The 115343-nt window shown below is 62.5% G+C and carries 104 protein-coding genes, 1 tRNA gene and 1 riboswitch (2 of these 106 cut by a window edge); of the genes, 76 read left to right on the top strand and 29 right to left on the bottom strand.

The features are described from left to right. Window positions 1–211, top strand: partial view of an MBL fold metallo-hydrolase gene (locus GTP45_RS00765; protein WP_161011984.1) — the 3' portion only. Its footprint begins 1103 nt before the window's first position; the window shows 211 of its 1314 coding nt (coding positions 1104–1314); the start codon falls outside the window, past its left edge; its stop codon occupies window positions 209–211. A 143-nt stretch (window positions 212–354) separates the two neighbouring features. Here the strand turns inward: GTP45_RS00765 and GTP45_RS00760 are convergent, their stop codons facing one another. After that, window positions 355–2118 carry an FAD-dependent oxidoreductase gene (locus tag GTP45_RS00760; protein WP_161011983.1) on the bottom strand — a complete coding sequence of 588 codons (1764 nt, stop codon included), beginning with the start codon at window positions 2116–2118 and terminating at the stop codon, window positions 355–357. A 145-nt stretch (window positions 2119–2263) separates the two neighbouring features. Between GTP45_RS00760 and cysM the strand changes: the two genes are divergently transcribed. Beyond that, complete coding sequence (gene cysM, locus GTP45_RS00755; RefSeq protein WP_161011982.1) at window positions 2264–3166, top strand: cysteine synthase CysM; 903 nt, start codon at window positions 2264–2266, stop codon at window positions 3164–3166. Window positions 3167–3236: 70 nt separating this feature from the next. Here the strand turns inward: cysM and GTP45_RS00750 are convergent, their stop codons facing one another. The 5 genes from GTP45_RS00750 to GTP45_RS00730 all read right to left on the bottom strand — a co-directional run bounded on the left by GTP45_RS00750 (window position 3237) and on the right by GTP45_RS00730 (window position 9077). Beyond that, complete coding sequence (locus tag GTP45_RS00750) at window positions 3237–3581, bottom strand: hypothetical protein (protein WP_110846846.1); 345 nt, start codon at window positions 3579–3581, stop codon at window positions 3237–3239. A 419-nt stretch (window positions 3582–4000) separates the two neighbouring features. Then, on the bottom strand, window positions 4001–5161 hold the full coding sequence (gene mltB / locus GTP45_RS00745; protein WP_161011981.1) for a lytic murein transglycosylase B: 1161 nt from the start codon (window positions 5159–5161) through the stop codon (window positions 4001–4003). Then, window positions 5152–7161, bottom strand: coding sequence for a transglutaminase TgpA family protein (locus GTP45_RS00740; RefSeq protein WP_161011980.1), 2010 nt, complete (start codon window positions 7159–7161; stop codon window positions 5152–5154). Before GTP45_RS00740 ends, mltB begins: the two co-directional genes overlap by 10 nt. After that, on the bottom strand, window positions 7158–8150 hold the full coding sequence (locus GTP45_RS00735) for a DUF58 domain-containing protein (RefSeq protein ID WP_161011979.1): 993 nt from the start codon (window positions 8148–8150) through the stop codon (window positions 7158–7160). Before GTP45_RS00735 ends, GTP45_RS00740 begins: the two co-directional genes overlap by 4 nt. A 6-nt stretch (window positions 8151–8156) precedes the next feature. Continuing rightward, window positions 8157–9077, bottom strand: a complete 921-nt coding sequence (locus tag GTP45_RS00730) for an AAA family ATPase (RefSeq protein ID WP_161011978.1) — start codon at window positions 9075–9077, stop codon at window positions 8157–8159. A gap of 68 nt (window positions 9078–9145) precedes the next feature. On the opposite strand from GTP45_RS00730, the gene GTP45_RS00725 reads away from it, so the two are divergent. Next, window positions 9146–10072: a histone deacetylase family protein gene (locus GTP45_RS00725; protein ID WP_161011977.1), complete on the top strand. Its 927-nt coding sequence runs from the start codon at window positions 9146–9148 to the stop codon at window positions 10070–10072. Here GTP45_RS00725 and GTP45_RS00720 read toward each other — a convergent pair. The 3 genes from GTP45_RS00720 to GTP45_RS00710 all read right to left on the bottom strand — a co-directional run bounded on the left by GTP45_RS00720 (window position 10069) and on the right by GTP45_RS00710 (window position 15355). Next, window positions 10069–11235 carry a zinc-dependent alcohol dehydrogenase gene (locus GTP45_RS00720; RefSeq protein ID WP_161011976.1) on the bottom strand — a complete coding sequence of 389 codons (1167 nt, stop codon included), beginning with the start codon at window positions 11233–11235 and terminating at the stop codon, window positions 10069–10071. The genes GTP45_RS00725 and GTP45_RS00720 overlap by 4 nt on opposite strands. 92 nt (window positions 11236–11327) lie before the next feature. Continuing rightward, entirely contained in the window at window positions 11328–13310 is a 1983-nt protein-coding gene (locus GTP45_RS00715) for an alpha/beta hydrolase family protein (protein WP_161011975.1), read from the bottom strand. Window positions 13311–13366: 56 nt separating this feature from the next. Then, entirely contained in the window at window positions 13367–15355 is a 1989-nt protein-coding gene (locus GTP45_RS00710) for an OPT family oligopeptide transporter (protein ID WP_161011974.1), read from the bottom strand. 122 nt (window positions 15356–15477) lie between these two features. On the opposite strand from GTP45_RS00710, the gene ylqF reads away from it, so the two are divergent. Then, window positions 15478–16428, top strand: a complete 951-nt coding sequence (gene ylqF, locus GTP45_RS00705) for a ribosome biogenesis GTPase YlqF (RefSeq protein ID WP_161011973.1) — start codon at window positions 15478–15480, stop codon at window positions 16426–16428. Window positions 16429–16486: 58 nt separating this feature from the next. Here the strand turns inward: ylqF and GTP45_RS00700 are convergent, their stop codons facing one another. Then, window positions 16487–17293, bottom strand: a complete 807-nt coding sequence (locus tag GTP45_RS00700; protein ID WP_161011972.1) for a DODA-type extradiol aromatic ring-opening family dioxygenase — start codon at window positions 17291–17293, stop codon at window positions 16487–16489. A 100-nt stretch (window positions 17294–17393) separates the two neighbouring features. Next, window positions 17394–17494: riboswitch (cobalamin riboswitch) on the top strand. 71 nt (window positions 17495–17565) lie between these two features. On the opposite strand from GTP45_RS00700, the gene GTP45_RS00695 reads away from it, so the two are divergent. The 6 genes from GTP45_RS00695 to GTP45_RS00670 all read left to right on the top strand — a co-directional run bounded on the left by GTP45_RS00695 (window position 17566) and on the right by GTP45_RS00670 (window position 22858). Beyond that, on the top strand, window positions 17566–19545 hold the full coding sequence (locus tag GTP45_RS00695) for a TonB-dependent receptor (protein WP_161011971.1): 1980 nt from the start codon (window positions 17566–17568) through the stop codon (window positions 19543–19545). After that, on the top strand, window positions 19545–20417 hold the full coding sequence (locus tag GTP45_RS00690) for a cobalamin-binding protein (protein ID WP_371874401.1): 873 nt from the start codon (window positions 19545–19547) through the stop codon (window positions 20415–20417). Before GTP45_RS00695 ends, GTP45_RS00690 begins: the two co-directional genes overlap by 1 nt. Before the next feature lie 83 nt (window positions 20418–20500). Beyond that, a complete protein-coding gene (locus GTP45_RS00685; RefSeq protein ID WP_161011970.1) occupies window positions 20501–21157 on the top strand; it encodes a thiol:disulfide interchange protein DsbA/DsbL in 657 nt (218 codons plus the stop codon). Window positions 21158–21179: 22 nt separating this feature from the next. Continuing rightward, window positions 21180–21512 (top strand): hypothetical protein, encoded by a 333-nt coding sequence (locus GTP45_RS00680; protein ID WP_161011969.1) that lies wholly within the window; start codon window positions 21180–21182, stop codon window positions 21510–21512. A 5-nt stretch (window positions 21513–21517) separates the two neighbouring features. Continuing rightward, entirely contained in the window at window positions 21518–22264 is a 747-nt protein-coding gene (locus GTP45_RS00675; protein WP_161011968.1) for an SDR family oxidoreductase, read from the top strand. A gap of 108 nt (window positions 22265–22372) precedes the next feature. Beyond that, complete coding sequence (locus tag GTP45_RS00670; RefSeq protein WP_161011967.1) at window positions 22373–22858, top strand: ester cyclase; 486 nt, start codon at window positions 22373–22375, stop codon at window positions 22856–22858. On the opposite strand, the gene GTP45_RS00665 is transcribed toward GTP45_RS00670, so the two are convergent. From GTP45_RS00665 to mgrA, 9 genes are all read right to left on the bottom strand, one after another. Continuing rightward, window positions 22818–23717 (bottom strand): LysR family transcriptional regulator, encoded by a 900-nt coding sequence (locus GTP45_RS00665; protein WP_161011966.1) that lies wholly within the window; start codon window positions 23715–23717, stop codon window positions 22818–22820. The two genes, GTP45_RS00670 and GTP45_RS00665, sit on opposite strands and share 41 nt — an antisense overlap. Next, the gene (locus GTP45_RS00660; protein ID WP_161011965.1) at window positions 23710–24570 is read right to left on the bottom strand and encodes an efflux RND transporter periplasmic adaptor subunit; all 861 of its coding nucleotides are present in this window, start codon (window positions 24568–24570) and stop codon (window positions 23710–23712) included. Before GTP45_RS00660 ends, GTP45_RS00665 begins: the two co-directional genes overlap by 8 nt. 25 nt (window positions 24571–24595) lie before the next feature. After that, entirely contained in the window at window positions 24596–24808 is a 213-nt protein-coding gene (locus GTP45_RS00655) for a DUF1656 domain-containing protein (RefSeq protein WP_308494575.1), read from the bottom strand. Continuing rightward, window positions 24786–26942: an FUSC family protein gene (locus tag GTP45_RS00650; RefSeq protein ID WP_161011964.1), complete on the bottom strand. Its 2157-nt coding sequence runs from the start codon at window positions 26940–26942 to the stop codon at window positions 24786–24788. The genes GTP45_RS00655 and GTP45_RS00650 overlap by 23 nt, the downstream gene beginning before the upstream one ends. 10 nt (window positions 26943–26952) lie before the next feature. Continuing rightward, the gene (locus GTP45_RS00645) at window positions 26953–27450 is read right to left on the bottom strand and encodes a MarR family winged helix-turn-helix transcriptional regulator (protein WP_161011963.1); all 498 of its coding nucleotides are present in this window, start codon (window positions 27448–27450) and stop codon (window positions 26953–26955) included. A 49-nt stretch (window positions 27451–27499) separates the two neighbouring features. After that, window positions 27500–28930, bottom strand: a complete 1431-nt coding sequence (locus GTP45_RS00640; RefSeq protein WP_161011962.1) for an efflux transporter outer membrane subunit — start codon at window positions 28928–28930, stop codon at window positions 27500–27502. A 9-nt stretch (window positions 28931–28939) separates the two neighbouring features. After that, window positions 28940–29254, bottom strand: a complete 315-nt coding sequence (locus GTP45_RS00635) for a DUF4148 domain-containing protein (RefSeq protein ID WP_161011961.1) — start codon at window positions 29252–29254, stop codon at window positions 28940–28942. Window positions 29255–29351: 97 nt separating this feature from the next. After that, window positions 29352–30254, bottom strand: a complete 903-nt coding sequence (locus GTP45_RS00630) for a LysR family transcriptional regulator (RefSeq protein ID WP_161011960.1) — start codon at window positions 30252–30254, stop codon at window positions 29352–29354. Further along, window positions 30254–31294 (bottom strand): L-glyceraldehyde 3-phosphate reductase, encoded by a 1041-nt coding sequence (gene mgrA, locus GTP45_RS00625; protein WP_161011959.1) that lies wholly within the window; start codon window positions 31292–31294, stop codon window positions 30254–30256. The genes GTP45_RS00630 and mgrA overlap by 1 nt, the downstream gene beginning before the upstream one ends. A gap of 71 nt (window positions 31295–31365) precedes the next feature. Here mgrA and GTP45_RS00620 point away from each other — a divergent pair, with 71 nt between their 5' ends. Beyond that, complete coding sequence (locus tag GTP45_RS00620) at window positions 31366–32112, top strand: hypothetical protein (RefSeq protein WP_161011958.1); 747 nt, start codon at window positions 31366–31368, stop codon at window positions 32110–32112. A gap of 446 nt (window positions 32113–32558) precedes the next feature. Here the strand turns inward: GTP45_RS00620 and sodB are convergent, their stop codons facing one another. After that, on the bottom strand, window positions 32559–33137 hold the full coding sequence (gene sodB, locus GTP45_RS00615; RefSeq protein ID WP_161011957.1) for a superoxide dismutase [Fe]: 579 nt from the start codon (window positions 33135–33137) through the stop codon (window positions 32559–32561). 106 nt (window positions 33138–33243) lie between these two features. Beyond that, window positions 33244–34224 carry a LacI family DNA-binding transcriptional regulator gene (locus GTP45_RS00610; protein WP_161012669.1) on the bottom strand — a complete coding sequence of 327 codons (981 nt, stop codon included), beginning with the start codon at window positions 34222–34224 and terminating at the stop codon, window positions 33244–33246. 249 nt (window positions 34225–34473) lie between these two features. Here GTP45_RS00610 and GTP45_RS00605 point away from each other — a divergent pair, with 249 nt between their 5' ends. Next, complete coding sequence (locus GTP45_RS00605) at window positions 34474–35466, top strand: glucokinase (RefSeq protein WP_161011956.1); 993 nt, start codon at window positions 34474–34476, stop codon at window positions 35464–35466. A gap of 40 nt (window positions 35467–35506) precedes the next feature. Here GTP45_RS00605 and xseA read toward each other — a convergent pair whose 3' ends face one another. After that, window positions 35507–36889: an exodeoxyribonuclease VII large subunit gene (xseA, locus tag GTP45_RS00600; protein WP_161011955.1), complete on the bottom strand. Its 1383-nt coding sequence runs from the start codon at window positions 36887–36889 to the stop codon at window positions 35507–35509. Window positions 36890–37978: 1089 nt separating this feature from the next. Between xseA and GTP45_RS00595 the strand changes: the two genes are divergently transcribed. The 25 genes from GTP45_RS00595 to GTP45_RS00475 all read left to right on the top strand — a co-directional run bounded on the left by GTP45_RS00595 (window position 37979) and on the right by GTP45_RS00475 (window position 66736). Then, the gene (locus tag GTP45_RS00595; protein WP_161011954.1) at window positions 37979–38584 is read left to right on the top strand and encodes a MotA/TolQ/ExbB proton channel family protein; all 606 of its coding nucleotides are present in this window, start codon (window positions 37979–37981) and stop codon (window positions 38582–38584) included. A gap of 9 nt (window positions 38585–38593) precedes the next feature. Then, a complete protein-coding gene (locus GTP45_RS00590; RefSeq protein ID WP_161011953.1) occupies window positions 38594–39028 on the top strand; it encodes an ExbD/TolR family protein in 435 nt (144 codons plus the stop codon). Continuing rightward, window positions 38985–40115, top strand: a complete 1131-nt coding sequence (gene lpxK, locus GTP45_RS00585) for a tetraacyldisaccharide 4'-kinase (RefSeq protein WP_161011952.1) — start codon at window positions 38985–38987, stop codon at window positions 40113–40115. The genes GTP45_RS00590 and lpxK overlap by 44 nt, the downstream gene beginning before the upstream one ends. Next, window positions 40096–40272, top strand: coding sequence for a Trm112 family protein (locus GTP45_RS00580; protein WP_081632595.1), 177 nt, complete (start codon window positions 40096–40098; stop codon window positions 40270–40272). The genes lpxK and GTP45_RS00580 overlap by 20 nt, the downstream gene beginning before the upstream one ends. 3 nt (window positions 40273–40275) lie before the next feature. Next, a complete protein-coding gene (gene kdsB, locus GTP45_RS00575; RefSeq protein ID WP_161011951.1) occupies window positions 40276–41022 on the top strand; it encodes a 3-deoxy-manno-octulosonate cytidylyltransferase in 747 nt (248 codons plus the stop codon). 188 nt (window positions 41023–41210) lie between these two features. After that, window positions 41211–41867 carry an adenylate kinase gene (gene adk / locus GTP45_RS00570; protein ID WP_161011950.1) on the top strand — a complete coding sequence of 219 codons (657 nt, stop codon included), beginning with the start codon at window positions 41211–41213 and terminating at the stop codon, window positions 41865–41867. A gap of 131 nt (window positions 41868–41998) precedes the next feature. Continuing rightward, window positions 41999–44137, top strand: coding sequence for a sodium-translocating pyrophosphatase (locus tag GTP45_RS00565; protein WP_161011949.1), 2139 nt, complete (start codon window positions 41999–42001; stop codon window positions 44135–44137). Window positions 44138–44206: 69 nt separating this feature from the next. Then, complete coding sequence (locus GTP45_RS00560; protein WP_161011948.1) at window positions 44207–44641, top strand: hypothetical protein; 435 nt, start codon at window positions 44207–44209, stop codon at window positions 44639–44641. 142 nt (window positions 44642–44783) lie between these two features. Next, window positions 44784–45743 carry a GTPase family protein gene (locus tag GTP45_RS00555; RefSeq protein ID WP_161011947.1) on the top strand — a complete coding sequence of 320 codons (960 nt, stop codon included), beginning with the start codon at window positions 44784–44786 and terminating at the stop codon, window positions 45741–45743. A gap of 83 nt (window positions 45744–45826) precedes the next feature. Next, the gene (locus GTP45_RS00550) at window positions 45827–46540 is read left to right on the top strand and encodes a GTPase family protein (protein WP_161011946.1); all 714 of its coding nucleotides are present in this window, start codon (window positions 45827–45829) and stop codon (window positions 46538–46540) included. Beyond that, window positions 46537–47223 (top strand): YjjG family noncanonical pyrimidine nucleotidase, encoded by a 687-nt coding sequence (locus tag GTP45_RS00545; RefSeq protein WP_161011945.1) that lies wholly within the window; start codon window positions 46537–46539, stop codon window positions 47221–47223. Before GTP45_RS00550 ends, GTP45_RS00545 begins: the two co-directional genes overlap by 4 nt. Before the next feature lie 44 nt (window positions 47224–47267). Then, complete coding sequence (locus tag GTP45_RS00540; RefSeq protein WP_161011944.1) at window positions 47268–48026, top strand: 3-hydroxyacyl-CoA dehydrogenase; 759 nt, start codon at window positions 47268–47270, stop codon at window positions 48024–48026. A 219-nt stretch (window positions 48027–48245) separates the two neighbouring features. Continuing rightward, window positions 48246–49382: a hypothetical protein gene (locus GTP45_RS00535; protein WP_161011943.1), complete on the top strand. Its 1137-nt coding sequence runs from the start codon at window positions 48246–48248 to the stop codon at window positions 49380–49382. A 2-nt stretch (window positions 49383–49384) separates the two neighbouring features. Further along, a complete protein-coding gene (locus tag GTP45_RS00530) occupies window positions 49385–50830 on the top strand; it encodes a UbiA family prenyltransferase (RefSeq protein ID WP_161011942.1) in 1446 nt (481 codons plus the stop codon). A gap of 20 nt (window positions 50831–50850) precedes the next feature. Then, on the top strand, window positions 50851–51192 hold the full coding sequence (locus GTP45_RS00525) for an SMR family transporter (RefSeq protein ID WP_161011941.1): 342 nt from the start codon (window positions 50851–50853) through the stop codon (window positions 51190–51192). A 3-nt stretch (window positions 51193–51195) separates the two neighbouring features. Then, window positions 51196–52974, top strand: coding sequence for a gamma-glutamyltransferase (ggt, locus tag GTP45_RS00520; protein ID WP_161011940.1), 1779 nt, complete (start codon window positions 51196–51198; stop codon window positions 52972–52974). A gap of 39 nt (window positions 52975–53013) precedes the next feature. Then, window positions 53014–54189, top strand: a complete 1176-nt coding sequence (locus tag GTP45_RS00515) for a patatin-like phospholipase family protein (protein WP_161011939.1) — start codon at window positions 53014–53016, stop codon at window positions 54187–54189. A 37-nt stretch (window positions 54190–54226) separates the two neighbouring features. Next, the gene (locus GTP45_RS00510) at window positions 54227–59125 is read left to right on the top strand and encodes a two-component regulator propeller domain-containing protein (RefSeq protein WP_229258287.1); all 4899 of its coding nucleotides are present in this window, start codon (window positions 54227–54229) and stop codon (window positions 59123–59125) included. 89 nt (window positions 59126–59214) lie between these two features. Then, complete coding sequence (locus tag GTP45_RS00505) at window positions 59215–59928, top strand: response regulator (RefSeq protein ID WP_161011937.1); 714 nt, start codon at window positions 59215–59217, stop codon at window positions 59926–59928. Window positions 59929–60009: 81 nt separating this feature from the next. Continuing rightward, entirely contained in the window at window positions 60010–61626 is a 1617-nt protein-coding gene (locus GTP45_RS00500) for an AMP-binding protein (RefSeq protein ID WP_161011936.1), read from the top strand. 1 nt (window position 61627) lies between these two features. Then, window positions 61628–63913, top strand: coding sequence for a bifunctional salicylyl-CoA 5-hydroxylase/oxidoreductase (locus GTP45_RS00495; RefSeq protein ID WP_161011935.1), 2286 nt, complete (start codon window positions 61628–61630; stop codon window positions 63911–63913). Further along, window positions 63903–64376, top strand: a complete 474-nt coding sequence (locus tag GTP45_RS00490; RefSeq protein WP_161011934.1) for a MarR family winged helix-turn-helix transcriptional regulator — start codon at window positions 63903–63905, stop codon at window positions 64374–64376. The genes GTP45_RS00495 and GTP45_RS00490 overlap by 11 nt, the downstream gene beginning before the upstream one ends. A 10-nt stretch (window positions 64377–64386) precedes the next feature. Next, a complete protein-coding gene (locus tag GTP45_RS00485) occupies window positions 64387–65187 on the top strand; it encodes an enoyl-CoA hydratase family protein (RefSeq protein ID WP_161011933.1) in 801 nt (266 codons plus the stop codon). Beyond that, window positions 65187–66347 (top strand): acyl-CoA dehydrogenase family protein, encoded by a 1161-nt coding sequence (locus GTP45_RS00480; RefSeq protein WP_161011932.1) that lies wholly within the window; start codon window positions 65187–65189, stop codon window positions 66345–66347. The genes GTP45_RS00485 and GTP45_RS00480 overlap by 1 nt, the downstream gene beginning before the upstream one ends. After that, on the top strand, window positions 66347–66736 hold the full coding sequence (locus GTP45_RS00475; RefSeq protein WP_161012668.1) for a RidA family protein: 390 nt from the start codon (window positions 66347–66349) through the stop codon (window positions 66734–66736). Before GTP45_RS00480 ends, GTP45_RS00475 begins: the two co-directional genes overlap by 1 nt. A gap of 4 nt (window positions 66737–66740) precedes the next feature. Here GTP45_RS00475 and GTP45_RS00470 read toward each other — a convergent pair whose 3' ends face one another. The 3 genes from GTP45_RS00470 to GTP45_RS00460 all read right to left on the bottom strand — a co-directional run bounded on the left by GTP45_RS00470 (window position 66741) and on the right by GTP45_RS00460 (window position 69259). Beyond that, entirely contained in the window at window positions 66741–68015 is a 1275-nt protein-coding gene (locus tag GTP45_RS00470) for a lipopolysaccharide biosynthesis protein (RefSeq protein WP_161011931.1), read from the bottom strand. A 15-nt stretch (window positions 68016–68030) separates the two neighbouring features. Continuing rightward, entirely contained in the window at window positions 68031–69044 is a 1014-nt protein-coding gene (locus tag GTP45_RS00465; RefSeq protein WP_161011930.1) for a nitroreductase family protein, read from the bottom strand. Window positions 69045–69184: 140 nt separating this feature from the next. Next, window positions 69185–69259 (bottom strand) — tRNA-Arg (locus GTP45_RS00460). Window positions 69260–69430: 171 nt separating this feature from the next. Between GTP45_RS00460 and GTP45_RS00455 the strand changes: the two genes are divergently transcribed. Continuing rightward, window positions 69431–69976 (top strand): PEP-CTERM sorting domain-containing protein, encoded by a 546-nt coding sequence (locus tag GTP45_RS00455; protein WP_161011929.1) that lies wholly within the window; start codon window positions 69431–69433, stop codon window positions 69974–69976. A 1-nt stretch (window position 69977) separates the two neighbouring features. On the opposite strand, the gene GTP45_RS00450 is transcribed toward GTP45_RS00455, so the two are convergent. Then, complete coding sequence (locus tag GTP45_RS00450) at window positions 69978–70700, bottom strand: hypothetical protein (protein WP_161011928.1); 723 nt, start codon at window positions 70698–70700, stop codon at window positions 69978–69980. Window positions 70701–70796: 96 nt separating this feature from the next. Here GTP45_RS00450 and GTP45_RS00445 point away from each other — a divergent pair, with 96 nt between their 5' ends. From GTP45_RS00445 to GTP45_RS00365, 17 genes are all read left to right on the top strand, one after another. Next, entirely contained in the window at window positions 70797–72707 is a 1911-nt protein-coding gene (locus tag GTP45_RS00445; protein ID WP_161011927.1) for an ATP-binding cassette domain-containing protein, read from the top strand. A 174-nt stretch (window positions 72708–72881) separates the two neighbouring features. Then, on the top strand, window positions 72882–73544 hold the full coding sequence (locus GTP45_RS00440) for a CAAX prenyl protease-related protein (protein WP_161011926.1): 663 nt from the start codon (window positions 72882–72884) through the stop codon (window positions 73542–73544). A 43-nt stretch (window positions 73545–73587) separates the two neighbouring features. Continuing rightward, window positions 73588–74829, top strand: coding sequence for an XrtB/PEP-CTERM-associated polysaccharide biosynthesis outer membrane protein EpsL (epsL, locus tag GTP45_RS00435; protein ID WP_161011925.1), 1242 nt, complete (start codon window positions 73588–73590; stop codon window positions 74827–74829). 15 nt (window positions 74830–74844) lie between these two features. Then, window positions 74845–76218 carry an undecaprenyl-phosphate glucose phosphotransferase gene (locus tag GTP45_RS00430; protein WP_161011924.1) on the top strand — a complete coding sequence of 458 codons (1374 nt, stop codon included), beginning with the start codon at window positions 74845–74847 and terminating at the stop codon, window positions 76216–76218. 145 nt (window positions 76219–76363) lie between these two features. After that, window positions 76364–77353 carry an EpsD family peptidyl-prolyl cis-trans isomerase gene (locus GTP45_RS00425; RefSeq protein WP_161011923.1) on the top strand — a complete coding sequence of 330 codons (990 nt, stop codon included), beginning with the start codon at window positions 76364–76366 and terminating at the stop codon, window positions 77351–77353. A gap of 45 nt (window positions 77354–77398) precedes the next feature. Further along, window positions 77399–78187 carry a polysaccharide export protein EpsE gene (gene epsE / locus GTP45_RS00420; protein WP_161012667.1) on the top strand — a complete coding sequence of 263 codons (789 nt, stop codon included), beginning with the start codon at window positions 77399–77401 and terminating at the stop codon, window positions 78185–78187. A gap of 60 nt (window positions 78188–78247) precedes the next feature. Beyond that, the gene (gene epsF, locus GTP45_RS00415; protein ID WP_161011922.1) at window positions 78248–79660 is read left to right on the top strand and encodes a chain length determinant protein EpsF; all 1413 of its coding nucleotides are present in this window, start codon (window positions 78248–78250) and stop codon (window positions 79658–79660) included. 18 nt (window positions 79661–79678) lie between these two features. Beyond that, window positions 79679–80554: a chain length determinant protein tyrosine kinase EpsG gene (gene epsG, locus GTP45_RS00410; RefSeq protein WP_161011921.1), complete on the top strand. Its 876-nt coding sequence runs from the start codon at window positions 79679–79681 to the stop codon at window positions 80552–80554. Beyond that, the gene (xrtB, locus tag GTP45_RS00405) at window positions 80554–81465 is read left to right on the top strand and encodes an exosortase B (RefSeq protein ID WP_229258286.1); all 912 of its coding nucleotides are present in this window, start codon (window positions 80554–80556) and stop codon (window positions 81463–81465) included. Before epsG ends, xrtB begins: the two co-directional genes overlap by 1 nt. Beyond that, the gene (gene epsI, locus GTP45_RS00400) at window positions 81462–82145 is read left to right on the top strand and encodes an exosortase-associated protein EpsI, B-type (RefSeq protein WP_161011920.1); all 684 of its coding nucleotides are present in this window, start codon (window positions 81462–81464) and stop codon (window positions 82143–82145) included. Before xrtB ends, epsI begins: the two co-directional genes overlap by 4 nt. 84 nt (window positions 82146–82229) lie before the next feature. Then, window positions 82230–83411 carry a polysaccharide pyruvyl transferase family protein gene (locus GTP45_RS00395; RefSeq protein WP_161011919.1) on the top strand — a complete coding sequence of 394 codons (1182 nt, stop codon included), beginning with the start codon at window positions 82230–82232 and terminating at the stop codon, window positions 83409–83411. Between the two features lie 14 nt (window positions 83412–83425). After that, window positions 83426–84949, top strand: coding sequence for an O-antigen ligase family protein (locus GTP45_RS00390; protein WP_161011918.1), 1524 nt, complete (start codon window positions 83426–83428; stop codon window positions 84947–84949). Further along, window positions 84946–85989 carry a glycosyltransferase family 2 protein gene (locus GTP45_RS00385; RefSeq protein WP_161011917.1) on the top strand — a complete coding sequence of 348 codons (1044 nt, stop codon included), beginning with the start codon at window positions 84946–84948 and terminating at the stop codon, window positions 85987–85989. Before GTP45_RS00390 ends, GTP45_RS00385 begins: the two co-directional genes overlap by 4 nt. Window positions 85990–86017: 28 nt before the next feature. Then, window positions 86018–87121 carry a glycosyltransferase family 4 protein gene (locus GTP45_RS00380; RefSeq protein ID WP_161011916.1) on the top strand — a complete coding sequence of 368 codons (1104 nt, stop codon included), beginning with the start codon at window positions 86018–86020 and terminating at the stop codon, window positions 87119–87121. A gap of 38 nt (window positions 87122–87159) precedes the next feature. Further along, entirely contained in the window at window positions 87160–88362 is a 1203-nt protein-coding gene (locus tag GTP45_RS00375) for a glycosyltransferase family 4 protein (RefSeq protein ID WP_161011915.1), read from the top strand. Beyond that, window positions 88359–89471 carry a glycosyltransferase family 4 protein gene (locus tag GTP45_RS00370; RefSeq protein ID WP_161011914.1) on the top strand — a complete coding sequence of 371 codons (1113 nt, stop codon included), beginning with the start codon at window positions 88359–88361 and terminating at the stop codon, window positions 89469–89471. The genes GTP45_RS00375 and GTP45_RS00370 overlap by 4 nt, the downstream gene beginning before the upstream one ends. Continuing rightward, window positions 89468–90574: a glycosyltransferase family 4 protein gene (locus GTP45_RS00365; protein WP_217363280.1), complete on the top strand. Its 1107-nt coding sequence runs from the start codon at window positions 89468–89470 to the stop codon at window positions 90572–90574. The genes GTP45_RS00370 and GTP45_RS00365 overlap by 4 nt, the downstream gene beginning before the upstream one ends. 44 nt (window positions 90575–90618) lie before the next feature. Here GTP45_RS00365 and GTP45_RS00360 read toward each other — a convergent pair whose 3' ends face one another. Then, window positions 90619–91833 (bottom strand): glycoside hydrolase 5 family protein, encoded by a 1215-nt coding sequence (locus tag GTP45_RS00360; protein WP_161011913.1) that lies wholly within the window; start codon window positions 91831–91833, stop codon window positions 90619–90621. Window positions 91834–92175: 342 nt separating this feature from the next. Between GTP45_RS00360 and galE the strand changes: the two genes are divergently transcribed. After that, the gene (gene galE / locus GTP45_RS00355; protein ID WP_161011912.1) at window positions 92176–93183 is read left to right on the top strand and encodes a UDP-glucose 4-epimerase GalE; all 1008 of its coding nucleotides are present in this window, start codon (window positions 92176–92178) and stop codon (window positions 93181–93183) included. A 52-nt stretch (window positions 93184–93235) separates the two neighbouring features. Here galE and GTP45_RS00350 read toward each other — a convergent pair whose 3' ends face one another. Beyond that, the gene (locus tag GTP45_RS00350) at window positions 93236–94312 is read right to left on the bottom strand and encodes an acyltransferase family protein (protein WP_161011911.1); all 1077 of its coding nucleotides are present in this window, start codon (window positions 94310–94312) and stop codon (window positions 93236–93238) included. Window positions 94313–94723: 411 nt separating this feature from the next. Here GTP45_RS00350 and GTP45_RS00345 point away from each other — a divergent pair, with 411 nt between their 5' ends. The 3 genes from GTP45_RS00345 to GTP45_RS00335 all read left to right on the top strand — a co-directional run bounded on the left by GTP45_RS00345 (window position 94724) and on the right by GTP45_RS00335 (window position 98379). Then, the gene (locus GTP45_RS00345) at window positions 94724–95887 is read left to right on the top strand and encodes a nucleotidyltransferase family protein (protein ID WP_161011910.1); all 1164 of its coding nucleotides are present in this window, start codon (window positions 94724–94726) and stop codon (window positions 95885–95887) included. Beyond that, the gene (locus GTP45_RS00340) at window positions 95884–97299 is read left to right on the top strand and encodes a mannose-1-phosphate guanylyltransferase/mannose-6-phosphate isomerase (protein WP_161011909.1); all 1416 of its coding nucleotides are present in this window, start codon (window positions 95884–95886) and stop codon (window positions 97297–97299) included. Before GTP45_RS00345 ends, GTP45_RS00340 begins: the two co-directional genes overlap by 4 nt. 69 nt (window positions 97300–97368) lie before the next feature. After that, the gene (locus GTP45_RS00335) at window positions 97369–98379 is read left to right on the top strand and encodes a TIGR03790 family protein (protein WP_161012664.1); all 1011 of its coding nucleotides are present in this window, start codon (window positions 97369–97371) and stop codon (window positions 98377–98379) included. Here the strand turns inward: GTP45_RS00335 and GTP45_RS00330 are convergent. Beyond that, entirely contained in the window at window positions 98342–98950 is a 609-nt protein-coding gene (locus GTP45_RS00330) for a hypothetical protein (protein ID WP_161011908.1), read from the bottom strand. The genes GTP45_RS00335 and GTP45_RS00330 overlap by 38 nt on opposite strands. A gap of 205 nt (window positions 98951–99155) precedes the next feature. Here GTP45_RS00330 and GTP45_RS00325 point away from each other — a divergent pair, with 205 nt between their 5' ends. The 17 genes from GTP45_RS00325 to GTP45_RS00245 all read left to right on the top strand — a co-directional run. After that, on the top strand, window positions 99156–102164 hold the full coding sequence (locus GTP45_RS00325) for an ExeM/NucH family extracellular endonuclease (protein ID WP_161011907.1): 3009 nt from the start codon (window positions 99156–99158) through the stop codon (window positions 102162–102164). Between the two features lie 12 nt (window positions 102165–102176). Beyond that, window positions 102177–102815, top strand: coding sequence for an NF038129 family PEP-CTERM protein (locus GTP45_RS00320; protein ID WP_161011906.1), 639 nt, complete (start codon window positions 102177–102179; stop codon window positions 102813–102815). Between the two features lie 116 nt (window positions 102816–102931). Next, on the top strand, window positions 102932–103630 hold the full coding sequence (locus GTP45_RS00315) for a response regulator (RefSeq protein ID WP_161011905.1): 699 nt from the start codon (window positions 102932–102934) through the stop codon (window positions 103628–103630). Then, entirely contained in the window at window positions 103627–104433 is an 807-nt protein-coding gene (gene epsA, locus GTP45_RS00310) for an XrtB/PEP-CTERM-associated transcriptional regulator EpsA (protein ID WP_229258285.1), read from the top strand. The genes GTP45_RS00315 and epsA overlap by 4 nt, the downstream gene beginning before the upstream one ends. 156 nt (window positions 104434–104589) lie before the next feature. Further along, a complete protein-coding gene (locus GTP45_RS00305; RefSeq protein WP_161011904.1) occupies window positions 104590–105636 on the top strand; it encodes an acyltransferase family protein in 1047 nt (348 codons plus the stop codon). An 85-nt stretch (window positions 105637–105721) separates the two neighbouring features. Further along, complete coding sequence (gene gspG, locus GTP45_RS00300) at window positions 105722–106165, top strand: type II secretion system major pseudopilin GspG (RefSeq protein ID WP_161011903.1); 444 nt, start codon at window positions 105722–105724, stop codon at window positions 106163–106165. 13 nt (window positions 106166–106178) lie between these two features. Beyond that, window positions 106179–107375, top strand: coding sequence for a type II secretion system F family protein (locus GTP45_RS00295; protein WP_161011902.1), 1197 nt, complete (start codon window positions 106179–106181; stop codon window positions 107373–107375). Continuing rightward, a complete protein-coding gene (locus GTP45_RS00290; RefSeq protein WP_161011901.1) occupies window positions 107372–109045 on the top strand; it encodes a GspE/PulE family protein in 1674 nt (557 codons plus the stop codon). Before GTP45_RS00295 ends, GTP45_RS00290 begins: the two co-directional genes overlap by 4 nt. Continuing rightward, window positions 109038–109832, top strand: coding sequence for a hypothetical protein (locus GTP45_RS00285; RefSeq protein WP_161011900.1), 795 nt, complete (start codon window positions 109038–109040; stop codon window positions 109830–109832). The genes GTP45_RS00290 and GTP45_RS00285 overlap by 8 nt, the downstream gene beginning before the upstream one ends. Then, on the top strand, window positions 109829–110377 hold the full coding sequence (locus GTP45_RS00280; protein ID WP_161011899.1) for a hypothetical protein: 549 nt from the start codon (window positions 109829–109831) through the stop codon (window positions 110375–110377). Before GTP45_RS00285 ends, GTP45_RS00280 begins: the two co-directional genes overlap by 4 nt. Beyond that, window positions 110362–110925: a hypothetical protein gene (locus GTP45_RS00275; RefSeq protein ID WP_229258283.1), complete on the top strand. Its 564-nt coding sequence runs from the start codon at window positions 110362–110364 to the stop codon at window positions 110923–110925. The genes GTP45_RS00280 and GTP45_RS00275 overlap by 16 nt, the downstream gene beginning before the upstream one ends. Continuing rightward, window positions 110922–111464, top strand: coding sequence for a hypothetical protein (locus tag GTP45_RS00270; RefSeq protein WP_161011898.1), 543 nt, complete (start codon window positions 110922–110924; stop codon window positions 111462–111464). The genes GTP45_RS00275 and GTP45_RS00270 overlap by 4 nt, the downstream gene beginning before the upstream one ends. After that, window positions 111464–113452 carry a secretin GspD/PilQ domain-containing protein gene (locus GTP45_RS00265; protein ID WP_161011897.1) on the top strand — a complete coding sequence of 663 codons (1989 nt, stop codon included), beginning with the start codon at window positions 111464–111466 and terminating at the stop codon, window positions 113450–113452. Before GTP45_RS00270 ends, GTP45_RS00265 begins: the two co-directional genes overlap by 1 nt. Window positions 113453–113465: 13 nt before the next feature. Beyond that, complete coding sequence (locus GTP45_RS00260; RefSeq protein ID WP_161011896.1) at window positions 113466–113939, top strand: type II secretion system protein; 474 nt, start codon at window positions 113466–113468, stop codon at window positions 113937–113939. 2 nt (window positions 113940–113941) lie between these two features. Continuing rightward, entirely contained in the window at window positions 113942–114313 is a 372-nt protein-coding gene (locus tag GTP45_RS00255; RefSeq protein ID WP_161011895.1) for a type II secretion system protein, read from the top strand. A 1-nt stretch (window position 114314) separates the two neighbouring features. Further along, window positions 114315–115049: a type II secretion system protein gene (locus GTP45_RS00250; protein ID WP_161011894.1), complete on the top strand. Its 735-nt coding sequence runs from the start codon at window positions 114315–114317 to the stop codon at window positions 115047–115049. 229 nt (window positions 115050–115278) lie between these two features. Continuing rightward, window positions 115279–115343 carry the 5' end (the start) of an FxDxF family PEP-CTERM protein gene (locus GTP45_RS00245; RefSeq protein ID WP_161011893.1) on the top strand. It continues 427 nt past the right edge of the window, so only the first 65 of its 492 coding nucleotides appear in the window; it begins with the start codon at window positions 115279–115281; its stop codon lies off the right edge, out of view.

The following is a 115343-nucleotide window of genomic DNA, read 5'->3' as shown; positions in this document are numbered from 1 at the left end:
AGCGCCAACATGGACTACCGAAATCCCCGCCGCCAAACTGTACGCAGGCCTGGCGCTGGGCGAATCCCTAACCTCCATGTACATGCGCATCAAGGGCGCGCCCGCCGACGCCGACATCGTCGACGACCCGCTCATCCGCACCCTGTTCGACAACGCCTTCGCCGCCTACCAAGCCGCCCAACTCCGCCGCATCAAGGCTCGCACTGGTTGATTGAGCCACCGGCGCTGAACCCAAAAGTTTGGGGTCTGACCCCGTACGGGGTCAGACCCCCGGTCGCCGCAGTGCGGGTTTAGCGATTCCCGCGCACTCAGTAGAAAAACAGAACCTGAACCCGCTTGGTTTGCGCTTGGGGGTTAGGTTGTGCTCAACGGCAGGGCAGCCAGGAACTGGTGAATTTGCGAGACCACCGCTGCGCCTTCACCCACCGCTGCTGCGACCCGCTTGGTCGAGGTCGCGCGCACGTCGCCAATGGCAAACACGCCGGGCACGCTGGTCTCCAACGCCGCACGCGACGGCAGGTCTTTCGGATACACGCCATTCGCGAAGTTGGCCTTGCACTGCGCCTTGGTCACATCAAAGCCGGTGCGGATGAAGCCGTGGTTGTCGACATCCACGCCGCAGTCGCTCAGCCAGCCCGTATTTGGATCGGCGCCGATGAACAGGAACACGCGGCAAATATCGTAGTCACGTTCGTCCTCGGTCTTGGCGTTGCGCACGCGAACCTGCTTGAGACCGTCCTCATCGCCTTCCAGCGCGACGATTTCGGTGCAGGTGTGCAGCTCGATATTTGGCGTGGCCTGGATCCGTTCGATCAGGTAGCTCGACATGGTGGACGACAAGCTCTCCTTGCGGATCAACATGTGCACCTTGGACGCGTAGCCCGACAAGAACACCGCCGCCTGGCCCGCCGAGTTGCCGCCGCCGACCAGCACAATCTCTTCCGTCTTGCACAGCTTGGCCTCAACCGGCGAAGCCCAGTAGTACACGCCTTTGCCTTCAAACTGCTTGAGATTCGCCAGCGATGGACGGCGATAACGCGCGCCGCACGACAGCACCACAGTGCGCGCTTTCAAGCGCTGCAAGCTGCCGCACATTTCCACTTCCAGCGGATAGGTATCGCAGATCAAGCGACCGGCCGGCGCCGGAATCGCCACTTCCACGCCAAACTTCTGCGCCTGCACGTAAGCACGTCCAGCCAGTGCGCGGCCCGACACGCCGGTCGGGAAGCCGAGATAGTTTTCGATGCGCGCACTGGCGCCTGCTTGCCCGCCGTAGGCGCGCGTTTCCAGCGCCAGCACTGACAAGCCTTCAGAGGCCGCGTACACCGCCGTCGCCAAGCCAGCCGGCCCGGCGCCAACCACAATCACGTCCCACACCTTGTCGGTATCGAGCTCCGGCAGCATGCCGAGGCAGCGGCCGATCTCGACCACGCTTGGATTTTTCTTGACCACGCCGTCCGGGCACACCACCAGCGGCAGTTCTTCCGCGCGCGGCTGATAGTGTTCCATCAAATCCGCCGCTTGCTGGTTATGCTCAGGATCGAGCACGATGTGCGGATGGCCGTTGGCAGCCAAGAAAGTTTGCATGGTGTGGATGCGGCCATGGCCGCGCGGCCCGACAATCACCGGCCCGCCCGACGCCTGTTCAATCAAGCCCACGCGGCGCAGGATCAGCGCCCGCACGATACGCTCGCCCAGCTCGGCATGCGCCACCAGCAAGGCGCGCAACGATTCCGACGGCACCACCAGCGCCTCCACATCACCGACCGCATGGCCGTTGCCCAGCGACGGCCGGCCCGACAGCTGCGCCACTTCGCCGCTGAACTGGCCGGGCGTGTGAGTGGTCACATAAGAAGTGTTGCCCAACCCATCGTAGCGATTCACCTCAATCCCGCCCTTGAGCACGAGGATCAGGCCGAAGCTGGTCTTACCCGCTTCGAAGATCATTTCGCCATCTTTGAAGCACACCACATGGCCAAAACGCTGCATGTGGCGGATGTCGGCCGCGCTCAGCGTCGGGAAGATCTGGTGCGTGCGCTGTTCCAGATTGTGGATGGTGGACGGCGACGGTTCGTCCGGGGTTAATTCAGGCAGGAGTTCTGCAGGGGAGGTAGCCATAACAATTCCGAATATGAAGCTGGTTGCACGAGTGTTGCCAGTCTAGCGTAAGCCGCCGTCGCAGTCCAAAGTCTTAAGAGGTAGCCGGTCGCTTTCTGTCAACTCGGCTAAAATGGTTGTTTTCGCGAACTCAAACAAGAACACGATGGCTTACAAGACTTTGCAAGATACGATCGGCAACACGCCGCTGGTGCAGCTGATGCGCCTGCCGGGCGCCGAAGCAGCGGCCCGCAACAATATCATTCTGGGCAAGCTGGAAGGCAATAATCCGGCCGGCTCGGTCAAGGATCGCGCCGCCATGTCGATGCTGAAGCGCGCCGAGGAGCGCGGCGACATCAAGCCGGGCGACACGCTGATCGAAGCCACCAGCGGCAACACCGGCATCGCACTGGCAATGGCCGCTGCCATTCGCGGCTACAAGATGCTGTTGCTGATGCCGGAGAACCTCAGCGTCGAGCGCCGCCAGAGCATGGCCGCCTACGGCGCGCAAATCATGCTGACGCCGAAAACCGGCGGCATGGAATACGCGCGCGACATGGCCGAGCAATTGCAAAAGGACGGCAAGGGCATCATCCTCGACCAGTTCGGCAACCAGGACAACGCCCGCGCCCACTACGAAAGCACTGGCCCGGAAATCTGGCGCGACACCGACGGCCGCGTGACGCACTTCGTCAGCGCCATGGGCACCACCGGCACCATCATGGGCACCTCGCGTTACTTGAAGGAACAGAATCCGGACGTGCAGATCATCGGCGCCGAGCCGGAAGAGGGCTCGTCGATTCCCGGCATCCGCAAATGGCCGGAAGCCTATCTGCCGAAAATCTATGACCGCTCGCGCGTGGATCGCGTGGAGTCGGTGTCGCAGGCGGCAGCCGAGCGCATGGCGCGCCGCATGGCCGCTGAAGAAGGCATCTTCTGCGGCATCTCCGCCGCCGGCGCCTGCGAAATCGCGCTGCGCATTTCCAACACCGTGGAAAACGCCACCATCGTGTTCATCGTCTGCGACCGCGGCGACCGCTACCTGTCCACCGGCGTGTTCCCCGCCTAAAACAAAATGCCCTCGTCCCTTCTAAAAGGGGGGAGGGCACTCTGATCAGGTACTGCTAACGCGGGCTGGATTAGCCGTTGTTGCTGCCGCCTGGGGTTTCGCCTTCTTTAGGCTTGAATTGCTTGTCGCTGATGCGGAACTTGTTGCGGCGGTCGCCCATCAAGTAACGCAGGTCGCGGATGCTCAGATCCGATACTTCGTGCATGCGGATCAGCAGCGAAGCGCCGACCGGCAGGCGGTGGTGACGGATTTTGCTGATCACGGGCGGTGCTACTTCCAGCGCGCGCGACAGCGCTGCATCGTTTTTCAGACGCAGGTTCTCGATCAGGGTATCGAGCAGGCGGTTGGGATTGTATTGCAGCAGATCATCGCCATCCGCATCGTTGTTCATGTCTATGCCGACTTGGTTTGTCATGTCGTCTTTTCCTTCTGTAAAGTTGTCCTGCAAAGTACAACACTCGGGGCTTTGCTGCGTCTATGTCCATCCTTACCAGGAGTACTCACACACGGACACGGGTTCCAGGATAACAAGTTTCATAATATATACACAATTGTACAACAGTCCGCAATCTCATACTCAGCAGCAATAAAAAAAACCTTCTTCCCGCAGGGTATTGTTGTCCGACTGCAACATTGTGTGAGAATTATACACCGAGTTGTGTGCTAAGCTTCTTGTGCACACTTTTAATTAACGGTTAAAGTTAATTGTATAACAATTCCGTTGTAAAGTAGCCCATTTCTTACTGCTTTCCCAACAGTGTGTACAATTTGTTTCCAAGTGTCAACTAAACAATACCGCGAGCAAGCTCGCGGTACAAAGTTTTTTACGCTTGCTTACATTCCTGAAGTTAGTCCCGCCACCGCCGCGCCGCCCTTGGCCTGCTTGATGGCCTTGCCCAGTTCCACCACCGACATCGCGTAGAAATAGCTGCGGTTGTACTGGGTGATGGCAAAGAAGTTGGCGTTGGCCAGCCAGTATTCCGTTGGATCGGCGCCGTTTTGCAAATCCACCAGTCCGTACAGTTGATCGGGCGGCGTTACCGCTGGCGTGACGCCGGCCGCAGCCAGCTCCGGCGCGCGGTACTTGGCCACCAGCCCCTGGTTGACCATGGGCTCCCAGACGCGGTTGGGCGACACGCTGGCCGGGTACGCCACCGGCCCCTGCTGCTCGCGCTGCCAGCCGTGGCCGGCAAGGAAGGCGGCCACGCTGCCGATGGCGTCGCTGCTGGAACCGAGCAGGTCAATCTTGCCGCTGCCGTCAAAATCGACCGCGTATTTCATCACGCTGCTTGGCATGAATTGCGGCATGCCGATGGCGCCGGCAAACGAACCTTTCAGCGACAGTGGATCGATGCCCGATTGGCGCGCAAACAGCAAGGTCGCTTCCAATTCGCCACGGAAGAATTCCATGCGCTCGCGGCGCTGCGGCGCTTCTGGGTAGGAGAAGGCCAGCGTGGTCAGCGCGTCGAGCACGCGGAAGCGGCCGGTGTTGCGGCCGTACACGGTTTCCACGCCGATGATGCCGACCAGGATCTCGGCCGGGATGCCGTACAGCGATTCGGCGCGGTTGAGCGCATCGCTATTCTCGTTCCAGAACTTGACGCCGGCGTCGATGCGCACCGGGTCGACCATCATCTTGCTATACGCCTGCCAGTTTTTCGGCTTGCCGGGCGGCGCCGGTTTGACCAGCTGCACGGCGGCGTCGACGTAGCGCACTTGCGCCATCAGCGCGTTTAGTTCGGCGCGGTCAAAGCCGTCGCGGGTGGCGACGTCGTCCAGGAACGCGCGCACCTCTTTCCAGTCGCCGAAGTTGACGTACTCGCCAACGTAGTCCACGGCCGGCGCGGCCTTCTTCTTCGGCGCAGCCGGCTTTTTCTTTTTCTGCATGCTGGGCGGCAGGGTGTAGCCGTAGCGGTCGACTGGCGCGGCAGAGCTGGTCGCACTCAGGGTCGCTGCGCTGAGCAGCAGGGCGGTCATCAGAGTCTTCATCGGCATAAAGGTAGCAATGTTTTCAGCGTCGCCAGCGACGCCGAGCGTGATTCGGGCCCGCCGGCGCCATACTTCAGCATACCGTACAGGTGCAAAAACTGGTTCATGGCAGCGTGTTTTTCCGCGCTGGCCGGCATCGCCGCCAGGCGCGCCGCGTAGCTGCGCGGCCCCTCGGCCGGGCGGCGCGCATAACCGTGGCGCGCCTGCTGCCGGCAAAAGGCCGCGTACAAGCTGTCCAGCGGCGCCAGCGGCTGTTGTTGCCGCCGCCAGCGCAGCACCCACAACAGGGTGGCCACCAGCGCCGCCGCCAGCGCAGTACGCCAGTTGCCCAGCACCGCGCCTAGTTCTTCGAGGAAACTTCGCTGCCTATCGGGATTGTAATCCAGTACCCATTGATTCCAAGAATTATTCAACGCGGCATAGTTGTAGCGTAGCCGCGCCAGCCACGAATTGGGATTGTTTTGCAGGTCGAGCAGCGGCGTCAGCGCAAATTCGCCGAAGCCGCTGCCGCGCGGCAGGGCGCGCGCGAGGTTGCGCTGGACGCGCTCCGGGGCTACGGCGGCGGTCGGATCGACGCGCTGCCAGCCGGCCTGCGGCGTCCAGATCTCGGCCCAGGCGTGGGCGTCGGATTGGCGCACGGTGAGATAGCCGTCGACTGGGTTCATCTCGCCGCCCTGGTAGCCGGTGACCACGCGCGCCGCCACGCCCATGGCGCGCATCAGCACCACGTAGGCGCCGGCGTAGTGTTCGCAGAACCCGGCCTTGCTAGTGAACAGGAAGTCGTCGACGGCATTGCGGCCCAGCAGCGGTGGCTCCAGCGTGTAGCTGTAGGCTTGCGTGCGGAAGCGGGTCAGCACCGCGTTGCTTAGTTGCTGTGCGGCGGCGTTGGGCTGGGCCGCGCGCAGCTGCTGCGCCAGCGCCAGCGTGCGCGGATTGAAACCGGTCGGCAGCTCCAGCCAGCGCGCCATGCGCTCCGGCTGTTCGCCCGCTTGCAGTGTGTAGTCGAGGTAGGCGCTGGCGCTGAAACGCAGGCGGCGCTCGATCGGATCGACGGTGTACTGCTCCATCTCGTCGGTGTCGCGCAGGCGGTGGCCTGGCAGGTGGAAGTTGGGGCCGGCCAGTTCCAGCAGGGCCAGCCAGCGTGTGTTGCTGGCTTCCATGGTGGTCTCGTAGCGCAGCGGCTGGCCGCGCACGGCGATGGCGATTTCCAGCCGTTGCAGGCCGCGCTTGCGCGGCACGCGCGTCCAGGTGCGGCCGTCGTAGTCGCCGAGCACGATGCTGCGCCAGTAGAGCTGGTGCTGGGCTGGCGCTTGGTCGAGGAAACGCACGCGGAAGGCTGGATCGTCCGATTGCGCCAGCGAGGACAGGCTGCCGGGCGCCATGGTGTCGCTCAAGCCGGTCTTGCCGCCTAGCGCATCGCCAGGCAAGCCCCACAGCGGGCCCTGGATGCGCGGGAAACCGATGAATAGCAGGGCCGCCAGCGGCGCGGCCAGTGCGCTGATGGTGGCGGCGGTGCGCAGGCGCTGGTGTAGTGGCGGCACGGCGCCGGTGTACTGGAACGATAGCTGGGCGGTTAGTAGCACCACCAGCGTTAGCGCTACGAACAGCGCGGTCGGGATGGTTTGCGAGTAGAGGAAAATCGTCAGCAGGACGAAGAAGCTGAGGAAGGTGATCACGAACAGATCGCGCTTGGCGTGCATTTCCAGCAGCTTGAAGGCCAGCAGCAGCACCAGCATGGCCACGCCGGCGTCGCGGCCGAGCAGGGTGCGGTAGGTGAGGTAGACGCCGGCCATGGCTGCCAGCGCGATCGGCACCAGCACCCACACCGGCGGCATGCGCTTGCCCATCCACGTGATGGCGGCGCGCCACAGCAGCGTGAGCGCGGTGAGGGCGCTGATCCACCACGGCAGGTGCGCGGCGTGCGGCGCCAGCACCATCAGCGCGGCGGCCAGCAACAACAGCGTATCCGCTTTGTCGCGCGTGAGCTGGAGCGCAAACCTGCTCACTGGCCCTCCTTGCCGAACAAGGCGAGGGCGCGCAGGCAGGCGGCGCGGTGGGCGTCGCCAAGGGCGGGGCCGTATGCGTGCTGGGCGAGGCGGAAGCTGTAGGGCAGGGCGCGCTGCTCGGCCTCCAGCACCCAGCCCGCCATGCGCGACAGCTTCTGCTCCAAATCCATCTGCAACGGCAGCGCCGCAAAATCGAGGCTCAACTCCGCCACCGCGCCGCCCTCAAAGTGCTTGGTCACCAGCTGCCCGCCCAGTGCCGGATCATGGCGCGCAATCTGCCGCCACGCCAGATGCTTCATCGGATCGCCCGGCTGATAGCTGCGGATACCGGCAAAATTATCGAGTCCCACCGTGCCATGCCCATCCTCGCTGGCCGCGCCGGTAGACGGCAGCGGCGACGGCGGCGTCTCGGGCGCCGGATAGACCAGCACCTTGGCATCCGGCCGCCAATAACTCCAGGCCTTGAACAAACCAAGCGGAAAACGCGTCACCAGGCGCACGCGCGGCGCGGCCAGCCAGCCACGCTCCCGTGTCGATGCCGACAGGCGCACCGCGCTGCCCGCACCCGCCGCCACATCGGTCACGTGGCGCGGCTCACCATCGGCCTGAAAGCCCAGCCAGACCGCATAGCGATCCTGCTTGCTGCGGTTCAAAATATGCAATTCAAACTGCGCCTCCTCGCCGGCAAACACCGGCTGCGCGCGGCCCGGCGCCAGCTGCAGCAAGGCCAGGTTCCTGGCCGTCATATACATATCGGCCACCGCGCAGGCGCCGGTGAAAAACGTCAGCGCAAAGCCCAGACCAAGGTTGTAATTGAGCGCGCCGATCAGCATCACCAGCAGCAGCACCGAAAACGCCAGCCCCGCGCGCGTCGGCACGATGAACACGCGGCGCATGGTCAGCGTCACCGTCCCCGGTTCGCTGTCGCGCAACTGGAATAACCACTTGTCGCGCCCCTTGCGATATAGCGCTTGCAGAGCGGCGACCATGACGAATTAAACCGGCACCGACTCTTGCAGCTGCAAGACCAAATCACGGCTGGCCAGGGCCACGCCGTGCGCCGATTTCAAAGGCCGCAAGCGATGCGCGCACACCGGCACCAGCACCGCCTGCACATCCTCAGGCAGCACGTGATCGCGTCCTTCCAGCGACGCCCACGCGCGCGCCGCCTGCAGCAGCGCAATCGCCGCGCGCGGGCTGAGGCCCTCAGCAAACGTGCCGTTTTGTCGCGAAGCCGCCGCCAGCGCCTGCACATAATCGATCAGCGCGGCCGACGCGTGAATTTGCCGCAGCCCTTGCTGCGCCTGCGCCAGTTCGGCCGGCGTCATCGCCGGCGGCAGCGACTTGAGCAGCACGCGCCTGTCTTCGCCCATCAGCAGCGCGCGCTCGGCCGCCGCATCCGGGTAGCCCAGCGATAGGCACATCAGGAAGCGGTCGAGCTGCGACTCCGGCAGCGGGAAAGTCCCCACCTGATGCGTCGGGTTCTGCGTGGCGATCACAAAGAACGGCTCGGGCAGGGCGCGCGTCACGCCGTCGGCGCTGACCTGCCGCTCCTCCATCGCCTCCAGCAAGCCCGATTGCGTCTTCGGCGTGGCGCGGTTGATCTCATCGGCCAGCAGCACCTGCGTGAAAATCGGCCCCGGATGGAACACGAAGCCGTTCTGCTCGCGCTCATAAATCGAAATGCCATTGACATCGGCCGGCAGCAAATCGCTGGTGAACTGGATGCGGTTGAAACGCAGCCCCAGCGAAATCGACAGCGCGTGCGCCAGCGTGGTCTTGCCCACCCCCGGCACATCCTCCACCAGCAAATGACCGCCGGCCAGCAGGCAGGTGAGCGCCTGCCGGATCTGCAACTCCTTGCCGACGATGATGTCACCGACCTGCCGTGCCACGGCGTGCAATTTTGTGCTCATGATATGTATGGTAGATTAGCGCCTGAGGGGATTCTATGCGAGAAACAGCTCGCAGCAGTAAAAATAACATGACCACAGCTATCTACAGCCATCCCGATTGCCAGCGCCACGACATGGGCGACTGGCATCCTGAGTCGCCGGCGCGCCTGCAAGCGATTGCCGACCAGTTAATCGGCTCGCACATCAGCGACCTGCTGGAGCACCGCGAGGCGCCGCTGGTGGATCTGGCCGACCTTGAGCGCAACCACAGCAAAAACGCGATTGCCATCGTGCGCGACAACGTGCCGGACGAAGGCGACACCTATCCCATCGACGCCGACACCTCGCTCAACGCCTGGAGCTGGCGCGCCGCCCAGCGCGCGGCCGGCGCCGCCGTTGCCGCCACCAACGCTGTGATCGACGGCGAAATTGACAATGCGTTTTGCTCGGTGCGTCCGCCGGGCCACCACGCGCGGCCGATCGAGCCGATGGGCTTCTGCCTGTTTAACAACGTGGCGGTAGCGGCCAAGCACGCGCTGGACGTGCGCGGCCTGTCGCGCGTGGCCATCGTCGATTTCGACGTCCACCACGGCAACGGCACCGAGGAAGCGTTCATCAACGAGAAGCGCGCGCTGATGGTGAGCTTCTTCCAGCATCCGCTGTATCCGTACAGCGAACCGCCGCCGATCACCGCCAATCAGGTCAACGTGCCGGTGCCGGCCCACACCAAGGGCGACGTGGTGCGCAAAATCGTTACGGAACAATGGCTGCCGGCGCTGCACGCGTTCAAGCCGCAGATGATCTTCATCTCGGCAGGCTTTGACGCCCACCGTGAAGACGATATCGGCGGCATGGGCCTGGTAGAAGCCGACTACGCGTGGATCACGGAGCAGGTGATGGCGGTCGCGCGCGAACACGCGCAAGGCCGCATCGTCAGCTGTCTCGAAGGCGGCTACAACCTGTCGGCGCTGGGCCGCAGCGCCGTGGCGCACATCAAGGCGCTGGCCGAGATTTAAGTCCCCGGCCGCAAGATCACCTTGCGGCAGTTATCCTGCTTCTTATCGAACAGGCGATAACCCTCGGCCGCCAACTCCAGCGGCAGGCGGTGGGTGATAATCGCTTCCGGTTGCAGCTTGCCTTCCCAGATGCGCTCCAGCAGCAGCGGCATGTGCTGCTGCACGTGGGTCTGGCCGCCGCGTATCGTGATGCCTTTTTCAAACGCGTCGCCAAACAGGAAGCCGTGGATGAAGCCCGCATACACGCCTGGCACGCTGACGATGCCGCCGCGCCGCACGGCGGCAATGCACTGGCGTAGCGCGGCGCCGCTGCTGCCTTCCAGTTTGAGATTGGTGAGCGCGGTCTCCAGCGCGCTGCCCTTGGCTTCAAAACCGACGGCGTCAATCACCGCATCCACTCCGCGATTGGCGGTATGGCTGATGATGACCTCCGCCGCATCGGTATCGTCGAAATTAATCGGCACCACGCCATACGCGGCGCGCGCGAACTCCAGCCGGTAGGCGTGGTGGTCGACCATGAAGATGGCCTCCGCGCCGAGCATGCGCGCGCAAGCCGCCGCCATCTGGCCCACCGGGCCGGCGCCGAAAATCGCCACTGTGCTGCCGGGTTTCACGTCGGCATTTAGCACCGCTTGGTAGCCGGTCGGCAGGATATCGCTGAGGAATAGCACCTGCTCGTCGCTAAGCGCATCGGGGATCTTGATCGGCCCCACGTTGGCCTTCGGCACTCGCGCATATTCCGCCTGGCCGCCCGGCACGCCGCCATAGTTGTGGGTAAAGCCGAATAGCGCCGCGCCCGGGCGCAGCGACTTTTTATTCATGATGGTGCCGCGATCGGGGTTGGTGGTCTCGCAAGCGGAGTACAGCGCCATATCGCAGAAATGGCAGCTGCCGCAGGCGATCACGAACGGCACCACCACGCGGTCGCCTTTTTGCAGCGCGGTCACGCCGCTGCCGGTGTCGACCACCTCGCCCATGAACTCATGGCCAAGAATATCGCCGGTCTTCATGCCCGGCACCTTGCCACGGTAGAGGTGCAAATCGGAGCCGCAAATCGCGGTGGCGGTAATGCGGATAATAACGTCGTCGGCTTCCTGCAAAATTGGATCGGGAACCGTATCGACTTGGACCTCATTGGCCGAGTGATAAACAAGTGCGCGCATGACAGGCCTCCCTGAGCTAGTGAGTCCCCATCATGCCGCGCATGGCCGGTGGGCGCTGTCGGTGCACCGGCCACGCGCAAGTAGGAGTGCGCCTAGTTGGCCTGCTTGAGGTTCTTGTCGAGGAAGGCTTCCACCCGTTGCCAGAAGGCGATGCGGTTTTCCTCGTGGCGCCAGCCGTGAGCCTCGTTCGGGTAGGTGATTAACTCGACGTTTTGATTGTGCTGCCTGACCGCATTGTAGAAGCGGGTGGCGTGTTCCATCGTCACGCGGCGGTCTTCGAAACCATGCGCCATCAACAGCGGCTGTTTCAGCTCAGCCGCGCGCACCAGCGGCGAGTAGCGGCGGAACAGTTCCGCGTCCTTGTCGGGATCACCGATCAAGGTGCGCAGCGAATAGTTGAGCGTCTCGCGCGAGGCGTCCGACTGCACCGCCGTGAAGCGCAGGCCGATATCGGTCACGCCGGCCCACTCAACGCCGCAGCGGTACAGTTCCGGGTTTTTGATGAGTCCCATCAGGGTGGCGTAGCCGCCGTAGCTGGCGCCCATGATGGCGATGCGCTTGGGATCGGCCCAGCCTTGCTTGATCGCCCACTGCGCAGCGTCGGCCAGGTCGTCCTGCATCGCCATGCCCCATTGCTTCATGCCTGCTCGGAAGTGGTCATAGCCGAAGCCGGTGCCGCCGCGGAATTCCGGCTGGATCACCACGTAGCCGCGCGCCGCCAGGAACTGCGCCTCGGCATCCCAGTCCCAGTAAGCGCCGCGCGCGTGCGGGCCGCCGTGCACCAGCACCACGGCCGGGCGCGGGCCGGCCGCGTCGCCCGGCGGCAGCGTGACGTAGGCCGGAATGCTGCGGCCATCGCGCGCCTTATAGCGGTGGAAGTCGCGCAGGCCCATTAACGCCGGATCGATGCCGGGATGCGACGAGCCCAAGCCGGCCAGCTTGCCGCTGGCGCGGTCGTAGATGATGTAATGGTCGGGCTGGCGGTCGGACGACGCCACCACCAGCAGCACCGGCGAAGCCAGACACTCGCCGCCGCAGCGGATGGTGTTGGTGGTGGCCGGCAGCAGGGCGTCAATCCTGGCCTGGTCGGCCTTCATCTGCGGATTGAGCCAGACCGTGGTGCCGGCATCGGTTTGCACATGGATGCCGAGCAGGCGGCGGCTGGCGCTATCGATTTCCGGCGTGCCGTTGAAGTCAAAGCCCGGCACCGACACGAACGGCGTGGCGGCCAGCTTCATGGCCTTGAGATCATAGCGGAACAGGGCGCCGTAGCCTTGGTGGCTGGCGCGCACGTACAGCGTATCGTCGCCGTCGAAGAACAGCGGCTCGAACAGCTTGTCCTGGAAGCAGGTGCCGTTATCGAGTTCGCGCCAAGTGGTTTCCTTGGCGGCGCGGTAGCTGCTGATGCAGCGGCCCTTTTTGCGCGACTGCGCGATGCGCGGCACGCTGTTGGCGTCGACCAGCCAATCTTGCACCGCGTCCGGCTGGGTGCCGTCCAGCAGATCGCTCAACAGGCGGGTGCGGGTATTGAGCCGGTACAGGCGCGAATGGTCGGGCTGCGGATCGATCTGGTTCCACACGTACTTCTCGACGATGATATCGTCCGAGCCGTCGTGCGTGACATCGTAGAAGAAATAGTCGGCGGTCAGCAGGCGCGCCTTGATCATGCTGCCGGTGGCCTCGCGGTTATGCTCCCAGTTGCCGCTGATGAGGTGCGTGAGGTTGCTGCCATCGCGGTCGGCCGCCATTTCATCGAGGTTGCCTTCGAACTCAATGCGCAGGTTCTTGATGGTGAAGCCGATGCGGTTTTCATTGATCCAGTGAACCGCCGTGATGACCTCATTCTCGGAGGTCTTGATGATGACTTTGAATTTGGACAGATCGCGCGTATCGCGCACCGCCAGTGCGGTTTGGCTGTCCGGCAGCGCCGTCACCGCAGCGACATAGCCGCCCTTGGGCGACAAGCTGACATGGCTGACTTGCGGAGTTTGGAAGAAATCGGCGGCGCGAGGTGCCGCAGCGTGTGCGCCGTGGGCCAGCAGCGCGAACAGGAGGGGGAGCAGGTTTTTTTTCATGTGGCCTCTATGATTGCGAATTTGGCAATCATAGAGGCCGAGGGCTTATTTGTCTATCAACTACGATGGACAGCCTGGCCGCTCTTGGCCGACCAGCGGTACAAGCCCCACACGATGGCGGTGCCGACGATCAGCGCGACCGTCATGCTGGTGCCTTCGCCCATGCCGGTGGCTACCGCCAGCGGCTCGCCTTGGCCCGACAGCACGATCAAGCCGGCCAGCGCCACGTTGAACAAACTCTCGCCGACGATGAAGCCCGACATCACCAGCACGCCGATACGCTTGGCCGCTTCGCCGCCGGCTTTCTTTTCAACCGCGCGGTCGAACAGGTAGCCGGTAATCGCGCCGATGACGACAGGAGTGATCACGGCGCTCGGCAGATAAATCGCCAGGCCCACGCCCAATGGCGGCAAGCTGTATTGATTGTTGCTGGATTTTTTCAGCGCGAAGTTAATCAGCACCAGACCGAGGCCGATCAGCACGCCATAGCCCAGCAAATCCCATTGCAGATTGCCGCCGATGACGCCCTTGGCCAGGGTGGAAATCAGCAGCGCTTGCGGCGCGGCCAGCGGCTGGTCGGAGATCGAATCGAGATTCGGCGCGCCGACGAAACCGTTGGCGTGATTGAGCAGCTCCAGCACCGGCGGCACTACGCAGGAACCGGCGGCAACGCCGATCAGCAAGCCAACCTGCTGCTTCCACGGAGTGGCGTTGACCAATTGGCCGGTCTTCAAATCCTGCAGGTTGTCGTTGCCGATCACGGCCACCGCCAGCACCACGGTGGTGACGAACAGCGCGTAAGCGATCAGCGCCTGCGCCACTTCCGGGCCCATCACGCTGCGGCCGACCATGCCGACGCTGAGCGCCGCGCCAAGAATGGTCAGGATGGCGATGCCGGATACCGGCGAGTTCGACGAACCAATCAGGCCCGCCATGTAGCCGCACACCGCAGCGGCAAAGATACCGGCCACCAGCACGTAGCCCACGCCGACCGCCACCAGCGGTACCGACAGCGACGCCAGCGGGCCGCCTTGCAGGAAGCTGGCCAGCAGCCAGCCCGCAGGCACCATCGACAGCAGCGTGACCAGGCCGACGATGAAGATCGGGATATCGAGTTCGGTGCGATCCAGCGACGCGCCTTCCAGCTTGGCTTTGCGCGCAGTTTCCATGGCCGATTTCAAACCGCCCAGAATCGGCTTGGCCAGACCGGCCAGCGTGATGATGGCGGCAATGCCGATCACGCCTGCGCCCATCATGCGCACTTGCGTTTTCCAAATGCCCAGCGCGTGGTCGGCGACTTCTACGCCAGCCGCCAGCGGGGTCAGATTGCTCATCAGCGGCACCAGGATGCCCCACGCGATGATCAAGCCGGCCAGCATGGCGATACCGACCGTGATGCCCATCAGGTGACCAGCGCCGATCAGCGCCAGCGAGCTCGATGCGCCGATGCCGGTGGCGCCAGCGCCGGTGCGGAAGAAGATCGCCACTTCAGCGGCCATCAGCTTGGCCGCGCCGCCGGCTGCAAACAGCGCCGAGGTCAGGCTGCCCCATACCACCGCGCGCAGACCGGCTTTACCTTCGGCCGCGCCTTCGCGCGAGGCCATGCCGACTTTCAGCACTTCGGCGGCGGCCACGCCTTCAGGATAGGGCAGGTCGGACTGCGACACCAGCGCGCGGCGCAGCGGCACCGTGTACATCACACCGAGCACGCCGCCGACGGCGCAAGCGCCGAAGGTCGGCCAGAACGGCACGTGCGCCCACCAGCCGATCATCAGCAGGCCTGGCAGCACGAAAATCACCGAGGCCAAGGTGCCCGCTGCGGAGGCGATGGTCTGGACGATATTGTTTTCCTGGATGGTGGCATCCTTGAAAGCGCTGAGCAGCGCCATCGAAATCACCGCGGCCGGGATCGAGGTGGCGAAGGTCAGGCCGACTTTCAGTCCCAGATAGACCTGGGCGGCGGTAAATACCAGCGTAATCAGAATCCCCAAAATAATCCCGCGTAGCGTGATTTCTTTCGGGTTGGACGGTGCAGCTATGCTCATCTTCAGCACTCCGTAGTTATTGTTTGTGTAATAAAAGGGATAACGCGCCTCATCATAAACGAATCCCGCGCCGTCCAGCAGGTAAAATAGCGGATTGTTAGAACGATTTTGAAGGTCAGAGCATGTCGATACAATGGTACCCAGGGCATATGAACGCCGCCAAGAAGAAGGCGGCGGAACAGATGGAGAACACCGATCTGGTGATCGAGGTGGTCGACGCGCGCCTGCCCGAGGCCAGCACCAACCCGATGGTGGAGGAGCTGCGCAAGTTCCGCCAGCGTCCGTGCCTGAAAATTTTGAACAAGATCGACCTGGCCGATCCGGCCGCCACCGCCGCCTGGACTGCCTACTACAACGCGCAGGAAGGCGTGACCGCCTACGCCATGACCACCAAGAAGCCAGCCGACGTGGCGCGCATTCCTGATCTGGCCAAGCAACTGGCGCCGCACCGCGGCGTGCCGACCAAGCCGCTGCGCATCATGATCATGGGGATACCCAACGTCGGCAAATCGACGCTGATGAACGCCTTGCTGAAAAAGCGCGTGGCCAAAGTGGGCGACGAGCCGGCCGTGACCAAGCAGCAGCAAAAGCTTTATCTCGACAAGAACACCATCCTGGTCGATACGCCGGGCATGTTGTGGCCGAAGATCGCGCTGCCGAGCGATGGCCTGATGCTGGCGGCCAGCCACGCGATTGGCTCGAACGCGCTGATCGAAGAGGAAGTGGCCGAGTTCCTGGCCGGCGAGCTGCTGGTGCACTACCCGGAGTTGCTGGTGGCGCGCTACGGTTTTAAAGAGATTGAGACATTTGATGCGATTGGCGTAGTGGAAGGCGTGGGCATGAAGCGCGGCTTCCGCCAGAAGGGCGGCGATCTCGATTACGAGAAAGCGGCACATACCTTCCTCGGCGATTACCGCAGCGGCGTGTTAGGCCGCATCTCGCTGGAGACGCCGGAGACGCGTGGCGTGCGTCTGGCGCAGCACGCCGAAGAGATGGCAGTGAAGGCAGCCGAAAAAGCCGCCATCGCCGCCGAAAAAGCCCGCGCCGCCGCCAACGGCAAGCGCGGTACATAGAACGCTGTTAGCACCCCACCCCCAATGCAGAGCAGGGGGCGGGGTGCAGCGTCAAGCTTTAAGCCGCGGCCTGTCCGAAGCGGTAACTACTGACGGCGAGAGCACCCATAAAAGCATCTTCGTGGTAGGGCATGGTTGCGGGTTCATTCTCCGCAGCGCCCACCACCACCATCAACGGCAGCAAGTGCTCCTCGCGCGGATGCGCCATGCGCGCCGCCGGCGCTTGTTCCCACTCCACCAGCGCCGCGCTGCGTTCCTGCGGCGGCAGCGCCATCGCCTGTTGCAGCCAGCCGTCAAACGCGTGCGACGCCGCTGCGCCATTCGCATTGAACGCGCGCAGGTTGTGGTAGCTAAGGCCGCTGCCGATAATCAGCACGCCCTGTTCGCGCAAGGGCGCCAGCAAACGGCCCACCGCCAAGTGCGTCTCTGGATCCAGTCCATACTTCAGCGACAGCTGCACGATCGGCACATCGGCCTGCGGGTACACCGGATACATGGCGCTGAAAGTACCATGATCGAAACCGCGCTCCGCATCCAGCACCGCCGCGTGGCCGCCGGCCTGCAGCAAGGCCTGCACCTGCGCCGCCAACTCCGGCGAGCCGGGCGCCGAGTATTGCACTTGGTAGGTGTGCGGCGGGAAGCCGCCGTAGTCGTAAATCATCGGCGGCTTGGCCGACGACGACAGCATGAATTCGCGGCCCTCCCAGTGCGCCGTAATCACCAGCACAGCCTTGGGCGTGACGCCGATTTGGCGCGGAATATCGCGCAGCGACGCGTCCAGCTTGGCGTACAGGTGGCCGACTTGGTCCATCATGAACGGCCATGGACCGCCGCCGTGGGACAGAAAATAGGTAGGTAGCTTCATGGTGAATTCCTTTCAGACTTCACTATAAACACCTCAAACTACGCAATCAATGCTGTAAATATGGATAGATCATATCTAAAAGCTGAATGATCTTGTCGGGCGTATAATACGCCCGTCTGGCGACAGGGAAACACGTAACCCCAGTGTGCTGCCCCCGCAACCGTAACCAGCCCGGATACCGGCCAGACGAGGGGGAAGCTGCGATGCAGCTTCCGTACGCTTCCAGCCTGCGGGGACGCCGGCGGATGTCTCTTTCGAAAATGACCACAATAATGATTTCCTCCGCCTTCCGCCCGCGCTTGCTGGCTGCCGCCGTTTCCCTGTGCTTTACCGCTCCCACCGTTGTACTGGCCGAAGATGGCGCCACGCAGGGCGGCGCGGCGCTTGCCAGCGTCACTGTGACCGGTTCGCGCTTTGACGCTGATCCGGCGCTGGCGCCTATCGGCGCCACCATCATCAGCGCGGACGAGATTCGCCGCGCCGGCGCCAACGACGTCAATGCCGCCATCCGCAAAATCGGCGGTGTGTACGGCCGCCAGTCGCTGGACGGCAGCCCGGACTTCGGCCTTGATCTGCGCGGCTTCGGCACCAACAGCAGCCAGAATCTGGTGATCGTGCTGGATGGCGTGCGCTTGTCGGAGAATGAATTGAGCAACGCCATCCTGTCGACCATCCCGATCGACACCGTGGAACGCATTGAAATCACGCGCGGCGGCGCCAGCGTGTTGTACGGCGACGGCGCGACCGGCGGTGTGATTAACATCGTCACCAAGCGTCCAACGGCCAACAGTAGCCGTGGCAGCGTGTTCGTCGAAGGCGGCCAGTTCCACGCCGGTGAAGTGCGCGTGTCGGGCGCGCAGGCATGGGACAACTTTGCCGCCGACGCCACGCTCGGCACCCAGCGCAGCGACAACTACCGCGATAACAACGACTTCAAACAAACCCAATTCAGCGGCGGCGCGCAGTGGTTCGCCAATCAATTTGACCGCATCGGCTTCCGCTACGAAGGTGCGCGCCAGGATTCGCGCTTTGCCGGTTCGCTCAGCGAAGCGCAGTTCAACGCCAATCCGCGCAAGACCACCACGCCGAACGACAACGGCTCGCTCGATAGTGACCGCCTGATCGTGTCCGGTCAATACCGCTTGTTTGGCCACGATGTCGCCGCCGATCTGTCGTACCGCAAGAAGACGGTGGACGCGACATACTTCTACGGCGGTGTTCCATCGGCCTCAAGCTACGACAGCAAGCAGTGGCAATTCTCGCCGCGCGTGCGCAAGCTGGGCGCGATCAACGGCATGGTCAACGAGCTGGTAGCTGGTGTGGACTTCATCAAGTGGGAGCGCACCACGACCTCCAGCTTCTCCGCTGCCGACGCCCATCAAAAATCGAAAGCGCTGTACCTGCGCGACGAACTGCGCTTCGACGCCGCCCATGAAGGCCGCGTCTCGGCCGGCGTGCGCCGCGAAATCTTCGACAAGGACTTCACCGACCCGCTGGCCGGCGCCGCCTACAACGTGGTGCAGGGCTTGAACGCATGGGAGCTGCAAGCCAGCTACATGCCGGTCGCCGCGCTGACTGTATTCGGCAAGGTAGGCCAGAGCTACCGCGTGGCGAACTCCGACGAAAACGCCTACACGCCAGTCTTCAACAAGCCGCTGGCGGCGCAGCAATCGCACGACGCGGAACTGGGCCTGAGCTACGCCAACGCCGCGCAAAAGATCACTGCGCGCGTGTTCCGCCACAATCTGGTCAACGAAATCTTCTACGATCCAACGCTGAACTTCGGTTATGGCGCCAACACCAATCTGGACCCGACCCGCCGCCAAGGTTTTGAGCTGGATGCTGAACAGCGCATCGCCGCCGCGTGGACTGTCAGTGCACACTATCAGCACGTACAAGCCAAGTTCACCGAGGGCGTCAACGATGGCAAGGAGATGGTGCTGGTGCCGAAGAACGTGCTGACCGCGCGGTTGAGCTGGACTCCGGCCGACGGCCAAAGCGCCGATGTCGGCGTGCAGTGGGCCGACAAGCAGCGCTATGGCTCGGACTTCAGCAATAGCTGCGCGGGCGAGATGCCGTCTTACGCCACGCTGGACGCACGCTACGCGCGCAAATTCGGCCAGTGGGAATGGGCGATCTCGGGCCAGAACCTCGCGGACAAGCATTACTACTCGCAAGCCTTCTCCTGCAAGGGTGGCATCTACCCGTCGGACGGCCGCCAGTTGAAACTCTCGGCGCGATACGAGTTCTGATGATGCGCGCTGCGATCTTGACCATGTTGGCGCTGGCTGGCTCCGCCCACGCCGCCATCACCGTGCAGGACGACGCCGGCAACCGCGTCACGCTGGCCAAGCCTGCGCAGCGCGTGATCTCGACCGCGCCGCACATCACCGAACTGCTGTTCGCGGCAGGCGGCGGCGAGCGCGTGGTCGGCGCCATGAACTTCAGCGACTACCCGGAAGCGGCCAAGCGCCTGCCGCTGATCGGCAGCGACGCCCAGATCGACATGGAGCGCGTGCTGGCGCTGCGCCCGGATTTGCTGGTGGTCTGGCAAACCGGGAACACCGAGCGCCAACTGGCGCAGCTGAAAAGTCTTGGCATCCCGATTTTCTACAGCGAGCCTAAAAAGCTGGAGGAGGTGGCGACTAGCCTGACCCGCCTCGGCCAACTGCTCGGCACCGACGCCGCTGCCCAAGCAGCCGCGCGCGACTACCGCCAGAAAATTGCCAGGCTGACCGCCACTTACGCTCAGCGCCCGCCGGTCAAGGTGTTCTACCAAATCTGGGAAAAGCCGCTGTTCACGCTGAACGGCGAGCATATCGCCAGCGACGCCATGCGCGTGTGCGGCGGCCGCAACGTGTTCGCCGGCTTGAAAGTGACCGCGCCGTCGGTCAGCACCGAAGCGGTGTTGCAGGAAAATCCAGAAGCCATCATCGGCAGCGAGCGGCATGACAGCCAGTCCGGCATCAATATCTGGAAGCCGTACAAGGGCATGCTGGCGGTTCAGCGCGACAACCTGTTCATGCTCGATAGCGAACGACTGGTGCGCGCCACGCCGCGCATTGCCGACGGCATCGCCGTGCTGTGTGAAAAACTGGACTCAGCTCGCAAGCGCCGCCCTTAAAGCCAGCTTAATACCTAGGCCGAAGCGGGGAAAAAGTGGTAATCTCCCCGCGTTTGCCACTTATCTCACATTCAAGGACTGTTATGCGTTTCCTGAGCTTCCTGCGCCCACTGCTTGCCACCGTCGCCTTCATGGCTGCCGCCGCCGGCGCTTCCGCCGCCGACTTCAAGGATGGCCTGGATTACAACACCGTCAACGCTCCGCGCCCGGAGACCGGCAAAAAGGTCGAGGTTCTGGAGTTCTTCATGTACCACTGCCCGCACTGCAACGTGCTCGATCCGGTGCTGGCTGACTGGGTGAAAAAGAACGGCGACAAGATCGTCTTCAAGCGCATGCACATGGGCGACGACGCGCAAGCCAAGGCTTTCTACACGCTGGAAGCCCTGAACATCACGAACCTGCACGAGAAACTGTTCCGCGCCATCCACGTGGAGCGCAACCGCCTGAATACCGATGCTTCCCTGCTGGACTTCCTGGTCAAGAACGGCGTAGACAAGGCCAAATATCTGGAAGCGTTCAATTCCTTCGGCGTACAGACCAAATTGAAACGCGCGCAGCAAGTGGCCGCGCAGTATAAACTGGATAGTGTGCCGGCTCTGGTGATCGACGGCCATTACACCACCTCGCCGGCAGTGGCGGGACACGGCCTGACCTCGGCCGACGAGGCGCACAAAGCCATGTTCGCGGTGGTCGATAGCCTGGTAGCGAAATCGCTGCAGGAACGCGCGGGCAAGAAGTAATCAAGGAAGGACGGGTAGGGCAATGAAATTCCCTCGCAACGAGCAAGAGGAAGTCGAAGGCCAGGTCATGAAGATTTACAAGGAATCTTCCCCGGCGCTGGAGACCTTGTTTGAATGGGCCTACATCAACCACGTCGCGTGGAGCTTGGCCATCGTGTTCCTCGGCCTGATTTTCTGGCTGAGCGTCGCGCTGGTGAACGCCGAGAACCAGCGCAACGCGTTGCTCACCAAGCAGTGCATGGATCCGGTGTTTAAAACCGAACTCGATAAAAAATGCCTGCGCACGGTGCAGTCGCGCGAACACTGGTGGCAGCACCTGACCTACGCGCTGACTAATCTCAGCCCGGCCAAGTAAGCCCCATGAAGCAGGTCTTGCTGGTAACCGGCAGCAGCCGGGGGATCGGGGCCGCGATCGCGCTGCTGGCCAGCCGCCGCGGTTACGCGGTCTGCATCAACTACCACAGCAACGCCGCTGCGGCCGAGCGCCTGCGTGCGCAGATCGTGGCCGAAGGCGGCGAGGCGATCGCCGTGCAGGCCGACGTCGGCGTCGAGGCGGACGTGCTGCGTTTATTCGCCGTCGTCGATGAAAAGCTGGGGCCACTGACGGCGCTGGTCAACAACGTCGGCGTGCTGGAACAGCAGGGCAAACTGGCCGATATGTCGGCCGAGCGCTTGCAGCGTGTGTTCAACACCAATATCCTCAGCTATTTCCTGTGCAGCCGCGAGGCGGTCAAGCGCATGTCCACCGCGCGCGGCGGGCAGGGTGGTGCGATCGTCAATGTGTCTTCGGGTGCCTCGCGCCATGGCGGCGGCAATGTTTACGTGGACTACGCGGCCTCCAAGGGCGCGGTCGACGTGCTGACGCTGGGTCTTTCGAAAGAAGTCGGCCCTGAAGGCATCCGCGTCAACTGCGTGCGGCCGGGGATTATCTACACCGAGATTCACGCCAGCGGCGGCGATGCGGATCGCGTCGACAAATTGGCGTCCACCGTGCCGCTCGGACGCGGCGGCCAGCCGGAAGAAATCGCCGAAACCATCCTCTGGCTGCTGAGCGAGCAGTCTTCCTACGTCAGCGGTGCGCTGGTGGATGCGGGTGGCGCGCGCTAAGCCCGATCTTCAATCTGTAATTGAAAGTGCTTCAAGGGGGCGCCACATTCCCCCGTGGCGCTGCGGAGCGCAGAATGGCTTCCATCAACTCAACCCAAGGAAGCCATCATGAAAGCACTTGTTCTTGCTAGTCTGTTTGCCGGCGCCACTGCTGCCCACGCCGATCCTGTCGTTGACGCCGCCCGTACCTACGCGGCTTTCTGGAATACCGGCGATCCGGCCCTGGCGCAAAAAGCGCTGGCCCCGGATTTTATCGACCGCACTTTGCCGGCTGGCCGCGAGCAGGGCGTGAATGGCCCGCTGCAAGCGTCCAAGGCCTTCCGTGCGGCGGTGCCGGACTTGCGCGCGGAAGCCACCCACATCGTGCCGCACGGCGACCATGTTTCGGTGCGGCTGCACTTCACCGGCCACTTCACCGGCAAGTTCGGCGACGCGCAAGGCGCGGGCCAGGCCATCGACTTCCAAGCCTTCGACCTGTATCACGTGGTGGATGGCCGCATTGCCGAGAACTGGCACCTTGAAGACAACCTGACCTTATTGCAGCAAATGGGCCTTATGCCAGGTTCGCAAAGCGCTCCAGCAAAAACTCAATAAGCAGCGCGATGCGCGGCGGCTGGTAGCGGTTGCGGTGGTACAGGAGGTTGAGCGGCGCGCTGTCGGTGAAGTATTCGTCCAGCACCGTCACCAGCCGCCCGCAACGCAGATCGTCCGAAATATCGAGGATGGATTTGTAAGCGTAGCCTTGGCCGGCAATCGCCCACTTGCGGATAATCTCGCCGTCATTGCTCTGCTGCGAGCGGCGCACGCGCACTGACAGGCGCTCATCGGCGGCGTCGTTGCTGCGGTAGCGCCATTCCTGCATCGGGCCGATCGCCGTGACTAGTACCAGTGTAGGCAGGCTGGCCAAGTCTTCCGGCGTGGCCGGGCCGCCGTCCTGCGCGATCAGCGATGGCGCGGCACAGACTACGCGGCGGCTCGGCGCCAGTACGCGCGCCACCATTTCGCTGTCCGCCAATTGGCCGTAGCGCAGCGCGAGGTCGATATCGTCCTGCACCAGGTTGGAAGTGCTGTCGCTGAGCGTCAGCGCGTACTGCACCTCTGGATGGCGCGCGCGGAATTCGTCCAGCATCGGCAGCAGCACGTTGCGGCCGAGATCCGACGGCGCGGAGATCTTCACCACGCCGCGTACCGCACTGGTGCCGGCGTGCAGGCTGTCTTCCGCCTCCGTCATCAGCGCCATCGCCTGCTCGCTGAAGTGCCGATACAAGCGGCCTTCCTCGGTCAGACGTAACTGGCGTGTAGTGCGCTCGAATAGTTTCACTTGCAGCGATGCTTCCAGCCGCAAGATGCTGGCGCTGGCCGCCGCCGGCGACAAGCCTTGCTTGCGGCCCGCCGCCGAAAAGCTGCCCAGCTGCGCAGCGTCGAGGAACAGGCGAATCAGATTGCTATCCATGGATCACCACTGTGCAAGTTGTACCGGCCACCAGATCGAGGTTCTTCGGCTTTTCATCAATATGGATGCGCACCGGCACGCGTTGCGCCAGGCGCACCCAATTGAAGGTTGGGTTGACGTCGGCCAGCAGCTCGCGGCCCATGTTGGCGTCGCGGTCGGTGATGCCGCGCGCGATGCTTTCGATGTGGCCTTGCAGCTGCGCTTCGCCGCTCATCATGTGGACTTCCACCTTGTCGTTCACTTTTAGCAGCGGCAGTTTGGTCTCTTCAAAGTAGCCTACCACGTAGAACGATTCGCTGTTAATCAGGGCCAGCTTGGCTGCGCCGACGGCGGCGAAGTCGCCCGTGTGCACGTTCAAGTTGGTGACGTAGCCGGTGACCGGGGCGCGCACCACGGTGCGTTCCAGGTTCAGCTCCGCCAGATTGCGGGCCGACAGTGCGGCTTGATATTGCGCTGACGCGGTGCCTGCTGCGGCTTCGGCGGTCTCTTTACTCTCGGCCGACACGATGGTGGTGTCCAAGCCCGCGCGGCGCTTGGCTTCCTGCGTGCGGCGGCCTTTCTCTACCTGCTGCGACGCCAGCATGGCCTTGGCCTGTGCCAGTGCATTTTCGTAGCGCGCCTTGTCGACCACGAACAGCACCTCGCCTTTTTGCACCAGCTGGTTATCGTGCACCAGTACTTCGGTCACGGTGCCTGCGACGTCGGCGCTGATGGTGACTACGTCGGCTTTGATGCGGCCATCGCGGGTCCATGCCGATTCCATGTAGTGGTCCCATGCCGAGCGGCCCATCCACAGGGCTGCCGCCAGCAACAACATGGTCAGGCAAAATCGGAAAATTTTAGATGCGCTCACGGGTGATTCTCACAGAAGGTTTAAGTTATTTGTACAGCGTGACCAGTAAGGCGCTGAAGATGCAGACGAACATGCAGAGCCGTACCAGCGCCGGGTGCCAGCTGCGGCGATAGGCGCCGACGTAGCTCAGGCCTGCGTCCAGCACCAGTTGTAGCAGCACGGCGGCGAGGAATACCGGCAATACGCCGGGCAGCAGCACGCCGAAAAAGTCGACTTCACGCGGCAGGTGTTGGAACATGCGGTTCTCCTGATAGCTGGTCCAGCAAGGACGTGTAAATGGAATGCAGATCCGTCAGCGCGGTGTGCAGGCGCGCGCGCCGTTCGGGATGGGCGTCGGGCAGGGCGGCGCGAACGGCGGCGCCGGCATCGAGGATGGCTTGCAGTGCGCGCTCGCCGCTGGCGCGCGATGGCGCGTGCAGGTAGGCGGCCAGCAAGTGCAGCACGGCTTGGAGGCTGTCGCGCGCGGCGCCTGCGTGCGAGGCGGCCAGCAGATGGCGCAGTTCGATCACGGCGTGGCCCAGTTCCAGCAGGGTTAAGCCTTGGCGTACTACGGCGCGCGTTTCGGCATTCGGTGCGGGGCCGGCGGCGGCGTTCACTTGGCTTAGCAGGTCGCGCACGCGGTTGTCGAAGCGGCGCTTGAGGCGGTGCAGGCGCGCGCTGCATGCGTTTTGCGCTTCGCGCCACAAGGCCGCGGCGACGTGGCCGCGATGGCCCATGGTGTGCTCGGGCAGCACTACCTTGAACATCAGGTAGGCCACGCCGACGCCCATGGTTAGCGAGAGTTCGCTGCTGATGAAGGATTCAACGTCGTAGCGCATCAAGTTGGTGGGCACCACCAGCGTCGCGGAGAACATGCCGAGGCCTATGCCGACGCCGGCCCAGCGCGGGCCGCTGCTGAGGTAAGCGCCGAAGGCGAATAACGGCAGGGCGGCCAGCACCAGCGGGTAGAAGTTGTCGGCTTTGGCGACCATCAGGAACTCGGTGATGAAAGCGAGCGGCATGGCGATCAGGAAGCCGATCAGCACTTGCGATACCAGTACCGTTGGTTTCGGGGAGGAGGAGGCCAGTGCGCAGAAGATGGTCGCCATCAAGATGGTATTGATGGTGGCGGACCATGCGAGCCAGTACCATATGGCAGCGGTGATCAGCAGCGTGGCGCCAGCGCGCACGCCACTGGCGACGATGATGGCGGGCGGCGTCTTCGGCGAGTAGGAGCCGGGATCGCTGACTTGCTGGCGCTTCTCTTGCGCTAAGCCGTGGTACAGCGTGGCGAAGTCGGCGAGGTTGCCGGCAAAGCGTTCCAGCAGTTCGACTGCCGTGTCGAAATCGATTTGCAGCGCGCGCTCCACTGCCGGGCCAGCAGCCAGTTGCGCGCGCGCGGCGATGATGTCGTTCGCCAGCGCATTGCGCATCTGCGCCAGCCGCGCGGCGGTGAGGTCGTCGCGCAGCGCCGCAGCCATATGCGCCTCCAGCGGCTCGACCAGCGCCAGCACGCGGGCCATGCCGGCGGCGTTCGCGCTGGCCGCGCGTAGGCGATGGCTTAGACGGTGCAGCGTGTAGAACGTCGTCAGCGCCGTCATGAAGGCCGCGTTGAACGCGTGCAGCTGGCGCGTGTGCGAGCGCGAATGGCCAGCTTCAAAGAACGCGGCGGCGCGGCCCGACTCCAGCGCCGCGATATCTGCTGCAAACTTCAGGTGATTCAACTCCGCGTCGGCAGGCGTGATGCGCTGCTCCAGCACCTTGCGGCAGAAATCGATAAAGCCCGCATAGCGCGCCTGCACCGTGCGCATCACGGCGCGCGAGTGGCGGCGCGGGAAAAACACATCGTGCACCACTGCCGAACAAATAATCCCCAGCCCAACCTCGGTCACCCGCGTCACCGCCAGCGTGAACACATTGGCCGGCGCATCCACCGCCGGCACCGCGATCATCACCGCCGTGTACCCAGCCAGCACAAAACTATATGACTGCTGATTGCGATGCATGGCCGCGCCGCCGGTGCACAGCGCCACCCACAGCGCCAGGCCGATAAACAGCACGGTCGGCATTTGCGGGAACAAGCCCACCAGCGCCAGCGCGGCCGAACAGCCGACCAGCGTGCCGAGAAAACGGTAGAAGGCCTTCTCCAGCACCATGCCGCTGCTGGGCATCGCGAGAATGATGGTGGTGGCAAGTGCGGTGTAGGGAGCGTCGAGGCCGAGGCGAAAGGCCAGCCACAGCGCCGAGAAGGAAGCCAGCATGGCCTTGGCGACGAAGATCCAGCGTTCGCCCTCGGTGCGTAGCCAATCGGCAGTTTGAAACTGAAACCAGTTGAATATTCTCCGCGCCGCGCTGTGATCCTTGGAGGGCTGGGCGGCGGGAGAAGCGTTCATGAGATGAGGTCTAGCTAAGAGATTCTAAGTTATCGAGCTGCCGTTTCAGCAGCGCTTCCAGTTGTTTTGCTTCTTCCGCGCTGAAGCCATCGTAGGCACGCGTGGTCTTGGCCCAGACTTCAGGCAGCACTTTTTCGGCCAGCGCACGGCCACTGTCGGTCAGCGAAATCATCACGCAGCGGCGGTCGCCGGGACGGTTGCCGCGCGTGATCAGGCCTTGGGCTTCCAGGTCATTGCACACGCGCGTCAGGTTGGCCGGCTTTTCCATGCAGGCCTCGCCCAGCGTCGACGCGGTCGATGTTTCATTGTCCGAACCGTACAGCACCGCCAGCACCATGTAGCTGGCATCGACCAAGTCGTATTGGCGCAGCGCGGCGTTACTCAAATCTTTCATCCGTTTCTGGATGTGATAAGTCATGCGCACCAGGCGCATCAACTCCTCTGGGAATTCCGGTATTCGGCCATGGATATTTTTAAGGCGTTTTTTAGTCGCTTCAAAACTACTCATTGCCACTCCTCTGATATTTTTGGAAAGGATTGATTGTACTATCTAAGTATCAATGTGAATCCAGTTTTATGCCTCCGCCCAACGCCGACATCAACAATGCGAAGTTATCCAGTTGTTTGCTCGCCACTTGCGCCATCTGCTGCTGTTCGTTCAATAACGTCATCTGTGCGTTGATGACGTTGAGAGTATCCGTCAAACCGGCTTGATATGCGCGTTCTGCAAGCTGCTGCTGGCGACGCGCCGAATCGAGTGCGCGTTGCGCCAGCAGGTCCTGCTGCTTGACTGATTCAATCTTGACCACGGCATTGGCCACGTCCGACATGGCTTGAATCACTGTGGCGTTGTACTGTTCAACCGCGCCGTCATACAACGCGGTTTGATTGCCTAACTGGCTGCGCAAGCGGCCGCCTTCAAAAATCGGCAGGCTGACGGCGGGCGTAATGCCGCGCATCTGCGAGCTTGCTTCCAGAAAGTGGCCGAAGCCCAGCGACTGCACACCGGCAAACGCCGCCAGGTTGATGTTTGGGTAGAAGTCCTTCTTCGCGCTGGCTATGCGCGTGCCGGAGGCTTCTACGCGCCAGCGCTGTGCCACGATGTCCGGGCGGCGTCCTACTAGTTCGGCCGGCAAATTGGCTGGTACTGCGTCGTGCGCACCTTCAAGGGTCAGCATTGGCCGGGCGATCGCATCGCCGTCGCCCGGTCCCTTGCCGATCAGTGCCGCCAGCTGGTTGCGCAGCAGAGCGATGGTCTCGCCATATTGCTCATGCTCGCGCCGTCCTGCGGGCAGCGTTGTTTCAATACTCGTTACGTCGATATCGGTGGCGATGCCTACGGCCTTGCGGCGGCGCGTGATATCGAGGATGCGCTGGCGCTGCGCCAGATTCGCGGCCACGCTGTCTTGCAGCGCGTAGGCCAGCGACAGCTGGATGTAGCTGCGGACGATGGAGGTCTCCAGCGTCAGGCGCGCCATCTGCGATTCGGCGGCTGCCATGTGCACTTCATCCAGCGCAGCGGCCAGCGCATCGCGGTTGCGACCCCACAGATCCAGATCGTAGGAACCGGATAGCGTGGCCGTGTTTTTCCACGCGTAGTTCCCAGCCAGTGGTGCGGGGATCGTGCTATGCGCCGAGTACAACTCGCGGTCGGCGCTGGCCGAGGCATCCACGCGCGGCAGCGTGGCGGCCTTGGCGACGCCTGCCAGTGCTTCGGCTTGACGTACGCGGGCCAGCGCCGCGCGCAGCGATGGGTTGTCGCTCAGCGCGGTGTTCACTAATTGGTTCAGCTGCTCGTCGTGCAGCGCTTCCCACCAGCGTTCATCCGGCCACGCCACGTTGGCGCTGGCGGCGCTGAGCGCCTTGCCGGGACTCAGATCGGCGGGCTTGAGCTGCGCGGCCTGCGGTTTGACGTTGCCCATGTCCGCGCAACCGGCAGCCAGCAAGGCTGCGGCGACAACGACGGCGGCGGACGCGAGCTGCTTCACGGGTGCTGTTTACTTGACGATGTGCTTGCGGGTTTGAGCGACGTCGAAGTCGGCTTCGGTTTCCAGCAGGGTGCCGTTTTTGCGTGCTTCAAAGTATTCGGCTTGCACTTCGGCGCGGGTTTTGCCGGCTGGCTGCACTTTGACCGAGGCCAGTGCGCTGTTGGCGACAGCGGTTTTAGCGGCGCTGGTTGCGGTAGCAGTGGCGGCCGGAGCGGTCGTCGTCGCGGTCTGGGCGAAAGCGTTGGTCACGGTGGTAGCTGTGGCGGCGATCGCAAAAGCCACGGTTGCGGCAGCGGTCAGCAGATGCTTGGTGGTTGTGCTCATGGTGATCTCCTTGGTTGATGATTCAACTATAGAGATGAATATTACATTTGTAAAGTAAAAAATTCCAATGGGCACGATAGGTTTTTTTAAACGAGATTCAGGAAGCAGCGGTCATTACGTCGGACAGCCAGTCGACGAATACCCGTACGCGTGGCGATAACTGGCGCTGATGCGGGTAGAGCACCGAGACCGGCATAGGGCGCGGCCGCCACTGCGCCAGCACTTCGACGAAGGCGCCGCTGCGGAGCTCCTGTTCGACGTGGTAGCGCGGCATCTGTACCAGTCCAAGGTCATTGGCGCAGCAGGCCGCGTAAGCTTCGGCGCTGCCGACAGAGACGCTGCCCGGCAGGTGGATGCTGCGTTCTTCACCATCGACGATGAAATCAAACGGGAACATCTTGCCGGTAGCGGAGGAGAAGAAGTTGACCGCGCGGTGGCCCTGCGTGTGCAGATCGTCCAGCGTGAGCGGGACGCCGTGCTGCTTGAAATAGGCGGCGCTGGCGCAAGTCACCTGCTGCAAGCTGGCGACGCGGCGGCCGACCATGCTGGAGTCGCGCAGCTCGCCCACGCGCAGCACGCAATCAATGCCGTCGCGCACCAGGTCGACCAAGCGGTCGCCCATGCCGATTTCCAGTTCGATGTCCGGGTAGCGGGCAAAGAACTCCTTGAGGCGCGGCAGCACGTAATGCCGGGAGAGTGTGCCCTGCAAATCGACCCGCAGCTTGCCGCGCGGCGCCACGCCGCTGTTACCGAAACCGGCCTCGGTCTCCTCCACATCCGCCAGGATCCGCACGCAGCGCTGGTAGTAGGCCTGGCCATCCAGCGTGGTGCTGACGTGGCGCGTGGTGCGCTGGAGCAGACGCACACCCAGTCGTGCCTCCAGCTGCTTGATGGTGTAGGTGGCCGTGGCGGGCGGTATCTGCAAATCCTCCGCCGCCTTGCTGAAACTTTCCAGCTCGACGATGCGGGTGAAAATGCGCATGGCGTTGAAGCGATCCATTATCGGTGCGACGACGATCCGGCCCAGAGGTTGATGGCGCCTTCCTGTGCCTGCGCGTCGATCTGCGCCAGTTCTTCTGCGGTGAAGGACAGGTTTTTGAGCGCGGCCACGTTCTCGCGGATTTGCGCAGCGTTGCTGGCGCCGATCAGCGTAGAAGTGATGCGTGGATCGCGCAGCACCCATGCCAGCGCCATTTGCGCCAGCGTTTGGCCGCGTCGCTTGGCGATTTCATTCAGGCCGCGCACGCGTTCCAGATTGGCTTCGCTCAGATGCGACTTTTGCAGCGAGCCGCCGCCGGGACGGTTGATGCGCGCATCGGACGGCACGCCGTTCAGATACTTATCGCTCAAGATGCCTTGCGCCAGCGCGGTGAAGGTGATGCAGCCGATGCCTTCCTGGCCCAGCGTGTCGAGCAAGCCTTCGGTTTCGATCCAGCGGTTCAGCATATTGTAGGACGGCTGGTGGATCAGGCATGGCACCTTCCAGTCCTTTAGCAGGCGCGCGGCTTCGGCGGTTTTCTCGGCGGAGTAGGACGACACGCCCACGTACAGCGCCTTGCCCTGGTGGACTGCGTGCGCCAATGCCGCCATGGTTTCTTCCAGCGGCGTGTCGGGATCGAAGCGGTGCGAGTAGAAGATATCGACGTAATCAAGGCCCATGCGTTGCAGCGATTGATCGAGGCTGGCCAGCACGTACTTGCGCGAGCCGCCGCCCTGGCCGTAAGGGCCGGGCCACATATCCCATCCGGCCTTGGTGGAGATGATCAGTTCATCGCGGTAGGGCTTGAAGTCTTCCTTGAACAAGTGGCCGAAATTGGTTTCGGCGGAGCCGTACGGCGGGCCGTAGTTGTTGGCGAGGTCGAAGTGGGTGATGCCCAGGTCGAACGCGGTGCGCAGCATCTCGCGCTGCGAGGCGAGGGTATTGGTATCGCCAAAGTTATGCCACAGGCCGAGCGACATGGCCGGCAGCTTCAAGCCGCTGCGGCCGCAGGTACGGTACTGCATCTCTTCGTAGCGGTGCGGGGATGCGAGGTAACTCATTGTAAATGTCTCCATGGTGGGATAGGGCTCGATGATTATAATCGTGCTATCAAAAATCCACAGGAGAGTGCATGCGCTGGTCGATTTTGTTGATGGCGATCGCTGCCAATGCGGCCCACGCGGACGGCGCGGCAGATTTGAAAGCGGCGCTGGAACGCTTGCAGGAGCAGGCGCCGTTGAAGGCGACGCTGGATGCTAGCGTATGGCGAAAAGAGGGCGAGGGCAAGGAGGCCGAGGAGGTCAACGGCCAGGCCAGCGTCGGCATCGAGGATGGCGCGCGTGGCATGCAGCTTAGTTATAGCCGCGAGATGCTGGCGCGGCTCGATGCGGAGGCGGTGGCGCAGGCACGCAATCCGAATGCGAAAACGCCGACGTTGACGGCGTCGCGCGATTTCAGTCCGAACGAGTTGCGGCCGATGGTGGCGGCAGCGGCGGTGCTGGCGCAGCACTTGGAGAAGGCGGTATTCAAATCGGAGAAGGTGGACAGCTTCCAGGGCAAGCCGGCGCGCATGCTGACCTACGCGCAAGGCATGGACGTGATCAGCGACCGTCAGCGCAAATATGTCAAAGACTTTGAGGGCAACATCTTCGTCTGGATCGGCGCCGACGGCACGCCGCTGGGCAGCCGGCTGGTACAGAATTTCTCAGGCCGCGCATTCCTGGTCGTGAGCTTCAGCGGCAAGACCGAAGAACAAAGCGTCTACAGCGTAGCCGGCAAACGCCTGATCACCACCCGCCTGGAAAGCCGCGGCAACAACGCCGGCGCCGGCGAAAAGAGCGAATTCAAAACCGTGAAGACGCTGCAGCTAGTTCCCTAGTTTGAGCACACGTGCCGGTACACACACGACTTCGGGCGGTGCGTTTGTGCGCAAAGATTTCGTAGACTTCATTCGACGCGACGTAAAGAACGAAACTGTAGAGCTGATGGGCGCCGGGGCAGCAGTCTGGCGGGGCGAGGACGACCTCGTGCCAGTCATAGTCGCGGATCATTTCGGCCCAGGGGACGCAGTCGCTCATCACCATCAACTGGTGTAGCAGTCGCGTCGCCGGACCGGTGCCAAGATCTTGAACTGAGGTTAGAAATCTTCCGTCTCCTTGGGTGGTTTGCCAAAGTTTGGGGTAATTTCAGTGCCGTGGTTGGGCAGCTTTTTCATGACATCCTCCGTCCTGCAAAGATATCCTCGCACTTTGATCGCTGTTTGTCGCAGCGCAAACGGGCGTAAAAAAACCCGCCGAAGCGGGCCTTTCATGCTGCCGGGTTCGCTCAGGCGAAGTTGGCGGCAGCGAAGTCCCAGTTGGCGAGCTTGAAGAAGGTCTCGATGAACTTAGGACGGGCGTTGCGGTAGTCGATGTAGTAAGCGTGTTCCCACAGGTCGATGGTGATCAGCGGCTTGGCATCGGTGGTCAGTGGAGTAGCGGCGTTCGAGGTGTTGACGATGTCCAGCGAACCGTCAGCCTTTTTCACCAGCCAAGTCCAGCTCGAACCGAAGTTGCCAACGGCCGACTTGGTGAACTCTTCCTTGAACTTGTCGAACGAGCCCCACTTGGCGTTGATGGCGTCCGCCAGCGCGCCTTCAGGTGCGCCTTTGCCGTTCGGGGTCAGGCTGTTCCAGAAGAAGGTGTGGTTCCAGATCTGGGCCGAGTTGTTGAAGATGCCGCCCGACGATTTCTTGATGATTTCTTCCAGCGACAGGTTCTCGAACTCGGTGCCCTTGATCAGGTTGTTCAGGTTGGTGACATACGTTTGGTGGTGCTTACCGTAGTGGTATTCCAGCGTTTCTTGCGAGATAGCAGGCGCCAGGGCGTCGATTGCATATGGCAGAGGTGGCAGGGTATGTTCCATTGTTCTTCCTTTGTGTGGGTGTTAAAAATGTCGAAACGCCCACCATTGTAAAGCGGATGGGCGACGATCGCAGAAAAGTCCGGCGTTTTGTGTGGATTAGCTGCCGTTACCGTACGCGGCGGGTGGTTTCCCGCACGATCAGCTCCAGCGGCGGCACCTCGCCGCACGCGGCTTCGCCGTTGATGATGCGCAGCAGCGCCTGGGTGGCGATGCGGCCAATATCGTACAGCGGCTGGCGGATGGTAGTCAGCGGCGGCGTCGTGTACGACGAGCCCGGCAAATCGTCGAAGCCGACCAGCGAGATATCGTCCGGCACCCGGATGCCCTTGCGGTACAGGGCCAGCCGCGCACCGTAGGCGCTCAGGTCATTGGCCGCAAACACGGCGGTGAAATGCTGGTGCGTGTCGAACAAGCGGTTCATGGCCAGCATGCCGCTGGCCTCATGGTAATTACCCTCGACCACCAGGTTCTCGTCCAGCGGCAGGCCGGCCTCGTGCAAGGCGCGCTTGTAACCTGCCAGGCGCTCATTGGCGTCGGCGTTGTTGGATGGCCCGGAAATAAAGGCGATGTGGCGATGGCCCAGCTCGATCAGGTGGTGCACAGCCAGATAGGCGCCGTATTCATTGTCCATCTTGAAGCCGAGCGCGGTGCGGGTTTGCAAGGCGCGGCCGGTGGAGACGATGGGGCGCTGGGACGCGAAATTCAGCACCGTCTCGTCGGCCATGCGGCCCGACAGCAGGATGATGCCATCGACCTTGCGCGCCAGCAGCAGGCGGATGCGGTCGGCTTCTTCCTCGGCATTCCAGTGGCCGCTGACGATCACCGAGGCAAAGCCGGTGCCTTTCAGGCCGTCGTCGACGCCGCGCAGCGTTTCATCGAAGAAGGGCGAGGAAATATCCTGCACCACGATGCCGATGGTCATCGAGCGGCCTTTTTTCAGGCCTTGCGCCATCTGGTTGGGCGCGAAATTCATCTGCTCGATGGCGGCCAGCACGGCTTGGCGCTTGTCGTCCGAGACCTTGGCGGTGCCGTTGAGAATGCGTGAAACCGTACTCGGCGACACTCCCGCTTGGCGTGCAACATCCATCAGGGTCGATGGGCCGGAGGAGTGCGAGGTGTCTGCCAAAGTATTTCCTTTGTGGTGTAGTTATGAAAACCTTTTCGCCAGAGATTACCATAACCCAAGGGCTTTCTGCCAATGTGGGGAGTGACAACGCATTGACTTTCTGCTGTTGGCGTTATTTAATGGCCACATGCTTGAAAACGTTTTCATGGCATTGTATGCCATATAATTCAAGCGCTAGCCAGAACGACAAGAAACAGAACGGAAAGAGACATGAAACGCGACGCTTTTTCGCACCTCGCGCACGGCCCGCGCATTCTGGCCGACATCGGCGGCACCAGCGCCAGCTTCGGACTGGAGACGGCGCCCAACCAGATCGAGGCGGTGTGGGTGACCGAGTGCCAGGCCTACCCGACCCTCGGGGCGGCGATGGTGGCCTACTTGTCGCAGGCGGCGACGGTGGCGGCGGGCGGCTATCAGGCGCGCTTCGCGGGCATCGCGATTGCCAACCCGATCGACGGCGATTGGGTGACCATGACCAATCACCACTGGTCGTTCTCGATCGAGGCCGTGTGTTCCCAGTTCAGCTTGAAATCGCTGGTGGTGGTGAATGACTTCACGGCGCTGGCCAGTGCCTTGCCGTATCTGGCGCCGGAGCACAAGCATCAGATTGGCGGCGGTGTTGTCCGCAGCGGCTCGCCGATCGGGCTGGTGGGCGCGGATGCGGGGCTGGGCGTGTCGGCGCTGGTGCCGGCCGGCGAGCGCTGGATTGCCATCGACAGCGAAGGCGGCCACGCTACTTTCGCGCCGATGAACGAGCGCGAGATTGATATCTTGCGTTATGCGCGGCGCTATCACGAGCACGTGTCGAGCGAGCGGCTGGTGTCGGGCATCGGCCTTGCGCTGGTGTACCGCGCGCTGTGCGAGCGGGCGCGGGTGGAGCCGCAGAATCTGACTACGGCTGAAATTATGGATCGTGGCGTGCATCGGCTGGATCCGGTGTGCGAGGAAACCTTGCTGGCGTTCTGTGAAATGCTGGGGACTGTGGCGGGTAATGTCGCGCTGACCCTGGGCGCGAAAGGCGGTATCTACATCGGCGGCCGTACCGTGCTGAAGATGAGCGAGTTCTTTGAGCGCTCAGGTTTTCGCGCGCGCTTTGAGCAGAAGGGGCGCTTCTCTGATTACCTGGCGCACATCCCCACCTACGTTATCACTGAGCAGAACCCCGTTCTGATTGGCATGTCCGCCATGCTGTCTGCGAGTTAACCCACAGCCATCTCGACCTGCGGCCGCCGCGTCTTAGGGGTCAGACCCCTGCGGGGTCTGACCCCGCCTTACCGGGTTGGACGGCGTTGATGCCGACCTGCGCGCTACCCTCTGCCAGCATCAACGTCAGCGTCGTATCAGCGTGCAGTTGATTAGGGGTGCGCACGATAGTGCCTTGCTCATCAGTGACTATAGCGTAGCCGCGCTCCAGCGTACGCTGCGGATTCAATAATTCCAGCTGCGAGGCGAGGGCGCCCAGTGCTTCACGGCGCTGGCTTAACTGCGTGTTGATGCTGATCGCGGAGCGATGCTGCAAACTCGCCAGCACCGAGCGCGCGCCAGCCACTTCCGGCTTGCGCGCACCCAGCCTTCCACTCAACCGATCCAACTGATGACGCGCTTGCGTCAGCGGCGCGCGGTTGGCGTGCGTCATGTTGGTGGCCAAGGCTTGCAGCTTGTGGCGCTGCTGCCCGATCTGCGCACTTGGATTCAACAAGCGGCGCGAGTAGCCATCCAGCGTTTGCTCCGCATCGTTAAACGCGCGGCGCATGGCGCGGCGCAAATCCACCACGTCCGCGCGCAGCGATCCGATCCAGTCGGCGCGCGGCGTGGCCGCCAATTCCGCCGCCGCCGTCGGCGTGGCGGCGCGCAAGTCGGCGGCAAAATCGCAAATCGTGAAGTCCGTTTCGTGACCCACGCCGGAAATCACCGGCATGCGGCAATTCGCCACCGCGTACGCCACTTCCTCATCATTGAACGACCACAAATCCTCAATGCTGCCGCCACCACGGCACACGATCAGCACATCGCAATCATTGCGCAGCGAAGCCGTATCAATCGCTGCCGCAATCTTCTCCGCCGCCAGCTGGCCCTGTACCGGCGTAGGGTAGAGAATCACCTGCACATGCGGCGCGCGCCGCTTCAAGGCCGTCAGCACATCGCGCAAGGCCGCTGCCTGCGGACTGGTGACAATGCCAATCGCGCGCGGGAAAATCGGCAAGGCGCGCTTGCGATCCGGGTGAAACAAGCCGGCCGCATCGAGCTTCTCCTTGAGCCGCTGGAAAGCCTCAAACAGCGAGCCCACGCCGGCGCGCCGGATCGCCTCCACATTGATCTGATAATCGCCGCGCGGCCCGTACAGCGTGACCAGCGCCCGCACCTCGACCTTGTCGCCCTCGCGCGGCACGAAGTTGGCGTACTGGGCGCGGCCACGGAACATCACGGCCCGCACCTGCGCGGCATCGTCCTTCAGCGTGAAGTACCAATGTCCCGACGCCGCCCGCGTGAAGTTGGAGATCTCGCCCGAAATCCACGTCAGCGGAAAGGTGCGTTCCAGCAGCCGCGCCACGGACTGGTTCAGCGCGCTCACGGTGATGACCGGGGCAGCGGCAGAGGCGGATTCTTGGCGTTCGTCGAAGTTCATAGCATTTCAAAAATTGAAACTATCCACACTATGTGCGTTTGGTCACACAGCGGTCATAGAGTAAGTAGAGCGGTAAGTATTATAGGTAGGTCTATGATTTTAAAGGGTAAACATTTCTGCCGTATTTGCGTGCACGGAGGAAAAACCCTTACAGATCAAGCACTTTGCCTTTCCCATGGGCGGTTACGCACAAAGTTATCCACAAAAGATGTGTGAAACTTTTGTGAGCGATAGCCTATTCCTTCTTGCCGTTTTTGCCATGCCCAAAATTTGCGCACGGAAATTATATTGTGCTGAATCAATGACTTAAGTGCTCCTGTGCACTGTTTCTCACACTTTTATCCACAGAATTTGTGCAAAACTCTGCAAAGAGTGTCGCGGAGCCCCGCGCGGTGAATATCACGGACGGCCTGCCTGCACGTCAGCTGATGCCCCAGCGACCGCCCGAAATCGCCTGCTTTATTTTTGCGCAAGGCAATAAAGATATTACGGATCAATGACTTGCCTAGCCAACTTGCGCCTTGCTAACAATCTTATCCACATAAAATGTGCAGAAGTGCACAGTGCCGGGCGATAGCTGAAAGCGATTGATCGCTTTCAGCCCGAGCCCGGTGGATAAGCCCACTTCGCCTCTGAAAAAGGGCTAAAAACACCCTCGTGCTAAATTTTTACTCAGGGCAAAAAAACCCTTATAAATCAACGATATTTCATGTTTTGGAAGTGCTTGCTAACAATCTTATCCACATTAATTGTGTGGAAATGCACAGCGTAGTTTGGCTACTTGAAGTCTGCACTTTTTTTGCGCACGGGAAAAATTATAAGCGAAATCAACAGCTTAGGATAACTTCGCCTCCTTGCTCACAATCTTGTCCACAGAAATTGGGCATAACTGAGATAAGTTCCTATCTGGCTGCGCGAATTTTAAGCTGCGCAAGTATTCCCTTACAGATCAATAGTTTAGCCATGAAGGGCTAGTCTTGCTCACATTATTGTCCACAGAAAATGTTGAGAACTCCGCTAGACACTTGCCGACATCGGCCCAACACGATACATTGCGCCATTCGGTTGTTTATATCTTAGGAGTTCGTTTTGCTCGCCATATTCCAAGCTGCAGGTTGGCCTATCTGGTTGTTGTTGATTGCTTCCATCGTCGCAATGGCCCTGATTGTTGAGCGCCTGATGTACCTGCGCCGCAGCAAGATCATCCCTAAGAAGCTGTTGGACGAGGTAGTGCAGGTCTACCGCAGCAACCACATCACCCCGGACATTATCGACAAGCTGGAAAAAAGCTCGCCGCTCGGCATCGTGCTGTCGGCTGCGCTGCGCAATGTCGACGCACCGCGCGAGGTGATGAAGGAATCCATCGAAGAAGCGGGCAGCGGCGTGGCGCACACGCTGGAGCGCTTCCTGACGACGCTCGGCACCATCGCCACCCTGGCCCCGCTGATGGGCTTGTTCGGCACGGTGGTCGGCATGATCGAGATTTTCGGTTCGCAGAATGCGGCTGGTTCCAATCCGGCGGCGCTGGCGCACGGCATCTCGGTGGCCTTGTACAACACCGGCTTCGGCCTGGCGATTGCGATGCCGACCCTGGTGTTCTACCGCCACTTCCGCGCGCTGGTCGATAGCTTCATCATCGACATGGAGCAACAGGCGGTGAAGTTTGTCGACATCGTTCACAGCAAGCGCAAGTAAGGCCGTACCATGAATTTCCGCAAAGGCCAGCGCCGCGAGGATCCCGAGATCAACCTGATCCCGTTTATCGACGTGCTGCTGGTGATCCTGATTTTCCTGATGGTCAGCACGACTTACAGCAAATTCACCGAGCTGCAAATCACGCTGCCGACGGCCGATGCGCAGAAGGCCACCGAGAAGCCGTTTGAACTGAATGTGACGGTGGACGCCAAGGGCAACTACACCATCAACGGCGAGCCGGTGTCGTTCCGCGATGTGGGCGGTTTTGCGCAGTCGATGCGCGAGGCGGCCGGCAAGGCCGGCGATGCGGGCAAGTCGCCGGTGGTGATCGTCAATGCCGACCAGTTCGCCATGCACCAGATGGTGATCAATGTAATGGAAGCCGCGCGCATTGCCGGCTATGAAAAACTTACTTTCGCGGCGCAAACCGGTGGCACAAAATAAATCGTCGGCGCTGGAAGCGACGCTGACACGTAATTGGCTGCGGCGCGGGCCGCTGGCCTGTGCCTTGTGGCCGGTTTCCCTGGTGTTTCGCTTGGTGAGCGGCGTGCGCGCGGCCTTGTTCCGCGCGGGCGTGCTGAAGTCGTCGCGGCTGCCGGTGCCGGTGGTGGTGGTGGGGAATATCTACATCGGCGGGACAGGCAAGACGCCGCTGACGATTTGGCTGGTGCAGGCTTTGCAGGAGGCGGGCATGCGGCCGGGCGTGATTTCGCGTGGTTTTGGCAGTGCGGAAGAGGGCGCGCGCGAAGTGACTGCGGCGTCGACGCCGGCGCAGGTGGGCGACGAGCCTTTGCTGATCAAGCAGCGCACCGGTGCGCCGGTGATGGTGGGACGCGATCGGGCAGCGACCGGGCGCGCCTTGCTGGCTGCGTATCCCGAGGTGGATATTTTGCTGACGGACGACGGCTTGCAGCACTACAAGCTGCAGCGCGATGTGGAAATCATCCTGTTCGATGGGCGCGGGGCGGGCAATGGCTGGCTGCTGCCGGCCGGGCCGCTGCGCGAACCGGTGAGCCGCCGCCGCGATTTCACCGTGATTAATGCGCCGGAGCTGACTGGGGATTTGGTGCGTGCGGTCCAACCCGGTAAGGCGGGGTCTGACCCCGTACGGGGTCAGACCCCTATGACGCGACGGCCGGTGGTCCAGATGACGCTCGTGGGGGAACACGCCGAGCAACTCCGGGACCGTACCCGAAAACAGTCCTTGTCAGAACTCGCGGCTCACCCCGAATTGCGTATCGCCGCCGTCGCTGGCATCGGCAATCCTGCACGCTTCTTCGGCATGCTGAAGGGGGCCGGGTTGAGCATTACGGAGCTGCCTCTGCCCGATCATCACGACTTCCAGGACCGCCCTTTTGCCACTCTTGATGCCGACCTTATCTTGATGACCGAGAAGGATGCAGTAAAATGTGCGCAAATTGAAGAACTCAGTGACGATCCACGCCTGTGGGTCGTCCCGGTAACAGCGCGCATCGACCGCGCGCTGGCCGACCAAATTGTGGAGAAATGTCGTGGACGCTCGATTGCTTGATATCCTTGTATGCCCGGTCTGCAAAGGCCCTCTGGAGTACGATAAAAAGGCGCAGGAGATGATTTGCAAAGGCGACCGCCTGGCCTATCCTATCCGCGACGGCATCCCCATCATGTGGGCCGACGAAGCGCGCACCCTGCAGGATAAGGCGGACTAAGCAGTGTCCTTCATCGTTATCATCCCGGCCCGCCTGGCCTCGACCCGGCTGCCGAACAAGCCGCTGGCCGACCTCGGCGGCAAGCCGATGGTGGTGCGCGTCGCCGAGCGCGCCCAGCTGTCGGGTGCCTCGCGCATCATCGTCGCCACCGACCACGCCGACATCAAGGTCGCCTGCGAACAGCACGGCGTGGAAGTCTGCATGACCCGCGCCGACCATCCGTCCGGCACCGACCGCATCGCCGAGGTGGCGCGCGCGCTCAAGCTGCCGGCCGACGCCGTCATCGTCAACCTGCAAGGCGACGAGCCGCTGATCGATCCGGCGCTGCTGCAAGCGGCTGCCGCCCGCATCAACGCTGACGTCGCCATGTCGACCTGCGCCCACCCGCTGCACGACGCCGCCGACGCGTTCAATCCGAACGTGGTGAAAGTGGTGTTGGACAAGCACGGCCGCGCCCTGTATTTCTCGCGCGCGACCATACCGTGGAACCGCGACGCCTTTGCGCAGTCCAAGGATAGCCTGCCTGCCGGCTATGTACCGCTCCGTCACATCGGGCTGTACGCCTACCGCAACGACTTCCTGCAAGCCTACCCGGCGCTGGAGGTCTCGCCGCTGGAATCGATCGAGGCGCTGGAGCAGCTGCGGGTGCTGTGGCACGGCTACCCGATCGCCGTGCACGTCACCGACGCGGCCCCGGCCGCCGGTGTGGACACGCCGGAAGACCTGGAACGGGTTCGCCAGCACTATTAAATCAGTTTAAAAATCGCGTCAGCTCGTCGTCAGTTCGGAGTCAGTTACCCCTGTTATAACGTTCATGACTGTGCGATATTCACACGGAATATCAACCAGAAATTGGCGTAACGACTAAGTTTTGTGGTAAGTTTCGTACGATCTGACACTAACTAACCCATACCCCATATCTGTTTTTAGGAAACTTCATGCGTCTCATTCTGTTAGGAGCACCAGGTGCCGGCAAGGGCACCCAGGCTAATTTCATCAAAGAAAAATACAACATCCCGCAAATTTCCACTGGTGATATGCTGCGCGCCGCCATCAAGGCTGGCACGGAACTGGGTATGGCCGCCAAAAAAGTCATGGACGCGGGTGGCCTGGTATCGGACGACATCATTATTGGCCTGGTCAAGGATCGCCTGGCCCAGCCGGACTGCGCCAACGGCTACCTGTTCGACGGCTTCCCACGCACCATCGCCCAAGCCGACGCCATGAAAGACGGCGGCGTGGCCGTGGACTACGTGCTGGAAATCGCCGTGCCGGACGAATCGATTATCGAGCGCATGGATGGCCGCCGCTGCCACCCGGCCTCGGGCCGCGTCTACCACGTCAAGTTCAACCCGCCTAAAGTAGACGGCAAGGACGACGTCACCGGTGAAGACCTGGTACAGCGCGACGACGACAAGGCAGAAGTCGTGAAGAAGCGCCTGGACGTCTACCACAACCAAACCGAAGTGCTGCTGGGCTACTACAACACCTGGGCGCAGTCGGGCCAGCCGGGCGCACCGAAGTACCGCCGCATCGAGGGCGTCGGCCCCGTCGAGCAAATTCGCGACAGCGCGTTTGCCGCGCTATCGAAATAAGCTGTAAAGTAGAGCGGACCGATGGTCCGCTCTTTTTTTAGCCAGCGCCATCCCAAATTTTTTGAAGTTTTGCAGTTCGCACCTTTGCAGTGTGGTTGTACAAGCTTGATCAACAAAAATAAGGGGACACTATGGCAGCCAGCTTATGGTTCGCAGTTGCGTGCGGCATTATTGCCGTGGTTTATGGACTTTGGTCGCGGAGCTGGATTCTGCGACAGGACGCGGGCAATCCGCGCATGCAGGAAATCGCGCTAGCGATTCAACAGGGCGCCGCAGCCTACCTAGCGCGCCAATACCGCACCATCGCGATCGTCGGCGTGGTGCTCTTGATCCTCATCGGTGTTCTGCTCGACATTCAAACCGCGATCGGCTTCCTGATCGGCGCCGTGTTGTCGGGCGCCTGCGGCTTCATTGGCATGAATGTCTCGGTGCGCGCCAATGTGCGCACCGCGCAGGCGGCATCCAAGGGCATGAACGAAGCGCTCGACGTCGCGTTCAAGGGCGGCGCCATCACCGGCATGCTGGTGGTCGGGCTGGGCTTGTTGGGCGTGGTGCTGTTTTATATGTTCCTGACCGGCGTGGCCTCGTCGGCTTACCCGAATCCGTCGCTGACGCTGCATGACATCATCAAGCCGCTGATCGGGCTGGCGTTTGGCGCCTCGCTGATTTCGATCTTTGCGCGGCTCGGCGGCGGCATCTTCACCAAGGGCGCGGACGTGGGCGCGGACTTGGTCGGCAAGGTCGAGGCGGGCATCCCGGAAGATGATCCGCGCAATCCGGCCGTGATTGCCGATAACGTCGGCGACAACGTCGGCGATTGCGCCGGCATGGCCGCCGACCTGTTTGAAACCTATGTGGTGACGCTGATCGCCACCATGCTGCTGGGCGCGCTGCTGCTGAGTGACGCCGGCACCACCGCGGTGGTGTATCCGCTGCTGCTTGGTGCGGTGTCCATCATCGCTTCCATCATCGGCTGCTCGATGGTCAAGGCCAAGCCGGGCAAGAAGATCATGTCGGCGCTGTACACCGGCTTGTGGTGGGCGGCTGGCCTGTCGCTGATTGGCTTCGTGATCGTGACGTGGCAGCTGTGGCCGGACGACGCCATGCGCTACAAGATGATCGGCTGCACCGTGGTCGGCATTGTGCTGACCGGGCTGATGGTCTACATCACCGAGTACTACACGGGTACTGACTTCCCGCCGGTTAAGCACATTGCGCAAGCGTCGACCACCGGCCACGGCACCAACATCATTGCCGGCTTGGGCGTGTCGATGAAATCCACCGCTTGGCCAGTGCTGGCGGTGTGCGCGGCGATCCTGGTGTCCTATCAGCTGGGCCAGCTGTACGGCGTGGCGATTGCCGCGACGTCCATGCTGTCGATGGCCGGCATCGTGGTGGCGCTGGACGCCTACGGCCCGATTACCGACAACGCCGGCGGCATCGCCGAAATGTCGGGCATGCCGGAATCGGTGCGCGCGATTACCGACCCGCTGGATGCGGTCGGCAACACCACCAAGGCGGTCACCAAGGGCTACGCCATCGGCTCGGCCGGCCTGGCGGCACTGGTGCTGTTTGCCGACTACACCCACGCGCTGGAATCGGCGGGGCGCTCGATTACCTTTGACCTGTCCAACCCCATGGTGATTGTCGGCCTGATCATCGGCGGCTTGATCCCTTACCTGTTCGGCGCCATGGCGATGGAAGCGGTCGGCCGCGCGGCTGGCGCGGTGGTGGTGGAAGTGCGCCGCCAGTTCCGCGACATCAAGGGCATCATGGATGGCACCGGCAAGCCGGAGTACGACAAGGCGGTTGATATGCTGACTGCTTCGGCCATCAAGGAAATGATTATCCCGTCGCTGTTGCCGGTAGTCGTGCCGGTTCTGGTCGGCATGCTGTTGGGCTCGGCCGCGCTGGGCGGCATGCTGATGGGTACCATCATCACCGGCCTGTTCGTGGCAATTTCCATGACCACTGGCGGCGGCGCCTGGGACAACGCCAAGAAATACATTGAAGACGGCCACCACGGCGGCAAGGGTTCGGATGCGCACAAGGCAGCCGTTACCGGCGACACTGTGGGCGACCCGTACAAGGACACGGCCGGCCCGGCAGTCAATCCGCTGATCAAGATCATCAACATCGTCGCGCTGCTGCTGGTGCCGCTGCTGCCGGCGGCAGGATGGCTGGCGGTATCGGCGCCGCAAGCGCCGCCGCATGCCAGGGTGCTGCCGGCCGAGGTGCCGCCGCCACCGCCGATGCCCGTGCAGCAGTAAGGTTACGAATTGTTTCCCGGCTTCCCTCCCGCGCTTGCAGGGCTATTATGTAAGCAGGGAGGAAACGCCATGAACATCGCCAAATCCACCGCATTCACGGTAGTGTTCGTGTTCGGCATGCTGGTGTGCGAATACGCTTGGGCCGATGAGCCTGTGGACGAGTACGCCAAGCTGCCGGTGTGCACCTTGAATGCGGACGGCACGGCGTTAGCAGTAGAGCCGTGCCGCACCGCGCCGGCCCAGGTGCCGATGCCGCGCCGCCCGGTGCCGCAAATCATACAGCGCATGCCGCAGACCAAACCGCTACCGAAACTGGCGATGCCGACTTCGCCGCCATTGCCGGCGCTTGACGGCATCGTCAAGCCGCCAGTCCCCACCACCACTTGTGACGCTGCCGGCTGCTTCGGCGCCAACGGCGTGCGCTATAACAGCCTCGGGCCCGGCTCGGTGGTCACCCCGCAAGGCAAGGTGTGCTCGCGCTCAGGCGTCATGATTCAATGCTAGGTAGCGGTTTGAAGCAGGACTGACAGCGCTGTACTCGTACGCAAGTGAGAATGTGTGCATTTTTGCCGCCCGGCAAGATGATAAGCTTCAGTAGTTGCACGTTGCCAACTATCGGTAAGCCTATCTACTTTTCGGAGATTAAATGACTAGCACGCATTTCACGCAGGATTTGATTAACAGCTTCCGCGACGACCCCAGCCTCGACGAGCAAACCAAGGCGGTGGTGATGCGGAACTTGGCCCGCCTCAAGGAGACCAAGGTCAACATCCTGGTGACTGGTGCTACCGGCTGTGGCAAGTCCTCGACCATCAATGCGCTGTTCAATTCGGACAAGGCCAAGGTGGGGCAGGGCGTCGATCCAGAAACCATGGACATCACCAAGTACGAGCTGGACAACATCGTCCTGTTCGACTCGCCGGGCCTGGGCGACGGCAAGGAAGCCGACCAGCGCCACGCCAAGAACATCATCAGCAAGCTGTACGAAAAGGATGCCAGCGGCGAGCCGCTGATCGACTTGGTGCTGGTGCTGCTGGACGGCAGCTCGCGCGACCTCGGCACCTCGTTTGAACTGATCAATAGCGTCATCATCCCCAACCTCGGCGAAGACCAGAACCGCCTGCTGATTGCCATCAACCAGGCCGACGTGGCCATGAAGGGGCGCTACTGGGATGCTGAGCGCATGCAGCCGCAGCCGGAGTTGATCAAGTTCCTCGATGACAAAGTGGAGTCGACTCGCCGCCGCATCAAGGAAGCCACCGGCGTGGACGTCGAACCGATTTACTACTCGGCCGGTTACAAGGACGGCGACCAGCAACAGCAACCGTACAACCTGTCCAAGCTGCTGGCCTTCATTCTGCGTCACACCAAGAAGGAAAAGCGCGCCGTGTTCGCGCAGGACATCAACAACGACCAGAAGGTCTGGAAGCACGACGACGGCTTGCACGACTACCGCGCGGAGATCAGGAAATCCTTCCTCGAGTCGGTGGCCGACGGGGCCATGGCGGGCGCCGCGATTGGCGCCCAGCTCTTTGGCCCTGTTGGCGCCAAGATCGGCGGTGTGATCGGCGCTGCATGGGGCGGTTTGAAGTCGTTCTTCAGCTAAGGGGAGAGCTAATGGTCAGCATGTTTTCCGAGATACTGCGGTCGATGGAGGGGGCCTCTGCACACACGCGGGCTTTGTTAGACATGCTTGACGCCGCGCCCGCGCCGTACGACCCGCGCGGCCCTCGCAGCGAGCAGCTGCGCTCGGTGATCGTCGAGCGCGGCTTATTCCGGCCGCTGGACGTGCTGCTGGTCGGCGCTACCGGCGCGGGCAAGAGCTCCACCTTGAACGCCATCTTCGGTGACACCGTGGCCAAGGTTGGGGAGGGCGTCGATCCTGAAACCAAGAGCATCGCTGCCTACCGCGTGCACGACTATCTACGCATCCACGATTCAGCCGGCCTCGGTGACGGTGCTGAGGCAGATGTGCAGCACGCCAAGGCCATCACGCAAAAGCTGCTGAACTGCTGCGCGCCGCCGCAGGAAGGATATCGCTTCATCGACCTCGCACTGGTGGTTCTCGACGGTAGCTCGCGCGATCTCGGCACTGCGTTCCACCTGCTGGAGTCGGTGGTGCTGAAAGCCATCGCGCCGGAGCGGGTGGTGGTCGCCATCAACCAGTCCGATCAAGCCATGAAGGGGCGCCACTGGAACCACGGGCAGAATCGCCCGGATACCGAGCTGGCCAAATTTTTGGCCGACAAAGTCGACTCGGTGCAGCGGCGCATCCAGGAATCGACCGGGCTGCACATCACGCCGCCGGTTTGCTATAGTGCCAGTCGGAACTGGAACATCGACCGTTTGATGGGCCACATTATTCAACACGTCCCTCATGCAAAGCGCTCTGTCGAGCAATGAAACACCGATTATTTCTCTTTGACCTAGACGACACGCTGCTCGACTTCAAAGCTTCCGAGCAGCTTTCTTTCACCCGCACCTTGCAGCAGCTTGGTCACCACACGGTGACGGACGCGCTGTTCGCGCAGTATCAGGCGATTAACACCGCGCTGTGGCGCAGTTTTGAAACCGGCGATGTGAGCAAGGACTTCCTCAAGGTCGAGCGCTTCCGCAAGACTTTTGCCGCCAACGGGCTGGAATTGGATCCGCAAGCGGCCAGCGTGCTGTACCTCGAGTCGCTGGCCGACACCGTGGTGCTGATCGACGGCGCGCTGGCGCTGTGCGAGCAGTTGGCGGGGCAGGGCGAGGTCGGCATCATCACCAACGGCGTCGATGCGATCCAGCACCGGCGCGTGGCTGCCTCGGGCTTGGGGCCGTGCATTTCCTTCATCGCCACCTCGGAAGCCTGCGGCTACGCCAAGCCGGACAGCCGCTTCTTCGAATACACCGCCGGCATGGCGCGCGCCGTCAGCAAGGCTGAAACCATCATCATCGGCGACCGCCTCGATGCCGATATCCTCGGCGCCAACCGCTACGGCATCGACAGCTGCTGGTTCAACCCGGCCAGCCTCAGCAACACCTCGGAAGCCATTCCCACGTTTGAAGTCGCCCACTTGAATGCCATTCCGCCTGCCTTGTTATAATGCTGACGTTTACGTAAACGTCAATTAAAAAACAGGAGACTGGCATGCAAATCAAGGGCAAGGTATTCATCATCACCGGCGGCGCCTCGGGCCTGGGCGCGGGCACGGCGCGCATGATTGTGGCGCAGGGCGGGAAGGTGGTGCTGGCGGATGTGCAGGTGGAAGCAGGGCAGACGCTGGCCGCAGAGTTGGGCGGCGTGTTCGTCAAGTGCGACGTCACCTCGGAAGCCGACGGCAAGGCCGTGGTCGACGCAGCGCTGGCGCTGGGCACGCTGCGCGGGGTGATCAACTGCGCTGGCGTGGCCCCGGCCGCCAAGACCGTCGGCAAGGACGGCCCGCACCCGCTGGAGCTGTTCCAGCGCGTGGTCAACATCAACCTGATCGGTACTTTCAATATGTCGCGCCTGGCGGCCGACGCCATGAGCAAGAACGCGCCGCTGGAAACCGGCGAGCGCGGCGTCATCATCAACACCGCCTCGGTGGCCGCCTTCGACGGCCAGATCGGCCAGGCCGCCTACGCCGCCTCCAAGGCCGCTGTTGCCGGCCTGACCCTGCCGATGGCGCGCGACCTGTCGCGCAACGCCATCCGCGTGATGACCATCGCCCCCGGCATTTTCGAAACGCCAATGCTGATGGGCATGCCGCAAGAGGTGCAGGACGCGCTGGGCGCCATGGTGCCGTTCCCGCCGCGCCTCGGCAAGCCAGCCGAGTACGCTCAACTGGCGCAAGCCATCATCGAAAACGCCATGCTGAACGGCGAAACCATCCGACTGGACGGCGCGATCCGCATGCAGCCGAAATAAGCTCTGCTACCCTTGGAAGTGATTGCTGCTTCGCACAATTGAAAAATTGATTGTCATTAAGCATACAATTAATGATAATAGTGAGATTGTGTCCAGATAAACTATTGTTTGGCAATCTACTTTTCAGGGGCAAGCAACATGAATGCGCTATTTTTGCGACGTGCGCTAATCTCGATCTTTGGTATTGGCCTGCTCGGGGTTGCGGTTTATTTTTTTGCTGTGCAACAATGGCTGCCCCATGCCAATGGCGACGTGCTTGCCTTCCTGAACCGTACCTGGGGCCGCGGAACGCCACACCCGATTGATTTTTACGTCGCCAAGATCGATTACCTGGCGCGCTTCTTCATCCTGATCTGGGCCGGCTTGGTGCCTACCTTGGCGTTGTTCAACTACCGCCTCGGCAATCCGGGTAATCGCTCGCCCCTGCCTGAACTGGGCCTGACCCTGCTGTATGCCTTCCTGTTCTACCTGTTCCTGATTATTTTCGGCAGCGAGGAAAGCTGGTATCCGATCGAGAAGATGCTGAACTACACCGGCAAGCCGCCGTTCCAGCACCGCGTATTGCTGCTGTTCCCGGCGCAGGCGCTGCTGTACGTGGCGCCGTCGTTGTCCTACCTGCACGCCTACATCTTCTCGCAAATGGTGGCGGTGTTCGTGGCGCTGTGGGCGGTGAAACGCTTCTCGGCCCTGTTCATCCGTGAAGACCTGGCTTTCGTCGGCCAGTTCCTCGCCCTGCTGATGTGGGCGCCGACCATCAAGTATTACACTTTCTACGACATTGCCATCATTGCCGTGTACGCGCTGGCCCTGCGCTTCCTGCTGACCCATCGCCTGCTGCCTTACCTGCTGGTGTTCACCATCGGCACGCTCAACCACGAGCTGACCCTGTTCCTGGTCGGCATTAGCGCCTTGGTCTTGTTCGGTCAAATCAAGCTGCCGAAGCTGGCCGGCTTCCTCGCCCTGCAGCTGGCTTGCTACGGCGCGGTGCGCGTGCTGATGTTTACCTTGCTGCCGGCCAAGAGCGCGTGGGAAGGCGGCAAGCCGGCCCTGAATATCAACCTGTTCCTGCACCAGCCGACCCAGATCGTGTCGTCGCTTGGCCCGTTGCTGCTGTGGTACGCAATTGCTGCCTTCGGCCTGCGCAGCGCGCCGGTCGCCCTGCGCTGGTGCGTGGCCTTGCTGCCGTGCCTGGCCGTGATGACCTTCTTCGTCGGGCAGCTGAACGAAAGCCGCCAGTTCGACGCCTTCATCCCGGTCGGTGTGGCCCTGATGGTGTGCGCAATCCGCGCCAAGAGCACGGCCACCGCACCGCAAAGCCAGCTTAACCCGACTGGCTACACCTTGGCAGGAGCATAACCATGAGCGCCACCTTTGCCTCGGACAAAACTGTCCTCAAACAAGACAAGCCGCTGGTGGTCGATCTTGACGGCACGCTGATCCATTCCGACCTGCTGTGGGAAGCCATTCTCGTATTCATCAAGGTCCGCTTCATGTACCTGTGGCGCTTGCCGTTTTGGTTGTTGCGGGGCAAGGCCGGCTTCAAGGAGCGCATTGCCGGCCTGGTCGAGATCAACCCGGAAACGCTGCCCTACGACAAGGCGCTGCTGGGCGACCTGGCGCGCCAACGCGAGCAGGGCCGCTACATCGTGCTGGCCACCGGCTCGGAGCGCCGCTTTGCCGACGCCATTGCCAAGCACGTCGGTCTGTTCGACCAGGTGCTGGCGACCGAGCAGGGCGTCAACCTGACCTCGCGCAACAAGGCCAGGAAACTGACCGAGCTGTACGGCGAGCAGGGCTTCGACTACATCGGCAACGCCAAGGTCGACGTGGCCGTGTGGGAAGCCAGCCGCTCGGCCTTCTCGGTGACCGGCAAGCCATTCCGCCTGGCCGGCGGCCGCGCCACCACCCAGGCCGGCACGCCGCGCGTGGGCTGGCTCAAGCCGTTGATCAAGGCCATGCGTCCACGCCAATGGCTGAAAAACATGCTGGTGTTCGTGCCGATGCTGGCCGGCCACGCGCTGACGCTGGACGTATTCCTGCAAGCGCTGGTGGCGTTTGCCGCGTTCTCGATGTGTGCCTCCAGCGCCTACCTGCTGAACGACGCGCTCGACGCGCCGGACGACCGCCGCCACCCGACCAAGCACCGCCGCCCGATCGCCAACGGCTCGCTGCCGCTGCCGGTGGCGTTGATCGGCTCAGTGCTGCTGGCGGTGGCCGGCCTGCTGGTGTGCGCGTGGACCGAACCGCTACTGTTGCTGGCCGTGTCGGTCTACTTTGCCAGCACCCTGGCGTATTCGATTTACCTCAAGCGCCTGCTGATGATCGACATCGTCGCGCTGGCGCTGCTGTACACCATGCGCATCCTCGGCGGCGCGGCCGCCACCAGCATCGAGCCGTCGTTCTGGCTGCTGGCGTTCTCGTTCTTTATCTTCCTGAGCCTCGCTTTACTCAAGCGTTATAGCGAGCTGTATAATCTGGAGAGCCAAGGCAAGCAAAAGACCAGCGGACGCAGCTACACTATCCGCGACAAGCTGCCGGTCGGCATCATGGGCATCAACAGCGGCTTCATCGCCATGCTGGTGTTCATGCTGTACTTTAATTCGAATAACATCTTGAAGCTGTACGCGCATCCGCAGTTTTTGATGGGGATTTTGCCCCTGCTGGTGTTCTGGCTGGGCCGTTTGTGGACCTTGTCCTTCCGGGGCGAGGTCAACGAAGACCCAGTGCTGTATGTCAGCAAGGACCGCGTCAGCTTGGTGGTGATTGCGGCCTGCGGCGTGCTGATGGTGGCGGCCAGCTTCTGAAAGCAAGGTTTATCTGATTCATGAATCCTACCTATGTTGGATATCTGTGGTGCGCGCTGGCCGCACTGGCTAGCGCCACGTCGACGTTTCTGATCAAGATGTCCAGCCAGGGCGAGGCCGGCTTGAACTTCGTGCGGCTGGCTTACCTTGGCGCCGCCTGCGGCTCCTACGGTCTCGGCTTCATCTTCTACACCTTCGCCCTGCAACGCCTGCAAATCAGCCTGGCCTACCCGGTGATGACGGCCGTGACCATGGCCTTGGTGACTGCGGCCGGCACGCTGATGCTGCAAGAAGCGCTGACGCCGACCAAGATCGCCGGCCTGCTGCTGGTGACCGCCGGCGCCTTCGTGCTGTCGCGTTAAACCATGCTGCGCTTGAAAACACTGGCGCTCAGCGCCGCAGTGCTGGCCGCGCTGCATGCCCCTTCCTACGCCCAGCGCGCCACGCCCGACCACGCACCGGAAATCGCCACCGGCTATGCCGAGAAGGCTGGCAAGTCAGCTCACAAATTCATGGTGGCCGCCGCCAACCCGCTGGCCACCCAGGCCGGCTACCAAATGCTCAAGCAGGGCGGCAGCGCGGTCGATGCCGCCATCGCCATGCAAATGGTGCTGACGCTGGTGGAGCCGCAATCGTCCGGCATCGGCGGCGGCTCCTTCCTGATGTATGCCGACGCCAAGCGCGTGCAATCCTACGACGGCCGCGAAACTGCGCCCGCCGCAGCGGACGAACACCTGTTCCAGGATAAAGACGGCAAGCCGGTATCGCGCGAAGTGGGCGTGGTCGGCGGCCGTTCAACCGGTGCGCCGGGCGTGCTGCGCATGCTGGAGCTGGCACATAAACAGCACGGCAGGCTGCCGTGGAAAACCCTGTTCCAGCCGGCGATCAAGCTGGCCGCCGACGGCTTTGCCGTCAGCCCGCGCCTGAACGCGCTGCTGTCGTGGGACAAATTCCTGTCGCGCGACCCGGTGGCGCGCGCCTACTTCTTCGATGAACAAGGCAAACCGCGCCCGGTCGGCTATCTGCTGAAGAATCCCGAACTGGCGCGCACCCTGCGCGAAATCGCCGACGGCGGCGCCGACGCTTTCTACAAGGGCCGCATCGCCAGCGATATCGCCGCCAAGGTAGCCTCGCATCCGACCAACCCCGGCTTGCTGACCGCCGCCGACATCGCCGGCTACCAGGCCAAGGAGCGCGATCCGGTATGTAGCGATTACAAAAAGTGGACTGTGTGCGGCGCGCCGCCGCCATCGTCGGGCGGCATCGCCATCGCGCAGATGCTGGGCATTTTGGAGTACAAGGACATCAGCCCGTACAAGCCGGTCAACGGCGAGCTGACGGCGGAAGGCATCCACCTGTTCACCGAAGCGGGCCGCCTGGCTTATGCAGACCGCAACCGCTATGTGGCCGACACCGACTTCGTACCATTGCCCGGCAAGGGCGTGAGCGCCATGCTGGATAAGGGCTACCTGAAACAGCGCGCGGCATTGATCGGCCAGCAGTCGATGGGAAAGGCGAAATACGGCACGCCGGACACCATGCAAGTCGCATGGGGCGCCGACACCGCCATCGACAAGCCATCCACCTCGCACCTGGTGGCAGTGGATGCTTACGGCGGCAGCCTGTCCATGACCACTTCGGTGGAAGATGCCTTCGGTGCGCGCCAGATGGTGGACGGCTTCATGCTGAACAACCAGCTGACCGATTTCTCCTTCGATTCGCAGGACGCCGACGGCCCGATCGCCAACCGCGTCCAAGCCGGCAAGCGCCCGCGCAGCGCCATGTCGCCGACGCTGGTGTTTGAAAAGGGCACGCACAAGCTGGTGCTGGCCACCGGTTCGCCGGGCGGCTCCACCATCATCAACTACGTGGCGAAAGTGCTGGTCGGGACGCTGGACTGGGGACTGGACGTGCAGCAGGCCATCAGCCTGCCCAACATCGGCAGCCGCAATGGTCCGACCGAGCTCGAAGCAGGGCGCGTCAGCCGAGCCGTGGTTGAGCAGCTCAAGGCGCGCGGCCACGATATCCGCGAATATGACCAGAATTCGGGCCTGCAGGGCATCCAGCGCCGCGTCGTCAACGGCAAGCTGGAATGGTTCGGCGGCGCCGATCCGCGCCGGGAAGGTGTCGTTTTAGGGGATTAACTCCTCCCCAAAAGCCGTAGACCCTGATAATCTTGCACGATGGGACTACAAAAGAAAACAGGCTTGATCCTGACCGGGGGCGGTGCGCGGGCCGCCTACCAGGTCGGCGTGCTGCAGGCGATTTCGGAAATTCTCTGGGAAGAGGGCTGGCCGCCGGCCCGTAATCCTTTTGATATCATTTGCGGCACCTCCGCTGGTGCGATCAACGCCACGGCCTTGGCCTGCCGCGCCGACAACTTCGGCGAGGGCGTGCAAAAGCTGCTCGACGTCTGGCAGCACATCACCGTGGAAGAAGTCTACCGCGCCGATTCGCTGGGCGTGATCCGCTCCGGCGCGCGCTGGCTGTCCCTGTTGTCCTTCGGCTGGCTGCTGCGCAAGTGGCGCGCCGCGCCGCCGGCCTCCCTGCTCGACAACACGCCGCTGGTCGGCCTGCTGCACCGCATGCTGGATTTGCCGCGCCTCGACGCGGTGTTGTCCGAAGGCTTGCTGCATGCGCTGGCCGTTACCGCTTCGTCCTACACCGGCGGCAATCACCTGACCTTTTACCAAACCGCCGCCGACATCGCGCCGTGGATCCGCATGCAGCGCGTGGCGCTGCAAGACCAGATCGGCGTCGAGCACTTGCTGGCATCGTCGGCGATCCCGTTTATTTTTCCGGCCACGCCGCTGTACATGGGCGGCCACCGCGAATACTGCGGCGATGGTTCGATGCGCCAGCTGGCGCCGATCTCGCCGGCGATTCACCTCGGCGCCAGCAAGGTGCTGGTGGTCGGCGCCGGACGCCTGACCGAGCCGCCGCGCAGCGCCGCCGAAAAGAACGCAGCGCGTTATCCGAGCCTGGCGCAAATCGCCGGCCACGCTATGTCGTCGATCTTCCTCGATAGCCTGGCGGTCGATATCGAGCGGCTGGAGCGCGTCAACAAAACCTTGTCCATGCTGCCGCCCGAGTACCTGGAAAAGACGCCGCTTAAACCGGTCGAACTGCTGGTGATCGCGCCGTCCGAACGTCTGGACGATATCGCCAGCCGCCACATTGCCAGCCTGCCGGCGCCGATCCGCACCATGTTGTCCGGTATCGGCGCAACTGAGGCGCGCGGCGCGGCACTGGCCTCCTACCTGCTATTTGAATCCACCTACACTTGCGAGTTGATTCGCCTCGGCCAGCGCGACACCCATGCGCGCAAGAGCGACGTGCTGGCCTTCTTTGAATCCTGATTATTTAATGCTGCGCTTGAAAAGTCTCTGCTGCCGAATGCTGCTGCCGCTCCTGCTGTTGTGGAGCCTGGGCGCATCGGCCGCCGCGCCGCCGCGCACCTTGCGCTTCGAGCAGCTGAGCGTTGAACATGGACTGGCGCAGGAAACCGTGCTGGCCATCGCGCAGGACAAGCAGGGCTTCATCTGGCTCGGCACCCAGGCAGGCCTGACGCGCTTTGACGGCTACCGCACCATCACCTACAAGAGCGCCATCTCCGATCCGCACAGCCTTGCCGACAACTGGGTGCGCGTGCTGCATCTCGATCGCTCCGGCCAGCTGTGGGTAGGCACCGACGGCGGTCTGGATCGCTACGATTCAGCCACCAAGACCTTCACGCACTTTCTGCCGCGCGAATCGGCGCAGCGCGGCAACGGCAACCGCCACGTGCGCGCGATTGTTGATGATGGCTTGGGCGGCCTGTGGGTTGCCACCGCCGACGGTCTGCATCACTTCGACCCGGCCAGCAAGCGCTTCACCAGCTGGCATCACGATCCTTCCGATGCGGGCAGCCTAGCCAACGATCATGTGAATGCCTTGGCGCGCGATGCGGCAGGGCGCCTGTGGGTCGGCACCGCGTCCGGCCTGGACATGCTGCCGCCGGGCGGCACGCGCTTCCAGCACTACGCCATCGACACCAGCGGCGACAGTAAATTCAACTCCGTCATCGCGCTGCAAGTCGATAGCGCGCAGACATTGTGGGTCGGCACCCAAGCGGGCCTTGAGCAATGGCGCTTGCTGGGCGCCGAGCCGCAGCGCCGCCGCCTCGGTGCGCGCGAGGGACTCAAGCCCGGCGTCAGCATCACCACCTTGTACGAAGATGGGGAAGCCAATCTGTGGGTAGGCTCGCTGGCCGACGGCTTGTTCCGCTGGCTGCCGGGCGAAGAGCGGCTGGTGCAGTATCGCCATCAAGTCAGCGACACGCACAGCGTGGCCGATAATCAAATCTCCGCCATGTACCGCGACCGCGTAGGCACTTTCTGGGTCGGCACCTGGAACGATGGCGTCAGCCGCGTCGATATGGGCAGCGGTGGTTTCGCGCGCATCGTGCGGCAGGCCGACCAGCCTAACTCCCTGTCGGACAATAAGATACGCGGCATCCTGCCCGATGGACGCGGCAAGCTGTGGCTGGGCAGCAGCGGCGGTTTGAATCTGTACGATCCTGTCACCGGCGAGAGCAAAGTGTGGCGCCACAATCCGCAGAACGCCAACAGCATCAGCGACGACCAGGTGACCACGCTGTGGCGCGAGAAGAACGGCAATATCTGGCTGGGCGGCCCGGCTGGCATCAATCATTTGAACCTGGCGACCGGCGTGATACGCGCCGTGTCCTTCGTGCGCGGTGATCCGGCCAGCGACACCATCCGCAACATCGTTGGCGACCGCAGCGGCGTGCTGTGGATTGCTTCGCGCGGCGGCTTGCACCGGCTCGATCCGAACACGCTGGAGTCACGCACCTTCCGCCACGATCCTGCCGATCCGGCCAGCCTGTCGGACAACGTGGTGCGGCCGATACTGGAAGACCGCAATGGCCAGCTGTGGATCGGCACCTTCAACGGCCTCGATCTGCTGGACCGCAAGACCGACAAATTCCGCCACTACCGGCGCGACCCGAACGATCCGCATAGCCTCAGTCACGACGAGGTGCACTACCTGTACGAAGATGCGCGCGGCGCGATCTGGGTCGGCACGGCGGCAGGCTTGAACAAGATGGAGGTATCGGCGGACGGCAGCGTGAAGTTCCGCCGCTACCTGCGCAAGGACGGCATCGCCGACGACGCCATCGCCTCCATCCTGCCGGACGACGCCGGCAATCTTTGGATGAGCACCAACAGCGGCTTGTCACGCTTGAATATTGAGACGGGACTGGTGCGCAATTACAGCGGCGCAGACGGCACCATCGAGGGCGCGTACTTTGATGGCGCAGCCCTGCGCACGCCGGACGGCACGCTGTACTTCGGCGGCTTTAACGGCATCACCGCGTTCTCGCCGGCCGAGGTGCGCGAGAACAGCGTGGCGCCGACGGTGGCGATTACCGACTTCCAGATCTTTAACAAGTCGCTCAAGCCGGGGCAGGGCGAGCATGGCGAGGTGCTGAAAACCGCCATCGAACACACCGGCGCGTTGACCTTGCTGGAAGCGGACTCCGTGTTTTCGCTGGAGTTCGCGGCCTTGCACTACGCCGCGCCGCAGCGCAACCGCTTTGCCTACCAGCTGCAGGGCTTCGATGAAGACTGGGTAGTCACCGATTCCACCAAGCGCTTCGCCACCTACACCAATCTTGATCCCGGCAAGTACGTGTTCCGCGTGAAGGCCGCCAACAAGGACGGCATCTGGAACGACAATGCGGCCACGCTGGAAATCACCATCCGCCCGCCGTTCTGGAAAACCTGGTGGTTCCGTTCCCTGCTGGCGCTGATCGCTGCCGGTGCGGCTTACGCCGCCTATCACGCGCGCGTGCGCGCCTTGCGCCACCAGCAGTGGCGCCTGGAGCACCTGGTCGGCTCGCGCACGGCGGAAGTCGAGCATAAGAACCAGCAGCTGCAACAGCAGAAGCATGAACTGGAACGGCGCCGCCTGGAAGCGGAAGCGCAGCGCGCCGAGGCCGAGCAGCGCCGCATCGACACCGAGCGCCAGAAGGAAGAAGTGGAGCAGGCCCACCGCAACATCTCGGTGCTCAGCGAATTGGGCCGCGAGATGAGCGCGTCGCTGGACATGGAAACCACCATGCAGACGCTGTACCGCCACGTCAATCACCTGATGAACGCGCAGATCTTCGGCATCGGCTTCGTGCGCGAGGACGATGGCGTGATCGACTTCCCGTTTGCGATTGAAGGCGGCGTGCGCACCTTGCCGTACCAGCGCCGGCTGGATCAGCCTAACCAACTGGCGGTGTGGTGCCTTACACATCGCAAGCCGATTTTCATCAATGACTTCCGCAAGGAGTACCGCGACTACATGGACGAATCCGGGCTGGAGTCGCTGGTGCCGTGCGTGCGCGAAGACGGCCAGCCTGTGGCGAAGGCGCACTCGATGATGTACGCGCCGCTGGTCATCAACGACCGCGTGGTCGGCCTGCTGTGCGTGCAAAGCACGGAGCGCAACGCCTATCAGCGCGTGCACATGGACATGCTGCAAACGCTGGCCTCTCACGCCGCCGCCGGACTGGAAAACGCGCGCGCTTACCAGCAGCTGGAAGACACGCTGCAAACGCTGCGCCAGACGCAGGATCAGCTGATGGCGCAGGAACGCCAGGTGCGCTTGCACACCGAGGAGCTGGCGCTGGCCAACCGCGCCTTGCAGGATAACGAGGAGCGCCTGCGCTACGCCAAGCAAAAGGCGGAAGACGCCACGCGCCAGAAATCCGAATTCCTTGCCAATATGAGCCACGAGATGCGCACCCCGCTGGCCGGCGTGATCGGCATGCTGGGTTTCGCGCTGCGCGATCCGCACATGGCGGCCGGCACGCGCGAGCAGATTTTGCGCGGGCAGGCCAATGCGCAGTCGCTGCTGTCCATCATTAACGACTTGCTGGACTTCTCCAAGATCGAAGCGGGCAAGCTGACGATTGAGAATATCGACTTCTCGCTGTCGGCGGCGGTGGAGAACGTGGTGAGCCTGTTTGAAGAACAGGCAGCAGCGCACAGCGTTGGTTTTAGCCTGGAGTTTGATGAGCGCTTGCCGCAGTTCGTGGTCGGCGATCCAACCCGCTTGCGGCAGGTGCTGGTCAACCTGGTCGGCAACGCCTTCAAATTTACGCAGCAAGGTTCGGTCAAGATGCGCGTCGAATGCGTGCCGGACGAGGGCGAGCATAACCGCATCCGCTTCAGCGTCGCCGATACCGGCATCGGCATCGAGGCAGACGCCATCCCGCGCCTGTTCCAGCAATTCGAGCAGGCCGACGCTTCCACCACGCGCCGTTACGGCGGCACGGGTCTCGGCCTGGCGATCTGCCGCCAATTGGTGGAACTGATGGGCGGCAGCATCAACGCCGTCAGCACGCCGGGCAAGGGCAGTGTCTTCATGTTTGAGCTGCCGCTGCCGAATGGCGTGGCGCCGCCGGTGGTGCCGCACGTGCCGCGCGAGCCGCACAGCCATCAATTGAAGGTGCTGTGCGCAGAAGACTTCCCGACCAATCAAATCATCATTCGCATGATGCTGGAAGATCTCGGCCATAAGGTGGATATTGCGGCAAATGGCGCGCTGGCCGTGAAAGCCTGCTCGCTCTCGCGTTATGATCTGATCCTGATGGATGGCCGCATGCCGGAAATGGACGGCGCCAGCGCCACGCGCTTGATCCGCTCGGGCGGGCCGGATGGCGCACCGGTGCGTGACCAGGAATTGATGATCATCGCGCTGACCGCCAACGCCAGCGAAGAAGACCGCAGCCGCTACCTCGCTGCCGGCATGGATGACTTCCTGACCAAGCCGATTGATGAAGACAAGCTGCACTTCCAGTTAAGCCGCGCCATTGAGCGCCAGTTGCAGCGCGGCTTCCAGCTGCCGCGCATGCAGCCGCGCCGTCATCCTGCGCTCGGCACCCCGGAACTGGATTCCATGTTCGGCGTGGCGCCGGCGTCGCTGGAGACTTCGCGCCTGGCGCAGCACAGCGGTGGCGCTAGCGATTTGAAAGCCCGCTTGCGCAGCGTGTTCAATCAGGATGCGCCGCTGCGCCTGGCCGACCTTGAATACGCGCTGCTGCAACGCGACCGCGAAGTGGCGGGGCGCCTGCTGCACGGCATGAAGGGCAGCGCCGGCTACCTGGAAGAGCAGGAGCTGCAAGCGTTGTGTGGTGATCTTGAAATGGAAGCGGATCACGGCAACTGGCAGCAAGTGGAGACGGCCATGCCGCAGCTGCGCCGCTTGCTGGAGCAGGTGCGCGCGGCTAGCACGCTGTAAGGTGCAATCAGGTGCAATCTTTCTTGTGTAGGACATTGCATCTAAAGCTGGTTGATGTAAGATCATGACAAAACGACACAAGGAACCACATGAAAGTTCTGGTAGTGGACGATGATGTCGTCTCGCGCATGGTGCTGATGCACCTGATCGATAGCTGCGGCAGTTTTGACATCGTTGAAGCGGAAGACGGCGCCGATGCATGGCGGCAGCTGGAAGAAGGCTTGCGTCCCGCCATCTGCTTTTGCGATTTGCGCATGCCGCGCTTGTCCGGCATGGAGCTGCTACAGCGCGTGAAGTCGCATCCTGAGATCAACAGCATGCCGTTCGTGCTGGTGACCTCGGCCAACGACAAGGACACGGTGGAAGAAGCCACCCAGTCCGGCGCCACCGGCTACATCGTCAAGCCCTTTCAAGCGGAGCAGGTGCGCGTCCACCTGGTCAATTTCCTTGATCAAGCGGCCAACGGCTACGAGCATCAAGCCGAAGCGCCGGCTGAAACGCTGCGCCGCCTTGGCATCAACGGCGAGCGCCTGCTGGTTTACCTGAGCGGTTTTCAGAACCAATTGACCGCCGCCGGCGGCGATCTGCAAGCCATGCTGGCCAAGGGGGAGCAAAGCGAGGCGCAGGTGCGCATCGATCGCCTGCATGCGGGCTGCGTCACGCTCGGCCTGCACGGCGCCGCTGCGGCGTTGAAAAGCATCGCGCCGGGCCAGCTGTCCAACGAGGCGGTGCAGGCGGTGCTGTCGGATGTGGTGCGCGCCGTGGTACACCAGTCGGGTCTCGTGCGGCAGGAAGCAGCATAAACACTTGATGTTGAGATAGTTTAAGTTTAAAGTGATCCGCTGTGCAGCGGATCACTTTCGACTTCCAACTTCAGGGCGATCATGACTAGACCTCTCACTGCCAGTGCTTACACGGACGATTTCGCGCGCGCGCACCTGCCGCCACCGGAACTGTGGCCGGAATTATGCTTTGACTTGCCCGAGTTGCAGTACCCGCCGCGCCTCAATTGCGTGGCCGCGCTGCTGGAAGGCTGCGCGCCCGAACGCATCGCCCTGCGCGGCGCGCAAATCGAATGGACATACGCGCAGCTGATGGAGCAGGTGGATCGCATCGCCCACGTGCTGCGCGGGCCGATGAAGCTGGAGACGGGTAACCGTGTGCTGCTGCGCGGCGCGAACAATCCCATGATGGCGGCGTGCATACTGGCGGTGATCAAGGCCGGCTTGATCGCCGTGCCGACCATGCCGCTGTTGCGCGCGCGTGAACTCGGCACGATAGCCAACAAGGCGCAGGTCAATGCGGTGCTGTGCGCCGATTGTCTGCGCGTGGAGTTGGAAGCCGCAGAGCTACCGCAAGCGGCGCGTGGCAATACCCTGTGGTTCGGCGGCGAGGGCAGCGCGCCGGATACGCTGGAAGCGGCGATGGCGGCGCAGCCGGCGCACTTCGACTCAGTCGATACGGCGGCCGACGATGTGTGCCTGATCAGCTTCACCTCGGGCACCACCGGCGTCCCGAAAGGCACCATGCATTTCCATCGCGACGTGATGGTGATTTGCGACTGCTTCCCGCGCTCGGTGCTGCACTCGCAGCGCAGCGACGTGTTTATCGGCACGCCGCCGCTGGCCTTTACCTTCGGCCTCGGTGGCTTGCTGCTATTCCCGCTGCGCGTTGGTGCGACGGCCGTGCTGCTGGAGAAGCTATCGTCGGAAACCCTGCTGAAAGCGATAGAGACATACCGCGCCACGGTGTGCTTTACTGCCCCGACCTTGTACCGGCAAATGGCGGTGGTGGCGGGACAGTATGATTTATCGAGCCTGCACAAGAGCGTGTCGGCCGGTGAGGCGCTGCCGGCGGCCACGCGCGAAAGCTGGCGGCAGGCCACCGGCTTGGTGATGATAGACGGCATAGGCGCGACCGAGCTGCTGCACATCTTTATCTCGGCAGCCGGCGAGCAGGCGCGGCCCGGTGCGACCGGCAAGCCGGTGCCGGGCTACCAGGCTTGCATCCTTGATTTGAACGGCAAGCCGGTGGGGCCGGGCGTGATCGGCAGGCTGGCGGTGAAAGGCCCGACCGGATGCCGCTACCTGGACGATGAGCGACAGCGCGATTATGTGCTGAACGGCTGGAACCTGACTGGTGATGCGTATGAGATGGACGCCGACGGCTACTTCTACTATCGCTCGCGCACGGACGACATGATTATCTCGGCCGGCTATAACATCGCCGGCCCGGAAGTGGAGGACGTGTTGCTGCGTCACCCGGCGGTGGCGGAGTGCGGCGTGGTCGGCAAGGCGGACGAGGAACGCGGACAGATTGTGGAAGCGCACGTGGTGCTGCGTGCCGGCTTTGAGGCCTCGGCGGAGTTGGCGGTGCAGCTGCAGGAGTTTGTGAAGGCGCAGATCGCGCCATACAAATATCCGCGCTCGGTGAAATTCTTGCATGCTTTGCCGCGCACCGAAACCGGCAAGCTGCAACGCTTTAAATTGCGTAGTGAATGAGATGAAGATACTTTGCGTAGGCGGCGGCCCGGCAGGCTTGTACTTTGCCCTGCTGATGAAAAAACAGAATCCGGCTCACCAGATCGTGGTGGTGGAGCGCAATCGTCCCTACGACACGTTTGGCTGGGGTGTGGTGTTTTCCGACCAGACGCTGGGTAACCTGACGGAAGCGGATGCGCCGACCGCGCAGGCGATTGAAGCGTCCTTCAATCACTGGGATGATATCGACGTGTTCTTCAAGGGCCAGAAGGTGACATCGGGCGGCCATGGTTTCTGCGGTATTGGACGCAAGCACTTGCTCAACATTTTGCAGCATCGTTGCGAGGAGTTGGGCGTGGAGCTGGTGTTTGAGACCGAGCTGACCGACTATGCGCAGTATGGCGCTGATCTGGTGATTGCTTCTGACGGCCTCAATAGCCGCATCCGCGCGCGCTACGCGGACAGCTATCAGCCGATGATAGAGCCGCGCCGCTGCCGCTTCGTGTGGCTCGGCACGCGCAAGAAGTTTGATGCGTTCACCTTTGCGTTTAAACAGACGGAGCATGGCTGGTTCCAGGCGCACATCTACCAGTACGATGCCGATACCTCGACCTTTATCGTTGAGACGCCGGAATCGGTATGGCGCGCAGCGGGATTGGAGACGATGACGCAGGAGGAATCGATTGCGTTCTGCGAGCGTTTGTTTGCAGAACAGCTGGATGGGCATAAGCTGATGTCCAACGCGTCGCACCTGCGCGGCTCGGCGATGTGGATTACGTTCCCGCGCATTGTGTGCGGCAAGTGGGTGCATTGGGACGGCAACGTGCCGGTGGTGCTGATGGGCGATGCCGCGCATAGCGCGCATTATTCGATCGGCTCGGGCACCAAGCTGGCGCTGGAAGATGCGATTGAATTGGCGCGCTGTTTCGGCGCGCACGCCGACGCGCGCAGCGCATTGGCGGCGTATGAAGAATTGCGCGCAGTGGAAGTGCTCAAGCTGCAAAGCGCGGCACGCAATTCGATGGAATGGTTCGAGAACGTAGAGCGCTACACGTCGATGGAAGCGCCGCAGTTTGCCTACTCCATGCTGACCCGCAGCCAGCGCCTGTCGCACGAAAACCTGCGATTGCGCGATGCCGCCTACGTCGCCAGCTATGAACGCTGGTTCGCCCAGCGCGCCGGGGCAGCAGCCACCACCGTACCGCCGATGTTCACGCCCTACACGGTACGCGGCCTCACGCTGAAAAACCGCATCGCCGTTTCGCCGATGGCGCAATACAGCGCTGTAGACGGTGTCGCTGGCGACTACCATCTGGCCCACCTCGGCGCGCGCGCGCTGGGTGGCGCTGCCTTGGTCTTTGCCGAAATGACCTGCGTCTCCGCCGATGCCCGCATCACGCCATACTGCCCCGGCATGTACAAGCCCGAACACACGCAGGCGTGGAAACGCATCGTTGATTTCGTCCACCAGCACAGCGACGCCGCCATCGCGCTGCAACTTGGTCACGCCGGCGCCAAAGGCTCCACCCGCGCCATGTGGGACGGCATCGACCAGCCCCTGGAAAAAGACAACTGGCCGCTGCTCTCCGCCTCGCCACAGCAATACCTGCAAGGCGTCTCGCAAACTGCGCGCGAAATCACGGCCGCCGATATGGATCGCATCCAAAAGGATTTCGTGCGCGCCACGCTAGCCGCTGAGGAAGCAGGCTTCGACTGGCTGGAACTGCACTGCGCCCACGGCTATCTGCTATCGTCCTTCATCTCGCCGCTGACCAACCAACGCAGTGACGAATACGGCGGCAGTCTTGAAAACCGCTGCCGCTATCCGCTGAGGATCTTCAAAGCGATGCGTGCCGCATGGCCGTCGCACAAGCCGATGAGCGTTCGCATCTCCGCCCACGATTGGGTAGAAGGCGGCATCACGCCGGATGACGCCGTGCACATCGCACGCCTGTTCAAAGCCGCCGGCGCCGATATGATCGACTGCTCATCCGGCCAGGTCAGCAAACTTGAGAAGCCCGTGTATGGCCGCATGTTCCAGGCGCCATTCGCAGACCGCATCCGCAACGAAGCCGGCATCGGCGCCATCGCCGTCGGCTCCATCTTTGAAGCGGATCACGTCAACAGCATCATCGCCGCCGGCCGCGCCGACTTGTGCGCAGTGGGGCGGCCGCACCTGGCCAATCCGGCATGGACACTCGCCGAAGCTGCGCGCATCGGCTACACCGCAGCCGCTTGGCCCAAGCAATACCTGCCCGGCAAACAGCAAATGGAACGCAATCTGGCACGAGGAAATTATGGAAGATGAAGAACAACTGGATCTGGCCAGCCGCCTGACGCAAGACCACCACCAGTCGCTGAAACTGTGGCTGCGCATGTTGTCGTGCACCGTCAAGATCGAGAACGAGATCCGCAGCCGCTTGCGTTCCAGCTTCGGCATCACGCTGCCGCGCTTTGACTTGATGGCGCAGCTGGAACGCCATCCGCAAGGCCTGCGCATGGGCGAGCTGTCCAAGCGCATGATGGTCACGGGCGGGAACATCACCGGCATCACCGATCAGCTGGAGCTGGAAAAGCTGGTGGTGCGCGTGCCCGATCCGAAAGACGGCCGCGCCTACAGCGTCAAGCTAACGCCGGCCGGCCGCAAAGCCTTCGCCACCATGGCGGCAGAACACGAAAGCTGGATCGAGGAGCTGCTGCAAGGCGTCTCCAGCGCCGATAAGGCACAACTGATCGACATGCTGTCCGCGATCAAGCAGCAACTGAACTAAAGGAATCACCATGCAGTACACACCCAAGCATTTTCTATTCGAGGTAGACGGCGGCGTTGCCACGCTCACCTTGAACCGCCCGGAGCGTAAAAATCCGCTGACCTTTGAATCCTATGCCGAGCTGCGCGACTTGTTCCGCGCGCTGGCCTACGATAACGAGATCAAGGCCGTGGTGCTGACCGGCGCCGGCGAAAACTTCTGCTCCGGCGGCGACGTGCACGACATCATCGGCCCGCTGACCAAGCTCGATATGCCCGGCCTGCTGGCCTTCACGCGCATGACCGGCGACCTGGTGAAAGCCATGCGCGCCTGCCCGCAGCCGCTGATCGCGGCGGTGGACGGCGTGTGCGCGGGCGCCGGTGCGATTCTCGCGCTGGCATCGGACATACGCATCGGCACGGCGCGCAGCAAGACCGCCTTCCTGTTCACGCGCGTGGGCCTGGCCGGCGCCGATATGGGCGCCTGCTCGCTGCTGCCGCGCGTGATCGGGCAGGGACGCGCGGCGGAGCTGCTATACACCGGGCGTTCGATGTCGGGCGCGGAGGCTGAGCGCTGGGGCTTCTTCAACAGCGTGCAAGAACCGGAAGCCTTGCTGGACGCGGCGCGCGACTACGCACAAGCGCTCGCCAGCGGCCCAACCTTCGCGCACGGCATGACCAAGAAGATGCTGCAACAAGAATGGAATATGGGCGTGGACGAAGCGATTGAAGCGGAAGCGCAGGCGCAAGCCATCTGCATGGCGACGCAGGACTTCCATCGCGCCTATCACGCCTTCGTCGCCAAGCAAAAACCTCAATTCGAGGGCAATTAATGAGCGATAAAAATTATCTCGCGTGGCCGTTCTTCGAACCGCGCCACGCCGCGCTGGAACAGGCGCTGGATGCATGGGCTGCGCAGCGCATCGCGCACGGCCATGAGCAGGACGTGGATGCGGCTTGCCGCCAACTGGTGCGCCAACTGGGCGAGGGCGGCTGGCTGCGTCACGCCATCGGCGGTACCGCGCACGGCGGCGTAAGCGACAGCATCGACACCCGCGCCATTTGCCTGATCCGCGAAACGCTGGCGCGCCACAACGGTCTCGCCGACTTTGCGTTCGCCATGCAGGGCTTGGGCTCCGGTGCTATCAGCTTATTCGGCAGCGAGGCTAATCGCGCCGAGTACCTGCCGCGCGTGGCGCGTGGTGAAGCGATTGCGGCGTTTGCGTTGTCTGAACCACAGGCCGGATCGGACGTCGCGGCGATGCAGTGTGCAGCGGTGCTGGATGGCGACCACTATGTTTTAAACGGCGAGAAAACCTGGATCTCCAACGGCGGCATTGCCGACTTCTATGTGGTGTTTGCCCGCACCGGCGAGCAGCCCGGCGCGCGCGGCATCAGCGCTTTCATCGTAGATGCCAACACGCCCGGCTTCAGCATCGCGGAACGCATCAACGTGATCGCCCCGCATCCGCTGGCGCGCCTGCAATTCACTAACTGCCGCATCCCGGCCGCCAAGCGCCTGGGCGAGGCAGGGCAGGGTTTCAAGGTGGCGATGGCGACGCTGGATGTATTCCGTACCTCGGTGGCGGCAGCGGCGCTGGGCTTTGCGCGGCGCGCGCTGGACGAGGCCTTGCAGCGAGCCACGCAGCGCCAGATGTTCGGCCAGGTGCTGGCCGACTTCCAGCTCACCCAGGCCAAGCTGGCCGAGATGGCGACCGGCATCGATACCTCGGCCTTGCTGACCTACCGCGCCGCGTGGCAGCGCGACCAGGGCGGGAAGGTAACGAAAGAAGCGGCGATGGCGAAACTGCACGCCACCGAAACCGCGCAGCAGGTGATCGACGCTGCGCTGCAGATGTTCGGCGGCCTCGGTGTGGTCAGTGGCCAGATCGTCGAAAGCCTGTACCGCGAAATCCGCGCGCTGCGCATTTACGAAGGCGCGACCGAGGTGCAGCAATTGATTATCGCGCGCGAGCTGCTGAAGGAGACATGATGGAGATATTGCAACCGCCAGGTTGGGCGCGTCCACGCGGCTATGCCAACGGCATCGCCGCCACTGGCCGCATGGTATTCGTCAGCGGCATGATAGGCTGGGACGGCGACGGCGTGTTCCACACCGACGATTTCGCGGGCCAGGCGCGGCAAGCCTTGCTCAACATCGTCGCCGTGCTGAAGGAAGCGGAGGCCAGGCCGGAGCACATCGTGCGCATGACCTGGTACGTGGTGGACAAGAACGAATACGTCGCGGCCTACAAGGAAATCGGCCGCGCCTACCGCGAAATCATCGGCGCGCATTACCCGGCAATGACCGCGGTACAGGTGATGGCGCTGGTCGAAGACCGCGCCAAGGTGGAGATCGAGGTGACCGCCGTCGTGCCGTAACGTCCTAGGAGCGATGCGGCAAGAAGGCGTTCTTCATCAGCGATGGCGAGGCACGGTAGGTGCAGCTGGAATAAAACGCCAGTGCAGTCCACAGCGAAATCGCCATCACCGTCGAGGCGGCGGCAAAGCCGAAAGTCGGGAACAGCAGTACCGCCAGCAGCGAGTAGGTGCCGGACACGATCAATTGGCCGATCAAGCGCACCTTCGGCTTATCCAGCGCGATCAGGGCAATGCCGAATGGCGCCGCGAGGCAGCGCGCAATCACTGCCATGCCGAAGCCGACGAACAGGATATTGCCTTCCTCGTACTTGGTGCCAAACACCGCGTGCAGGATGTAAGGCAGGATAAACACCATTCCCAGTGCGAACACCACGCCGACGATGAACAGCTCAATGGTGGCCGAGCGCAGGTTGCGCGAAGCCTCGGCCTCGTTGCGCTGCTTGCCATGCAGGTTGTTGGAAATCGACGGAATATAAGTGGCAGAAAACACCTGCACCACGGCGAGACTAATCTGCGTCACCTTCGCCCCCACCTGGTACACGCCGGAGAAGTGCATGCCGAAGAAGTGGCTGACGAAGATAATGTCCAACTGCGCAAACGACGCCGTCACCACGCTATCGCCGGCGTAGTATTTCAGCCGCTTCAAATCGCTGAAGAAACTGGCCGCAGTGTCGCGCACATCTTGCAGCGACCAGCTGAACACGCGGTCGTAGCGCTTGGCCGCAATCACCGACGCCGCCAGGTAGAATAACTTGGAGCCGAGGATCGCCATGCCGATGTACTCGACCTCCTTGAATTCATACGCCACCAGGCCGACCAGCACCAGGTGCAGCACGCCGCTGATAATCGAGATCCACGCCTCGGTCGCATACTTGCCGATGCCGCGGAAGTAAATCTGCGCAAAGTCGCCGTGCGAGCTAAATAGCGAAGCCACGGCCAGGCAGGAGAAGAATACAAGGTCGGTGGTGTGCAGCGTGCCGGTGGCGAGGAACACCCCGAGCGTCAGCGCAAATACCGGCAGGAACAGGAAGATCCTGAACAGCGTGTACTTGTTGAAGATCGACGCTGCCTTGTTGTTATCGATCGAGATTTCGCGCAGCGCCGGATTTTGCAGGCCGTAGTCGGTGACGAGGCACATCAGCGTGGAATACGCCACGAACACCGCCAGCCGGCCGAGGCTCTCGGGACTGATAAAGTAGCCGGTGACGATGAAGACACCGGAGCCACTAATGAGTTTTGAAAAGACGGAAGCAGCCGCGAGGATTTTTTTGGAGAACATGCTGGCCGTTGGCGATTAAAGATAACGGCGCGCTTGCGTGACTGGCTTCCGGTTGGAGTAGGCAACGTTCAAATGCTCGGGCAGGTGGCCGACCGCCAGCAGCATGATGATGACTTCGGAATCAGGGATATTCAGCAGGTCGCGCATGGCCTTGTCTTCCTTGGCGCGCTTGCTCCAGTTCAGGCAGCACGAGCCGATGCCCTTGGAGTGCAGACCGAGGATCAGGCTCATCGAGAACAGGCCGCCGTCGATCCAGCACTGGTTGCGCTCGCCGCTTTCCCAGAAGTTGGTCAGCTTGTTGGTGATGACCAGCAGCTTGTCGATCTTCTCGGCAAAGCCGCGCGCGCCGCCGTGCATGTCGGTCATCTTCTTGATCAGTTCCTTGTTCTCGACCACGTGCACGAAACCGTCCTGGCGGTTGCAGACGGCAGGGGATTTCAAGGCGATGGCGACGGCGGAGTCGATGTCCTCGCGCGCCACCGGCTTGTCGGAGAACTGGCGGATACTGTAGCGGCGCAGGAAGAACTGATCCGACACCGGTTCGGTGATGCCGTAAATCTCGCTGGCATCCAGGCCGATCACGCCGCCGTTGACGTCGGCGTATTCATCGAGGCTGGCCAGCATGGCCTGGATCTTGTCCTTGCGCGGGTAGTCGAACAGCTGGTGCGACTCATTGAACTTGACGTAGGCGCGCAGGGTGCTCGACGGCGCGCGCAGGAAATCGTCCTTGCCGTAGCGGGCGATGTATTCGTTCATCAGGAAGGTGAGCTCGTCGATTTTCTCGACGCCGAAGCCCTTGCGCGGCGCCGGCAGCGACAGGCCTTTTTCGATCTCATGGTACTTGGCGGTGATGCGCGACTTCAGGTTGCCCGCGCCCGACAGGTGGAAGCTCGACGAATATTTCACGTAGCGCGACACGTCGTACAGCACGTCGGCAAAGATCTTATGGGAGTTTTTCAGGAAGCGCAGCCAGATCCTGGCCTTGGTTGGACGGTGTGCACTACCAAAAATATGCAATTTATCTAACATCGGGATAGCCGTTCGTGGGACGCATAGGAGTTGGAATTATGGCAAATTTAGAGGTCAAGCGCCAATATTTTTTGTGCAGTGCGGCACCCTGCGTCAGGGTATTGAAGTAAGGAAATATGCGGTGCCGGAGGGAATGGGAGTGGTCCCCCCGACTGGAATCGAACCAGTATCCCACGCTTAGGAGGCATGTGCACTATCCATTGTGCTACGGGGAGGACGCAGCGCATTATAGCGGGTCGCTCCGCTCGCGGGAAAGGTTGTTACGCACTTGATAGTTACACACTATTGCAAAAAAATATTTACACTGCACCACGTGAAACGTATATTGTTGTAGTTGAATTGCTTTTAATGTCACTTGGAGGAACCCGGTCTCGGGGTTGTATGCAATGAAAAAATATTTCGCAATGTTTGCCTTGGCAGCAGGGCTATCGGCCGGCGCGCAGGCTGCCACCTACGACCTGACGACCTATCCGGGGTTCACTGGTGGTACTTATGGCGACTTTACCTACGACGGCAAGTGGGTCGCGTTCTTCGATGCGCCGATTATCAGTTTCTATGATGTCAACGTCAGCACCTTGACCTATGACGCTGGCACCCTTGATTTCAGCTCCATCAGCCTGAACGGCCGCCCATGGGACGGCTACGGCAGCGGCATGCCGCCGGGCGTGAGCCCAACCTTGACGCTGACCTTCAAGGGACTCGATGGCGGCGTGCTGGCGACCAAGTCGGTCGTTTTGGAAGACAACGATACCTTCAACAGCATCACCGCGAGCGTGCACGGCGTGCACTCGATCGATTTCAGCATCCCGGCTGCCGCCCAGTACTTCGTGCGCGTCGCCAGTGTATCGGCGGTGCCGGAAGCGGAAACCTACGCCATGATGCTGGCCGGCCTTGGCCTGCTGGCTGTCGTGCGCCGCAAGCGTCAAGCCTGAGTCAGAAGCTGCGGGTAGCGCGCAAGCGCGCCTGCAACTGCTGGATCGGCACCCACGTCACCATGTCATCGAACTCGCCGCCGGCAGCGCCGGCGTTGTCGCTGCGCGCGCGGCTGATGAAGTAGGTAGGCGTGGCGTCGTTCTGGCGCTCGTCCACATTGGTGGTGGCCACGCTGGCCTGGTGAATGCCCAGCACGCTGGTGCCGAGGTTGTACTTGCCACTGGAATACAGCACCGCCGGCGCGCACTGCGCGTACGGTTCGCACTGCGCCTGGCCGATGATGTAGGTCGGCAGGCCGTTGGCGGCGCGCCCGATCACCACCTTGTCGCCGGTGGTCAGCTGGCGGATTGGCGTGACGGTGAAGGCCGGCGTCACGCTGTAACGCAGTAGTTTGCCCCAGCTATCATAGCCGCGTATCCCCAATGTTACCCATGGAATGAAGCCGTTGCAGCTCTCGGCGCTATCGCAGGGCTGGGCGTCTTCCGTGCCATCGAGCGCCGAAACGGCGGGGCGCGGCAGCCGGCCGTGCAGGGCGGCGTAGCCGAGCAGGGCTTCGCGCGCGTCGCCGAGGATTTGCTGGGTTTGCAGTTCCTGGCGCAAATCGTCGGCGCCGGGCTTGTAGGCTTGCATCAGCAGCGCGGCCGAACCTATACCCGCCAGCGCCACCAGCATCAGCAGGGCGGCGCCGCGTTGGCGGCGGAGTGGAAGAGGGCGCAGGGACATAAATCCAGTGTATCGCATAGTCGGCAGGCGGGAAAGTGACCTGCGGCGCCAGCTTATCGGTACAATACCGCCTTCTTACAATTTTCTCCCACCATCATGGCTGTTATCTCGCTCTCTTCCGCGCTACTGGCGTTTGGTCACGTCGCGCTGCTCGATCACGCAGAATTTTCGCTGGAGACCGGCGAGCGCGTCGGTCTGATCGGCCGTAACGGCACCGGCAAATCGTCGCTGCTGAAGATTATTTCCGGCCGCTTCAAGCTGGACGACGGCCTGCTGGTGATGCAGCAGAACCTGAATATCGTCTACGTCGAGCAGGAGCCGGTGTTTGAGCCGGAGATGTCGGTGCACGACGCCGTGGCGTCCGGGCTTGGCGAGCTACCGGCGCTGCTCAAGGAGTACGACGCGCTGACCGGCCAGTTTGGACAAGGCGACGACGACGCCCTGATGGCGCGCATGCACGATATCCAGGTGCTGCTCGACGCTAAAGATGGCTGGAACGTGGCCAACAAGGTCGAGACCGTACTCGGCAAGCTGAACCTGCCGGGCCACCTGCTGATGCGCGAACTGTCCGGCGGTATGCAAAAGCGGGTGGCGCTGGCGCGTGCGCTGGTATCGGCGCCGGATGTGCTGCTGCTGGACGAACCGACCAACCACCTGGATTTCACCTCGATCCAGTGGCTGGAAGGCTTGCTGCGCGACTTCAAGGGCAGCGTGCTGTTTATTACCCACGATCGTTCGTTCCTCGATAACGTGGCTACCCGTATTATTGAACTCGATCGCGGCCGCTTGCTGTCCTTCCCGGGCAACTTCACCACCTACCAGGCCCGCAAGGCGGAACTGCTGGAAAACGAGGAAGTGGAAAACGCCAAGTTCGACAAGGTGCTGGCGCAGGAAGAAATCTGGATCCGCAAGGGCGTCAAGGCACGCCGTGTGCGCGACGAGGGGCGCGTGCGCCGCCTGGAAGCGCTGCGGCTGCAACGCGCTGCGCGCCGCGAGCAGCAGGGCCAGGTCAAGCTGGAAGTCTCGGTGGGCGAACGTTCGGGCAAGATCGTGGCCGAGCTGGAAGGCATCAGCAAGAGCTACGGCGAGCGCGCGATTGTCAGCAACTTCACCGGCACCATCCTGCGCGGCGACAAGGTCGGCCTGATCGGCGCCAACGGCGCCGGCAAGACCACCATGCTGAAAATGATTTTGGGCGAACTGGCGCCGGACAGCGGCGTGGCCAAGCTCGGCACCAAGCTGGAAGTGGCGTACTTCGACCAGATGCGTACCCAGCTCAACGAAGAAGCCAGCCTGGTCGACACCATCTCGCCGGGCAGCGACTGGGTCGAGATCAACGGCCAGCGCAAGCACTCGATGAGCTATCTGAACGATTTCCTGTTCTCGCCGGAGCGCGCGCGTTCGCCGGTGAAGTCGCTGTCTGGTGGTGAACGCAACCGCCTGCTGCTGGCGCGCCTGTTCGCCAAACCGGCCAACTGCCTGGTGCTGGACGAACCAACCAACGACCTCGACATCGAAACGCTGGAACTGCTGGAAGAACTGCTGGAAGAGTACACCGGCACCGTGTTCCTGGTCAGTCACGACCGTACTTTCCTCGACAACGTGGTCACGCAGGTGATCGTGGCCGAGGGCGAAGGGCAGTGGCGCGAATTCGTCGGCGGCTACAGCGACTGGGAGCGCGTGCGTTCCACGGTGGCGGCGCCAGCCAAGCCAGCCGCCAAGCCGGCCAAGGCTGAAGCCGCACCGGCGCCAGCCGCCGCTGCGCCAGCCGCCAAGGCCCGCAAACTCAGCTTTAAAGAACAGCGCGAACTGGAAGAGCTGCCGAAGCTGATCGCCGCGCTGGAAGATGAGCAAAGCGCGCTGACCTTGCAGCTGTCCGATCCTGATCTGTACAAGAAAAACGCCGCCGAAGCGCGCCGCGTCACCGCGCGGGTCGAGGAAATCGAGCTGGAACTGCTGACCGCGCTGGAGCGCTGGGAGCAAATCGAGGCTGGCAGCAAGGGCTAAAATACAACTGTTGTAATTCTTGCACACCGCAACTCAGCAGGGCGCACTTGCTGCGTTGCGTCATCTATAATCGCTTTCATCTTACACTTCATGCGCGCCCCATGAACGACGTCTGCGTAGGCATCCCTTGCTGGCATCAGCCAGGCTTCCCTCCCGTACCGCACGGGAGGCTGGGTGTTTAATCAGCAGACGCTTCCGCGCATCGTTCCGTTTGCTCTTTACCTGGCTTTCCTGGCCCTCGGCGACATGCTTGCCAAGGCCGGTTGGACTGCTGACCAGTTACGCTATCTGTACGTAGTCAAGATCGCCGCCGTGGTGCTGGCGTTGCTGGCCTACCGCTCCCATTACGTTGAACTGCGCCCGCTGCATTTGCCGTGGCGGCAGGCGGCGCTGGCCGTGCTGGCCGGCCTGCTGGTGTTCGTGCTGTGGATTTCGCTGGTGGCGCCGTGGATGGTGATCGGCACCTCGTCCGGCTTCGATCCGCGCGTCGACGGCGCCATTGACTGGCCGCTGGCGCTGCTGCGCGCCGCCGGGGCCGCGCTGGTGGTGCCGCTGATGGAAGAGCTATTCTGGCGGTCTTTTCTGATGCGCTGGCTGCAAAAACAAGATTTTCTTAATGTAAATCCTGCACATGTAAAAATTACAGGATTTATTGTTACGGTGATATTATTCGGGATTGAGCATCAACTGTGGCTGGCTGGCATGGTGGCCGGCGCCATATACAGCGCTTTGTATATGACCAGTAAAAACCTGTGGTCGCCGATCCTGGCGCACGCCGTGACAAATGGTGTGCTCGCTTGCTACGTGCTAGCGACCGCGCAGTGGACTTTCTGGTAACATTGACGAAACACTTACTTGCACCATCGACATCATAAAAACCATGCCCAGCATCTCGCGACTGAACCAGCAACGCCGCGTTCCAGCGGTTTTCTCCACCCTCGGTTGGCAGGCTGCCCTGGCGGCGCTGTGCGGATGCGCGCTGAGCTTGCCGGCGCATGCCGCGCTCAGCGATACGCTGCATCCCTTCCTGGGCGTCACCTACACCACGGACAACAACTTGTTCCGCGTGCCCGACGGCGTCGAGCCGGGGCCGGAAGGGCGTTCCGATACGCTGCGCCAGACCATGTTCGGCGTCTCGTTGGATCGGCCGATCGGCCGCCAGCGCATCGAGGCCAACGTCAAGCTGAGCAAGGTGCACTTCAATAAATACGATGAGCTCGATTACAGCGGCGAGGATGCCGACGCCACCTTCCGCTGGCGCCTGGGCGACAACCTGAACGGTTCGGTGGGCGGACGCTACTCGCAAACGCTGTCCTCGTTCAACGATTTCCACAGCGTCCAGCGTAACTTGCGCGTGCAGCGCAATGGCTTTGCCGACTTGAACTGGCACGTCTATCCGCGCTGGCAGGTTCGCACCCGCTACTGGCAAGACGAGTTCCGCTACGATCTGGCTTCGCAGAAATACCTGGATCGCACCGAGCGGAACGCTGAACTGGGCTTTGACTACCTGTCGCCGACCGGTAGCACCATCGGCCTGGTGGCGCGCCGCCAGCGCGGCGATTACCCGGACGGCGTGCGCGGCTTCTTTGCCAACGAGGATTTCACCCAGAACGCCTACCGCCTGAAGGTGCTCTGGCTGGCGTCGGCGCAATCCAAGCTGGAGGCGGAAGTGGGTCACACGGCGCGCCGTCACGAGGCGTCGAACAGTCGCGACGCCAGCGGTACCAACGGCCGCTTGACCGCCACCTGGTCGCCGCGCGTCACCTTGAACTTTATCGGCGCCGCGTGGCGCGAATTCTCGGCGTACGAGGGCGGCCTGACGCCATACAGCTTGAACCGCGGCGCCAGCCTGCGCGGCAGCTGGTCGCCGCTGGATCGCGTGCGCTTCGACGCGCAACTGCAAAACGTGCACCGCGATTTTAGCGAGCCCAAGCTTGGCACGGTGATCTTGCCGTCGTTTGGCGACAGCAGCCGCACCGCTTCGCTCGGCGTCAACTATGCCTTCCGCGACAACATCGGCGTTGGCGCTTCATTCAACCGCGAGAGCCGCAGCATCGATCGCCGCTATGGCACTTCCTACCGTTCCAACGGCGGCTCGGTGTATGTCAACCTGCAATTCTAAACCAGTGGAATCCGCATGACCGTTAATGATATTCCGCTGATCTCGTTTTTCCAGCGAGTGCTCGATCCCCTGATCATCATGGGGATGCTGTACCTGTCGTCGATGCTGCTGGGGGTTCAGTTCAATGGCTACGCCCTGGTGCTGATGGTGCTGGCGTTCTTCATCTCGTCGGCGGTGTACTCGCACATCGATCCGTACCGTGCATGGCGCGGCAACCGCATGGCGGCCTATGCGCGCGACATGGTGGTAGGCTGGGTGCTGACCGTGGCGCTGCTGTGCGTGCTCGGCGCCGCCAGCGGCCTGTCCAGCCGCTTCGACCCTCGGGTAATGCTGTGCTGGTTCATCCTGACCCCGGTGCTGCTGCTGAGCAGCCACCTGATCATGCCGGGCCGCGCCAGCCGCGCCAAGGAAGTACGCTCGGTGGTGGTGATCGGCGCCAACGACGTCGGCCTGAAGTTCGCCAAGGTGGTGGGCAGCAATCCCAACCTGTACATGAATGTGACCGGCTTCTTCGATGACCGCACCGAGGATCGCCGCCCCGAGGGCATGGTGCATCCGATGCTGGGCAAGATGGCCGACGTGGCCGAGTACGTGCGCCAGAACGGCATCAAGATGATCGTCATCAGCCAGCCGCTGTCGGCCCAGCCGCGCATCCGCAAGCTGCTCGACGAACTGCAGGACACCACCGCCTCGGTCTACTTCCTGCCGGACATTTATGTGTTCGACCTGATGCAGGCGCGTTTCGACACCGTGGGCGGCATGCCGGTGATCGCCATCTGCGAATCGCCGTTCACCGGCTTTAACAGCATGGTCAAGCGCACCAGCGACATTGTGCTGGCGCTGGTGATCCAGGTGATGCTGCTGCCGATCATGCTGGTGATTGCCCTGGCCATCCGCAGCACCTCGCCGGGGCCGATCATCTTCCGCCAGCGCCGCTACGGCCTGTATGGCGAGGAAATCATCGTCTACAAATTCCGCTCGATGACGGTGGCCGAGGATGGCGCCAAAGTCACCCAGGCAACCAAGAACGACAGCCGGGTGACCAAGGTCGGCGCCTTCTTGCGTAAGAGCTCGCTGGACGAGTTGCCGCAGTTCATCAACGTGCTGCAAGGCCGCATGAGTATTGTTGGGCCGCGTCCGCACGCCGTCGCGCACAACGAGCAGTACCGCAAGCTGATCAAGGGGTATATGCTGCGTCACAAGGTCAAGCCAGGCATTACCGGCTGGGCGCAAGTGAATGGCTTGCGCGGTGAAACCGAAACGCTCGATAAGATGGAAGCACGCATCAATTACGACCTCGACTATCTGCGCCGCTGGTCGCTGCTGCTGGATGTGTGGATTATCTTGCGCACCGTGCAGGTGGTGCTCAAGCGTGAGAATGCCCATTAGAGCAGGTGGTGCTTTAAGGGCATGTTAAGGTGACAAAGGTGTTTGCAATATTGACAATCGGCTGAACGGCCTCCATACTAACCGCCATATTGGCTCTTTCCTGTGCAGTGCAACATAAACTAAGACAGGTAACTTTGAGGACAACATGTTGAACAAATTTACGCGTGCAAATTCCACCACCAACCGCGCGCGCGCGCCCCTGCAAGCCGCCGGGGTACTGCTGGTGTTGCTGGCCCTGGCCGGTTGCAGCAAGGGTTCCCACAAGCCGGGCCAGGCCTTGGCCAGCGTCAACGGTGAAGAAGTCACCGTGCTGCAATTGAACGAGGAACTGCAACGCGCCAACGTGCCGGCGCAGCAGCAAGAAACCGCCAGCAAACAATTGCTGGAAAGCCTGATCGACCGCCAGCTGCTGCTGAGCGAAGCGACCAAGGAAAAACTCGACCGCGATCCGAAAGTGGTGCAGTCGATCGAGCGCGCCAAGGCGCTGATCATCGCCCAGGCCTACATGCAGAAGCACCTGCCGGCGCCGACCAAGCCGACCGCCGCCGAGGTATCCGAGTACTACGCCAAGAACCCGGTGTTCTTCGCCAACCGCAAGGTGCTGGAAATGCGCCAGCTGGTGGTGGCTACCAAGGATCTGTCGCCTGAGCTGAAAGCCGTGCTGGACGCCAACAAGTCGCTGGAAGAGGTCGCCAGCTGGATGGAAGCGCACAAGGTTGAATTCAGCCGCAGCCAGGCCGCGCGCGCCACCTCCGACCTGCCGCCGGAAATGAGCGCCAAAGTGCTGTCGCTGCCGAAGGGCCAGCTGTTCATCGTGCGCGAAGGCGCGCGCAGCGTGATCATCGCTGTTACCGATATCAAGGACGCGCCGGTCACCGAGCAGGTTGCTGCACCGCAGATCGAGCAATTCCTCGCCGGTCAGCGCAGCAAGACCGCCGCCGCCGCGGAAATGGCGCGCCTGCGTGCGGCCGCCAAGATCGAGTACTTCAACAAGACCACGGGCGAGCCGGAAGCGGCTCCGGCGGCGACGCCAGCTGCCGCCCCGGCCCCGGCCGCCGCCGCGGCTGTCCCGGCGGCCACCGACGCCGCTTCGGCGGGCGACGCCACCGCGCGCGGCGTTGCAGGCTTGAAATAACCCGTACACCGCACGCAAAGCAGACTCTGGAGGATGGACTACATGATGAAACGAATTGGAATGTGGCTGGCGGCGCTGGCCCTGCTGTTTACCGTTGGCGGCGCGAGCGCGGCCGACGTCGAGCTCGGCCCGGGCGACGTGATCAAGGTGCTGGTGTATAACAACCCTGACTTGTCGCTGGAAACCCGCGTCAGCGAATCGGGCACCATTACCTTCCCGCTGCTGGGCGTGGTGCCGGTGGGCGGCCTGTCGACCGCGGCGGCCGAGAAAAAACTGGCGCAATTGCTGCAAAGCGGCGGCTTCGTCAAGCAGCCGCAGGTCAACATCGTGGTCACCTCGCTGCAAAGCCAGCAGGTGTCGGTGCTGGGCCAGGTTAACCGCCCGGGCCGCTATCCGGTCGATGGCAAGCGCACCGTGCTCGACATCCTGGCCTCGGCCGGCGGCGTTGCGGCCGACGGCGGCGACTTCGTCACCCTGCTGCGCAAGCGCGGCGGCCAGACCCAGCGCGAACAGATCGACATCGTCGACATGGCGCGCAAGGGCGAGCTGACCCGCGACTTCGACCTGCAAGCGAACGACGTGCTGTATGTCGAGCGCGCACCGCGCTTCTACATCTACGGCGAAGTGCAGCGTCCGGGCCCAGTGCGTCTGGAGCGCCAGATGACCGTGCTGCAGGCGCTGTCGGCCGGCGGCGGCCTGACCCCGCGCGGCACCGAACGCGGCGTCCGCATCAAGCGCACCGACGCGCAGGGCAAAATCGAGGTCATCAGTGCCAAGCACGACGACCTGCTGCGCCCCGACGACGTGGTGTACGTACAGGAAAGCCTGTTTTAATCCTGCCGGCGGGGGCAGCCCCGCCAGCCGTTGCTGAACACTGAAATCGGAAACCCGACCATGAACTTTGCCCAGTTTCTCCTCATCCTCCGCGCGCGCAAGCGGGTCATCCTGTTGACCCTGGTCTTCACCGTGGTCACCACGGTGGTGGTCAGCTTGCTGCTGCCTAAGACCTACAAAGCCACCTCGTCGGTGCTGCTCAACTACAAGGGCGTCGACCCGCTGACCGGCCTGACCATGCCGGGCCAGCTGCTGCCCGGCTACATGGCGACCCAGATCGACATCATCACCAGCAAGAACGTGGCGCTGCGCGTGGTCGACTCGCTGCAACTGGCGCAAAGCCCGGCCGTGATCGCCCAGTTCAACGAAGCGGCCGACGGCAAGGGCACGGTGCGCGACTGGCTGGCTGACCTGCTGCTGAAGAAACTCGACATCGTGCCGTCGAAAGAATCGAGCGTGGTGGAAATCAGCTTCAAGGGCAGCGACCCGCAATTCGTGGCGGCGATCGCCAATGCCTTTGCCGAGCAATATCAGAAGGTATCGATCCAGCTGCGCGTTGAGCCGCTGAAAAAAGCCTCGGTGTACTTCGACGAGCAAACCAAGCTGCTGCGCGACGCGGTGGAAGCGGCGCAAAGCCGCCTGTCCAAGTACCAGCAAGAACACGGCATCGTCAGCCTGGACAACCGCCTGGACGTGGAATCGAACCGCCTGAACGACCTGTCGGCGCAGCTGGTGATCGCCCAGGGCCAACTGATGGAAGCCAACTCGCGCCAGCGCATGGCCGTCGGCAGCGACGCACTGGAATCGCCGGACGTGATCGGCAACCCGCTGATCCAGAACCTGCGCGCCTCGCTGGCCGCCGCCGAGTCCAAGCTGGCCGAAGTCGGCGAGCGCCTGGACAAGAACCACCCGCAGTACCAGTCGGCCAAAGCCGAAGTGGACAAGATGAAGGCCGAGCTGGCAGTGCAGATGAAGGTCACCTCGAACTCGGTGCGCAACAACGCCGCCATCCTGCAACAGCGTGAAGCGGCCATCCGCACCGCACTGACCGAGCAGAAGAACAAGGTGCTGGAACTGAACCGCACCCGCGATGAGATGGGCGTGCTGCAAAAAGACGTGGAAAGCGCCCAGCGCGCGTTTGACGTGACCTCGCAGCGCTTCTCGCAGACCAAGATCGAGGGCCAGGCCGACCAGTCCGACATCGCCGTGCTGAACCCGGCCGTGCCGCCGATCGAGCCATCGTCGCCGCGCCTGGTGCTGAACACCATCCTGTCGATCTTCCTCGGCGGCTTCCTCGGCCTGGGCTTCGGTCTGCTGGCTGAAATGCTGGACCGCCGCGTGCGCTCCGAAGGCGACCTGGCCGAAGCGCTGCAAGCGCCGGTGCTGGGCGTGATCGACTGGAATGCTGCTGCGCGCCGCCCGACCGGCATCAAGAAACTGTTTTCCTCCAATTCCCGCTTGCGCTTGAACTAAACGATGATGGACACTCCTATGAACTCTAGCGTTCTCTCCACTCCCGCCCCGCAGCAGGCCAGCGGCCGCGGTGACTCCAGCATCGGCGGCTTGCTGCTGGAATCGGGCAAGATCTCGCCTGAAAACGCCGAGCGCGTCTTGCGCATGCAAAAGGAACTGGGCATTCGTTTCGGCGAAGCGGCCCAGCGCCTCGGCCTGATCACGGAAGCTGACATCCAGCAAGTGCTGGCGCGCCAGTTCGACTATCCCTACCTGCAAAAAGGCGAGTCCAACTACTCGCCGCTGCTGGTAGCAGCCTACGAGCCGTTCAGCGCCCAGGTGGAAACCCTGCGCGCCGTGCGTAGCCAGCTGATGCTGCGCTGGTTCGCCAGCCACAAGTCGCTGGCGATTGCCGGCATCAACAGCGGCGACGGCGTCAGCACCTTTGCCGCCAACCTGGCCATCGTGTTCTCCCAGCTCGGTGAAAACACCTTGCTGGTGGACGCCAACCTGCGCACGCCGTCGCAGCACGCCACCTTCAACAGCGGCGCGCGCCAGGGGCTGTCGGACGCGCTGGCCGGCCGCGCCGGCCTGGACGTGATCACCCGCATCCCGGCCTTCCTCTCGCTGTCGCTGCTGGCCGCCGGCACCTTGCCGCCGAATCCGCAGGAACTGCTGAGCCGCGCCTCGTTCCGCAACATGAGCACCGAGCTCGAGGCCCAGCACGACATCGTGCTGTACGACGTGCCGCCGTTCTCGGTCGGCGCCGATGCGCTGGCAATTGCCTCGCGCGTGGGCGGCGTGCTGCTGGTTGCGCGCAAGAATCACACCCTGGTCGCGGATATCAACGCCATGACCGAGCAACTGTCGCACAGCGGCGCCAAGGTAGTTGGCGCTGTCATGGTTGATTTCTGATGATGCCAGAAGCCCAACTGAATCAGGCGCCCGGGCGCGCCAACCAGTTACGCCCCCTGCTGCAGGAGTGGGGCGGGGCGCTGTTCGGCCTGTTGTTGCTGTTCATCCCGCTGCTGTACGACCTGCTGAACGGCATGTGGATGACCGAGGAACAGGCGCACGGGCCGATCATCCTGGCGCTGTCGCTGTGGCTGGTGTACCGCGGCTGGCCGCAAGTGCGCGCGCTGACCGACGACCAGCCAGGCACCAAGTGGGGCTGGCCGGTGTTTGCGCTGGGCGTGCTGTTCTACCTGTTCGGTCGCTCGCAGCACATCATGTCGTTTGCCATGATTTCCTTCATCCTGATCAGCGCCTCGGTGCTGCTGGTGCTGCGCGGCGGACGCGCGCTCAAGGTGCTGTGGTTCCCGTTCTTCTTCATGCTGTTCCTGATTCCGCTGCCGGGCGAGATCGTCAGCATGCTGACCCTGCCGATGAAGCTGGCCGTGTCCTATGTGACCGAAGCCTTGCTGTATGGGCTGGGCTACCCGATCGCCCGGACTGGCGTGATCCTGCAAATCGGCCAATACCAGTTGCTGGTGGCGGATGCCTGCGCCGGCCTGCAAACCCTGCTGACCCTGGAAGCGCTGGGCTTGCTGTACCTGAACGTGGCCCGCACCACCGTCGGCTTCCGCAATGTCGTGCTGGCGATCTTGATCATCCCGATCTCGTTTACCGCCAACGTGATCCGCGTGATCGTGCTGGTCTTGATTACCTATTATTTCGGCGACGCCGCCGGCCAAGGTTTCCTGCACGGCTTTGCCGGCATGGTGCTGTTCATTAGCGCCTTGCTGCTGATCGTCAGCCTCGACACTTTGCTGCTGTGGATGGCCAAGACGTGGTCGGCGCGCCGCGCCGCCAAGGAGGCAGCATGAACCGCACTGTAACCAACGTGGTGCTGGCAGGGGCCATGCTGGCCACTGCCGTCGGCACCCGCGCGCTGACGCCAACCGTCAACATGGCCGACCAAAAAGGCCATTTCGAACTGGAGAAACTGGTACCGGCCAGCTTTGCCGACTGGGAGATCGACGCTTCCGTTGTGCCGCTGAAAGTGGATCCAGAAACCCAGCGTCAGTTGAACCGCATCTACAACCAGACCCTGTCGCGCACCTACATCAACAAGCAGGGCGAGCGCGTGATGCTGTCGGTGGCCTATGGTGGCGACCAGAGCAACACCATGGCTGTGCACCGGCCCGAGGTGTGTTACGTCGCGCAGGGCTTCAACATGAATTACAACCGGCTCGACCAGCTATCTACCGCTTACGGCAGCTTGCCGGTGCGCCGCTTGGTGGCCACCCAGGGTAACCGCATCGAGCCGATTACCTACTGGATCACGGTCGGCGAGCACACGATTGACCCGGGCATGAGCCAGAAATGGCAACAGTTGCGCTATAGTCTGGCCGGACAAGTGCCTGACGGCATGCTGGTGCGGGTGTCCAGCATCGAGACCGACCGCGAGCGGGCATACGTCTTGCAACAGCGCTTCGTCAACGACATGCTGGCCAGCGTCAGCGAAAGCGGCCGCCAGCGCCTGATCGGCAACGGCGCGCCCTAAGAGGCGGAGGGAACCATGACGGTTCCTGCGCGCCGCCCGGCTGGCGCCGGCGGCGACCACACTTTTTACTGCGGAAATACAACTATGCTACTCATCGGACTGTTATGGCACTCGACCTCCTCGGATAACCTCGGGGTAGGCGCATTGACGGAATCGCAAATCGCCATCATCCGCCAGGCCGCCGCGCGCGCCGGGGTGGAGGTGAAGTTCCGCGTGTTCGGCACCACCGGCGGCATGGATTACTTTGCCGGCGACAACAACCTGGAGCGCGGCGCACCAATTTCGATCAAGCGCACCCTGGCCGGCATCTCGCCGTTCCCGTCGCAGATCGGCCAGTGCGACGTGGTGTTTGACATCGGTGAGGGCGACAGCTTTACCGATATCTACGGGCTGCCGCGCCTGCGCATGCAGGTGTTTGCCAAATCGGTGGCGCTGTTCAAGCGCCGTCCGCTGGTGCTGAGCCCGCAAACCATCGGCCCGTTCGAGCGTCCGGTCAGCCGCCTGATGGCGCACGCCGTGATGCGCCGCTGCAGCCGCGTGTTCGCGCGCGACGGCCTGTCGTTCGGCTACCTGGAACAGCACGGCCTGACCGCGCGCGCCGATCAAGTGGTGGACGTGGCGTTCCGCCTGCCGTTCCAGCGCCCCGAGCGCACTGCCGGCGAGCGCCTGCAGGTCGGCATCAACGTGTCGGGCCTGCTGTACAACGGCGGTTACACCGGCGCCAACGAGCTGGGCCTGAGCCTCGACTACACCGCCATGACGCGCCAGATGATCGAGCGCCTGCTGGCGCGCGGCGACTGCGACGTGTGGCTGGTGCCGCACGTGCTGGCGCACGACCTGCCGGTCGAGGACGACTATCTGGCCTCGGAGCGCCTGCAGCAAGATTACCCGCAGCTGCGCCTGGCGCCGCGCTTTGCCTCGCCGAGCGAGGCCAAGTCCTTCATCTCGGGCATGGATTTCTTCACCGGCGCCCGCATGCACGCCTGCATCGCCGCGTTCTCGAGTGGCGTGCCGGTGGTGCCGCTGGCCTACAGCCGCAAGTTCAACGGCCTGTTCGCCGCGCTGGAATACCCGCACTACGGCGATTGCAAGGCCGCCAGCGCCGAGCAAATCCTCGACAAGGTACTGGGCGGGCTGGAACTGCGCGCCGAGCTCAAAAAGGCAGTCGACCGCGGTAACGCGATCGCCGACACCAAGCTGCGCCGCTACGAAGACTTCGTCGAACAGACGCTGCGTGACTTGAGTGCGCAGAAACGCGTGGCCTAACTGTCGGGTATGTGATGAGTACCTATACTTTTTCCGCAACACGCAAGCGCGGCAAGCTGGCCGCGTTGGCGATCAGCGCCTTGGTGGTGCTGGGGATTTTGTTTGTCGCCTTTATCGTCGGTGCCCTGATCGGCCTTGATCCGGGCACGGCCGTGCGGCTGGTGGTCATCATGTCGATGCCGCTGGTACTGGCGCTGGTATGGGCCGCGCCCAAGAGCAGCGACGATCCGGCTGCCCGTCTCAACGTGCTGCTGGTGGGCGTGCTGTCGGCGGCCATGCTGTGGCCGAATTACGTGTCGTTCAGTACCGGCGGCTTGCCGGCGATGGAGCCGAAGCGTTTGCTGACCGTGCTGCTGCTGTTCTATTGGCTGTACAAAATGTTTACCTCGCCGGCGCTGTCGGCGCGTTTCTTCCGCCGCTGGCGCAGCGGCGGCTGGGCGCTGTACCTGCTGCTGGCCTTCCTCGGCTGGCGCTTGCTGAGCGGCTTTACCTCCGAGCAGCCGGTGTTCGCCGTGGTGCAGTTCTTCTGGAGCGTGTTCAACTTTCACGTGGTGTTTTTTGTCGCCATGTCCAGCCTGCGCGACCGCCGTGACGTCGCCTTCATCATGAAGCTGCTGGTGGGCGGCGCCGTCATCGTGGCCTTGCTGGGCGGCCTGGAGCGGATAATCGGCCACAACCTGTTTGCCAAGCTGGTGCCGGCTGACAGCGAGGTAGTGGCGCAGGCGCTGGCCGACAAGCTGCGCGACGGCGGCAACCGCGTGCAAGCGACCTTCGAGCACCCAATGGTGCTGGCGGAATTCCTGATGCTGACCTTGCCGATGGCGGTGTTCCTGCTATTCCACAGCAGCAAGCAGCGCTACAAGGTCGCTGGCGCGGCCTCGCTGGCGCTGATGATGGGCGGCATCGTGCTGTCCGGCACGCGCTCGGCGATTCTGGCCGGCGCCGCGGTGCTGGGCCTGACGCTGGTGCTGTACTTCTTTGAAAACCTGCGTGGACGCGGCGGCCTGACCCCGCGCGGCCTGATCTCGATGGTCGGCCTGATCGGCATCGTCACGGCGGCGCTGGCAATTCTGCCTTTCGTAACCGACCTGGTGCAGGGCCGTAATGCTTACGAGCGCGGCAGCAGTACCGCGCGCATCATGCAGTACCAGCTGGGGCTGCCGAAGATCGAGAAACAGCCGGTACTGGGCTACGGCGTCGGCATCGGCAATTCCCATGTCGGCTTCCGCACCAGTGCTACCCGCACCTCGGTCGACAGCTACTACCTGACCATCGCGCTCGACTCCGGCGTGCCGGGCGTGGTGCTGTTTATTGCCACCTTTATTGGCTTCATCGTCATGGGCTTGCGCCTGTCCTTTGTTGAGACAGATCCCGGGCCGCGCTTGATGGCGCGCATGCTGGCGGTGTCGCTGATCGGCGTGCTGGCCACGCGTGCCGTGCTGTCGATCGACTTCAATCTGGTGTTCGTGGCGCTGATCTGTGCGCTGCTGCTGGTGCTCAAGGAGCAGCGCGACAACGCCGCACAGGTGGCGCGATGAGTGCCAAGCCGGTGGCGGTGGTGCTGCTCAACTGGAACGGTTGGGCTGACACCATTGAGTGCCTTGAAACCCTGTTACGCAGCGATTACCCGGATTTCCGCGTCATCGTGTGCGACAACGCCTCCAGCGACGGTTCGCTCGACAAGATCGCCGCCTGGGCCGACGGCCAGCTGGAGGCCGGCGGCGCCGAAGGCTTCCAGCGCCTGCGCGCCTCGCCACTGGGCAAGCCGGTCGCCTATCAGCGGCTGAACGCAACGCAAGCGCTGCAAGCGTCGGCGCATGATGTGCCGCTGACGCTGATCGACACCGGCGGCAACCTCGGCTTCGCTGGCGGCAACAACGTCGGCCTGCGCCACGCCATGGCCAGCGGCCGCTACGCCTACTACTGGCTGCTCAACAACGATACCGTGATCGAGCCGGACGCCTTGCGCCGCCTGGTCGCGCGCATGGAAGCCGAGCCGCAAGCCGGCATCGGCGGCTCCACGCTGCGCCACTACTATGCATCGCAAGTGGTACAGGTGGCGGGCGGCAGCTCATACAATCCATGGCGCTGCCGCGCGGTGCCGCTGGCCGCCAACCAGCCGGCCGCCGAGCCGCTGGACGCCGCCGCCATCGAGCAGCGCATGGCCTACGTGGCCGGCGCCTCGATGATGGTCAGCGACGCCTTCCTGCGCGACATCGGCCTGATGGCGGAAGACTACTTCCTGTACTTCGAAGAATTCGATTGGGCCTGCCGCGCGGCCGGCCGCTACCGCCTGGTGTATGCGCCGGATAGCCTGGTGTACCACAAGGAAGGCGGCTCGATCGGCACCGGTGCGCGCGGCAAGCTGTCGGCTACCGCGCTGTACTACCTGCAGCACAACCGCCTCAAGTTCACGCGCCGCTTCTTCCCGGCGCGCCTGCCGCTACTGTACTTCAGCATGCTGCTGGAGCTGGGACGCGCTGCGCTGCGCCGCGACTTTTTCGAAATCAAGTGGTCGCTGGTGGCGCTGCTGGGCTTGCCGCCGCGTGGCCTCAGCAACCGCAAGCGACAGGCCTGACGGCATTTTTTAGACCGGAACCTTGCCCATGACGACAACTCCCCGCCGTATCCATGTAGTGTCTTTCAGTGGCACCAGCGGTTTGGCCGATTATGCAGTCTCGCTGTGCCGCGAGTTGAGCAAGCTGGCCGAGACCACCCTGGTCACCGCCGATAGCTACGACCCGGCGCGCTACCAGGTGGACTTCCAGCACGCCCACCTGTTCCGCCGCACCCGCCAGTACCCGCTCGACATCCTGCGCTACGTGTTCTACACCCTGCGCACCCGGCCCGACATGGTGTTGTGGCAGTCGTGGCTCAAATTCCCGCTGCTGGAAGGCTTCATCGTCATGCTGTTCCGCCTGTTTGGCATCCGCATGGCGCTGACCGTGCACGACTTGCTGCCCCACCATCCCAAGCCGTGGAGCCGCGCCTTGTGCGCATGGTTCTACCGCCGCTTCGACAAGCTGGTGGCGCACTCCGAGCGCACCGTGCAAGGCTTGCAGGAGATGGGCGTGCGCACCAAGCCGCTGCTGGTGCCGCACGGGATTTACGACATCTTCCGCCTCGGCGAATTGAGCCGCGAGCAAGCGCTGGCGCAATTGCCGGGCGTGTCGCCGGATGACTTCGTGGTGCTGTTCTTCGGCCACCTTGACGTGCGCAAGGGCATCCTCGAATTCCTGCGTACCAGCGCCATGCTGCGCGACCAGCCGCACATCAAGTTCGTGGTGGCCGGTGGCCGTGGCAGCGGCTTGCCGGCCGCCGCCGCAGCGGAACTCGATCAATACAAGGACGCACCGAACGTTGTCATGCACGACCACGTGATCCCGTTCGAGAAAGTGCAGCACTACTTCACCGCAGCCCACGTGGTGGCGCTGCCTTACCTTGAAGGCACCACCAGCGGCGTGATCAAGCTGGCCATGGCCTTCGACAAACCGTTCATTGCCACCGACATCGGCGACTTTGGCGAAACCCTGCGCGACTGGTCTGGCCTGCTGACCGCCGGCAAGGCCCCGGCCGCCGAGCTGGCCGAGGCCATCGTCCAGCTGCGCGCCAACTACGCCAGCTATGCCGCCGAACTGAGCGAGAAAAGCGCCAAGTACCAGTGGCCGCACATCGCCCGCCAGCACGCGCAATACCTGTCGCTGTCCTGATGGCGGTTCATTTTTGATTTGATTTTGAGGAGTGTGTTTTGGCATCTATCGCGGTGGTGGTTCCTGAATTGTTGCCGGTGCCCCCGGTGCAGGGTGGGGCAGTGGAACATTGGGTGCAGGAGGCGTTCGGCCGCATGCAGGATGAGCACACCCGGGTGACCGTGATTTCGCGTCCGGCCGGCGCGGAAAGCAATAGCGCCAGCCCGATGGCCCACGTCGGCATTCCATGGACCTCCACTGAGCGCTGGTTTGCCCGCATCAAGGAGCGCGTCACCTGGCGCAATCCCTTGCGCTACCTGGCCAAGATCCAGAACGTGTGGTCTTACGGCCGCCGCGCCGGCGCTGCGTTGCGCGAGATGAATGTCGACATCATCAACATCCAGAACGAACCGAACCTGATGTTCTTCATCGAGAAGCGTCCGGGCCAAAAGCTGGTGCTGCACATGCATAACGAGCACCTCGGCATGCGCCTGCTGCGGCCGTTCTACCGGCGCGCGCTGGCGCGGGTCGATACCGTGATTTGCGTGAGCGACTACATCCGCCGCCAGGCGGTGCGCTTCTATCCTGAACACGCGCACAAATTTACCGTGCTGCTCAACTCGACCGAGCCGGCCGTGTTCCGCCCTTACGGCGACGAGGCCACCGACGCGCTGGCCAAGGTACTGCCGCTCGACCCGCAGCTGCGCTACCTGCTGTACGTTGGCCGCCTGACCGAGATCAAGGGCGTGCATGTGCTGATCGAGGCCTTCCGCAAGCTGCACGCGCGCCGTCCCGAAACGCGGCTGGTGATTGCCGGCTCGTCGTTCTTCGCCGGCGCGGCGACTACGCCTTACATTGAAAGCCTGGTGGCGATGGCGGCGCCGGTCAAGGACGCCATCATCTTCACCGGTTTCCTGCCGCACCACCAGCTCAAGTACCTGTATTCGGCCGCCGACGTGATCGTGGTGCCGTCGGTGTGGCAAGACCCTTGCCCGCTGGTGGTGCTGGAAGCGATGTCGTCCGGCACCTGCCTGGTGGCGACCGCTGTCGGCGGCGTGCCGGAACTGGTGACCGACGGCCAGACCGGCGTGCTGGTGCCGGCCGATGACGCCGCCGCCATTACCGCCGCGGTGGAAGGCTTGCTGGAACAGCCGGCCCGCATCGAACAAGTCGGCAACGCCGCGCGCCAGCGCGTGCTGGACGCCTTCACGTGGGAGCGCCTGGTCGCTGACCAGCATCGTATTTTTGGGAGCCGCGCATGATCGCGATTGTTTATCCGCAGTTTTACGGCGTCGGCGGTATCGCCCGCTACCTTGATTCCTACCTGTCGAACTTGCCGCCTGGCCAGCGCGTGCTGCTGATTACCGGCGACGAGCATCGCAGCGAGCGCAGCTATCCGGGCGTGGAAATCGTCCACATCCCGTTCTCGTCGAACCGCTTCAGCCTGATCGAGTGGAGCTTGAAAATGCGCCGCCTGCTGCGCAAGCTGTACGCCGAGGGCGCGATCACCGGCGTCAACTTCCACTTTCCGCCGCTGATTCCGGGCCTGTTCCTGCCGCCGGAAATTCCGGTGCTGCTGACCGCCCACACCACCTACCTCGGCATGTCGGGCCGCTACTACGACACGCCGCTGTTCCAAAGCCAGTGGGGCGCGCTGTCGCTGTGGATCAAGATGCGCATGGAGCATTACATCTTCCGCCGCGTGCGCAGCGTGATCACCTTGTCCGAGCAGGGCCGGCAGGAAGTGCTGCGCTACGGCTACAACGGCCCGATGGCGATTATTCCAAATGGCGTCGACCTTGAACGCTTTGTGCCGGAACCGGACGCGGTGCAGGATATCGACGTGCTGTTCTGCGGCCGTATCGAGCGCCGCAAGGGCAGCCGGCCGATGGTCGAGCTGTGCCAGCGCCTGGTGCGCGAGCAGCCCGGTATCCGCATCTGCATCGTTGGCTATGGCGACGACGACGAATACGTCAACGCCGAGCTCGGCAAACTGCCGAACATCACGCTGACCGGCAAGGTGCCATTTGCCGAGATGGCTGGCTACTACCGCCGCAGCAAGCTGTATGTGTCGACTTCGTACTACGAAGGCCTGCCGGGCACCTGCCTGGAGGCCATGGCGATGGGCTTGCCGGCCGTGGTGTTCGACTTCCTGTTTTACCGCGAACTGGTGCTGCAAGGCGAAACCGGCTGGCTGGTGCCGCCGAACGACCTGGCCGCGATGTCGGCCCAGATCCGCGATGCGCTGGCCGACCCGGCCCGTGCGCGCGCCATGGGACAAGCCGCGCGCGCGCGCCTGGCCACCGACTTTAGCTGGGCCAGCCTGGCGCGCCAAGTCAGCGCCCGCTTCAACATGGAGCCGGCTGCATGAAGGTGATGATTATCGGCATCCGTGGTTTTCCTAACGTGCAGGGCGGGGTGGAAACCCACGCCGAGCAACTGGGCACGGAACTGGTGAAACTGGGCTGCGAGGTGGAAGCAGTGGTGCGTTCGCCGTACCAGCCGGCGGCAGTGGGCGATAGCTGGAACGGCGTGCGCTTCAAGTCGCTGTGGAGCCCGCGCTCGCGCGGCCTGGAAGCCATCATCCACACCACGCTGGCGGTGCTGTATGCCGGCCTGCGCCGGCCCGACATCCTGCATATCCAGGCCATCGGCCCCGGCATCGTAACGCCGCTGGCGCGCTTGCTGGGCTTGAAGGTAGTGGCAACCCACCACGGCCCCGACTACGATCGCCAAAAATGGGGCCGCTTCGCGCGCACCGTGCTGCAACTGGGCGAGCGTTGGTCAATGCGCCATTCGCAGCAAGCGATTGTGATTTCCAGCGTGATCAAGGAACTGGTGCAGCGCAAGCATCGCGTCGAGCCGGCGCTGATTCCCAACGGTGTGCACCTGCCGAAGCTGCTGCCGGCCGGCGCCACACTGGAAAAATTCGGCTTGGAAGCAGGGCGCTATGTGTTGCTGGTTAGCCGCATCGTGCCGGAAAAGCGCCATCTCGATTTGATCCAGGCTTATGCGCAAGCCAGGCTGCCGGGCTGGAAACTGGTACTGGTTGGCGCTTCCGATCACCCGGATGCCTATACCCAGTCGGTGCTCGATGCGGCCGCCGCCCAGGCGGGGGTAGTGTGCACCGGCTTCCAGACCGGCGCCGCGCTGGCCGAGCTGTATGCCAATGCCGGCGTGTTCGTGCTGCCGTCCTCGCACGAGGGTTTGCCGATCGCGCTGCTGGAAGCGCTGAGCTACGGCCTGCCGGTGGTGGCCAGTGATATCCCGGCCAACATGGCTGTCAATTGCGATGACATTCGTTACTACCCGCTGGGCCAGGTGGCGCAGCTGGCCATGGCGCTGGAACAGGTAGCGGCCCAACCGTTGGACGCCGGCTACCGCGAGCGCCTGCGCGCCTTTGTCAGCGAGCGTTACAGTTGGCCGCAAATCGCGCGCGAGACCGCGGCGCTCTACCAGCGCGTATGCAAATAAAAAAGCCCGGTCAGTGACCGGGCTTTTTTCATGGGAAGAACCGCTTACTTCCAGGTCTTCATGGTGGTGTTCATTTCCTTCAGGCGATCCAGCTGGTACTTGCGGCTGTTGGTCGCGGTGACGCTGTACAAGCCTTCCTGTGCTGCCCAGTCAAACACCCACAGCGCCGACAGCGGCACGCGGTTGGCGATGATGCTGGCGGTTTGCTCGTAGAACTTGGCCTGCGCCACGGTTGGGGTCAGATCTTTGTCATTGGTGCCGAACTCGCCGAGGAAGAACGGACGCGGATCGAGCAGCTTGCCGGCGGCGTCCTTGGTACGGCTGCGTGCCACCGAGGCCGCGATGATGTTGTTGAAGGTGCCAGGCAGGCCAGCCGGGTTAGTGGCGTCCGGGCCGAAGGCGGCGAACTCACCGTACGGATACAGGTGCATGGAGACGGTGTCTGCGGTGCCGTTGTCGCGTGACAGGATCGTGCCGTACTGAGCAGGAGTGTCGATGGCCCAGCTGGTAGGCAGGTGGTAGGCGTTGTTGCGCGGGTGGTCATGCCCGCTGAACACCGGGTGAACCTTGTCGATGGCGCGCACGGTGGCGGTAAAGTCATTGAGCGCGTTGATGATGGTGTCGACGGTGATGTTGTCGGCGGCGGTACGCGCCGGGGCGGTCGCGGCTTTCGCCATCCACTGGTAGTTACCGATGGTAGCCGGGATGTCGATCAGCGCGTTGGATTCGTTTGAGAATTCCCAAGCCCACACTGCGGCGTTGTCCTTGTAGCGGGTGACGATATCGGTGGTGATCTTGCGCATCATCACGCGGGTCTTGCTGTTGGCGTCTCCCCATGCCGGCACGCGCTCGAGGTTCAGGTCAGTCCAAGCCGGGTAATTCCAGAACAAGTCCATGATGACGCCGACATTTTGCGCCGCGCATTCCTTGAGGAACTCGTCCATGCGGGTATAGTACAGCGCCGGGTTCGACAGGTAGTTTTTCTGAATATTATCAGGCCAGAAACCAATCGCGTTGATGCGAATGAACGGGATGTTGTAGGCTTTCAGCGTGGCCAGGCCGGCCTTCCACGTGACGTCGCGACCACCCGACTCCATGTAGCGCAGGAACGCGTCTTGATAGTTGACGCCGATGCCGTAGAAAGGTTGACCGTTCAGCAGGAACACGCCATTGCCGGCCCTGAAGTCGGCAGCCGAGGCCGAGGTGCTGACGGCAGCGCCGAGCAGCAGAGTAATTAGGAGTTTTTTAATCGTTTTCATAACTTTATCCGCCGCGATGAGTTGAGGACGCAAGCAACCGTAAGCAGGGGCAGGGTTCACGCGTCGAGAAGGGCTGGGGGCAATGATCCTCGCGGTTACAATCGGCGGGGCTCTGTGCTCGGGGTTTATTGTACGCGCAAACCTCTGTACGGCAATCAATTTTCCATAATTTTGTTGCCTGCATGATGCAACCGTGTACTTAATGTTATGTTTTTTAGGCACTTTTGTAAGTCCGCAAATGCCTATGAACGATACTAAATTTGTGAATATTATCGCAATAGTTCGTAGTAAAATGGCAGGCGGTGGCGGCTTGCCGCCGACGGCATTCAATGGAGAGGGTTTATGAAAATATTGGTTACTGGGGGGCTGGGTTACATCGGGTCGCACACGTGCGTGGAGTTGCTGGCGGCCGGGCATGAGGTGGTGGCCATCGACAACCTGGTCAATAGCAAAGCCAATGTGGCGCAGCGTATCGAAGCCATCAGTGGCAAGGCTTGCCATTTCCAAGAGATTGACGTGCGCGATGGCGCTGCGCTGCGTGCCCTGTTCGCCAGCCAGAAAATCGACGCTGTGGTGCACTTTGCCGGCCTGAAGGCGGTAGGTGAGTCCGTGCAGCAGCCGCTGCGCTACTATGATTACAACGTCCACGGCACCCAGGTGCTGCTGGAAGTGATGGCCGAAGCCGGTGTGAAGACGCTGGTATTCAGTTCCTCGGCCACCGTGTACGGCGATCCGCACGCTGTGCCTATCCTGGAGCATTTCCCGCTGCAAGCGACCAATCCTTACGGCCGCAGCAAGCTGATGATCGAGGAAATCCTGCGTGATGTGGCGATCGCCGACCCATCGTGGAAAATCGCGCTGCTGCGCTACTTCAACCCTGTGGGCGCGCATGAGAGCGGCCAGATAGGCGAAGATCCGAATGGCATTCCAAACAACCTGATGCCGTACATTGCCCAGGTGGCCGAGGGCCGGCGCGAGCAATTGTCGATCTTCGGCAACGACTACGCCACCCCGGACGGCACCGGCGTACGTGATTACATCCACGTGGTGGATCTGGCCATCGGCCACGTCAAGACCCTGCAAAAGCTGGCAGGCGCCAGCGGCGTGCTGACCTACAACCTCGGCACCGGCCGCGGGAGCAGCGTGTTGGAGATGGTGCATGCGTTCGAGCAGGCCAGCGGCCGCCGTATTCCGTACCAGTTCGCACCGCGCCGTGCCGGTGACATCGCCCAGTGCTACGCCGATGCCGCCTTGGCTGAGCGTGAGCTGGGCTGGCGTGCCGAGCGCGGCATCGAGCAGATGTGCGCGGACACGTGGCGCTGGCAGGCTCAGGCCGCATCCATTGCCTGACGCGTGATAAAAGCAAGGGGCCGCGATGCGGCCCCTTGCTCGATGCCGGCGGCTACGTCGCTTCGGGAGTAGCCGCATAATTTTTTCGTCGGGCCAAAAGGCGGCTGGAAAGCCAGCGTCGCACCGGGATGTCGTACACTTTTTCGACCGCTATCGACAGCGCGATCAACATCAGGGCAAACGCGATCCCGGAGAACGGCGCGTATTTCGCAAATACCGGCTGGAAGGCAACCGCGAACACATAGCCCAGCGGTACGTGCAGCACGTAAAGCGGATAACTGGCTGAGCCGAGTGCTTGCAGCACTGGATATTTTTTATCGCCGTCAGGCACTGCACCCCAATAAACACACAGCGGGAATAGTACAAAGATGGCGGCGATATCCACCAGCGGGCTCCATTTGCCGAACGTCGGCGAGCAGAAAATCGCGCACATCACGATGATGGAAAAAGTTGGCGGGAGTTTTTTGATGTGTTTCTCAAAAAATGCGAACTTCCGGTGCAGCAGCAGGCCAATGAAAATGCCCAGCATGGCGCGCGAAAAGCCCGCGCCCATTGACACCACGCCCCAGTTAAAACCGACGTCCAGATCATGATGGGCAAAGGCGCCGGCGCACACAATCACGCCAAAGCCAGCGATGCTCAGCAGCAGCAGGCGGCCGCGCAGGAGCGGTCTGATGAAAGCATAGATGGCGTTGGCGATGATTTCGTAAAACAAAGACCAGAACGGCCCGTTAATCACGAACAAACTGGCGTAGCCGCTCACTTTTATGGGAATGAGGAACAGGGCAAACAGCGCTACCAGTGAAAAGGTTTGCGGCGTAAGCGAGGGCCGGCCGGACTGCCATTGGTAAATAAAGATGCTGATGCTGACGATCAAGGAAAGGAAGAGCACCGGGTAAAGCCGGATCACCCTGACCTTCAGGAATTCCAGCGGTTGCAAGGATTTTTTCCGTAGCTTCTCATCGTAGGCCATGGAAATGACAAACCCGCTGAGGATGAAAAATATATCTACTGCCAGGTAGCTGCGAGGAAATGTAAAGTTCCAGAACGGCTCGGTATGCCGGACTAAAACAAAAAAGGCGGCGATGCCGCGCAAGCCATCAAGGTAGCTATATCGGTGTGGGGTCATGGATTTGGTCTGCGCCGTGGCAGGAGGTGGTCTACGCGGCCATTTTAACGAAAACATCATGCGCACGTAGCAATATTGTAAAAATATTGCGGCAACTGACAACGTTTCCGGCTAGATATGGCTGTAAATTATATTGCAGTGCGGAATGTCGTTGGTTGTCGGAAAAATAGCGAAAATGCTGTGGTAAGCTTGAGCTGATGTCGCATTGCAGCATCATATTTCCTCGCCGATACGATCTTGCATGTCACCACGCACGATTGTCGTGTCACAATTGGCGAGAATTTGGGAAATGTTGTAATATTGCCCACTAATGCTGCTGCATCTGCGATGCCAGAAACATGCTGCTGGTCGAGGTGGTGCCGACCATCCCAGTTGCGCCAAACGATAATTGCGACAGAGGAGTGACTAGGAATGAAAGCGATGATACTTGCTGCAGGCAAGGGAACCCGTGTGCGTCCGTTGACCTATGACTTGCCGAAGCCGATGATTCCCATCCTGGGCAAGCCGGTAATGGCCTATTTGATCGAGCACCTTGAGAAGTACGGCATCAAGGAAATCATGGTCAACGTCAGCTACCTGCACGAAAAAATCGAGGATTATTTCGGCGAGGGCCATCAGTACGGCGTCCAGATCGGCTACTCGTTCGAGGGCTATACCAACGACCAGGGCGAGGTCATCCCCCAGCCGCTGGGTTCGGCGGGCGGCATGAAGAAGATCCAGGAATTTGGCGGCTTCTTTGATGACACCACCATTGTGCTGTGCGGCGACGCGCTGATCGATCTCGACATCAAATCGGCCCTGTTCGAGCACAAGCGCAAGGGCGCGATGGCCTCGGTGGTGACCAAGGCAGTGCCGTGGGATAAGGTGTCGAGCTACGGCGTGGTGGTGACCGAGAAAGATGGCCGCATCAAGTCGTTCCAGGAAAAGCCGAGCCAGGCCGAAGCGCTGTCGAACTTCGCCAGCACCGGCATCTACATCTTCGAACCGGAAGTGCTGGATCTGATCCCGAGCAAGGAAACCTTTGACATCGGTTCCGACCTGTTCCCGCTGCTGGCCGAAAAAGGCATGCCGTTCTACGCCCAGACCCGCAGCTTCAACTGGATCGACATCGGCACCGTCAGCGATTACTGGGAAGTGTGCCAGAGCGTGCTGATGGGCGAGGTGGCCCACCTCGACATGCCGGGCATCCAGATCAACGACGGCCTGTGGGTCGGCCTCAACACCAGCATCGACTGGGAGGGCACCACCATTGAAGGCCCGGTCTACATCGGCTCCGGCACCCGCATCGAGAGCGGTGTGACCATCGTCGGCCCGACCTGGATCGGCAGCGGCAGCCATATTTGCAGCGGCGCCAGCCTGACCCGCAGCGTGCTGTTCGAGTACACCCGAGTGTTACCGAATGTTTCTCTGGACGAGATGATCGTGTTTAAGGAATATAGTGTCGACCGCGCCGGCGACATGAAGCACTTCTCGGAGTACGATCCAGATACCTGGGCCAATGCGCGCGACCGCCGCAACAAGCGGCGGCTCGACAAGAATAATATTGTTTCAATCCATAAGAGTGTGAGTCCATGAAAATTTATCCTGTCATCCTGTCCGGCGGCGCCGGCACCCGCCTGTGGCCATTGTCGCGCGCGGCGTTGCCCAAGCAATTGCTGCCGCTGGTTTCGGATCGCACCATGCTGCAGGAAACTGCCTTGCGCCTGCGCGAGCACCCGGCGCTGGCTGCGCCGCTGATCGTCTGCGGCAATGAACACCGCTTCCTGGTGGCCGAACAGCTGCGCGAAATCGATCTGGCGCCGCAAGGCATCATGCTGGAACCGCTGGCGCGCAACACCGCGCCGGCCGTGGCCGCCGCCGCGCTGTACTTGCAGGCGATTGACCCGGAAGCGCTGATGCTGGTGCTGCCGGCCGACCACGTGATCACCGACGTGGCCGCCTTCCATGCCGCCATCGACCAGGCTGCTGCCGTGGCGCAAGGCGGTGCGCTGGCCACCTTCGGCATCGTGCCGACCGCGCCGGAAACCGGCTACGGCTACATCCGCGCCGGCGCCGCGCTGGCACAGGCCGGCGCCTTTGCGGTGGATCGCTTTGTTGAAAAGCCAGACCGCGCCACCGCCGAAGGTTTCCTCGCGGCCGGCAATTACTTCTGGAACAGCGGCATGTTCCTGTTCCGCGCCGCCACTTATCTGAGCGAATTGCAGGAATTCCAGCCGGCCATGGCCAGCGCTTGCGCCGCCGCCGTGGCCCAAAGCTACCGCGACCTGGATTTCTGCCGCCTCGACGAAGCTGCGTTCGCAGCCTGCCCATCGGATTCGATCGACTACGCCGTGATGGAGCGCACCCGCCATGCGGCGGTGGTGCCGGCTTCGATCGGCTGGAGCGATGTCGGCTCGTGGTCGGCGCTGTGGGAAGTGCAGCAAGCCGACGAGCGTGGCAACGTCAGCCGTGGCGACGTATACCTCGATGATGTCAGCGGTTCGCTGGTGCGCGCCGAGAGCCGCATCGTGGCGGTGGTTGGCGTTAAAGACCTGGTGGTGGTGGAAACCGCCGACGCCGTGCTGGTCACGCACAAAGACCAAGTGCAGCGCGTGAAAAACATCGTCGAGCACTTGAAGACCGAACAGCGTACCGAACACCTGCACCACACCAAGGTGTACCGTCCGTGGGGCTGCTACGAGGGCATCGACCTCGGCGAGCGTTTCCAGGTCAAGCGCATCACCGTCAACCCGGGCGGCAAGCTGTCGCTGCAAATGCACCACCACCGTGCCGAGCACTGGATCGTGGTCAGCGGCACCGCCCGCGTGACCTGCGGCGACACCGTGACGCTGCTGACGGAAAACGAATCGACCTACATCCCGATCGGCATGAACCACCGCCTGGAAAACCCGGGCAAGTTGCCGCTGCACTTGATCGAAGTGCAGTCGGGCAGCTACCTCGGCGAGGACGATATCGTGCGTTTCGAGGACGTCTACCAGCGCAGCTAACAGCGGCCGTATGTTACAGTTCTGCAGCATGACTAACCTGTTTGTGATCGGAACCTGTAATTGCGAAAGATGATAGTGGGACTGGCACTGCTGGTCTGCGGCTTGGGCTTGGCCCAAGCCCAAGTGGCCGCTCCGGCGGTAGCCTTGAAGCCGGCGCAACTGGCGCTCGTCATCAACGATGACGAGCCCAACAGCGTAGAAATCGGCGAGTACTACCGCCAGCAGCGCAACGTGCCGGCCGAGAACGTGGTTCACGTGCGCATCCCCGACCGCCCGCGCAAGCTCGACGCCGAGCAATTCCGTCTACTCAAAGAGCAAATTGACGCCAAGCTCGGCCCGCACATCGAGGCCGTGCTGATGGTGTGGACTGCGCCTTACGCAGTTGAATGCAATTCCATCACCAGCGCCTACACGCTGGGCTTTGACAGCGCCGTGTGCGCCACGCCGTGCGGCCCGGCCAAGGTCAATCCCTACTTCAACACCACCACGCCGCATCCGCACGCCGAGCACGGCATGCGCCTGGCCATGCTGATGCCGACCGATTCGGTGGAGCAGGCCAAGGCCCTGATCGGGCGCGGCGTGGTCAGCGGCTTCAGCACGCCGGCGGCCAACGCGTGGTACTTGACCACCAGCGAGACCGCGCGCAACAGCCGCGCGCCGTTCTATCCGCGCGCCGCCGTGATCCCGACCCGCAAGCTGACCATCAGGCGCGCCAACGCCGACCTGATTGAAAACGAAAAAGACATCATGATTTACCAGACCGGCATGGCGCGCGTGGCCAAGCTGGAGACGCTGCAATTCCTGCCGGGCGCATTGGCCGACAGCCTGACTTCGTTTGGCGGTGATTTGCTGGGGAATACGCAGATGAGCAGCTTGCGCTGGCTGGAAGCGGGCGCCACTGCCAGCTACGGCACTGTGAGCGAGCCGTGCAACTACTGGCAGAAATTCCCGCAGCCGACAGTGCTGTTGTCGCACTATCTGCGCGGCGTGAGCGCGATTGAGGCTTACTGGCGCAGCGTGGCGTGGCCGGCGCAGGGGGTATTTATTGGCGAGCCGCTGGCGGCGCCGTATCGCCGCTGATTTTCTTAAGATGCTGGCGCCGGCGGTAGGCGCCGATGCCGGCTAGCAGTCCCAGGCCGGCCAGCAGCATGCCGGCCTCGCCTGGTTCCGGCACCGCCGGCAGGCTGGCGCCGTCCGCGCCTTGGCGCAGCAGCTGGCGGTGGCGTTCCTCGTCAGCGTACGGGGGATTGGCGTAGTCGAGCACGCTGCCCGGCGCGCCGCCTTGCGGCCAGTGGTTGCGGTCGCCGTAACCATGGCCGGCGGCGGTGATGGTGTCGACCGGCGGCGGCTCGGCGCTATCGAGAGCGCGCCGCGCGCCCAGCAATTCATCGAGCCGTTTGGTCGCTTCATCTTGCGGCCGCTCGTTTTCCTTCATCTCATACTCGTCATCCGCTTTTTCGGCATCGGTCAGCGCGCAGTGGCGGCGCCACGTTTGCTTGAGCTGTTCGCGCTGCTGCTCCGGCGTCTGCTGCGCGTTGGTCTTGACCAGGCACGGAGCCGCCGTGGCCGGCACAGCGTTGTCTGCGGACGCACTGGCGCCTGCCGTCAGCAGGGCGATGCACAACAGGGAGCGAAGGGTAGGCGAGCACATGGTAGTTATATGAGAGTAATTATTGTTTCATCATGGTAATTAGTATAGCACGTCTTTTATGAATTTCTAGCCGGACAACAAGCGTGGTTTTCTACCACCTTTTAGTCCGTTCGGACTAAATCTGTGTCATGAAGGCGTCAAGCCCAGTCAGTAATATGCAAATTGCAAGCTTCAAAAACAATTTGTTAATATTTCAGGACTGGCCATGAAAAAAATCTTCCCTCCGCCAGCGCGTACCGCGCTTGCCGTTGCACTGCTGGGCGCGCTCTCGGCGCCGGCCTTCGCCGCTTCCCCGTCGGTCGTCATCAGCCAGGTGTACGGCGGCGGCGGCAACGGCGGCGCCTCGTACAAGAACGACTTCATCGAGCTGTTCAATCGTGGCGCCACCACGGTCAGCCTCAATGGCTGGAGCGTGCAGTACGCGTCCGCCAGCGGCACCAGCTGGCAAGTCACCAACCTGACCAACGTGACCCTGAAACCGGGCCAGTACTACCTGGTGCAGGAGGGCGCGGGCACCGCGGCCGGCACCTTCTCGCCGCTGCCGGCCAACGACACCAGCGGCAGCATCGCGATGAGCGCCACCGCCGGCAAGGTCGCGCTGGTCAATAGCACCACCGCGCTGTCCGGCGCCGGCACCATGGGCGGCAGCGTGGTCGACTTCATCGGCTTTGGCGGCGCCAACGTGGCCGAGGGCACGGCCACCGCCGTCCTGAGCAACGCCAACGCCGCCCTGCGCGGCAACGGTGGTTGCACCGACACCGACAACAACAGCAGCGACTTCAGCATCGGCGCGCCGACCCCGCGCAACAGCGCCAGTCCGCTGAACGTGTGCGGCGGGGTGCAGCAGCCGCCTATCGTCGCCACCTGCCCGGCCAACGTGGCGCTGGCCTTTGGCGTGGGCGGCACCGCCGACCTGAGCGCGACCGACAGCGATGGCATCGTCAACAGCGCCCGCATCACCTCGGCCGCCGTGGCAGGCATCAGCCTGGTCAACTTCAGCGCTGCGGGCGAAGCCGGCGGCGTGGCCACGGCCAGCCTGAGCGTGGCGCCGGGCGTGCCGGCAGCGAGCTACCCGGTCGCCATCAAGTTCGGCAACGACCAGTCGCAAGAAGCCAGCTGCACCATCAACGTGACCGTGGCCACGCCGGCCGCCGTCACCCACACCATCCCGCAAATCCAGGGCGAGGGCGATACCAGCCCGTACGCCAACACCATCCAGACCACCGAGGGCGTGGTGACCGCCAAGGTCGCCTCTGGCTTCTTCATCCAGGATGAAAACGGCGACAGCAATCCGCTGACCTCGGACGGCATCTTCGTCTACACCACCGCCGCCAACATCGGCACGGTGCAGATCGGCGACCGCGTGCGCGTGACCGCCGGCGTGACCGAATACACCCCGGCCACCGCCACCCGTTCCTACACCGAGCTGCAAAACGTCACTGCAATTGCCAAGCTGGCCGGCGGCATTGCCGTCACCCCGACCAACATCCAGCTGCCGCACGCCAATCTTGGCCAGGTCGAAGGCATGCTGGTGCGCTTCAGCAGCCCGCTGACCGTGTCGCAGCTGGAGTTCCTCGGCACGCGCGGCGAGATCACGCTGTCGTCGGGCCGCCTGGAGATCGCCTCCAACCGCTACCGCCCGGGCACGGCAGACGCCGTGGCGCATGCCGCAGCCAACCAGCTCAATCAGATCGTTCTGGACGACGGCATCTTTGTCACGCCGACCACCATTCCTTACCTCGGTGAAGACGGCTCGCTGCGCGCTGGCGACAGCGTCTCCAACCTGACCGGCGTGATCGACTTTGGCGCCAAGGGCGGTGGCGGCGCTGGGTTCAAATTGCAGCCGACCGAAGCGCCGTCGTTCTCGCACGACAACCCGCGCGCCGACGTACCGGCGCTGGTGGCAGGCAACATCAAAGTCGCCAGCGCCAACGTGCTGAACTACTTCACTACCTTCACCAACGGTGGCAACGACAAGGGCGAGTCCGGCAAGGGCTGCCTGGTGGATGGCAAGACGCTTGCTTCCAACTGCCGCGGCGCCGACAATATGAACGAGTTCAACCGCCAGACCGCCAAGATCGTCGGCGAGCTGAAGGCCATCAACGCCGACGTCTTCGGCCTGATGGAAATCCAGAACGATGGCGACTACACCGTAGGCCGCCTGGTTGCCTCGCTCAACGAAGCGATCTTGCCGGGCACCGGCTTCAAAACCTATGCCGTGGCGCCGCTGCCACCGGCCACCGGCACCGACGCGATCCGCGTGGCCATGATCTACAAGCCATCGGCAGTGACCGTGGCGGGCCCGGCCATGTCCGATAGCGACGCCATCAACAACCGTCCGCCGATGGCGCAGACCTTCGTCGCCAACAACGGCGCCAAGTTCTCGGTGGTGGTCAACCACTTGAAATCGAAGGGCAGCTGCCCGGCCAGCGGCCCGAACGCCGATCAAGGCGATAGCCAAAGCTGCTGGAACGCGCAGCGCATTCAGCAAGCCCAGCGCCTGGTGAACGTGTTCGTGCCGCAAGTGGTGGCCGCCGCCGGCGACGCCAAGGTGCTGCTGATCGGCGATTTCAACGCCTACGGTCAGGAAGACCCGATCGCCGCCATCACCGCCACCGGTTACGTCAACCAGCTGGAGCGCTTCGTGCGCGGCAGCGGCAACATGCCGTACTCCTTCGTCTTCAACGGCGAAGCGGGCTACCTCGACCACGCACTGGCCAGCGCCGCGCTGAGCCCGCAAGTGGTGGATGCCGCCGAGTGGCATAACAACGCCGACGAACCAACCGTGCTGGACTACAACACCGACGGCAAGCCGCAGGACAAGTACACCAGCGCACCGTACCGCGCCTCCGACCACGATCCGGTCGTGATCAGCCTGAACCTGCAAGCGCCGTACACCGACGTCAGCAGCAGCGTCAAGGTGGTCAACTCCGGCCTGGCCTACGCCCGCCTGACCGGCCAGTGGACTGGCACGCTGAGCATCACCAATACCAGCGGCGCAGCGCTGACCGGCCCACTGCAGATTGCACTGTCCGGCCTGCCGAGCGGCGTGAACCTGGTCAACGCCAGCGGCAAGCGTAGCGGCGTGCCGTACATCACGGCCAACACCAGCAGCCTGGCTGCCGGCGCCACGCTGACCGTACCAGTCACCTTCACCAAGACCGGCACTGCGGCGATCAGCTACACCACCCAAGTTTATAGCGGCACTTTCTAAGGAATGACGAACATGTTTAACACCTCCATCACTTTGCGCCGCAGCTTGCTGGCGCTGGCCCTGAGCGCCGCCGCCAGCCTCGCTTCCGCCGCCACGTACCACGTCGAGTTCGACACGTCGAGTTTCACCGGCGACGGCTGGATCGACCTGCAATTCAACCCAGGCAATGCCGGCACCGCGCTGGCTTCGGTCACGCTGACCGACTTCATCGGCTTTGGCGACAGCAGCACGGCCCAGACTGTAGGCAACGTGGCCGGCTCGCTGGCGACCGGCTATACCATCACCAACGACGACCCTGGCGGCTGGAATGACCTGTTCCACGCAGTCAGCTTCAGCGGCGGCAAGATCGGCTTCAACGTCAGCTTCAGCGGCGCAGCCGATCCCTTGCAAACCTCGGGCGGCTCGGTGTTCTCGGTCGCGCTGATGAACGCCGACTACAGCGCCTACCTCGGCACCAGCCTTGCCTCCGGCGAACTGGTACAGCTGAACTGGACGGCCGGCGTGACGGCAGGCGAGGGCGCTGTGGCGGCCACGCCACTGAGCAACAGCATTCCGACCCTGACCTCGCCAGTGCCGGAACCGTCGACCTGGGCCATGCTGGCAGGCGGCTTGGCCTTGCTGGGCCTGGCCCGGCGCCGTCAGCAGGCTTAAAGGTCAAACACCCGGCGGATTCAGATTTATATTTTTTAAATCTGAATCCGCCAAAGAAATCATATTAGTAAAGCCAGATTGCTTATTGCATAGTATTTCCTTTACAGGGAAACGCTATGCCAGCCGCTCACATCCTCATCATTGAAAGCACGCCCGCGATTCAAGAGCTGATTGCCCTCAACCTCGGCATGGCGGGCTACCAGGTCAGCCGCGCCGCCGATGCCGAGAGCGCCATGCTGATGCTGGAAGATCACCTCCCCGACCTGTTGCTGCTGGACTGGAATCTGCCGGGCCAGAGCGGCCTGTCGCTGGTGCGCCGCCTGCGCGCGCAATCGCGCACGCGCAGCCTGCCGATCATGATGGTGACCGCGCGCTGCGGCGAGCCCGACAAAATTATGGCGCTGGAAAGCGGCGCCGACGATTACATGACCAAACCTTTCAGCCCGCGCGAGATGGTGGCGCGCGTGCATTGCCTGCTGCGCCGCTGGTCGGCCGCAGTCATGGCCGACGCTCCGGTGCAACTGGCGGGCCTGCGGCTCGATCCCTGCACCCAGCGCGTGACCGCCGGCGCGCGCGAACTGGCGCTGGGCCGGGTCGAATTCAAGCTGCTGAATTTCCTGATGAGCCATCCCGAGCGCGTGCACACCCGCGCCCAGCTGCTCGATCAAGTGTGGGGCAGCGCCGCCTACCTCGATGAGCGCACCGTCGACACCCACGTCGGCCGCCTGCGCAGCGCACTGCAGCCGAGCGGCTACCAGCAGCGCATCGAAACCGTGCGCGGCAGCGGCTACCGCTTCGTGGCGGCACAAGCATGAGCATGGAACAGCTGGTCATCCTGAGCAAGCTGGAGCAAGAGTACCTGCTGCACGCAATTGAAGGCGCGCTGCCGGTGCAAGATGCGCGCCAGTTCTTCTTGTGGACGCAGGGGCCGTTGCAGGCGCTGCTGCCGCACCAGGTGATGGTGTGCCTGCAACTGGGCACGCAAGACGAACTGCAACACGTGGAGTGCCTGCACAGCACCGTGCTGGACGCCGACCTGCTGGGCCGCCTGGTTGATCGCGAAGATGGGCTGGCGCTGCGGCTGGCGCATCACTGCCGCCAGGTCGCCCGCTTGCCGGCGCTGCTGGATGCCGGCCCCGGCGCCGACCCACTGAAAGCAGGGCAGGGCTTGGCGGCCTTCCAGGGCGAGCTGCGTGAACTGGGACTGGAAAATATGCTGATGCACGGCAGCGAGCGCTTGCCGGGCGGCTCGACTTTCTTCGTGCTATTCGGCCTGCCGCACCGTCCGCGCCCGCGCCATGCCTACTTCTTCGAGCTACTTTTGCCGCACCTGCACATGAGCTTGCAACGGATCAACCGACAGCAAGCGCAAGCGCGCGCCGGCACCCTGGCGCGGCCGGTCAGCGCGCGCGAAGCCGAAATCCTGCACTGGGTGCGCGAAGGCAAGAGCAACGAGGAAATCGGCTTGATCCTGGGCATTTCTGGCCTGACGGTAAAGAATCACCTGCAACGGCTGTATCGGCTGCTTGGCGTTTCCAACCGTGCCCAAGCGATCGCGCGCGGCATGGCCCTCCACCTGTTCGACCGTCCGCCACAACCGCTGGCAAGGGCGGCTTGAGCACTGTTGTATGATGCGCCGCGGCAATCGTAATTTGCTAGATCATTAAGAGATAAATTGATATCATTAGTCACGTGGCAAAAATAATAACAGGTCAAATTTATTCGTTCGTCAACTCGGGACAGGTGGCGATCATCCACCCTTTCCGAGGACATCATGCTGAGAACCCTGCAAGCTGGGCGGGCTTTAGCCGCCATTAGTGTTGTTGCTTTTCACCTCTCCATTTACATGTTGTTGCCACGCTACGGCGGGGTGAGTCCTTTCATTGACTACACCAGCCGCGGTCACCTCGGCGTGGACTTCTTCTTCGTGCTGTCCGGCTTCATCATCCTGTTTGCCCACGAGCGCGATATCGGCAAGCCGGAAAAGTGGGGGCACTTTGCCTACCGTCGCTTTTCGCGCCTGTTCCCGGTCTACTGGCTGTACACGGGCGCCTTTGTGTTCTTGGTGATGATGGGCTTTGGGCAGGATTCCAACGTGCCGAAAAGCTTGGCCGACTGGCTGACCACGATCACCTTGGTGCGCGTCAATGCCTCGTCGCCGCCGCTGGCGCCGGCCTGGACGCTGTTCCATGAGTTGCAGTTTTACGCCGTGTTCTCGCTGCTGTTGCTCAACAAACGGCTCGGCATGATCGCCATGGCCGTGCTGGCTGTCGTTGCGATCGCCCTGTATCACTTCCCCGGCGAGCATGAGCGCACTGCGCTAAATGTCTACACCTCGGCATATTCGCTGTATTTCCTGCTCGGGATGGCGGCCTACTGGCGCTACAAGCAGCGCGGCAAGGGTGTGGTTGACTTCGCTGTTGGCCTCGCGTTGCTGGCCGTGGGCTTCTGGGTGGCCTTGCCTTACAGCCTGTCCGGCATTGTGATTGCCGCCGGCTTTGCCGCCCTTATTGCCGGCCTGACGCAGATGGAGGCGCACTACAAATTTGCCGTGCCCAAGGTTCTGGGCTTCCTCGGTGACGCCTCTTACTCCATCTATCTGACCCATCTCGCCACCATGGGCCTGTTCTTGAAAATCGCCCTCAAGACGCCGCTCTACACGCTGGCCGGCCCGGCGGTAACCTTCATTGCCGTGTTGGTGGCATCGCTAGCTGCCGGTGGCGCTGCGTACTACTTTGTCGAGCGTCCATTGCTGCGTTGGCTGCAATCGCGTTCGTGGAGCTTGCGCCTGTCGTTGCCGACGCGCACCGCTGGTGGTTGAGTGCAAGAAAAGATTGTCTGAGATGCAAACCGCATGGTAGCCTCTGACTTTAAGCCAGCTAGTTAATCGCAGAGGAGTTGCGTGGATGGAAGTGGTAATTAAAGGCGGCAAGACCGGCTTGCGCAAGGCGGCCGGTTTCACTTTGCTGGAACTGCTGGTGGTGATCGTCATCATCGGTTTGTTGGCTGCGTACGTGGGGCCGAAATACTTCGCCCAACTGGGCAAATCGGAAGTGACCATCGCCAAGGCGCAGATCGAAGCGTTTGAAAAAGCGCTCGACACTTTCCGCCTCGACGTCGGCCGCTATCCGACCACCGAAGAAGGCTTGAATGTGCTGGTGACCACCGCCCCTAGCGTGGGCGCCAAGTGGAACGGCCCTTACCTGAAGAAGGGCATCCCGCCCGATCCGTGGGGCCATCCGTACAAGTACAAGGGCCCGGAGGCCGGCGCTGAGTTCATCATCACCTCGGAAGGCCGCAACGGCCAGCCGGGCGGTGAGGGCGAAGACGCCGACATCACCTCGCGCTAAGCGGCGCCTACCCATGCAGTTCGACGTACGCACCCTGTCGGCCGATATGGTCATCTCGCACTTGGTGATCGATGGGCGCGATGAGGCCGATGCGCGCAGGCAGGTCGAAGCGCGCGGCTTGTTCGTTAGCGCTATCACGCCGGTGCAGGGCCGACTGGGCCTGCCGGGACGCGGCGGCAAGCGCCGCGCGCTCTCGCTGGTGCTGTTCAGTCAGGAGCTGCTGGCGCTGCTGACCGCAGGCCTGGGCATCGTCGAAGGGCTGGAAGCCTTGCTGGAAAAGGAAAACAATCCGGCCACGCGCGGCGTGCTGGAACGCTTGCTGGGCGGCCTGCGCGAAGGGCAGCGCTTTTCTGCCGTACTGGCCGAGCAGCCGGATTTGTTCCCGCCGCTGTACGTCGGCATTGTCAAAGCGGCCGAGGGTACCTCGGATCTACCGCGTTCATTGGCGCGCTTCATCGATTACCAGCAGCGCATCGACATCGTGCGCGCCAAGCTGGTGTCGGCGGCGATTTATCCTTGTATTTTGTTGCTGGTCGGCGGCGGCGTGAGCCTGTTCCTGATCGGCTATGTGGTGCCGCGCTTTGCCGAGGTCTATCAAGGCGCCGGCCGCAACCTGCCATGGCTGTCGCAGCAGATGCTGAACTGGGGCCAGTTCGCCGGCTCGCACACCACTCTGCTGTTGGCCGGCATTGCCGCCGTGCTGGCCGCACTGGGACTGGGCGTGCGCCGCCTGCTGGCCAATGGCGGCATGGCGCGCTTGCTGGGCAAGCTGCCCGGCATCGGTGAGCGCGTGCGCATTTACGAATTATCGCGGCTGTATCTGACGCTCGGCATGTTGAGCGAGGGCGGCATCACCATCGTGCACGCGATTGAGACGGTGCAGGGCATGGTGTCGAACGCCATGCGCCAGAACCTGCAAACTGCGCGCGCCGATATTGAAGCGGGCCTGCCGCTATCGACTGCCTTTGAAGCCAGTCAATTGACCACGCCGATTTCGCTGCGCATGCTGCGCGTGGGCGAGCGCACCGGCGACATGGGGCCGATGCTGACCCAGTCCGCTGCTTTTTACGACGGTGAGATCAGCCGCTGGATCGAACGTTTCACGCGTACTTTTGAACCGCTGCTGATGGCGGCCATCGGCCTGGTGGTCGGCGCTATCGTGGTGCTGCTGTATATGCCGATCTTTGATTTGGCTGGAGATATGTCATGATCGACACCGCGTTATTGGCGCGGGCCCGCCACTTGGCCCAGCAATCCAAGCGCACCCTGGTGGAGGAACTGGAAGCGCTGACCGGCGCCGAACCGCGCTTGCTGGTGCGTTCGCTGGCGCAGCCGTTCGGCATGGCGGTGCTGGAGACTGTCGATATGCTGGCCTACGAACCGGCGTGGGATCTGCTGCCGCTGTCGCAAGCGATGGCGCGCCACTGCGTGCTGCTGCGCACGCAGGACAACACGGTGGTGGGCGTGATTGCCGATCCGTTCGACCTCGATCTGCAAACGTGGCTCGGCACGCAGGCGCGCGCCACGCCGTCGGCGCCATTGGCCGCGCGCCTTGCGCTGCAGGCCGATATTCAAGCCTATCTGTCCAAACAGGAGGAATCGGCGCGCGCCACCGACTCGCTGCTGCCTGGCGCCAGCGAAGGACGGCGCGACGGCAAGACGGCGGCGGTGCTGTCGTTTGCCTCGGTGTCGGAAGGCGCAAGTCCGGCAGTGCGCTTGGTCAACTCAACGCTTTACGATGCGCTGAAAGCCGGCGCGTCCGACATTCACCTGGAAAGCACGGCTGGCGGCCTGGCGGTCAAGTACCGCGTGGACGGCGTGCTCGATCACGCCACTGCCGTCAACGGCATGGACGTGGCCGAGCAAATTATTTCGCGCATCAAGGTGCTGGCGGAGCTGGACATCGCCGAACGCCGCGTGCCGCAAGACGGCAGCTTCCGCGTGGAGGCCAATGGACGCGAGATCGATTTGCGCGTCTCCATCATGCCGAGCATCCACGGCGAAGATGCGGTGATCCGTATTCTCGACAAGCGCGCCATGATTGAGGCTTACGGTTCGCTGACCCTGGAAGCGCTGGGCTTCGATGCACCGTCGCTGGCCACGCTGCGCACTCTGGCGCAAGAAGCTTACGGCATGCTGCTGGTGACCGGGCCGACCGGTTCCGGCAAGACCACCACGCTGTACGCTGCACTGACCGAGATCCACAACGGCCGCGAAAAAATCATCACGATTGAGGATCCGGTCGAGTACCAGCTGCCGGGCATCCTGCAAATCCCGGTCAACGAGAAGAAGGGCCTGACGTTTGCCAAGGGCCTGCGCTCCATCCTGCGCCACGACCCGGACAAAATCATGGTCGGTGAAATCCGCGACCGCGAGACGGCGGAAATCGCCGTGCAGTCGGCGTTGACCGGCCACTTGGTGCTGACCACCGTGCACGCGAATAATGTGTTCGACGTGTTCGGCCGCTTCACCCACATGGGCATCGATCCGTATGCGTTTGTATCGGCGCTGAACGGCATCTGGGCGCAGCGTTTGATCCGCACCAACTGCCCGCACTGCGCCACCGAATACACGCCGGACGACCACGAACTGGCCAGTGTCGGCATGACGCGCGCCGATGTCTACGAGTATCGCTTCATGCAGGGCAAGGGCTGCGGCGATTGCCGCGGCACCGGCTACAAAGGCCGCCGTTCCATCGCGGAGATTCTGACCTTGAACGACGAAATCCGCGAACTGATTGTCGACAAGCGGCCGATCCGCCAGATCAAACAAGCGGCGCACGAAAATGGCACGCGCAGCCTGCGTCAGGCCGCGCTGGAACTGGTCAAGCGCGGCAGCACCACGCTGACTGAAATTAAACGGGTGACCTTGCATGCGTAGAGCGATCGGACAATTCTTGCGCATCGACGTCGCGCCGCATGCCGTGAGCGTGCAGCGCGTAGCTCGCTGGCGCTTCCCGGGCCGCGCCGCAACCGCGCCGGAAACGCTGGCCTCGCAGCAGATCGCGCCATCCGGCGACCATCCGGCAGACGCCATTGCCAACGCCTTGCGCGCCGTGCTGGGCGAGTTGAACGTGGAAGGCTGGCCAGTCAGCTTTGTACTGTCCGACGAGTTGACCCGCATGTGGCGCGTGACGCCGCCGGCTGGCGCAGCGCGCATGGCCGACCTGGAAGCGGCGGCCGCTCTGCGTTTTCAATCGCTGTACGGCGAGGTGCCTGCGGCGTGGCAAGTCTCGGCTGACTGGGATGCGGTGCAGCCGTTCTTCGCCGCCGCCGTGCCGCGTGCCTTGCTGGCCGCGCTGCGCGTGGTGGCGCAGGACTGCAAGCTGTCCACCGTCGCTATCGAGCCGCGCTTTGTCAGCGCATGGAACACGAGTCGCCATGGCCTCAAGCAGGGCGCATGGTTTGGCCTCGTGCACGAGCAGTTGTTGACGTTGGCCGCCACTGAAACCGATGGCAAAGGCTTGCGTGCCGTACGCGCGTTGCCGATTCCACAAGGCGCAGATCAAGACTGGCTGACGCAAACCCTGCAACGCGAAGCGCTGCTGCTGGATATGGAGGCGCCGTCGCTGCTGCAAGTGCATGGCAACGCGCCTGCCGCGTGGATCAAACCGGCGACTAGCTCGGCTCAGATTCCATGCAGCGTGTTGAACGGAGGCGCGGCATGAAAAGCATGAAGATCGATTTCGCACCGCGCAGCGCGCGCCGCACTTTGTTCCATGTCCATCCCGCCGTGCTGGCGCTGGCCGGCGTGGGCGTGCTGCTGTGCGCCGGTGCGGCGCTTGGCGGCTGGCACCTGGTTGAGCAGCAGCGTGAACGCGCGCATCAAGTGGAGCATTTGCGGGAACGCGTTGCCGCGCTGTCGAAGCGTCCCGCAGCGGAAGTGGCGCGTGTTGTCATTCCTGAAGCGCAGGCCAGCTTCGTCAACGGCGCGGTGATGCAACTGAATCTGCCGTGGCGCGAGCTGCAGGACGCGGTGCTGGCCGCCACGCCGCGCACGGTGGCGCTAGTGGCAATGGAACCCGATCCACGCAAGCGCATCCTCAAGATTACCGCTGAAACCAAGACCAGCGACGATATGGTGGACTATGTGGCAGCGCTGAAAGAGCAGGAGAGTTTCAGCGGCGTGATTCTGATTCGCCATGAAATCAACGACGCCGACCCTAACCGGCCATTGCGATTCCAATTGGAGGCCACATGGCAGCCGCGCTGAATCAAGTGAATGTGGCGGCGCTGCTGCTGCGCGCGCGCATTGCCGTGCTGCGTCTTGGTATTCCGGCGTGCGTGGCGATTGCCTTGTGCATCGCCGGCGTGGCAGCGTGGGCATGGCTGCTGCCGCAGCGCGCCGCGCAAGCACGCGTGATGGCGCAGCCATTGCCCGCGCCGTCCGCGCTGGTAACGCCGCCGCCACCGCCGTCGGCCAATCAAAACCTCGCTGCGTTCTACGATACGCTGGGCGAGAAGCGCTACGCCGAGCAGCAAGTGAAAGTGCTGTTCGACCTTGCCGCCAAGTCCAGCCTGGTGCTGAATCAAGGCGAGTACAAGGCGGGCTACGACAAGGCGAGCCGCGTCAGCACTTACCAAATCATCTTGCCGGTGAAAGGGCCGTATCAATCGATCTGGCAGTTCGCCATGCAGGGCTTGCGCGCCATGCCGTATGCCTCGCTCGATGAAGTGGGCTTCCGCCGCGACACCATTGCCGACCCCACGGTGGAAGCGCGCTTGCGCTTTACCTTGTACCTGAAGGATGCCGAGCCATGAAGCCCTATCAGATAGTGATGGTGCTGGCGCTGGTGGGCGCCGCAGGGCTGGTGCTGTTTGGCGATAACTCGCCTTCCGGCAGCATTGCCGAACCGGTGGCGCGCACCAACACGCCGGCGCAAGCGCCTGCACCACGCACCGCCGGCAGCGACAAGCCGCAGCAAGCCGACGCCGTGATCCTGCCGCTGATCCCGCGCGCGCAGCTGGTGGGCGAAGCTGGCGACGCTACCTTCGCCTCGGGCGAGGGCGTGTTCGCAGGCCAGAACTGGAATCCGCCGCCGCCACCTCCGCCGCCGCCATCGAACACGCCGCCGCCGGCGCCGGTGGCGCCGCCAATGCCGTTCACCTACATCGGCAAGGCGCTGGCGGACGGCGCGTGGGAAGTGTTCCTCGCGCGCGGCGACAAGACCTACTCGGTGCGCAATCAAACCGTGATCGATGGCGTCTACCGCGTCGAGAAGATTGCGCCGCCGCTGATGTCCTTGACCTATATGCCTTTGAATCAGCAACAACAGATGAATATTGGAGCACTTGAGTGATGGCTAGCCTTCTTATGACCATAGGCCGCTGCGCTGCGCTGGCCATCCTGCTGAGCGGCTGCGCCGCGCAAATGGCCTACCGCGACGGCAATGACCTGATCTCGAAAAATCAGATCGAAGCGGGTCTCGCTAAATACCAGGAGGCAGTGCAGGCCGATCCGACCAACGCGCAATACCGCAGCGCTTATCTGAGTGCGCGCGATCGCGCCGTCCAGCGCTTGCTGGAAGCTGCCGAGCGTGACCAATCCGAGGGCCGCGCCGCGCAGGCAGAGCAGGGCTACCGCCGCGTGCTGGGTCTTGACGCGCGCAACGAGCGCGCCGTCGCCGGCCTGCGTTCGCTGGATCGCGACAGCCGCCAGGCCAGGTTGATGGAAGCCGCCACCCAGCACCTCAACAAAGGCGAGTATGAACTGGCCAAGCAAAAGCTCAACGCCATCCTGACCGAATCGCCGGACAGCGACAAGGCGCGCGCCATGCTGCGCGAAGTCGCCGACAAGAGTGCGCCGCCGGCAGTGGAGTCGGGCCTGTCGAAATCCTACAAGCAGCCGATTACCATCGAGTTCCGCGATGCGCCGCTGAAGCAGGTGTTTGAAGTGATCTCGCGCCGCTCGGGCTTGAACTTCGTGTTCGACAAGGATGTGAAGACCGATCAGAAGACCACTGTGCTGCTGAAGAACAGCACCGTCGAATCGGCCATCTACTTCCTGCTGCTGACCAATCAGCTGGAGCAGCAAGTCATGGACGCCAATACCATCCTGATCTATCCCAACGTGGCGGTAAAGCTCAAGGAATACCAAGAGATGACGGTGAAGACCTTCTTCCTTGCTAATGCCGAGGCCAAGCTGGTGGCCAATACGCTCAAGACGATTCTCAAGTCGCGCGACGTGGTGGTGGATGAAAAGCTCAACCTGATCATCGTGCGCGACACGCCGGAAGCCATTCGCCTGGCCGAGCGCTTGATTTCATTGCAGGATGCGCCGGAAGCGGAAGTGATGCTGGAAGTGGAAATCCTTGAAGTGAAGCGTTCGCGCCTGATGGATCTTGGCGTAGTGTGGCCGACTACCCTGGGCTTCGCGCCGCTGTCCACTTCGGGCGGCACCGGCATCACCGTGCGCGATTTGAATAATCTGAACCAGCGCACCATCGGTGTCACCGGCGTGAACCTGTCGGTCACCGCCAACAAGAACGACGCTGACTCCAACCTGCTGGCCAATCCGCGCATCCGCGTGCGCAACAAGGAGAAAGCCAAGATCGTCATCGGCGACAAGCTGCCGGTGATTACCTCCACCGTATCCTCCGGCGTGGGCGGCTTCGCCAGCGACTCGGTGACTTACGTGGACGTCGGCCTGACGCTGAACGCCGAGCCGACCATCTACCTGAATAACGAGGTGGCGATCCGCATGCAGCTGGAGGTCAGCAATCTGGTGAACGCCATCACCACCAAGAACGGCACCATGGCCTATCAACTTGGCACTCGCCAGGCGTCGACCATGTTGCAATTGAAGGACGGCGAGAACCAGGTACTGGCGGGCTTGATCAACAACGAGGAGCGCAATTCGTCGGATAAGGTGCCGGGCTTTAGCGAGCTGCCGCTCGTGAGCCGCTTGTTCGGCAAGCAGCGCGACGATAATCAGAAGACCGAGATTGTGCTGTCGATTACGCCGCACTTGATCCGCAACGTGCAGCGTCCAGAAGCCTCGGCTTCCGAATTCTCTGCCGGCACCGAGGCGAGCTTCCGCCGCCGCCCGGACTTGACGCCGCGCGCCACCGTGCCGCTGCCGGCATCGCCGGCCCGGCAGGCGCCGGCGCCTGCGCCCGCAGCCACCGGTGCGGCAGCGCCTGCGCCATCGCCGGTGCAAGCAACTCCGCTATCGCAATCACAGCCTGCACCGCTGCCGCCGTCGCAAGGCGCGCAACCGCAGGCGGTGCAAGCGCCTGCGGCCGAGCCGTCGCCGGCGCCTGAAGCCGCACCGCCGGTGCAGCAGTAAGCGGAGCAGGGCAATGAAGCGCGCGCGCGGGTTCACTTTGATCGAGCTGCTGGTGACGCTGGCCATCCTCGGCCTGCTCAGCGCCTTGGTGATCCCGACTGCGCAAGTGGTGGTGCAGCGCCGCCAGGAGCAGGACTTGCGCGAGTCGCTGCGCGAGATTCGCCACGCGCTGGACGCTTACAAGCTCGCTTACGACCAAGGCCGCATTGCCAAGTCGCTGGCCGGCAGCGGCTACCCGAAAACACTGGAAGCACTGGTCGAAGGCACGCCGGATCTGCAAAACCCCAAGCAAGCCAAGATCTTTTTCCTGCGCCGCATTCCGCGCGACCCGTTCAATGCCGACGCCATGCTGAGCGACGCGCAAACCTGGGGCAAGCGCAGTTATGCCAGCGAGGCTGATTCGCCAAGAGAGGGCGAGGACGTCTACGACGTCTACAGCCTCAGTGAAAAGCCCGGCCTGAACGGCGTACCGTACAAGAAGTGGTGACCATGAAGCGCAAAGGATTCACGCTGATCGAATTGCTGGTGGTGCTGGGAATTGTGGCCTTGATGCTGACGCTCGCCATTCCACGCTACTTCCCCAGCATCGACAAATCGAAGGAAGTGGTGCTGGCCGACAACCTGCGCAATGTGCGCCAGGTGCTGGATCAATATTACGGCGACACCGGCCGCTACCCGGATTCGCTGGAGCAATTGGTAGAAAAACATTATTTGCGCGCGCTGCCGTACGACCCGATTGCCGAGAGCGACGCAGCATGGACGATCGTGCCGCCGGAGGACAACACCAAGGGCAGCGTCTACAACATCCGCAGCAGCGCCGCCGGCAACGACCGCAGCGGCAAGCCATACGCCGATTGGTAATATGGCCGAAGAAACAACATTGCGCCGCTTGCCGCGCCGCGTCAAGGCTGCGCGCGGATTCACCTATTTGAGCTTGATAATCGTGGTGGCAATCGTTGCCATGGTCACCGCCTCGGCCATAAAACTAGGTTCAGTGTTGCAGCGCAGCAGGGCAGAGCAAGAGCTGCTCGATATCGGCGCGGCCTTTAGCGACGCCCTCAAAAGCTACGCCGACGCCACGCCGCAAGGAATGCCGACGCAGCCGCCGTCGCTCAAAGATCTGCTCAAAGATCCCCGTTTCCCTGGCATGCGCCGCCATTTGCGCAAGATTTTTGTCGATCCGATGACCGGCAAGGCCGAATGGGGCATTGTTTATTTAGGCGACAAAATGGGCGTGCTGGCCGTCTACAGTTTGTCGGATGCACGACCTGTGAAAATAGGTAACTTTCCCGCACGATATTCTGGATTTGCAGGCAAAAGTCGTATTTCTGAGTGGAAATTCGCTATCGCCACCGAAGCCCCGCGCACGATTGAAAATAGCGAAAATCAAGCACAAGTTGCCCAAAGTGTACCTGCGTTACAACAAAACAACGCCCAAACACCACAAATTTCAGCTGCACCAAATTCGACCGTGGCAGTCACAGCGGACGAGGCTGAAAAAAGCACGCTGCCAGCCCCTGATGAGCCCGTTTCTCACTCTGAGCAGGCCCCTGCGACAGAGCCGGAAAAGCCGCCAGCCGAACCGGTTTTAGAGTAAAAAAAATACCAACTTTCTCACCAAAAGCTACTTCCCGGTAGCCCGAAATGGTGCACCGCAGATAGTTTTATTTTGCGATGCGAAAGCAGTTGTTTAAAAGAAATTAAAAATAGAAAATTTACAATCGTAATTAATGTGTTTATGTTATGATTCATCTCAGCAGTACTCCTATTAACCCACCAAGTGGTTGACGCAAAGCAGCCACAATTCGTTGATTAAGGAAAATCACATGAAATTGAAATCTATCGTTGCCGGTGCAGTACTGGCCGCTGCTTCGTTTGGCGCCATGGCGGA

It is taken from the genome of Duganella rivi (assembly GCF_009857435.1).
GTDB lineage: Bacteria > Pseudomonadota > Gammaproteobacteria > Burkholderiales > Burkholderiaceae_D > Rugamonas > Rugamonas rivi.
Note: the sequence above shows the minus strand (reverse complement) of the source record. Positions and strands in the feature narration are given on the sequence as shown.

Coding starts and splice junctions, on each gene's coding strand:
- GTP45_RS00760 (WP_161011983.1), bottom strand. CDS start 2,118: ATGGCTACCTCCCCTGCAGAACTCCTGCCTGAATTAACCCCGGACGAA.
- cysM (WP_161011982.1), top strand. CDS start 2,264: ATGGCTTACAAGACTTTGCAAGATACGATCGGCAACACGCCGCTGGTG.
- GTP45_RS00750 (WP_110846846.1), bottom strand. CDS start 3,581: ATGACAAACCAAGTCGGCATAGACATGAACAACGATGCGGATGGCGAT.
- mltB (WP_161011981.1), bottom strand. CDS start 5,161: ATGCCGATGAAGACTCTGATGACCGCCCTGCTGCTCAGCGCAGCGACC.
- GTP45_RS00735 (WP_161011979.1), bottom strand. CDS start 8,150: ATGGTCGCCGCTCTGCAAGCGCTATATCGCAAGGGGCGCGACAAGTGG.
- GTP45_RS00730 (WP_161011978.1), bottom strand. CDS start 9,077: ATGAGCACAAAATTGCACGCCGTGGCACGGCAGGTCGGTGACATCATC.
- GTP45_RS00725 (WP_161011977.1), top strand. CDS start 9,146: ATGACCACAGCTATCTACAGCCATCCCGATTGCCAGCGCCACGACATG.
- GTP45_RS00720 (WP_161011976.1), bottom strand. CDS start 11,235: ATGCGCGCACTTGTTTATCACTCGGCCAATGAGGTCCAAGTCGATACG.
- GTP45_RS00715 (WP_161011975.1), bottom strand. CDS start 13,310: ATGAAAAAAAACCTGCTCCCCCTCCTGTTCGCGCTGCTGGCCCACGGC.
- GTP45_RS00710 (WP_161011974.1), bottom strand. CDS start 15,355: ATGAGCATAGCTGCACCGTCCAACCCGAAAGAAATCACGCTACGCGGG.
- ylqF (WP_161011973.1), top strand. CDS start 15,478: ATGTCGATACAATGGTACCCAGGGCATATGAACGCCGCCAAGAAGAAG.
- GTP45_RS00700 (WP_161011972.1), bottom strand. CDS start 17,293: ATGAAGCTACCTACCTATTTTCTGTCCCACGGCGGCGGTCCATGGCCG.
- GTP45_RS00695 (WP_161011971.1), top strand. CDS start 17,566: ATGATTTCCTCCGCCTTCCGCCCGCGCTTGCTGGCTGCCGCCGTTTCC.
- GTP45_RS00690 (WP_371874401.1), top strand. CDS start 19,545: ATGATGCGCGCTGCGATCTTGACCATGTTGGCGCTGGCTGGCTCCGCC.
- GTP45_RS00685 (WP_161011970.1), top strand. CDS start 20,501: ATGCGTTTCCTGAGCTTCCTGCGCCCACTGCTTGCCACCGTCGCCTTC.
- GTP45_RS00680 (WP_161011969.1), top strand. CDS start 21,180: ATGAAATTCCCTCGCAACGAGCAAGAGGAAGTCGAAGGCCAGGTCATG.
- GTP45_RS00675 (WP_161011968.1), top strand. CDS start 21,518: ATGAAGCAGGTCTTGCTGGTAACCGGCAGCAGCCGGGGGATCGGGGCC.
- GTP45_RS00670 (WP_161011967.1), top strand. CDS start 22,373: ATGAAAGCACTTGTTCTTGCTAGTCTGTTTGCCGGCGCCACTGCTGCC.
- GTP45_RS00665 (WP_161011966.1), bottom strand. CDS start 23,717: ATGGATAGCAATCTGATTCGCCTGTTCCTCGACGCTGCGCAGCTGGGC.
- GTP45_RS00655 (WP_308494575.1), bottom strand. CDS start 24,808: ATGTTCCAACACCTGCCGCGTGAAGTCGACTTTTTCGGCGTGCTGCTG.
- GTP45_RS00650 (WP_161011964.1), bottom strand. CDS start 26,942: ATGAACGCTTCTCCCGCCGCCCAGCCCTCCAAGGATCACAGCGCGGCG.
- GTP45_RS00645 (WP_161011963.1), bottom strand. CDS start 27,450: ATGAGTAGTTTTGAAGCGACTAAAAAACGCCTTAAAAATATCCATGGC.
- GTP45_RS00635 (WP_161011961.1), bottom strand. CDS start 29,254: ATGAGCACAACCACCAAGCATCTGCTGACCGCTGCCGCAACCGTGGCT.
- GTP45_RS00630 (WP_161011960.1), bottom strand. CDS start 30,254: ATGGATCGCTTCAACGCCATGCGCATTTTCACCCGCATCGTCGAGCTG.
- mgrA (WP_161011959.1), bottom strand. CDS start 31,294: ATGAGTTACCTCGCATCCCCGCACCGCTACGAAGAGATGCAGTACCGT.
- GTP45_RS00620 (WP_161011958.1), top strand. CDS start 31,366: ATGCGCTGGTCGATTTTGTTGATGGCGATCGCTGCCAATGCGGCCCAC.
- sodB (WP_161011957.1), bottom strand. CDS start 33,137: ATGGAACATACCCTGCCACCTCTGCCATATGCAATCGACGCCCTGGCG.
- GTP45_RS00610 (WP_161012669.1), bottom strand. CDS start 34,224: ATGGATGTTGCACGCCAAGCGGGAGTGTCGCCGAGTACGGTTTCACGC.
- GTP45_RS00605 (WP_161011956.1), top strand. CDS start 34,474: ATGAAACGCGACGCTTTTTCGCACCTCGCGCACGGCCCGCGCATTCTG.
- xseA (WP_161011955.1), bottom strand. CDS start 36,889: ATGAACTTCGACGAACGCCAAGAATCCGCCTCTGCCGCTGCCCCGGTC.
- GTP45_RS00590 (WP_161011953.1), top strand. CDS start 38,594: ATGAATTTCCGCAAAGGCCAGCGCCGCGAGGATCCCGAGATCAACCTG.
- lpxK (WP_161011952.1), top strand. CDS start 38,985: ATGAAAAACTTACTTTCGCGGCGCAAACCGGTGGCACAAAATAAATCG.
- adk (WP_161011950.1), top strand. CDS start 41,211: ATGCGTCTCATTCTGTTAGGAGCACCAGGTGCCGGCAAGGGCACCCAG.
- GTP45_RS00565 (WP_161011949.1), top strand. CDS start 41,999: ATGGCAGCCAGCTTATGGTTCGCAGTTGCGTGCGGCATTATTGCCGTG.
- GTP45_RS00560 (WP_161011948.1), top strand. CDS start 44,207: ATGAACATCGCCAAATCCACCGCATTCACGGTAGTGTTCGTGTTCGGC.
- GTP45_RS00555 (WP_161011947.1), top strand. CDS start 44,784: ATGACTAGCACGCATTTCACGCAGGATTTGATTAACAGCTTCCGCGAC.
- GTP45_RS00550 (WP_161011946.1), top strand. CDS start 45,827: ATGCTTGACGCCGCGCCCGCGCCGTACGACCCGCGCGGCCCTCGCAGC.
- GTP45_RS00545 (WP_161011945.1), top strand. CDS start 46,537: ATGAAACACCGATTATTTCTCTTTGACCTAGACGACACGCTGCTCGAC.
- GTP45_RS00540 (WP_161011944.1), top strand. CDS start 47,268: ATGCAAATCAAGGGCAAGGTATTCATCATCACCGGCGGCGCCTCGGGC.
- GTP45_RS00530 (WP_161011942.1), top strand. CDS start 49,385: ATGAGCGCCACCTTTGCCTCGGACAAAACTGTCCTCAAACAAGACAAG.
- GTP45_RS00525 (WP_161011941.1), top strand. CDS start 50,851: ATGAATCCTACCTATGTTGGATATCTGTGGTGCGCGCTGGCCGCACTG.
- ggt (WP_161011940.1), top strand. CDS start 51,196: ATGCTGCGCTTGAAAACACTGGCGCTCAGCGCCGCAGTGCTGGCCGCG.
- GTP45_RS00515 (WP_161011939.1), top strand. CDS start 53,014: ATGGGACTACAAAAGAAAACAGGCTTGATCCTGACCGGGGGCGGTGCG.
- GTP45_RS00510 (WP_229258287.1), top strand. CDS start 54,227: ATGCTGCTGCCGCTCCTGCTGTTGTGGAGCCTGGGCGCATCGGCCGCC.
- GTP45_RS00505 (WP_161011937.1), top strand. CDS start 59,215: ATGAAAGTTCTGGTAGTGGACGATGATGTCGTCTCGCGCATGGTGCTG.
- GTP45_RS00500 (WP_161011936.1), top strand. CDS start 60,010: ATGACTAGACCTCTCACTGCCAGTGCTTACACGGACGATTTCGCGCGC.
- GTP45_RS00495 (WP_161011935.1), top strand. CDS start 61,628: ATGAAGATACTTTGCGTAGGCGGCGGCCCGGCAGGCTTGTACTTTGCC.
- GTP45_RS00490 (WP_161011934.1), top strand. CDS start 63,903: ATGGAAGATGAAGAACAACTGGATCTGGCCAGCCGCCTGACGCAAGAC.
- GTP45_RS00485 (WP_161011933.1), top strand. CDS start 64,387: ATGCAGTACACACCCAAGCATTTTCTATTCGAGGTAGACGGCGGCGTT.
- GTP45_RS00480 (WP_161011932.1), top strand. CDS start 65,187: ATGAGCGATAAAAATTATCTCGCGTGGCCGTTCTTCGAACCGCGCCAC.
- GTP45_RS00475 (WP_161012668.1), top strand. CDS start 66,347: ATGGAGATATTGCAACCGCCAGGTTGGGCGCGTCCACGCGGCTATGCC.
- GTP45_RS00470 (WP_161011931.1), bottom strand. CDS start 68,015: ATGTTCTCCAAAAAAATCCTCGCGGCTGCTTCCGTCTTTTCAAAACTC.
- GTP45_RS00465 (WP_161011930.1), bottom strand. CDS start 69,044: ATGTTAGATAAATTGCATATTTTTGGTAGTGCACACCGTCCAACCAAG.
- GTP45_RS00455 (WP_161011929.1), top strand. CDS start 69,431: ATGAAAAAATATTTCGCAATGTTTGCCTTGGCAGCAGGGCTATCGGCC.
- GTP45_RS00450 (WP_161011928.1), bottom strand. CDS start 70,700: ATGTCCCTGCGCCCTCTTCCACTCCGCCGCCAACGCGGCGCCGCCCTG.
- GTP45_RS00445 (WP_161011927.1), top strand. CDS start 70,797: ATGGCTGTTATCTCGCTCTCTTCCGCGCTACTGGCGTTTGGTCACGTC.
- epsL (WP_161011925.1), top strand. CDS start 73,588: ATGCCCAGCATCTCGCGACTGAACCAGCAACGCCGCGTTCCAGCGGTT.
- GTP45_RS00430 (WP_161011924.1), top strand. CDS start 74,845: ATGACCGTTAATGATATTCCGCTGATCTCGTTTTTCCAGCGAGTGCTC.
- GTP45_RS00425 (WP_161011923.1), top strand. CDS start 76,364: ATGTTGAACAAATTTACGCGTGCAAATTCCACCACCAACCGCGCGCGC.
- epsE (WP_161012667.1), top strand. CDS start 77,399: ATGAAACGAATTGGAATGTGGCTGGCGGCGCTGGCCCTGCTGTTTACC.
- epsF (WP_161011922.1), top strand. CDS start 78,248: ATGAACTTTGCCCAGTTTCTCCTCATCCTCCGCGCGCGCAAGCGGGTC.
- epsG (WP_161011921.1), top strand. CDS start 79,679: ATGAACTCTAGCGTTCTCTCCACTCCCGCCCCGCAGCAGGCCAGCGGC.
- xrtB (WP_229258286.1), top strand. CDS start 80,554: ATGATGCCAGAAGCCCAACTGAATCAGGCGCCCGGGCGCGCCAACCAG.
- epsI (WP_161011920.1), top strand. CDS start 81,462: ATGAACCGCACTGTAACCAACGTGGTGCTGGCAGGGGCCATGCTGGCC.
- GTP45_RS00395 (WP_161011919.1), top strand. CDS start 82,230: ATGCTACTCATCGGACTGTTATGGCACTCGACCTCCTCGGATAACCTC.
- GTP45_RS00390 (WP_161011918.1), top strand. CDS start 83,426: ATGAGTACCTATACTTTTTCCGCAACACGCAAGCGCGGCAAGCTGGCC.
- GTP45_RS00385 (WP_161011917.1), top strand. CDS start 84,946: ATGAGTGCCAAGCCGGTGGCGGTGGTGCTGCTCAACTGGAACGGTTGG.
- GTP45_RS00380 (WP_161011916.1), top strand. CDS start 86,018: ATGACGACAACTCCCCGCCGTATCCATGTAGTGTCTTTCAGTGGCACC.
- GTP45_RS00370 (WP_161011914.1), top strand. CDS start 88,359: ATGATCGCGATTGTTTATCCGCAGTTTTACGGCGTCGGCGGTATCGCC.
- GTP45_RS00365 (WP_217363280.1), top strand. CDS start 89,468: ATGAAGGTGATGATTATCGGCATCCGTGGTTTTCCTAACGTGCAGGGC.
- GTP45_RS00360 (WP_161011913.1), bottom strand. CDS start 91,833: ATGAAAACGATTAAAAAACTCCTAATTACTCTGCTGCTCGGCGCTGCC.
- galE (WP_161011912.1), top strand. CDS start 92,176: ATGAAAATATTGGTTACTGGGGGGCTGGGTTACATCGGGTCGCACACG.
- GTP45_RS00350 (WP_161011911.1), bottom strand. CDS start 94,312: ATGACCCCACACCGATATAGCTACCTTGATGGCTTGCGCGGCATCGCC.
- GTP45_RS00345 (WP_161011910.1), top strand. CDS start 94,724: ATGAAAGCGATGATACTTGCTGCAGGCAAGGGAACCCGTGTGCGTCCG.
- GTP45_RS00340 (WP_161011909.1), top strand. CDS start 95,884: ATGAAAATTTATCCTGTCATCCTGTCCGGCGGCGCCGGCACCCGCCTG.
- GTP45_RS00335 (WP_161012664.1), top strand. CDS start 97,369: ATGATAGTGGGACTGGCACTGCTGGTCTGCGGCTTGGGCTTGGCCCAA.
- GTP45_RS00330 (WP_161011908.1), bottom strand. CDS start 98,950: ATGTGCTCGCCTACCCTTCGCTCCCTGTTGTGCATCGCCCTGCTGACG.
- GTP45_RS00325 (WP_161011907.1), top strand. CDS start 99,156: ATGAAAAAAATCTTCCCTCCGCCAGCGCGTACCGCGCTTGCCGTTGCA.
- GTP45_RS00320 (WP_161011906.1), top strand. CDS start 102,177: ATGTTTAACACCTCCATCACTTTGCGCCGCAGCTTGCTGGCGCTGGCC.
- GTP45_RS00315 (WP_161011905.1), top strand. CDS start 102,932: ATGCCAGCCGCTCACATCCTCATCATTGAAAGCACGCCCGCGATTCAA.
- epsA (WP_229258285.1), top strand. CDS start 103,627: ATGAGCATGGAACAGCTGGTCATCCTGAGCAAGCTGGAGCAAGAGTAC.
- GTP45_RS00305 (WP_161011904.1), top strand. CDS start 104,590: ATGCTGAGAACCCTGCAAGCTGGGCGGGCTTTAGCCGCCATTAGTGTT.
- gspG (WP_161011903.1), top strand. CDS start 105,722: ATGGAAGTGGTAATTAAAGGCGGCAAGACCGGCTTGCGCAAGGCGGCC.
- GTP45_RS00295 (WP_161011902.1), top strand. CDS start 106,179: ATGCAGTTCGACGTACGCACCCTGTCGGCCGATATGGTCATCTCGCAC.
- GTP45_RS00290 (WP_161011901.1), top strand. CDS start 107,372: ATGATCGACACCGCGTTATTGGCGCGGGCCCGCCACTTGGCCCAGCAA.
- GTP45_RS00285 (WP_161011900.1), top strand. CDS start 109,038: ATGCGTAGAGCGATCGGACAATTCTTGCGCATCGACGTCGCGCCGCAT.
- GTP45_RS00280 (WP_161011899.1), top strand. CDS start 109,829: ATGAAAAGCATGAAGATCGATTTCGCACCGCGCAGCGCGCGCCGCACT.
- GTP45_RS00275 (WP_229258283.1), top strand. CDS start 110,362: ATGGCAGCCGCGCTGAATCAAGTGAATGTGGCGGCGCTGCTGCTGCGC.
- GTP45_RS00270 (WP_161011898.1), top strand. CDS start 110,922: ATGAAGCCCTATCAGATAGTGATGGTGCTGGCGCTGGTGGGCGCCGCA.
- GTP45_RS00265 (WP_161011897.1), top strand. CDS start 111,464: ATGGCTAGCCTTCTTATGACCATAGGCCGCTGCGCTGCGCTGGCCATC.
- GTP45_RS00260 (WP_161011896.1), top strand. CDS start 113,466: ATGAAGCGCGCGCGCGGGTTCACTTTGATCGAGCTGCTGGTGACGCTG.
- GTP45_RS00255 (WP_161011895.1), top strand. CDS start 113,942: ATGAAGCGCAAAGGATTCACGCTGATCGAATTGCTGGTGGTGCTGGGA.
- GTP45_RS00250 (WP_161011894.1), top strand. CDS start 114,315: ATGGCCGAAGAAACAACATTGCGCCGCTTGCCGCGCCGCGTCAAGGCT.